101 protein-coding genes and 1 other RNA gene (2 of these 102 running past the window's edge) are annotated in these 112382 nt (G+C 69.7%); 52 read left to right on the top strand and 50 right to left on the bottom strand.

The genetic code is table 11. From position 1 onward, the window contains the following. From HNR51_RS01565 to HNR51_RS01545, 5 genes are all read left to right on the top strand, one after another. Positions 1-75: the final stretch of a hypothetical protein gene (locus HNR51_RS01565; protein WP_012453750.1), read on the top strand. It extends 972 nt beyond the left edge of the window; only the last 75 of its 1047 coding nucleotides appear in the window; its start codon lies beyond the left edge, outside the window; it ends in the stop codon at positions 73-75. A gap of 8 nt (positions 76-83) precedes the next feature. Then, on the top strand, positions 84-2216 hold the full coding sequence (locus HNR51_RS01560; RefSeq protein ID WP_182553777.1) for a glycosyltransferase family 2 protein: 2133 nt from the start codon (positions 84-86) through the stop codon (positions 2214-2216). A gap of 110 nt (positions 2217-2326) precedes the next feature. Continuing rightward, positions 2327-3631: a UDP-glucose dehydrogenase family protein gene (locus tag HNR51_RS01555; protein ID WP_182553776.1), complete on the top strand. Its 1305-nt coding sequence runs from the start codon at positions 2327-2329 to the stop codon at positions 3629-3631. Between the two features lie 520 nt (positions 3632-4151). Then, a complete protein-coding gene (locus HNR51_RS01550; RefSeq protein WP_182553775.1) occupies positions 4152-11558 on the top strand; it encodes a type I polyketide synthase in 7407 nt (2468 codons plus the stop codon). Further along, on the top strand, positions 11555-12925 hold the full coding sequence (locus HNR51_RS01545; RefSeq protein WP_012453746.1) for an aminotransferase class I/II-fold pyridoxal phosphate-dependent enzyme: 1371 nt from the start codon (positions 11555-11557) through the stop codon (positions 12923-12925). The genes HNR51_RS01550 and HNR51_RS01545 overlap by 4 nt, the downstream gene beginning before the upstream one ends. Positions 12926-13080: 155 nt before the next feature. Here HNR51_RS01545 and HNR51_RS01540 read toward each other — a convergent pair whose 3' ends face one another. The 7 genes from HNR51_RS01540 to dxs form a co-directional block, all read right to left on the bottom strand. Beyond that, on the bottom strand, positions 13081-13749 hold the full coding sequence (locus HNR51_RS01540; RefSeq protein WP_182553774.1) for a polyamine aminopropyltransferase: 669 nt from the start codon (positions 13747-13749) through the stop codon (positions 13081-13083). A gap of 140 nt (positions 13750-13889) precedes the next feature. Then, complete coding sequence (gene shc, locus HNR51_RS01535; protein WP_141951155.1) at positions 13890-15893, bottom strand: squalene--hopene cyclase; 2004 nt, start codon at positions 15891-15893, stop codon at positions 13890-13892. A 44-nt stretch (positions 15894-15937) separates the two neighbouring features. Beyond that, positions 15938-17239, bottom strand: coding sequence for a hydroxysqualene dehydroxylase HpnE (gene hpnE, locus HNR51_RS01530; protein ID WP_152276761.1), 1302 nt, complete (start codon positions 17237-17239; stop codon positions 15938-15940). 1 nt (position 17240) lies between these two features. Next, positions 17241-18092: a presqualene diphosphate synthase HpnD gene (gene hpnD / locus HNR51_RS01525; RefSeq protein ID WP_182553773.1), complete on the bottom strand. Its 852-nt coding sequence runs from the start codon at positions 18090-18092 to the stop codon at positions 17241-17243. After that, positions 18089-18988: a squalene synthase HpnC gene (hpnC, locus tag HNR51_RS01520; RefSeq protein ID WP_012453741.1), complete on the bottom strand. Its 900-nt coding sequence runs from the start codon at positions 18986-18988 to the stop codon at positions 18089-18091. Before hpnC ends, hpnD begins: the two co-directional genes overlap by 4 nt. Further along, a complete protein-coding gene (gene hpnA, locus HNR51_RS01515; protein ID WP_182553772.1) occupies positions 18985-20010 on the bottom strand; it encodes a hopanoid-associated sugar epimerase in 1026 nt (341 codons plus the stop codon). The genes hpnC and hpnA overlap by 4 nt, the downstream gene beginning before the upstream one ends. 232 nt (positions 20011-20242) lie before the next feature. After that, positions 20243-22216, bottom strand: a complete 1974-nt coding sequence (gene dxs, locus HNR51_RS01510) for a 1-deoxy-D-xylulose-5-phosphate synthase (RefSeq protein WP_182554011.1) — start codon at positions 22214-22216, stop codon at positions 20243-20245. 319 nt (positions 22217-22535) lie between these two features. Between dxs and HNR51_RS01505 the strand changes: the two genes are divergently transcribed. From HNR51_RS01505 to ettA, 4 genes are all read left to right on the top strand, one after another. Next, positions 22536-22790, top strand: coding sequence for a hypothetical protein (locus tag HNR51_RS01505; protein WP_152276634.1), 255 nt, complete (start codon positions 22536-22538; stop codon positions 22788-22790). A gap of 7 nt (positions 22791-22797) precedes the next feature. Then, positions 22798-23673: a DNA/RNA non-specific endonuclease gene (locus HNR51_RS01500; RefSeq protein ID WP_182553771.1), complete on the top strand. Its 876-nt coding sequence runs from the start codon at positions 22798-22800 to the stop codon at positions 23671-23673. Positions 23674-23699: 26 nt separating this feature from the next. Next, positions 23700-23987 (top strand): hypothetical protein, encoded by a 288-nt coding sequence (locus HNR51_RS01495; RefSeq protein WP_182553770.1) that lies wholly within the window; start codon positions 23700-23702, stop codon positions 23985-23987. 235 nt (positions 23988-24222) lie between these two features. Further along, the gene (gene ettA, locus HNR51_RS01490) at positions 24223-25875 is read left to right on the top strand and encodes an energy-dependent translational throttle protein EttA (protein ID WP_012453735.1); all 1653 of its coding nucleotides are present in this window, start codon (positions 24223-24225) and stop codon (positions 25873-25875) included. Between the two features lie 213 nt (positions 25876-26088). Here ettA and HNR51_RS01485 read toward each other — a convergent pair whose 3' ends face one another. The 3 genes from HNR51_RS01485 to HNR51_RS01475 form a co-directional block, all read right to left on the bottom strand. Then, on the bottom strand, positions 26089-27309 hold the full coding sequence (locus HNR51_RS01485; RefSeq protein WP_182553769.1) for a phosphopentomutase: 1221 nt from the start codon (positions 27307-27309) through the stop codon (positions 26089-26091). Positions 27310-27312: 3 nt separating this feature from the next. After that, positions 27313-28941: an ABC transporter ATP-binding protein gene (locus HNR51_RS01480; RefSeq protein ID WP_182553768.1), complete on the bottom strand. Its 1629-nt coding sequence runs from the start codon at positions 28939-28941 to the stop codon at positions 27313-27315. Between the two features lie 105 nt (positions 28942-29046). Beyond that, complete coding sequence (locus HNR51_RS01475; RefSeq protein ID WP_182553767.1) at positions 29047-31227, bottom strand: molybdopterin-containing oxidoreductase family protein; 2181 nt, start codon at positions 31225-31227, stop codon at positions 29047-29049. A gap of 215 nt (positions 31228-31442) precedes the next feature. Between HNR51_RS01475 and HNR51_RS01470 the strand changes: the two genes are divergently transcribed. Together HNR51_RS01470 and HNR51_RS01465 are read left to right on the top strand one after the other, a co-directional pair. Further along, a complete protein-coding gene (locus HNR51_RS01470; RefSeq protein ID WP_182553766.1) occupies positions 31443-32366 on the top strand; it encodes a lytic transglycosylase domain-containing protein in 924 nt (307 codons plus the stop codon). 63 nt (positions 32367-32429) lie between these two features. Further along, complete coding sequence (locus HNR51_RS01465; protein WP_182553765.1) at positions 32430-33335, top strand: alpha/beta hydrolase; 906 nt, start codon at positions 32430-32432, stop codon at positions 33333-33335. Positions 33336-33370: 35 nt separating this feature from the next. Here the strand turns inward: HNR51_RS01465 and HNR51_RS01460 are convergent, their stop codons facing one another. Then, on the bottom strand, positions 33371-33790 hold the full coding sequence (locus tag HNR51_RS01460; protein WP_182553764.1) for an acyl-CoA thioesterase: 420 nt from the start codon (positions 33788-33790) through the stop codon (positions 33371-33373). Positions 33791-34043: 253 nt separating this feature from the next. On the opposite strand from HNR51_RS01460, the gene HNR51_RS01455 reads away from it, so the two are divergent. Continuing rightward, entirely contained in the window at positions 34044-34718 is a 675-nt protein-coding gene (locus HNR51_RS01455; RefSeq protein WP_182553763.1) for a transglutaminase-like cysteine peptidase, read from the top strand. Between the two features lie 177 nt (positions 34719-34895). Next, entirely contained in the window at positions 34896-35219 is a 324-nt protein-coding gene (locus HNR51_RS01450; RefSeq protein ID WP_152276627.1) for a hypothetical protein, read from the top strand. A 20-nt stretch (positions 35220-35239) separates the two neighbouring features. On the opposite strand, the gene HNR51_RS01445 is transcribed toward HNR51_RS01450, so the two are convergent. From HNR51_RS01445 to HNR51_RS01435, 3 genes are all read right to left on the bottom strand, one after another. Further along, positions 35240-36604, bottom strand: a complete 1365-nt coding sequence (locus HNR51_RS01445) for an ATP-binding response regulator (protein WP_152276626.1) — start codon at positions 36602-36604, stop codon at positions 35240-35242. Continuing rightward, a complete protein-coding gene (locus HNR51_RS01440) occupies positions 36601-37770 on the bottom strand; it encodes an FIST N-terminal domain-containing protein (RefSeq protein WP_182554010.1) in 1170 nt (389 codons plus the stop codon). Before HNR51_RS01440 ends, HNR51_RS01445 begins: the two co-directional genes overlap by 4 nt. A 116-nt stretch (positions 37771-37886) precedes the next feature. Beyond that, positions 37887-39425 (bottom strand): YifB family Mg chelatase-like AAA ATPase, encoded by a 1539-nt coding sequence (locus HNR51_RS01435; RefSeq protein WP_182553762.1) that lies wholly within the window; start codon positions 39423-39425, stop codon positions 37887-37889. A 146-nt stretch (positions 39426-39571) separates the two neighbouring features. Between HNR51_RS01435 and HNR51_RS01430 the strand changes: the two genes are divergently transcribed. After that, entirely contained in the window at positions 39572-39832 is a 261-nt protein-coding gene (locus HNR51_RS01430; RefSeq protein ID WP_012453723.1) for a PepSY domain-containing protein, read from the top strand. Between the two features lie 35 nt (positions 39833-39867). On the opposite strand, the gene HNR51_RS01425 is transcribed toward HNR51_RS01430, so the two are convergent. Further along, positions 39868-40362 carry a DUF5991 domain-containing protein gene (locus HNR51_RS01425; RefSeq protein ID WP_182553761.1) on the bottom strand — a complete coding sequence of 165 codons (495 nt, stop codon included), beginning with the start codon at positions 40360-40362 and terminating at the stop codon, positions 39868-39870. A 116-nt stretch (positions 40363-40478) separates the two neighbouring features. Between HNR51_RS01425 and ffs the strand changes: the two genes are divergently transcribed. The 4 genes from ffs (at position 40479) to HNR51_RS26625 (ending at position 43469) form a co-directional block, all read left to right on the top strand. Further along, an RNA gene (gene ffs / locus HNR51_RS01420) (signal recognition particle sRNA small type) lies at positions 40479-40575 on the top strand. Positions 40576-40629: 54 nt separating this feature from the next. Continuing rightward, positions 40630-42498 (top strand): DNA polymerase III subunit gamma/tau, encoded by a 1869-nt coding sequence (locus HNR51_RS01415; RefSeq protein ID WP_182553760.1) that lies wholly within the window; start codon positions 40630-40632, stop codon positions 42496-42498. A gap of 88 nt (positions 42499-42586) precedes the next feature. Further along, positions 42587-42910 carry a YbaB/EbfC family nucleoid-associated protein gene (locus HNR51_RS01410; RefSeq protein ID WP_012453720.1) on the top strand — a complete coding sequence of 108 codons (324 nt, stop codon included), beginning with the start codon at positions 42587-42589 and terminating at the stop codon, positions 42908-42910. 424 nt (positions 42911-43334) lie between these two features. Then, complete coding sequence (locus tag HNR51_RS26625) at positions 43335-43469, top strand: hypothetical protein (RefSeq protein WP_276508083.1); 135 nt, start codon at positions 43335-43337, stop codon at positions 43467-43469. Between the two features lie 80 nt (positions 43470-43549). Here HNR51_RS26625 and HNR51_RS01405 read toward each other — a convergent pair whose 3' ends face one another. Next, the gene (locus HNR51_RS01405; protein WP_182553759.1) at positions 43550-45949 is read right to left on the bottom strand and encodes a GumC family protein; all 2400 of its coding nucleotides are present in this window, start codon (positions 45947-45949) and stop codon (positions 43550-43552) included. Positions 45950-46172: 223 nt separating this feature from the next. Between HNR51_RS01405 and HNR51_RS01400 the strand changes: the two genes are divergently transcribed. The 3 genes from HNR51_RS01400 to HNR51_RS01390 all read left to right on the top strand — a co-directional run bounded on the left by HNR51_RS01400 (position 46173) and on the right by HNR51_RS01390 (position 49875). Next, positions 46173-46751, top strand: coding sequence for a polysaccharide biosynthesis/export family protein (locus HNR51_RS01400; RefSeq protein ID WP_012453718.1), 579 nt, complete (start codon positions 46173-46175; stop codon positions 46749-46751). 182 nt (positions 46752-46933) lie between these two features. Then, positions 46934-48190: a glycosyltransferase family 4 protein gene (locus HNR51_RS01395; RefSeq protein ID WP_182553758.1), complete on the top strand. Its 1257-nt coding sequence runs from the start codon at positions 46934-46936 to the stop codon at positions 48188-48190. A 131-nt stretch (positions 48191-48321) separates the two neighbouring features. Then, positions 48322-49875, top strand: a complete 1554-nt coding sequence (locus tag HNR51_RS01390) for an undecaprenyl-phosphate glucose phosphotransferase (RefSeq protein ID WP_182553757.1) — start codon at positions 48322-48324, stop codon at positions 49873-49875. Between the two features lie 109 nt (positions 49876-49984). Here the strand turns inward: HNR51_RS01390 and HNR51_RS01385 are convergent, their stop codons facing one another. From HNR51_RS01385 to HNR51_RS01340, 10 genes are all read right to left on the bottom strand, one after another. After that, positions 49985-50344 (bottom strand): hypothetical protein, encoded by a 360-nt coding sequence (locus tag HNR51_RS01385; protein WP_012453715.1) that lies wholly within the window; start codon positions 50342-50344, stop codon positions 49985-49987. Between the two features lie 226 nt (positions 50345-50570). After that, positions 50571-50972, bottom strand: a complete 402-nt coding sequence (gene lanM / locus HNR51_RS01380; RefSeq protein WP_012453714.1) for a lanmodulin LanM — start codon at positions 50970-50972, stop codon at positions 50571-50573. 298 nt (positions 50973-51270) lie between these two features. Next, positions 51271-53790 carry a TonB-dependent receptor gene (locus tag HNR51_RS01375; protein ID WP_012453713.1) on the bottom strand — a complete coding sequence of 840 codons (2520 nt, stop codon included), beginning with the start codon at positions 53788-53790 and terminating at the stop codon, positions 51271-51273. Positions 53791-54376: 586 nt separating this feature from the next. Beyond that, positions 54377-55006, bottom strand: coding sequence for a hypothetical protein (locus HNR51_RS01370; RefSeq protein WP_182553756.1), 630 nt, complete (start codon positions 55004-55006; stop codon positions 54377-54379). 11 nt (positions 55007-55017) lie between these two features. Then, positions 55018-55899, bottom strand: a complete 882-nt coding sequence (locus tag HNR51_RS01365; protein ID WP_012453711.1) for an ABC transporter permease — start codon at positions 55897-55899, stop codon at positions 55018-55020. A 10-nt stretch (positions 55900-55909) separates the two neighbouring features. Next, positions 55910-56659, bottom strand: a complete 750-nt coding sequence (locus HNR51_RS01360; protein ID WP_012453710.1) for an ABC transporter ATP-binding protein — start codon at positions 56657-56659, stop codon at positions 55910-55912. Then, positions 56656-56907 carry a hypothetical protein gene (locus HNR51_RS01355; RefSeq protein ID WP_012453709.1) on the bottom strand — a complete coding sequence of 84 codons (252 nt, stop codon included), beginning with the start codon at positions 56905-56907 and terminating at the stop codon, positions 56656-56658. The genes HNR51_RS01360 and HNR51_RS01355 overlap by 4 nt, the downstream gene beginning before the upstream one ends. 8 nt (positions 56908-56915) lie before the next feature. Next, a complete protein-coding gene (locus HNR51_RS01350; protein WP_096484838.1) occupies positions 56916-57350 on the bottom strand; it encodes a cupredoxin domain-containing protein in 435 nt (144 codons plus the stop codon). Positions 57351-57438: 88 nt separating this feature from the next. Further along, positions 57439-58425 (bottom strand): YVTN family beta-propeller repeat protein, encoded by a 987-nt coding sequence (locus HNR51_RS01345; RefSeq protein WP_182553755.1) that lies wholly within the window; start codon positions 58423-58425, stop codon positions 57439-57441. 178 nt (positions 58426-58603) lie between these two features. Next, positions 58604-59860 carry an ABC transporter substrate-binding protein gene (locus HNR51_RS01340; protein ID WP_182553754.1) on the bottom strand — a complete coding sequence of 419 codons (1257 nt, stop codon included), beginning with the start codon at positions 59858-59860 and terminating at the stop codon, positions 58604-58606. Positions 59861-60092: 232 nt separating this feature from the next. Between HNR51_RS01340 and HNR51_RS01335 the strand changes: the two genes are divergently transcribed. The 8 genes from HNR51_RS01335 to HNR51_RS01300 all read left to right on the top strand — a co-directional run bounded on the left by HNR51_RS01335 (position 60093) and on the right by HNR51_RS01300 (position 66463). Next, positions 60093-60626, top strand: a complete 534-nt coding sequence (locus tag HNR51_RS01335; RefSeq protein ID WP_012453705.1) for a DUF3280 domain-containing protein — start codon at positions 60093-60095, stop codon at positions 60624-60626. Between the two features lie 45 nt (positions 60627-60671). Further along, on the top strand, positions 60672-61394 hold the full coding sequence (locus tag HNR51_RS01330; protein ID WP_182553753.1) for a (5-formylfuran-3-yl)methyl phosphate synthase: 723 nt from the start codon (positions 60672-60674) through the stop codon (positions 61392-61394). Between the two features lie 5 nt (positions 61395-61399). Next, positions 61400-62041 (top strand): amino acid kinase family protein, encoded by a 642-nt coding sequence (locus HNR51_RS01325; RefSeq protein WP_239681624.1) that lies wholly within the window; start codon positions 61400-61402, stop codon positions 62039-62041. Beyond that, positions 62038-63612, top strand: coding sequence for a DUF6513 domain-containing protein (locus HNR51_RS01320; RefSeq protein WP_182553752.1), 1575 nt, complete (start codon positions 62038-62040; stop codon positions 63610-63612). The genes HNR51_RS01325 and HNR51_RS01320 overlap by 4 nt, the downstream gene beginning before the upstream one ends. Before the next feature lie 60 nt (positions 63613-63672). Beyond that, entirely contained in the window at positions 63673-64269 is a 597-nt protein-coding gene (locus HNR51_RS01315) for a DUF447 domain-containing protein (RefSeq protein ID WP_182553751.1), read from the top strand. Between the two features lie 43 nt (positions 64270-64312). Next, the gene (locus HNR51_RS01310; protein ID WP_012453700.1) at positions 64313-64849 is read left to right on the top strand and encodes an SRPBCC family protein; all 537 of its coding nucleotides are present in this window, start codon (positions 64313-64315) and stop codon (positions 64847-64849) included. Between the two features lie 65 nt (positions 64850-64914). Next, positions 64915-65445, top strand: a complete 531-nt coding sequence (locus tag HNR51_RS01305; RefSeq protein ID WP_182553750.1) for an SRPBCC family protein — start codon at positions 64915-64917, stop codon at positions 65443-65445. A gap of 7 nt (positions 65446-65452) precedes the next feature. Then, positions 65453-66463, top strand: coding sequence for a YncE family protein (locus HNR51_RS01300; RefSeq protein ID WP_210279800.1), 1011 nt, complete (start codon positions 65453-65455; stop codon positions 66461-66463). A 3-nt stretch (positions 66464-66466) separates the two neighbouring features. Here the strand turns inward: HNR51_RS01300 and HNR51_RS01295 are convergent, their stop codons facing one another. Then, a complete protein-coding gene (locus HNR51_RS01295) occupies positions 66467-66667 on the bottom strand; it encodes a hypothetical protein (RefSeq protein ID WP_182553749.1) in 201 nt (66 codons plus the stop codon). Positions 66668-66720: 53 nt separating this feature from the next. Then, positions 66721-67755, bottom strand: coding sequence for a hydantoinase/oxoprolinase family protein (locus tag HNR51_RS01290; protein WP_182553748.1), 1035 nt, complete (start codon positions 67753-67755; stop codon positions 66721-66723). A 3-nt stretch (positions 67756-67758) separates the two neighbouring features. Here HNR51_RS01290 and HNR51_RS01285 point away from each other — a divergent pair, with 3 nt between their 5' ends. Continuing rightward, positions 67759-68457, top strand: a complete 699-nt coding sequence (locus HNR51_RS01285) for a HisA/HisF-related TIM barrel protein (protein WP_182553747.1) — start codon at positions 67759-67761, stop codon at positions 68455-68457. Positions 68458-68592: 135 nt separating this feature from the next. On the opposite strand, the gene fae is transcribed toward HNR51_RS01285, so the two are convergent. The 7 genes from fae to HNR51_RS01250 all read right to left on the bottom strand — a co-directional run bounded on the left by fae (position 68593) and on the right by HNR51_RS01250 (position 75479). Further along, complete coding sequence (gene fae / locus HNR51_RS01280) at positions 68593-69105, bottom strand: 5,6,7,8-tetrahydromethanopterin hydro-lyase (protein ID WP_012453694.1); 513 nt, start codon at positions 69103-69105, stop codon at positions 68593-68595. 246 nt (positions 69106-69351) lie between these two features. Then, the gene (locus HNR51_RS01275) at positions 69352-70227 is read right to left on the bottom strand and encodes a triphosphoribosyl-dephospho-CoA synthase (protein WP_182553746.1); all 876 of its coding nucleotides are present in this window, start codon (positions 70225-70227) and stop codon (positions 69352-69354) included. Continuing rightward, positions 70224-71138, bottom strand: a complete 915-nt coding sequence (locus tag HNR51_RS01270; protein WP_182553745.1) for an ATP-grasp domain-containing protein — start codon at positions 71136-71138, stop codon at positions 70224-70226. Before HNR51_RS01270 ends, HNR51_RS01275 begins: the two co-directional genes overlap by 4 nt. Positions 71139-71313: 175 nt before the next feature. After that, positions 71314-72285, bottom strand: coding sequence for a methenyltetrahydromethanopterin cyclohydrolase (gene mch, locus HNR51_RS01265; protein ID WP_152276607.1), 972 nt, complete (start codon positions 72283-72285; stop codon positions 71314-71316). After that, positions 72215-73339 (bottom strand): ATP-grasp domain-containing protein, encoded by a 1125-nt coding sequence (locus HNR51_RS01260; protein WP_182554007.1) that lies wholly within the window; start codon positions 73337-73339, stop codon positions 72215-72217. The genes mch and HNR51_RS01260 overlap by 71 nt, the downstream gene beginning before the upstream one ends. Positions 73340-73473: 134 nt before the next feature. Further along, positions 73474-74367, bottom strand: a complete 894-nt coding sequence (gene mtdB, locus HNR51_RS01255) for an NAD(P)-dependent methylenetetrahydromethanopterin dehydrogenase (RefSeq protein ID WP_182553744.1) — start codon at positions 74365-74367, stop codon at positions 73474-73476. A 110-nt stretch (positions 74368-74477) separates the two neighbouring features. Beyond that, complete coding sequence (locus HNR51_RS01250) at positions 74478-75479, bottom strand: beta-ribofuranosylaminobenzene 5'-phosphate synthase family protein (protein WP_182553743.1); 1002 nt, start codon at positions 75477-75479, stop codon at positions 74478-74480. 452 nt (positions 75480-75931) lie between these two features. Here HNR51_RS01250 and HNR51_RS01245 point away from each other — a divergent pair, with 452 nt between their 5' ends. The 18 genes from HNR51_RS01245 to folK all read left to right on the top strand — a co-directional run bounded on the left by HNR51_RS01245 (position 75932) and on the right by folK (position 90669). Continuing rightward, entirely contained in the window at positions 75932-77008 is a 1077-nt protein-coding gene (locus HNR51_RS01245) for a molybdopterin-binding domain-containing protein (RefSeq protein WP_152276605.1), read from the top strand. Beyond that, positions 77002-78648, top strand: coding sequence for a formylmethanofuran dehydrogenase subunit A (locus tag HNR51_RS01240; protein WP_182553742.1), 1647 nt, complete (start codon positions 77002-77004; stop codon positions 78646-78648). The genes HNR51_RS01245 and HNR51_RS01240 overlap by 7 nt, the downstream gene beginning before the upstream one ends. 25 nt (positions 78649-78673) lie before the next feature. After that, positions 78674-79609 carry a formylmethanofuran--tetrahydromethanopterin N-formyltransferase gene (gene fhcD / locus HNR51_RS01235; protein WP_012453685.1) on the top strand — a complete coding sequence of 312 codons (936 nt, stop codon included), beginning with the start codon at positions 78674-78676 and terminating at the stop codon, positions 79607-79609. After that, positions 79606-80403, top strand: coding sequence for a formylmethanofuran dehydrogenase subunit C (locus HNR51_RS01230; RefSeq protein WP_182553741.1), 798 nt, complete (start codon positions 79606-79608; stop codon positions 80401-80403). The genes fhcD and HNR51_RS01230 overlap by 4 nt, the downstream gene beginning before the upstream one ends. Positions 80404-80437: 34 nt before the next feature. Further along, complete coding sequence (locus HNR51_RS01225) at positions 80438-80776, top strand: type II toxin-antitoxin system Phd/YefM family antitoxin (RefSeq protein WP_210279799.1); 339 nt, start codon at positions 80438-80440, stop codon at positions 80774-80776. Further along, a complete protein-coding gene (locus HNR51_RS01220; RefSeq protein ID WP_182553740.1) occupies positions 80773-81222 on the top strand; it encodes a hypothetical protein in 450 nt (149 codons plus the stop codon). Before HNR51_RS01225 ends, HNR51_RS01220 begins: the two co-directional genes overlap by 4 nt. A gap of 157 nt (positions 81223-81379) precedes the next feature. Further along, positions 81380-81586, top strand: coding sequence for a hypothetical protein (locus HNR51_RS01215; protein WP_012453683.1), 207 nt, complete (start codon positions 81380-81382; stop codon positions 81584-81586). Between the two features lie 97 nt (positions 81587-81683). Beyond that, positions 81684-83318 (top strand): sensor histidine kinase, encoded by a 1635-nt coding sequence (locus HNR51_RS01210; protein WP_182553739.1) that lies wholly within the window; start codon positions 81684-81686, stop codon positions 83316-83318. Beyond that, a complete protein-coding gene (locus HNR51_RS01205; protein WP_012453681.1) occupies positions 83315-84022 on the top strand; it encodes a response regulator transcription factor in 708 nt (235 codons plus the stop codon). The genes HNR51_RS01210 and HNR51_RS01205 overlap by 4 nt, the downstream gene beginning before the upstream one ends. Positions 84023-84313: 291 nt before the next feature. Beyond that, positions 84314-84403, top strand: a complete 90-nt coding sequence (gene pqqA / locus HNR51_RS01200; protein WP_012317526.1) for a pyrroloquinoline quinone precursor peptide PqqA — start codon at positions 84314-84316, stop codon at positions 84401-84403. A 48-nt stretch (positions 84404-84451) separates the two neighbouring features. Continuing rightward, positions 84452-85351: a pyrroloquinoline quinone biosynthesis protein PqqB gene (pqqB, locus tag HNR51_RS01195; protein ID WP_141951114.1), complete on the top strand. Its 900-nt coding sequence runs from the start codon at positions 84452-84454 to the stop codon at positions 85349-85351. A 180-nt stretch (positions 85352-85531) separates the two neighbouring features. Then, on the top strand, positions 85532-86620 hold the full coding sequence (pqqC, locus tag HNR51_RS01190; protein WP_182553738.1) for a pyrroloquinoline-quinone synthase PqqC: 1089 nt from the start codon (positions 85532-85534) through the stop codon (positions 86618-86620). Then, positions 86617-87771 (top strand): pyrroloquinoline quinone biosynthesis protein PqqE, encoded by a 1155-nt coding sequence (gene pqqE, locus HNR51_RS01185; protein WP_012453678.1) that lies wholly within the window; start codon positions 86617-86619, stop codon positions 87769-87771. Before pqqC ends, pqqE begins: the two co-directional genes overlap by 4 nt. Next, the gene (locus tag HNR51_RS01180) at positions 87768-88484 is read left to right on the top strand and encodes a hypothetical protein (RefSeq protein ID WP_182553737.1); all 717 of its coding nucleotides are present in this window, start codon (positions 87768-87770) and stop codon (positions 88482-88484) included. Before pqqE ends, HNR51_RS01180 begins: the two co-directional genes overlap by 4 nt. Next, positions 88465-88833 (top strand): hypothetical protein, encoded by a 369-nt coding sequence (locus HNR51_RS01175; protein ID WP_012453676.1) that lies wholly within the window; start codon positions 88465-88467, stop codon positions 88831-88833. The genes HNR51_RS01180 and HNR51_RS01175 overlap by 20 nt, the downstream gene beginning before the upstream one ends. Before the next feature lie 96 nt (positions 88834-88929). Then, positions 88930-89799 (top strand): dihydropteroate synthase, encoded by an 870-nt coding sequence (gene folP / locus HNR51_RS01170; RefSeq protein WP_182553736.1) that lies wholly within the window; start codon positions 88930-88932, stop codon positions 89797-89799. Next, positions 89792-90172 carry a dihydroneopterin aldolase gene (gene folB / locus HNR51_RS01165; RefSeq protein WP_012453674.1) on the top strand — a complete coding sequence of 127 codons (381 nt, stop codon included), beginning with the start codon at positions 89792-89794 and terminating at the stop codon, positions 90170-90172. The genes folP and folB overlap by 8 nt, the downstream gene beginning before the upstream one ends. Positions 90173-90192: 20 nt before the next feature. Continuing rightward, positions 90193-90669 carry a 2-amino-4-hydroxy-6-hydroxymethyldihydropteridine diphosphokinase gene (gene folK / locus HNR51_RS01160; protein ID WP_182554005.1) on the top strand — a complete coding sequence of 159 codons (477 nt, stop codon included), beginning with the start codon at positions 90193-90195 and terminating at the stop codon, positions 90667-90669. A gap of 57 nt (positions 90670-90726) precedes the next feature. Here the strand turns inward: folK and xoxJ are convergent, their stop codons facing one another. The 6 genes from xoxJ to HNR51_RS01130 form a co-directional block, all read right to left on the bottom strand. Further along, complete coding sequence (gene xoxJ / locus HNR51_RS01155; RefSeq protein ID WP_182553735.1) at positions 90727-91581, bottom strand: rare earth element methanol dehydrogenase accessory protein XoxJ; 855 nt, start codon at positions 91579-91581, stop codon at positions 90727-90729. Next, on the bottom strand, positions 91581-92132 hold the full coding sequence (gene xoxG / locus HNR51_RS01150) for a methanol metabolism c-type cytochrome XoxG (protein WP_193316393.1): 552 nt from the start codon (positions 92130-92132) through the stop codon (positions 91581-91583). Before xoxG ends, xoxJ begins: the two co-directional genes overlap by 1 nt. A gap of 204 nt (positions 92133-92336) precedes the next feature. Next, entirely contained in the window at positions 92337-94142 is a 1806-nt protein-coding gene (gene xoxF1, locus HNR51_RS01145; protein ID WP_012453670.1) for a lanthanide-dependent methanol dehydrogenase XoxF1, read from the bottom strand. Positions 94143-94857: 715 nt separating this feature from the next. Further along, positions 94858-95655 carry an ABC transporter ATP-binding protein gene (locus HNR51_RS01140; protein ID WP_182553733.1) on the bottom strand — a complete coding sequence of 266 codons (798 nt, stop codon included), beginning with the start codon at positions 95653-95655 and terminating at the stop codon, positions 94858-94860. Further along, complete coding sequence (locus HNR51_RS01135; protein WP_152276594.1) at positions 95636-96370, bottom strand: ABC transporter permease; 735 nt, start codon at positions 96368-96370, stop codon at positions 95636-95638. The genes HNR51_RS01140 and HNR51_RS01135 overlap by 20 nt, the downstream gene beginning before the upstream one ends. A 39-nt stretch (positions 96371-96409) precedes the next feature. Then, positions 96410-97405 (bottom strand): ABC transporter substrate-binding protein, encoded by a 996-nt coding sequence (locus HNR51_RS01130; RefSeq protein ID WP_141951107.1) that lies wholly within the window; start codon positions 97403-97405, stop codon positions 96410-96412. A 225-nt stretch (positions 97406-97630) separates the two neighbouring features. Between HNR51_RS01130 and HNR51_RS01125 the strand changes: the two genes are divergently transcribed. Continuing rightward, positions 97631-98008, top strand: a complete 378-nt coding sequence (locus HNR51_RS01125; RefSeq protein ID WP_012453666.1) for a 4a-hydroxytetrahydrobiopterin dehydratase — start codon at positions 97631-97633, stop codon at positions 98006-98008. 7 nt (positions 98009-98015) lie between these two features. Here the strand turns inward: HNR51_RS01125 and HNR51_RS01120 are convergent, their stop codons facing one another. Then, positions 98016-98891 (bottom strand): dienelactone hydrolase family protein, encoded by an 876-nt coding sequence (locus HNR51_RS01120; protein ID WP_182553732.1) that lies wholly within the window; start codon positions 98889-98891, stop codon positions 98016-98018. 191 nt (positions 98892-99082) lie between these two features. Between HNR51_RS01120 and HNR51_RS01115 the strand changes: the two genes are divergently transcribed. Continuing rightward, positions 99083-99649, top strand: a complete 567-nt coding sequence (locus HNR51_RS01115; RefSeq protein ID WP_182553731.1) for a DUF1003 domain-containing protein — start codon at positions 99083-99085, stop codon at positions 99647-99649. 71 nt (positions 99650-99720) lie between these two features. Here HNR51_RS01115 and HNR51_RS01110 read toward each other — a convergent pair whose 3' ends face one another. The 8 genes from HNR51_RS01110 to HNR51_RS01075 form a co-directional block, all read right to left on the bottom strand. Continuing rightward, on the bottom strand, positions 99721-100695 hold the full coding sequence (locus HNR51_RS01110; RefSeq protein ID WP_012453663.1) for an HpcH/HpaI aldolase/citrate lyase family protein: 975 nt from the start codon (positions 100693-100695) through the stop codon (positions 99721-99723). A 135-nt stretch (positions 100696-100830) separates the two neighbouring features. After that, entirely contained in the window at positions 100831-103599 is a 2769-nt protein-coding gene (locus HNR51_RS01105; RefSeq protein WP_152276589.1) for a phosphoenolpyruvate carboxylase, read from the bottom strand. A gap of 277 nt (positions 103600-103876) precedes the next feature. Continuing rightward, positions 103877-104767 (bottom strand): succinate--CoA ligase subunit alpha, encoded by an 891-nt coding sequence (gene sucD, locus HNR51_RS01100; protein ID WP_012453661.1) that lies wholly within the window; start codon positions 104765-104767, stop codon positions 103877-103879. Between the two features lie 22 nt (positions 104768-104789). Then, positions 104790-105962 carry a malate--CoA ligase subunit beta gene (locus HNR51_RS01095; RefSeq protein WP_012453660.1) on the bottom strand — a complete coding sequence of 391 codons (1173 nt, stop codon included), beginning with the start codon at positions 105960-105962 and terminating at the stop codon, positions 104790-104792. A 459-nt stretch (positions 105963-106421) separates the two neighbouring features. After that, complete coding sequence (gene fchA, locus HNR51_RS01090; RefSeq protein WP_182554004.1) at positions 106422-107048, bottom strand: methenyltetrahydrofolate cyclohydrolase; 627 nt, start codon at positions 107046-107048, stop codon at positions 106422-106424. Positions 107049-107132: 84 nt separating this feature from the next. Beyond that, a complete protein-coding gene (locus HNR51_RS01085) occupies positions 107133-107999 on the bottom strand; it encodes an NADP-dependent methylenetetrahydromethanopterin/methylenetetrahydrofolate dehydrogenase (protein ID WP_012453658.1) in 867 nt (288 codons plus the stop codon). A 209-nt stretch (positions 108000-108208) separates the two neighbouring features. Beyond that, positions 108209-109153 carry a D-2-hydroxyacid dehydrogenase gene (locus HNR51_RS01080; RefSeq protein ID WP_141951102.1) on the bottom strand — a complete coding sequence of 315 codons (945 nt, stop codon included), beginning with the start codon at positions 109151-109153 and terminating at the stop codon, positions 108209-108211. 163 nt (positions 109154-109316) lie between these two features. Continuing rightward, entirely contained in the window at positions 109317-110525 is a 1209-nt protein-coding gene (locus tag HNR51_RS01075) for an aminotransferase class V-fold PLP-dependent enzyme (protein ID WP_182553730.1), read from the bottom strand. A gap of 655 nt (positions 110526-111180) precedes the next feature. On the opposite strand from HNR51_RS01075, the gene HNR51_RS01070 reads away from it, so the two are divergent. Together HNR51_RS01070 and HNR51_RS01065 are read left to right on the top strand one after the other, a co-directional pair. Further along, on the top strand, positions 111181-111993 hold the full coding sequence (locus HNR51_RS01070; protein WP_141951101.1) for a UDP-2,3-diacylglucosamine diphosphatase: 813 nt from the start codon (positions 111181-111183) through the stop codon (positions 111991-111993). A 31-nt stretch (positions 111994-112024) separates the two neighbouring features. Then, positions 112025-112382 carry the 5' end (the start) of a glycosyltransferase family 4 protein gene (locus HNR51_RS01065; RefSeq protein ID WP_182553729.1) on the top strand. It continues 719 nt past the right edge of the window, so only the first 358 of its 1077 coding nucleotides appear in the window; it begins with the start codon at positions 112025-112027; the stop codon falls past the right edge of the window.

Raw genomic sequence — 112382 nt, 5'->3', positions numbered from 1 at the left:
CGCGACATGGTGGTCTACGACACGGTGCTGAGCGACGCCGTGCGGGCCTCCGTCTCGAAGAACTGGGAGGCTTGAGGGCGGCGATGGCGACGCTCGCGGGCCGGAAGCTGCCGGTGACGGGCACGGACGGGGCCGACCTGCGCATCGACCTCGCCGGCGCCGGGCTCGGCGGCGCCTGGGTCAGCGTGACGTGGCACGACGCCGGTAGCGGCGGCATCGCCCGACTCCTCCTGAGCGCGGTCTCGGACGACGGCGTGAGCGCGCCGCTGGCCGAGGAGCCGCTGGGCGGCGATGCCTTCGCCTGGACCGGCCGCCTTCCGCCGGGGGTCGCGGCCCTGCGCCTGACCGCCCTGTCGCGGACCGATCCCTTCGCCCTGCGGGACCTCGCCATCCGCCGCCGCGGGCGTCTCGGGATCGTGGCCCGCGCCGGCACCCGCCAGCCCAGCCTCACCGCGCAGGCGGTCACTTGGCGCCTCCTCGGCCTGAAGGTCCGCGCCCGGGGGATGATCGCCCGGGCACTCGCCCACCGGGCCGAGACCGGCTACGCCGCCTGGATCGCCCGGTTCGACCGGCTCACCGCGGCGGAGCGGTCGCGGATCCGCGCCGAGATCGCGGGGTGGGAGGCGCCGCCGCTCATTTCCGTGCTGATGCCGGTGCACGATCCCGATCCGCGGGTGCTGGAGGCGGCGATCCGCTCGGTGCGGGGCCAACTCTACCCGGCCTGGGAACTCTGCATCGCCGACGACGCCTCCACCGACCCGCGGATCCCGCGGCTGATCGCCCGCCACGCCGCCGAGGAGCCGCGCATCCGCACCGTGCGCCGGCCTGAGAACGGCCACATCGCCCGGGCGACCAACGAGGCGCTCGGTCTCGCGGGCGGCGCCTACGCCGCCTTCCTCGACCACGACGACCTTCTTTCCGAGAATGCCCTGTTCGAGGTGGCCAGAGCGGTCCGGGCGGATCCGGAACTGGCGCTGATCTACAGCGACGAGGACAAGGTCGACCGCCGCGGGCGCCGGTTCGAGCCGCATTTCAAGTCGGGCTACGACCGCGAATTGCTGTGGACGCAGAACTACGTGAACCATCTCTGCGTGGTCCGCACCGACGCTCTGCGGCGGCTCGGCGGCCTGCGGCCCGGCTTCGAGGGCAGCCAGGACCACGACCTGTTGCTGCGCCTGACCGAGGGGCTGGACGCCTCACGGGTGCGCCACATCCCCAAGGTGCTCTACCACTGGCGGGCGGCGGCCGGCTCCGGCACCTTCTCGGACCGGGCCCTGGCGCGCGCCGAGGAGGCGCGCCTGCGGGCACTCACCGAGATCGCGGCACGCAAGGGCGCGCGGGCCGAGCGGGGCCCGGAGGGCTTCAACCGGCTGGTGCGGCCCCTGCCCGCGCCGGCGCCGCTGGTCTCGGTCGTCATCCCGACCCGCGACCGGGCCGAGCTGCTCGGCGTCGTCCTCGATGGATTGTTTGCGCGCACCGACTATCCGGCCCTGGAGGTGATCGTCGTCGACAACGGCAGCACCGAGCCGGCGACGCGGGATCTGTTCGCGCGTCACGCGGGCGATCCGCGCTTGCGCGTGCTGCCCGCGCCGGGGCCGTTCAATTTCTCGGAGCTGTCGAACCGCGGGGCGGCGGCGGCGCGGGGCACGATCCTGCTGTTTCTCAACAACGACATCGAGGTGCTGGAGCCGGGCTGGCTCACCGAACTCGTCGCGATCGCGAGCGATCCCGAGATCGGCGCGGTCGGGGCGAAGCTCCTCTATCCCGACGGCACGATCCAGCATGGCGGGATCGTGCTCGGGATCGGCGGGATCGCCGGCCACAGCCATCTCGGCCTGCCGGGCAGCGCGCCCGGCTACTTCGCCCGCATGGTGCTGTCGCAGGAGGTCTCGGCGGTGACCGGGGCCTGCCTCGCGATGCGGGCCGCCGTCTTTTCCGAGGTCGGGGGGTTCGACGCCGCGCATCTGGCGGTGGCGTTCAACGACGTGGATCTCTGCCTGAAGATCCGCGCTGCCGGCTACCGCATCGTCTGGACCCCGCATGCCCGCCTCGTGCACCACGAATCGAAGAGCCGCGGCGCCGAGGACACGCCCGAAAAGCGCGCCCGGTTCGAGGCCGAATCGCGGGTGATGCGCGAGCGTTGGGAGCCGGTGCTGCGGGCCGATCCCTATTACAACCCGAATCTTTCCCGCGCGGCGGCGCATTACCGGCTGTAGGGCGGCTGCCGAGCACGTCGCCGGGCGATGGTTTGCGCCAGCCCCGAACCGAGCTACACACTGCACCGCAACAAACCGGATCTGATCCGGTCGGCCCGGCGGAGACATCGATGCGCATCGCGATGATTGGGTCGGGCTATGTGGGCTTGGTGTCGGGCGCCTGCCTCGCCGATTTCGGCCACGAGGTCGTCTGCATCGACAAGGATCCCGAAAAGATCGCCGCCCTCAATGAGGGCCGCATGCCGATCTACGAGCCCGGCCTCGACGCACTGGTCGCCGAGAACGTCCGCCAGAAGCGCCTCGCCTTCTCCACCGACCTCAAACCCGCCGTCGCAGGAGCCCAGGCCGTCTTCATCGCCGTCGGCACGCCGTCGCGCCGCGGCGACGGCTTTGCCGACCTCTCCTACGTCTATGCCGCGGCGCGTGAGATCGCCGAGGCGCTGACCGGCTACGCCGTCGTCGTCACCAAATCGACCGTGCCCGTCGGCACCGGCGACGAGGTCGAGCGCATCCTGCGCGAGGCCCGCCCCGACCTCGATATCGGCGTCGCCTCCAACCCCGAATTCCTGCGCGAGGGCGCCGCCATCGGCGACTTCAAGCGCCCCGACCGCATCGTCATCGGCGCCGAGGATGCCCGCGCGGCCGCCGTGATGCAGGAAGTCTACCGCCCGCTCTACCTCAACCAGGCGCCGATCCTGTTCACCGGCCGGCGCACGGCCGAGCTGACCAAGTATGCCGCCAACGCGTTTCTGGCCACCAAGATCACCTTCATCAACGAGATCGCCGATCTGTGCGAGCAGGTCGGCGCCAATGTGCAGGAGGTCGCCCGCGGCATCGGGCTCGACAACCGCATCGGGTCTAAGTTCCTGCATGCGGGGCCGGGCTATGGCGGCTCGTGCTTTCCCAAGGACACGCTGGCGCTGGTGAAGACGGCGCAGGATTACGGCACGCCGGTTCGGATCGTCGAGACGGTGGTGGCGGTCAACGACCAGCGCAAGCGCGCGATGGCGCGCAAGGTGATCGCGGCCTGTGGCGGATCGGTGCGGGGCAAGCGGGTGGCTTTGCTGGGCCTGACGTTCAAGCCGAACACCGACGACATGCGCGACGCGCCGTCGCTCTCGATCATCGCCGGCTTGCAGGATGCCGGCGCCCGGATCGTGGCCTACGATCCGGAGGGGATGGAGCAGGCGCGGCCGCTTCTTCAGGGCGTGGACTATGCCGAGGATGCCTATGCCTGCGCCGAAGGGGCGGACGCGCTGGTGATCGTGACGGAGTGGAACGCGTTCCGGGCACTCGATCTGGCGCGGCTGAAGGCGACGATGGCCGCCCCCGTCCTCGTCGACCTGCGCAACGTCTACGCGTCGGCGGACGCCGAACAGCACGGCTTCGCCTATGCCGGTATCGGCGTCGCGTGATCGAAGCATCCGCCCCGCTCATCGCTCCGACGGCATTTTCGAAGCCGCCTCATCTGATGAGGAGGAGGGCTGCAACTTGCAAGCGCAACAATCCGGCAGCTCCCGCCGGAATCGATATCCCGCGCAAGACGAGAACGATTAGCTCAAAATCAAAGCAATATTCGCAGGATATTTGCCATGGTCAGGGCAAAACGGTGGCATTTTTGAAAACCAACGCCGCAGTCTCGAATGATGTTTGTTAGTGCCCGTGCCTCGCCGATTTTTCGGCATCAACGATTCACTGATGAATACGTGCCACACAATCTCCCAATCTCTCAGGATTAAGGGAGAGGTTGCAGCCAAGCGGGTTGGACGGTCCTGACGGTCAGATTAAGAATGCTTCTTAAAACCACCGGTCGTCGGCAGCCTTTTTCCGGGCGCCACGGTGAAGCCGCGGTTTTGCGAAACATTCCCGGCGTGGGCCCCACGCCGTCGCCGGACGGATCCCTGGTCCCTGCTTCACGAGCGTAAACGGATCGACGTGACAAACCGCAAGAACATCGCGATCGTCGGCCGCGCCTGCCGCCTGCCCGGGGCTCAGAACGTCGAGGGGCTGTGGCAGCTCCTGACGGAGGCGCGCTGCGCCGTGTCGCGCATCCCCGAGGACCGCTGGTCGCTTCAGGCCTTCGGCCATCCGCGGGCGCAGGAGCGGGGCAAGAGCTACACCTGGGCCGCGGGCGTGCTCGACGACATCTGGTCGTTCGATCCAGGCGTGTTCGGCATCTCGCCGCGCGAGGCCGAGCAGATGGACCCGCAGCAGCGCATGCTGCTGGAACTGACCTGGGAGGCGTTCGAGGATGCGGGCCTGCGCCCCTCCGCGGTGGCCGGCAGCCATATCGGCGTGTTCGTCGGCGCCTCGGCCCTCGATTACGGCAACCTGCGCATCCTCGATCCGTCCTCGGGCGACGCCTACGCCGCCACCGGCAACACGCTCTCGATCATCTCGAACCGCATTTCCTACATCTACGACCTGAAGGGCCCGAGCTTCACCCTCGACACCGCCTGCTCGTCCTCGCTGGTCGCGCTCAACGCGGCGATCGCGGCGATCGAGGCGGGTCAGGTCGACACCGCCGTGGTGGCCGGCGCCAACATCCTGGCGAGCCCGTTCAACTTCATCTCCTTCTCCAACGCGCAGATGCTGTCGCGCACCGGCCTGTGCCAGGCGTTCTCGTCGAGCGCCGACGGCTACGTCCGCGCCGAGGGCGGCGTCGTGCTGATCCTGCAATCGGCCGAGGCCGCCGCCCGCAGCGGCCGGGCCGTGCGCGGCGTGATCGCGGCAAGCGGCGTCAACTCGGACGGCCGCACCACCGGCATCTCGCTGCCCTCCGGCCACGCCCAGGGCGCGCTCTTGGAGCAGGTCTACCGCGAAGCCGAGATCGACCTCGACCGCATCGCCTTCGTCGAGGCGCACGGCACCGGCACGCCGGTCGGCGACCCGATCGAGGCCGGGGCCATCGGCTCCAAGCTCGGCAAGCCGCGGCGGGAGCCGCTGCCGATCGGCTCGATCAAGACCAATATCGGCCATACCGAGCCGACCTCGGGCCTCGCCGGCCTGCTGAAGGCGAGCCTCGCCCTCGAGCACGACCTGCTGCCGCCCTCGCTGCACGCGGCCGAGCTGAACCCCGAGATTCCGTTCGAGACGCTGAAGCTCGCCGTCAACCGCGCGCCGCTGGCGCTCACCCGCTCGCGCACCGAGCGCTTCGCCGGCGTGAACTCGTTCGGGTTCGGCGGCACCAACGCCCACGTCGTGCTGACCGACCCGGCCCCCGTCGCCGCCAACGACGCGGCCGGCCGCGCGCCCGAGATCCTGCTGCTCTCGGCCCAGAGCCGCGCGGCGCTGAACGACCTCGCCCTCGATTACGCCGCCCGCCTCGAGGGCGCCGCGCCGGAGGACGCCGCCCGCGTCGCCGCCGCCGCGTTCCATCGCCGCGAGCGCCTCTCCACCCGGCTCGCCCTGCCGATCGCTCCCGGCACCGACGTCCCCGCCGCCCTGCGCGCGCTGGCCGACGGCGAGGAGAGCGAGGCGGCCGTCATCGGCACCGCCGTCGAGCGTCAGGCCGAGGTCGCCTTCGTCTATTCCGGCAACGGCAGCCAGTGGGTCGGCATGGGCCGCGAGGCCTACGAGCAGAGCGCGACCTTCCGCGCCCGCTTCGATCAGACCGACAAGCTGTTCGAAAAGCTCTCGGGCTGGTCGCTGAAGGAGGCGATGTTCGCCGAGGATCTCGACACGCGCCTTTCCCTCACCCGCGTCTCGCAGCCGCTGATCTTCGCGATCCAGAGCGCCTCGACCGCGGCTTTGCGCGCCAAGGGCCTCGCCCCCCGCTACGTGCTCGGCCACAGCGTCGGCGAGATCGCCGCGGCGGAAGCCGCCGGCATCCTGAGCCTGGAACAGGCGGTGCGGGTCATCTTCTTCCGCAGCAAGCATCAGGAATCGACCCGCGGCTTCGGCACCATGGCGGTGCTGCTCGGACCGGCCGACGAGATGGAGGCGTTCCTCGCCGACTATCCCACCCTCGATATCGCCGCCTACAACAGCCCCAAGGCGATCACGGTGGCCGGTCCCGAGGCCGATATCGAGGCCGCGATGAAGGCGCTGGCGCGCAAGCGCCGCCGCGGGCGCAAGCTCGACCTCGAATATCCCTTCCACGGCCGCCTGATGGACCCGACCGAGCGTCCACTCCTGCGCGACCTCGACGGGCTGAAGGCGTCCGCCGGCCATACCGCCATGGTCTCGACCGTGACCGGCACGGTGCTGCCCGGCGCTCAGTTCGGCGCCGGCTACTGGTGGCGCAACATCCGCGAGCCGGTGCGCTTCTGCGAGGCGCTGCAGGAGGCGACCCGCCAGGGCGCCCGCGTCTTCGTCGAGGTCGGCCCGCGCGCGACCCTGCTGCCGCATATCGGCGACGCCATCGAGCCGCTCGCGATCGAGGTCGCCTCGGTCGGCGTGATGCACCGCAAGCCTGTCGGCGGCGATCCGATCGCCAAGGCGGTGGCCGCCGCCCTCGTCGCGGGTGCCGCTGTCGATGAGGCGCGCCTGTTCGGCGCCGATCCGGCCGGTGCGATCGCCCTGCCGCTCTATCCCTGGCAGCGCCGTCCCTTCCGCCTCGCGGAGACGACGGAGGGCGCGGGCGCCGCGCCGCGGCCCTACCACCCGCTCGCCGGCAACCGGCTCGCGGCCGACGGCCTCGAATGGCACGGCCATCTCGACGCGGCGCTGGTGCCCGAACTCGACGACCACCGCATCGACGGGCAGGTGATCCTGCCGGGTGCGGCCTTCGTCGAGATGGCGCTGCACGTCGCCCGTCAGGCGCTGCGCACGGACGCCGTGACGCTCGCCGATGTCGAGATCCTCTCGCCGATGGTCTTCGCCGAGGACTCCCTGCGCGAGGTGCTGGTGCGCCTCTCCGGCTCCGGCAACCAGATTCAGATCCTCAGCCGGCCGCGCCTGACGCCGACGCCGTGGCAGCTCCACGCCTCGGCCAAGATCATCGAGGGCGATTTCCCGACGCCCGCGTCTCGCGATCTCGCGATCCCCGCGGACCACGCGATTTCGGGCGAGGCGCTCTACCGCCGGGCGCTCGCCTCCGGCCTCGGCTTCGGCGAGAATTTCCGCCAGGTCGCGGCCTCGGCGCGAATCGACGAGACCACCATCGTCTCCGAGCTGATCCCGGCCGAGGCCGACGCCCGCTACGGCCTCGTGCCGGCGCGCCTCGATTCCTGCTTCCACGGCCTGATCCTGCTCTTCGCCGAGCTGATGGGCGAGGGTGCCACCAAGGCCTACGTGCCGGTGCGCTTCGGCGAGGTGCGCCTGCTGCGTCCGGGCGCCGCCATCGCGCGGGCCGAGATCCGTACCCGGCGCTGCAACGAGCGCTCGATCCTGGCCGATTTCACCCTCACCGACGCCAAGGGTGAGGTCATTGCGACGATCCGCGAGGGCCGCTTCCAGGCCCTGCGCGCCCGCAGCGGCAGCGATCTCGACGCCTACGCCATCACGCAAGGGGTCGAGCGCGCCACCGAGCCGACGGCCCTGCCGCTGGAGCGGCGCCCGAGCGTGGCCGAGCGCCTGCGCCCGAGCCTCGCGGCGGCAACCGCACCGGACACCGCCGAACTCGGCCCGGGCCACCTGCTGCTGGAGGGCTGGGCCACGGCGCTCGCCTACCGGCTGGCGGAAGGGCTTTCCGAGAAGGGCAAGGTCGTGCTCGACGGCCGCCTGCCCGCGGCGCTGCATCCTTGGGCGACCAACGCCCTCTACGCCCTGGAGAGCAGCGGCCTCGCGACGCTCGACAAGGGCGTGTGGCGCCTGCGCCGCGACGTGACCCTTCCCGCGCCCGAAGAAACCATGCGCTGGATCGCGGCCGACCATCCGGAGCTGGCCGCCGAGCTGGTGCTGCTCGCGGACACCACGGCGCTGGTCGGGCGGATCGTAGCGGGCGACGTGCCGGCTTCCGTCGGCCTCTCGCCGGCGGCCCTGGACGCCTTCCACCTGCGCGGCGCCACGGCGCGCGCCGCCGCCGAGGTCGTTGCGACCATCGTTGCGGAAGCCCGCGAGCGGCTGCCCTCCGACCGCGCGCTGCGCCTCCTCCAGGTCGGCTTCGGCCCGCTCTCGGCCCGCGCCGCGGCGCTCGCTCGCGAGGCCGATGCCCGCCTGACCGTGCTGGAAACCGACCGGCGGCTGGCCGAGCGCGCCCGCCTCGCCCTGCCGGGCCTCGTCACGGTGGCCGAGGCCGCCGACGCCCTGCCGACGAGCGCCTTCGACCTCGTGATCGCGAGCGATGTGCTGCACCGCGCGGACAAGGCCCTTCCCGGACAGCTCGCCGCCGCCCTCGCCTCCGGCGGGCTGCTGATCGCGGTCGAGCCCGGCGCCTCGCTGTTCCGCGACCTCGTCTTCGGCCTTGCGCCGGACTGGTTCGAGGAGGCGGTCGCCGGGATGCCGCTCTCGCGCCTCGACGACGTGACGGGCTGGCAGCGCAGCTTGAGCGCCTCGGGCCTCGTGCGGGTCTCCGCCGACCGCGCGGCCTCCGCCAACGGCGACGACCTGCTGCTCGTCGCCGAGGCTCCGGTCCGTCCGGCGGTCGGGCACGGCCAGAGCTTCGCCTTCGTCGTCGGCTCCGACGACGAGTTCGGCGCCGAGACCGCCTCGTCGCTGGCGACCCTGCTGGTGGCGAGCGGCGTCCACGTCTCGATCATCCTCGATTCCGAGCAGTCGCTGCTGGAGCTGGAGCGCGAGACCCCCGACACCGTGGTGTTCCTGGCCGGCGCCTTTGCCGGCGAGGGCGAGGCGGCCACGCGCCTGCGCGACCGCTGCCTCAGCCTGAAGCGCTGCGCCGAGCATCTCGGCAGCCGCCAGACCCGGCTCTGGGTCGTCGCCCCCGGCGCCACCCGTGACGCGGGCGGCGAGGCGGCCGCGGTCGAGGCCGGCGTCTGGGCCTTCAGCCGGACGCTCGCCAACGAGGCCTCGAACCTCGATGTCCGCCGGATCGATCTCGCGCCGACCCTGTCCTCGAAGGACGCGGCCGAGCGGCTGCGCGCGCTGATCCTGTCGGGCACCGACGAGACCGAGATCGTGCTCGACGCCGACGCCACCCGCGTCGTGCGCTTCCATCCCGGCCGTGCCGCCCAGGGCGGCGGCGCGGCGGCTCCGGCCGCGCGGCTGGAGCGCTCGAACACCGGCGGCCTCAACGAGATGGTCTGGGGCCCGGCCGAGCGCGCCGCCCCCGGCCCCGGCGAGGTCGAGATCGCGGTGGCGGCCACCGGCCTCAACTTCCGCGACGTGCTCTGGGCGCTCTCCATGCTCCCGGAGGAGATCCTGGAGGACGGCTTCGCCGGTCCCCGCCTCGGTCTCGAAGTCTCCGGCCGCGTCACCGCGATCGGCGCGGGCGTGGTCGACTTCGCCGTCGGCGATTCCGTGGTCGCCTTCGCCCAGTCGGGCTTCGCCACCCACGTGGTGGTGCCCGAGATGGTCGTGGCGCCGATGCCGGCCGGGCTCGATCCGGCCGCGGCGGCGACCGTGCCGGTCGCCTTCCTCACCGCCTACTACGCGCTGTGCACCTGCGCCCGCCTGCGCAAGGGCGAGTGGCTGCTGGTCCATGGCGGCGCGGGCGGCGTGGGCCTCGCGGCCCTGCAGATCGCCAAGTGGAAGGGCGCGCGGGTCATCGCCACCGCCGGCTCGCGGGAGAAGCGGGCGCTCGTCGCCGCGCTGGGCGCCGAGCACGTGCTCGATTCCCGCTCGCTCGCCTTCGTGGACGATGTCCGCCGCATCACCGGCGACGGCGTCGACGTGGTGCTCAACTCGCTGTTCGGCGAGATGATGGAGCGCTCGCTGAACTGCCTGCGGCCGTTCGGGCGCTTCGTCGAACTGGGCAAGCGCGACTACGTCGCCAACACCCATATCGGATTGCGGCCGTTCCGCCGGAACCTGTCGTATTTCGGCGTCGATCTCGATCAGGTGCTCCAGCACCAGGGCGAGGACGGGGCGCGGATGTTCCGCGAGGTGATGGCGCTCTTCGCCGAAGGCGGCCTGCGCCCCCTGCCCTACCAGCCGTTCGCCGCCGACGAGACCTCCGACGCCTTCCGCCTCATGCAGCAATCGGGGCATGTCGGTAAGATCGTCGTCACGCCGCCGGCGCCGGGTTCGGTCGCGCGGGTCCAGCGCAACGCCTTCACGGTTTCCGAGAAGGGCGTCCACCTCGTCACCGGGGGCTTGGGCGGCTTCGGTATCGAGGCGGCACGCTGGCTCGCCGATCGCGGCGCCCGGCGCATCGTCCTCGTCGGCCGCTCCGGCAAGCCGAACGAGGAGGGCCGCGCTCTCATCGCCGAACTCGCCGCGCGCGGCGTGAGGGTCGAGACCAAGGCCTGCAACATCACCAGCCGCCGCGCGGTCGAGGCGCTGATCGAGGGCATCGAGGCCCGCGGCGAGAAGCTGGCGGGGGTGATCCACGGCGCCATGGTGCTGCAGGACGGCCTGATCAACGCGATCGAGCCCGAGACCCTGGAGGCGGTGATCGCGCCGAAGGTGATCGGAGCGCAGCATCTCGACGCCGCCACGCGCGGGCGGAAGCTCGACTACTTCGTGCTGTTCTCCTCGGCCACGACCTTCATCGGCAATCCCGGCCAGGGCTCCTATGTCGCCGCCAACGGCTTCATGGAGGGGCTGGCCCGCCAGCGCCGCCGCCTCGGCCTGCCGGCGCTCGCCGTCGCCTGGGGCGCCATCGGCGATGTCGGCGTGCTCGCCCGCAACAAGGCGGTGATGGAGACGCTGGCCTCCCGTGTCGGCGTCACGCCGATGGACGCCCGCCTCTGCCTCGACCTGATGGCCGAGGCGCTGGAGGGTCAGACGGGCGCGAGCGACGAGGGCGTGATCGCGATTGCCGCGATGCATTGGGGCAAGGCACGCGAGCGCCTCGCCACGCTGCGCTCGCCGAGCTACGCCAGCCTCGGCGGCGACCAGCAGGCGGAATCCGGCACGGTGGCCGCCATCAATATCGGCGCGCTGCTGCGGACCACGGACATCGACGCGGTGCGCAAGACCGTGGCCGACGCCATCGTCGAGGACATCGCCCGCATCCTGCGCCTGCCGAAGGACGACATCAGCCGCGTGCGCCAGCTCTCGGAGATCGGCCTCGACTCGCTGATGGGCGTGGAACTCGGGGCGAGCCTGCAGGAGCGCTTCGCCCTCGACGCGCCACCGGCCGGCATCTCCTCGGGGCTGACCGTCAACGAGCTGACCGAAACCCTGATCCAGGCCGTGGCCACACCGGTGGACGAGGCGGCGGGCGTCACCTTGAGCCTCGCGACCAAGCATGTCGGCGATCTTGATGCCGCCACGCTCGCACCGTTCAACGAACTCGTCGAGCAGAACGTCTCGGACATCAAAGAGATCTTGCCATGACCCAGCCGTCACGCCCGCAGGACGGGCGGGCCGCGCTCGCGAGCTTCGTCACCAACCGGCTCGGCCGCGCCAACGCGCGGCCCGCCCCCGCCGAGACCAAGGCACCGCCGGCCAACGACTCGCCGCAGGATTTCGAGAAGCTGACCGGCTACCGCGAGCTGCGCCTGCAGCGCTCGGCCGCCGACCTGATCGGCCTCGGCAACCCGTTCTTCCGGGTGCACGAGACCCGCGCCGGCGCACAGACCCGCATCGACGGCGAGGCCCTCTCCAACTACTCGTCCTACGATTATCTCGGCCTCAACGGGCACCCGGCGGTGAGCGGGGCGGCGCGCAAGGCGATCGAGACCTTCGGCACCTCGGCCTCGGCGAGCCGGATCGTGGCGGGTGAGCGGCCCGGGCATCTCAAGCTGGAGCGGGCGCTCGCCGCCCATTACCGCACGGATGCCTGCGTGGTCCTGGTCAGCGGCCACGCCACCAACGTCACCGCCATCGGCGCCATCCTGGAAGCGCCGGACGTGATCTTCCACGACGCGCTGATCCACAACAGCGTGGTGACGGGCGCACAGCTCTCCGGAGCCCAGCGCCGCAGCTTCGCCCACAACGATCCGGCCGCCCTCGAGAAGCTCCTGGAGGCGACCCGGCACGAGCATCGCCGCGCGCTGATCGTGATCGAGGGCCTCTACAGCATGGACGGCGACGCGCCGGATCTCGCCGCCTTCGTCGAGCTGAAGCGCCGCTACGATTGCTGGCTGATGGTGGACGACGCCCACGGTCTCGGCGTGCTCGGCCGCACCGGCGCGGGCCTGCACGAGCATTGCGGCGTCGACGCCTCGGACGTCGATATCTGGATGGGCACGCTGTCGAAGACGCTGTCCTCCTGCGGCGGCTATATCTGCGGCCCCTCGGTGCTGATCGAGTACCTGAAATGCACCGCGGGCGGCTTCGTCTACAGCGTCGGCATGTCGCCGCCGCTCGCCGCCGCGGCCGATGCCGCGCTCTCGGTGATGCAGGCCGAGCCCGAGCGGGTGGAGCGCCTGCGCCGCAACGGGCATCAGTTCCTCGCGCTCGCCAAGAAGCACGGTCTCAACACCGGTTCGAGCCTGGGGCTGGCGGTGATCCCGATCATCGTCGGCGACTCGCTGAAGGCGGTGACGCTGTCCGACCGGCTGTTCAAGCGCGGCATCAACGTGCAGCCGATCATCCACCCGGCGGTGCCGGAGCGCTCCTCGCGCCTGCGCTTCTTCATGACCTCCGAGCATACGCCGGAGCAGATCGCGCAGACGGTGGCCACGGTGGCGGAAGAGCTGTCCGCGCTGGAGACCGGCGCGACGCTGATCGAGCAGCTGATGGCGCGCCGGGGAGCGTGAGGCTCGTGCCCATCCCATTCACTCCCCTCATCCTGAGGTGACGGCGCGAAGCGGCGGCCTCGAAGGATCCTCCGGAAAGCACTGCGCGATCTGGAAGATCCTTCGAGGCCCGCTCCGCGGGCACCTCAGGATGAGGCCGAGACCGGGATTCCTGATCAGCGCCCGGCGAGCCAGATCACGTGCCGCGCCCCGCGCTTGCCGCGGGCCCGGGTCGCCACTTCCTCGACAGAAAAACCTGCCTGACCGAGCCGCCGGGTGAAGGCGGCATCGGGATGGGCCGACCACACCGCCAGCACCCCCTTAGGGCGGAGCGCCGCGCGGGCGGCCCCGAGGCCGGCGGCGTCGTAGAGGCGGTCGTTCTCCGTGCGGGTGAGGCCGTCGGGGCCGTTGTCCACGTCGAGCAGGATCGCATCCCAGGCGCCCGGCCGTTCGCGAATCACGGCGGCGACGTCGGCCTCGCGGATCGAGATGCGCGGATCATCAAGACTCCCACCAGTCAGCTCCGCCATGGGTCCACGCGCCCAGGCCAGCACCGCCGGCACGATCTCGGCGACCGTCACCTGTGCCGTCTCCGGCAGCAGGTTCAGGGCGGCGCGCAAGGTAAAGCCCATGCCGTAACCGCCGATCAGCACCCGCGGCGCCCTCGCACCGGCGACGCGCTCGGCCGAGAGCCGTGCCAGCGCCTCCTCGGAGCCGCTGAGGCGGCTGTTCATGAGTTCGTTGCGGTCGAGCTGGATCGAGTACTCGGTGCCGCGGCGCATCAGGCGCAACGTGCCCGCCTCGCCGGGGATCGCGGCGGTGTCGAGATGCTCCCAGGGGATCAAGGATTGGTCTCTCGGGCTTGAAGCGGTGAAAAGGCGCGCGCCACGCGTCAGCGTCGTCCGGCTCGCATCTCGGCACAAACGAAAACGGCGCGGGATGCCCCGCGCCGCCAGTCTCATGGCTGGGATGAGCTCCCAAAAAATCACATCCCGAACTGCACCTGACGGCTGTTGCCCTTCTTCAGGTTGCGGAAGCGGGCCATCGCCCAGAGCGGGAAGAATTTCGGGTAGCCGTGGTAGCGCAGGTAGAACACCCGCGGGAATCCGGTCGCGGTGTAGCGCTCCTCGTTCCACAACCCGTCCTGCCCTTGCGTGCGCATCAGGTAGTTGACGCCGCGGGCGACCGCCGGATCGTCCACCTCGCCCACCGCCATGAGGGCGAGCAGCGCCCAGGCCGTCTGCGAGGCGGTGGAGTAGCCCGGCTCGAATTCGGGGTTGAGCTTGTAGGAGGAGGCATCCTCGCCCCAGCCGCCATCCGGGTTCTGGATGCGGATGAGCCACGCCACCGCCTTGCGGATCTCAGGCGATTGCGGATCGACACCGGCGGCGTTCAGCGCGCAGAGCACCGACCACGTGCCGTAGATGAAGTTCATGCCCCAGCGGCCGTACCAGCTCCCGTCCTTCTCCTGGTCGTTGAGCAGGTAGGTCACACCGCGGTCGAGCGCCCGGCTGGTCTCGCGGGTCTCGCCGAGCTGCGACAGCATCGAGACGACGCGGGCGGTCACGTCCGCGGTCGGCGGATCGAGCAGCGCGCCGTGATCCGAGAACGGGATGTGGTTGAGGTAGTGGTGGTTGTTGTCGGCGTCGAAGGCCGCCCAGCCGCCGTCGGCGCTCTGGAGCCCCTCGACCCACTCGCGGGCGCGGGCGATCGAGGCCGAGTAGTCCGGCATTCCGCTCACCAGACCGTGCTGGCGCTGGGCGCGGTCCATCGCCATCACCACCACGGCGGTGTCGTCGAGATCGGGATAGTGCGGGTTGGCGTACTGGAAGGCCCAGCCGCCGGGACGCACGTTCGGCTTGGTCTCGGCCCAGTCGCCCTTGATGTCGAGGATCTGCAGCGGCTTCAGCCAGTCGAGGCCGGCGCGGGCATTGGCCTCGGCCGCGGCGCCGCCGGTCTCCAGCATGGCGTGGCTGGTCAGCGCCGTGTCCCAGACCGGCGACAGGCAGGGCTGGACATAGGCCTCGTCGTCCTTCTCGGCGACGAGCTTTTCAATGGCTTCCAGCGCGATCTTCACCTGCGGATGATCGGGGGGATAGCCGAGCACCTCGTACATCAGCACCGAGTTAACCATCGACGGGAAGATGGCGCCGAGGCCGTCCTCGCCGTTCAGGCGCTCGGACACCCAGGCCACCGCCTTGTCGATGGCGCGCTGGCGCGGCACTTTCGGGAAGTGGTCCTGCGTCTTCTGCAGCACGCGGTCGATGGCGCCGAAGATCGGCGTCCACGGCCAGGTGGCGTGGGGCGAGCCCGGCCAGGTCCGCACCGAATCGGGCGGGGTCACGAACAGTTCGGCCACGCCGATGCCGCGCGGGTTCTTCGCCCGCGGCTTCTTGGCCTGGATCACGAACAGCGGCACCATGGTGCAGCGGGCCCAGTAGGATACCTTGTCGAGGTGGAACGGGAACCACTTCGGCAGGTGCATCACCTCGACCGGCATCACCGGCACCGCAGCCCACGGCACCTCGCCGTAGAGGGCGAGCAGGATGCGGGTGAAGACGTTGGCGTTGGCCGCGCCCCCGCGCTGCAGGATCGCCTTGCGGGCCGCGCGCATGTGCGGCGCCTCGATGTCGTCGCCGATCATCTTGAGGGCGAAATAGGCCTTCACCGTCGCGCTCATGTCGAACGGGCCGTCATGGACCAGCGCCCAGCCGCCATGCACCTTCGACTGCGTGCGGCGCAGGTAATTCCCGATCTTGGCTTCCAGCCCCGGCCGCGGCTCGGTCCCGCGGAACTGGTGGAACAGGATGTATTCGGAGGGGATGGTCGCATCCGCTTCCAGCTCGAAGCAGATGTGGCCGTCGGCCTGCGTCATCTCGGTGAGGGCGCGGGCGGCGTTCTGGACGCCCCGCTCGACATCGTCGAGGGACACGTCGCGGGTCTTGGGACGCTGCAGCGTCTCGACCTTGCTCACGGCCGCCTCTCGCATCGTTCTCGCCTCGTTCGACTGTCTCGATGCCGTCGTCATATCGTTCAAGCGACTCCCTGTGCCTGTGCCCGTCCGCACATCCCTGTGCGGAACAGGGCTTGCGCGGCGTTCGTCCCGGAACGGATCGCGCCCTCGATGGTCGAGGGCAGACCTGTCTCGGTCCAATCGCCGGCCAGAACCAGATTCCGGTAGCGCGTCGCAGCGCCGGGGCGGCGCGCGGCTTCCGCGGGCGTCGCCGCGAAGGTCGCCCGCTTCTCCTTGACGATCTGCCAGCTAGGCAATTCGCGTGCAAGTCCGTTGAGTTCCGCGATCTCAACCCAGATCCGGCGCGCAAGATCCTCGCGGCCGTCCTCCAACAGGCGGTCGGCTCCGCTGATGGTGACTGAAAAGCGATCCGGATAGGCGAACAGCCATTCGGTCAGGCCGCCGACGACGCCGAGGATCAGCGGCGCCCCCTCCGGCGGACGCACGGCGAAATGCGCGTTGACGATCGAGCGGAATTCCTGCGGCGCGGGGGTTCCGGGCAGGAGTTCGGAGGTGACCCACGGCGGCAAGGCCAGGACGACTGCGTCGTCGGGGCCGACCGCGACCGGCTCGTCGGTGAAGTCGAGGCGCTCGATCCGGCCCTGCGAGAGGGTCAGCGCCCGCAGGCGCCGGCCGTAGCGGATCTCGGCGCCGCGCTCCGCGAGGAAGCGCAGGGCCGGATCGACGAAGGCGGTGGACAGGCCCTCGACCGCGATGAGCGGACGGCAGGCCCGCCCGCCCGCCCCGAGCGTCTCGCGCAGGATGGTGGCGGCGAGCCCGACATCGCTCTCGCGCGGATCGGTGTTGAGGGAGGCGAGCAGGACCGGATGCCAGAGCCGCTCGTAGAGCGGCCCCTCGCAGGACATCTTTTCGCCGATCGTGCCGCTCTGGCCCGGCTTGTTGCCCGAGGCCGCCATCATGAGGGAGACCGGCGCGAGATAGTCCCGCGCGCGGGTGCCCGGCACGCGGCGTCCCGCCCGCAGCACCCACCACGGCAGGCGGCCCTCGTTCGGGCGCAGGGTCCAGCGCTCGCCGGTGCGAAGGTCGGCGAAGGGGAAGGCCGCCTCGTCGGGGCCGGTCAGGGCGTCGTCCGGCGCCCCGATCAGCCGCAGGAAGTCGAGGGACGAGCGGTTGCCCGACAGGAGCAGGTGGTTGCCGTTGTCGATGGTCAGGCCGAGCGAGGGGTCGAAATAGGAGCGGCAGCGCCCCCCCGCCTGCTTGGCGGCCTCATGCAGCACGACGTGCTGACCCGCATCCGCCAGCGAGGCGGCGGCCGAGAGGCCGGCGAGCCCGGCGCCGACGACGTGAACCGTTCCCGACATTTCAGAAAATCCCGTGGCGCAGGGCGACGCGGAGGAGGGAGAGCTTTCCGGGCTTCACCCGCGCCCGCGGGGCCGCCCAGCCGCGCTTGACCACGGCGTCGAGGTAGAGCCGGTAGGCCGCCGCCATCAGGCGGGCGGCCTTGGTAGCCTGCCGCGGGCTGCGCTCGATGATGGCCCAGGTCTGGCGGTAATGCTCCTCCGCTTCCGCCGCGACCGCCCGGCAGACCTCGCCGAGGCGCGGATGCGCCAGGGCCGTCTCCGGCGTCGGGTTCATCAGCCCGATCTTGTGGAACTTCTCCATCGGCAGGTAGAGGCGCCCGCGCTCCGCGTCCTCGTCGATGTCGCGCAGGATGTTGGTGAGCTGCAGCGCCCGGCCCTGGTGCCATGCCAGCCGGATCCCGTCCCCCTCCGGCATGCCGAAGATGCGCACCGACAGCCGCCCGACGGCGCTCGCGACCCGGTCGCAGTAGAGATCGAGCTTGGCCTCCGAGGGGGCGACGATGTCCTCCTCGGCGTCCATCGCCATGCCGTCGATGACCGCCTGGAAGTCCTCGCGCTTGAGCCCGAACCGGCGCATCGGCTCTTCGAGCGGCTTCACCCGCGGCGGCGGATTGCCGGCATAGAGCGCGTCGATATCGGCGCGCCAGCGGTCGAGTTCGGCGGCGCGGACCTCCCGCGCGCCGCCGTCATCGGCGACGTCGTCAACGGAGCGGCAGAAGGCGTAGACGGCGTACATCGCCTCGCGCCGCTCCTTCGGGAGCAGGCGCATCGCCGTGTAGAAGGACGAGCCGGCGGCCGGCAGGGCGGGTGCCTCTCGGGTCTCGCCCGGCATCGGGCTAGCGGTGGCGCTCATCGGCCGGCTCCGGCAGCGGCGGGACGGGGCGCACGCGACCGGAACGGCCGGCGCACCAGGGTGGCGGCGATGCCGCCGAGCGCGGTGAGCGCGAAGGCGGCCTTGCCGTGATGGACCTTCTCCGACAGCGGATCGCGGGTCAGCAGGCCCTTGGTCAGGACGACGGCCAGCCGATGGATCGCGGCGATCTCCAGGCTGAGGCGGAAATCGTCGATCCGGTTCGGCAGCGGCGCGCCTTCCTCCAAGAGCACCAGGGTGCGCTCGGCGAGTTCGCGGATCACGGCACGCAGTTCGGGCGTCGCCTTGTCCGCCCCCAGCATCGCGACGTCGGCGCCGTGCTTACCCATCACGTCGAGGGGGATGTAGACGCGGTCGAGATTGCGGAAATCCTTGCCGCAATCCTGGAGGTGGTTGAGCACCTGCAACGCGGCGCAGATCGCGTCCGAGGTCGGATAGACCCGCGCCGGATCCTCGCCGTGCACGTCGAGGACGAAGCGCCCGACCGGCATCGCCGAGTAGCGGCAATAGTGGATCAGCTCGTCCCAATCCGCATAGCGGGACTTGCGCGCGTCCATGCGGAAGGCATCGAGCAATTCGAGGGCATGAGTCGGCGGCTGATTGTGGGCCGCGAGCTCGCGCTTGAGCGGCTCGACGGACGGGTCGGAGCCGCCCTTGCCGGTGAGCGCGTCGGCGAGCGCGTCGAGCATCTCGATCTTGCGCTCGGGCGAGAGCCCGGTGTGGTCGGCGACGTCGTCGCCCGCCCGCACATAGTTGTAGAAGGCGAGGATCGCGCCGCGGTTGCGCGGGTGAATCAGGTGCGAGGCGACGGGAAAGTTCTCGTCGTGCTGGCCCTTGCCGGTGCGGGCATCGGTGGCGGTCTGAAGCGCGGCGCTCATTTCATGTACCCCGCCTGTCGGAACCACGCGATGGCATCCTCCAGACCCTGGCGATAGGGACGCGCGGAATAGCCGAGTTCCGCCCGGGCCTTGGCGTCGGAGAAGAACATCCGGTACTTCGACATGCGCACGCCGTCGATGGTGGCGAGCGGCGCCTTGCCGGTCACCCGCGCGATCTGCTCGGAGACGAAGGCGATCGGGTAGATCACGGCGTAGGGCAGCCGCGTCGTCGGCGCCTTGCGGCCGACGATTCCTGCGATGTCGGCGAGCATCGTCGCCAGCATCACGTCCTCGCCGCCGAGGATGTAGTGCTCGCCGATCCGGCCCTTGCGCAGGGCCAGCAGGTGGCCGGCGGCCACGTCGTCGACATGGGCGAGGTTGAGGCCGGTATCGACGAAGGCCGGGATCTTGCCCTGCGCCGCGTCGAGGATGATGCGGCCGGTCGGCGTCGGCTTGACGTCGCGGGGGCCGATCGGCGTCGACGGGTTCACGATGACGGCGGGCAGGCCGTCACGGGTCACCATCTCGTCGACGACGCGCTCGGCCACGACCTTGCTGCGCTTGTAGGCGCCGATGGCGGTCTCCGGCGTGAGCGGCCGGGTCTCGTCGGCGGGGGTGCCGTCGGCATGCGGTTTGATGGTGGCGACGCTCGACGTGTAGACGATCCGCTCGACGCCGGCCTTCAGCGCCTCTTCCATCAGGATGCGGGTGCCGTCGCGGTTGGTGCGGACGATCTCCTCCATGTCCGGCGCCCAGAGCCGGTAATCGGCCGCGGCGTGGACGAGGTAGCGCTGGCCGCGCATGGCGCTCGCCACCGCCGCCCGATCGCGCATGTCGGCCTCGACGATCTCGACATCGGGCCACGTCAGGTTGGTGCGCGGCGAGGAGGCGCGGACCGTGATGCGCACGGTGAATCCGGCCGCGCGGAAAACGTCGACCAGGGCGGCCCCGAGGAAGCCGCTGGCACCGGTGATCAGCACCGGTCCCGCCGGGAACGGGCCGCTTTGGCTCGGCTCTGTCATCGCGCTCGCGTGGTTGTCGCAACGGCCTCGCCTGCCAACCGCGGGAGCGGCGCAGACGCGCGGAAACGCCGCCCCATCAACGCACCCGATCTCGGGTCGAACGGCGCGGCGCTTGTCTCATCGATGACGCGGTGCGGCAAGCACCGCGCGTCCTTACTCCGCCTCAGGCGCCGACGGCCGCCTCCGCGGCCTTGGCTCACGCTTCGAGCGATGGCAGTCGCGCGCCTGAACCTCAGGCCAGACGCAGGCGTCCGGTCCGGCTGCCCTTCTTCTGGTCCGGCAGGGCGGCGCGGACGGCCTTGAGGATGCCCTCGGCGTCGAGACCGGCCTCGGCGTACATCTTCTCCGGCTTGTCGTGGTCCTGGTAGACGTCCGGCAGCGTCAGCGTCCGCACCCGGACCCGGCCCGCATCCAGAACGCCCCGCTCCGACAGAAGGTGCAGCACCATCGCGCCGAAGCCGCCGACCGAGCCTTCCTCCACCGTCACCAGAACCTCGTGGCTGTTGGCCAGATCCACGATCAGCTCGGCGTCCAGCGGCTTGGCAAAACGGGCATCCGCCACGCTCACCGCAACGCCCTCCGCCTCCAGCGCGTCGGCCGCCTTCAGCGCCTCCGACAGGCGCGTGCCCAGCGACAGCAGCGCCACCCGCGCCCCTTCCGGACGGCGCACCACACGCCCGCGGCCGATGGCCAGCGGCTCGCCCTTTTCCGGCAGCTCGACGCCGACCCCCTCGCCGCGCGGATAGCGCAGGGCGATCGGCCCCGAGTCATGCGCATGCGCGGTCGCCACCATGTGCACCAGCTCGGCCTCGTCGGCGGCCGCCATCACCGTCATGTTCGGCAGGCAGCAGAGATAGGCCAGATCGAACGCGCCCGCATGGGTCGCCCCGTCCGCCCCCACCAGACCGGCCCGGTCGAGGCAGAACCGCACGGCTAAGTTCTGCAAGGCCACGTCGTGCACGACCTGATCGTAGGCCCGCTGCAGGAAGGTCGAGTAGATCGCCACGAACGGCTTGTAGCCCTCGGTCGCCAGACCGCCGGCGAAGGTCACCGCGTGCTGCTCGGCGATGCCGACGTCGAAGGTCTTGTCCGGATGCGCCTTGCCGAACAGGTCGATGCCGGTGCCGCCGGGCATGGCCGCGGTGATCGCCACCACCTTCGGATCGGCATCGGCCGCCTTGATCAGGCTCTCGCCGAACACCCGCGTATAGGCCGGGGCGTTCGCCTTGGCCTTGGCCTGCACGCCTGAGACCACGTCGAACTTGACCACGCCGTGGTAGCGGTCGGCCGAGGCCTCCGCCGGGGCGTAGCCCTTGCCCTTCTGCGTCACCACGTGGAGCAGGATCGGACCCTGGTCCGAGTCGCGCACGTTCTTGAGGACCGGCAGCAGGTGGTCGAGGTTGTGCCCGTCGACCGGCCCCACATAGTGGAAGCCCATCTCCTCGAACATCGTGCCGCCGCCGACGATCAGCGAGCGGGCATATTCCTCGGCCGCCGCCGCGCGCTGGTAAAGCGCCTTCGGCAGCAGCTTGCCGAGTTGCTTGGCGGTCTCGCGTAAGCTCCGGTAGGTGCCGCCGGAGGCCAGCCGCGCGAGATAGGCCGACATGGCGCCGACGGGGGGCGCGATCGACATGTCGTTGTCGTTGAGGATGACGATCAGGCGCGAATGCAGCGCGCCGGCATTGTTCATGGCCTCGTAGGCCATGCCCGCCGACATCGAGCCGTCGCCGATCACCGCGATCATGTTGCGGCGCTTGGGCTGCGCCTCGCCCTTCGCCTTGGCCTCGGCATCGTCGAGGTCGCGGGCGACCGCCATGCCGAGCGCGGCGGAGATCGAGGTCGAGGAGTGGGCCGCGCCGAAGGGGTCGTACGGGCTCTCCGAGCGCTTGGTGAAGCCGGACAGGCCGCCGCCCTGACGCAGTGTGCGGATGCGGTCGCGGCGGCCGGTGAGGATCTTGTGCGGGTAGCACTGGTGGCCGACGTCCCAGACGATGCGGTCGTCGGGGGTGTCGAAGACGTGGTGGAGCGCCACCGTGAGCTCGACCACGCCGAGCCCCGAGCCGAGATGGCCGCCGGTGATCGACACGGCGTCGATCATCTCGGCGCGCACCGCGTCGGCGACCCGCTGCAGCTCGCTCTCCGGCAGAAGCCGGAGACGATCCGGCGTCTCAAGACCCTCGAGGATCGTCGTGTCCGCTAGTGCCAAAGCCTTCACCCGTCTCTCAATGCGTTCCCGTCGGCGGGGCGGTTCTCTGAGGGCCGCATATTCGAACGCAGCCGCGTCTTCGGACTTCGCCCGCCTCCCGGAAACCACTCGCCCCGGGACGTATGAACGATCTTTCTAGCGCGAATCGGTCACGGGATACCATGATATCGCTGCAACAGCGGCGAGCGTTTCAGTGGATTCGATCCCCTGGTCTGCCTTCAGAGTTAAGGCAGTCCCGCCATTTCACGCGTGACGCGCCCTCAATTATGGATGAAGGCTGCGTTGATCAACATCTCGCCCGCCCCGAGGCTGCCCGCCGATGCCTTTCGCCGCAACGACACCGATCATGGCCGCGCTGACGCTCGCCCTGATCGCGGGAGGCGCGGCGCAGGCGGCGGATGCCGGACAGGTCCGCCCCCGAGCGGCGGCCTGCCTCGACGACGTCCGCTGCCGACGCCCGCCGGGACCGCCGGACCGCGACATCCGCCCGCTGATCGACCCGCTCGGACGTCCCTGCGGCTTCCGCTGGCGCGAGACGCCGTCCGGGCCCCGCCGCGTCCGGGTCTGCTATTGAACCGGCGATGGCGCTGCGCCCCGTCCTTCCCGCCCTCCTGTTCCTCTGCGTCGCCCAGACGGGGACGTCCCAGGCCCTTCAGGACGCGCCCGCCTGCCCCACCCTGTTCGCGGAAGGCCAGGCACCGGTTCTCGTCAACCCGAAGCTCGCGGACAGAGCCGTCCCGCTCTGCTTCGAGGCCTTCGCCGTGCTGCATTCGGGTGCGTCGCGCACGCCGCTCTACGCCGCGGAGCGCCTGACGCGCCGGAGCGTGTCCGCCGCCCGCCGGGTCGAGCGCGCCGACGCCTTCCACGACGAGGATCGCCTGCCTGAGGACGACCGCGCGAGCCTCGCCGACTATGTCCGCAGCGGCTACGACCGCGGCCATCTCGCGCCCGCCGGCGACATGCCGAGCGCGACCGCCCAAGCCGAATCGTTCAGCCTCGCCAACATCGTGCCTCAGAACCGGGCAGTGAACCGCGGGCTGTGGGCGGCGATCGAGGAGAGCGTGCGCCGGCTCGCCACCGAGCGCGGCGAACTCTTCGTCGTGACCGGGCCGATCTTCGAGGGCCGCTCGGTCGGCGCGATCAAGGGGCGGGTGCTGGTGCCGACCCAGCTCTTCAAAGCGATCTACGACCCGCGCACCGGCGAGGCGGGCGCCTATCTCGTGGCGAACGCGTCGGGGGCCGAGTGGCACGCGGTCTCGCTCGCGGCCCTGCGCGACCGGACCGGGCTCGACGTGTTCCCGGCGCTGCCGGAGGCGGCCAAGGCCAAGGCGATGTCCCTGCCCGAGCCTCACGAATTTTCCCGGGATCGCCAGGAATCCTTCGCAGACTTCCTGAAGCAACTCGCCGTCGACATCCTACGGCGGCTCTGGCGCGAGTTGATGCGCGCGATCTTCTGAACGATCTTCCGAGACAGGGGCCCCGAATGCCGCGCCGCAAAGCCCACACACCGGCCGATTCCCTGCCCTTCCGTCCCTTCGCCGAGGATGCGGGCGTGCAGACCTTCGCCGGCTTCTCCATCGAGAACGGCACGCGGTGCATCGCGCTCCACGGCAGCCTCGACCTCACCCGCGACCGGGCCGGCCTGACGCGGGCGCGGGCGCTGAAGACGCTGCTCGATGCGGTGGTCGCCACCCTCGAAGCCGAGGATCTGCCCGACGCCGTGCCCGACGAGCCGGAGGCGTCGGAGCCGGTGCGCAACCCTTTCGCTTGAGCGGCGCCGTTCTCATATCAGGGTCGGGATCCGACCCTCGCCCGCCCGGCCCTCGCCTTGCCCCTGCCGGGCGGCCCTGATAGTCGGACAGGCAAATTCTTTAACCGCAGGCGGACGGCGCCCCGCGTGGCACGGCTCGAGCCCGTCGCTCGATCCGGCCAGCCACGCGCGAGAGGCCACGCATCCGCGACCGCCGGCCCGACCGGCTTCCACGCTTCACGCAGGACGAACGCACATGGCCCGCGAATTCATCTATCACATGCGGGGTCTGACCAAGACCTATGTCGGGGGCAAGAAGGTCCTCGATAACGTCAACCTGTCCTTCTACCCCGACGCCAAGATCGGCGTGCTCGGCATCAACGGCGCCGGCAAATCGACGCTGCTCAAGATCATGGCCGGGATCGACAAGGACTGGACCGGCGAGGGCTTCGTCGCTCAAGGAGCGCGTGTCGGCTACCTGCCGCAGGAGCCGCAGCTCGATCCGAACAAGTCGGTGCGCGAGAACGTCATGGAGGGCGTGGCCGAGAAGCAGGCTCTGCTCGACCGCTATAACGAACTCGCCATGAACTACTCCGAGGAGACGGCGGACGAGATGACCGCCCTCCAGGACCAGATCGAGGCGCAGAACCTCTGGGAGCTCGATTCGAAGGTCGATCAGGCGATGGAAGCATTGGGCTGCCCGAGCGACGAACAGCCGGTCGCCACCCTGTCGGGCGGCGAGCGCCGCCGCGTGGCGCTCTGCAAGCTGCTGCTGTGGGAGCCGGAACTGCTGCTCCTCGACGAGCCGACCAACCACCTCGACGCCGAGACCGTGAACTGGCTCGAAGGGCACCTGCGGCAATATCCGGGCGCGATCCTGATCGTGACCCACGACCGCTACTTCCTCGACAACGTCACGAGCTGGATCCTTGAGCTCGATCGCGGCAAGGGTATCCCCTACGAGGGCAATTACTCCTCCTGGCTGGTGCAGAAGCAGAAGCGCCTGGAGCAGGAGGGCCGCGAGGACATGGCCCGCCAGCGCGCCATCGCCCGCGAGACGGAGTGGATCTCGGCCTCGCCCAAGGCCCGCCAGAGCAAGTCCAAGGCGCGTATCACGCGCTACGAGGAACTGGTCGCCAAGCAGCAGCAGAAGGTCGATGCGACCGCGCAGATCGTTATCCCGATCACCGAGCGGCTCGGCCAGAACGTCATCGAGTTCAAGAACCTGAACAAGGCCTACGGCGACCGGCTGCTGATCGAGGATCTCTCGTTCAAGCTGCCGCCGGGCGGCATCGTCGGCGTGATCGGCCCGAACGGCGCCGGCAAGACCACCCTGTTCAAGATGATCACCGGCACCGAGAAGCCCGACGGCGGCGCGATCGAGATCGGCGAGAGCGTGCATCTCGGCTATGTCGATCAGTCCCGCGACGCGCTCGATCCGAACGCGACGGTCTGGCAGGAGATCTCGGGCGGCAACGACATCCTGTATTTCAACAAGCGCGAGATCAATTCCCGCGCCTATTGCGCGGCCTTCGCCTTCAAGGGCGGCGACCAGCAGAAGAAGGTCGGCACGCTCTCGGGCGGTGAGCGCAACCGCGTCCACCTCGCCGCGACCCTGCGCAAGGGCGGCAACGTCCTGCTGCTGGACGAGCCGACCAACGACCTCGACATGGAGACCCTGCGGGCGCTCGAAGAGGGTCTGGAGGATTACGCGGGCTGCGCGGTGATCATCAGCCACGATCGCTGGTTCCTGAACCGCATCGCGACCCACATCCTCGCTTTCGAGGGCGACAGCCATGTCGAGTGGTTCGAGGGCAACTTCTCCGACTACGAGACCGACAAGAAGCGTCGGCTCGGGACGGACTCGCTGATCCCGAAGAAGCTGAAGTACAAGAAGTTTTCGCGCTGACAGCCTCCCTCTCCCCGCACGCGGGGAGAGGCCTGCGGGCACCTTGTTGTGCCTGCAAGAAGCGGAGGCGTAGCCGGAGCGAGGGTGAGGGGGCGGCTCAGGATGAGGCTCATCCGGCCAAGCCCCCTCACCCTCGGCTGCCGCCTCGCTTCATGCCCCGACGGGGGCATGAAGCCCTCTCCCCGCGTGCGGGGAGAGGGGTGCGCACGGCCCTCACCACCATGCCCTGCCGGCTCCGAGCGGCGGCAGGCCGAGATGCGCGGCGACCGAGGCGCCGATATCGGCGAAGGTTTCGCGCCGCCCGATCGCGCCCGTCGCCAGCCCCGGCCCGAAGGCCAGCACCGGTACCTGCTCGCGGGTATGTTCGGTGCCGGTCCAAGTGGGGTCGTTGCCGTGGTCGGCGGTGATGACGCAGAGATCGCCCGGCCTCAGGACAGCGTGGATCTCGGGGACGCGGGCGTCGAAGGCTTCGAGCTCGGCGGCGTAGCCCGGCACGTCGCGGCGGTGGCCGTGCTCCGTGTCGAAATCCACGAGATTGAGGAAGACGAACCCGCCCTCCGGCAGCTCGGCGAAGGCATCGAGCGCCGCGTCGAGACAGGCGGCATTGCCCGCGGGCTTGATCTCGCGGCCGGTGGCGCGGTGAGCGAAGATGTCGCCGATCTTGCCGACGCTGACGATGGCACGCCCGGCGGCCTCGAGCCCGTCGAGCAGGGTCCCGTCGGGCGGGGCGACGGAAAAATCCTTGCGGCGGCTGGTGCGGCGGAAGCCGTCGACCTCGCTGCCGAGGAAGGGCCGGGCGATCACTCGGCCGACGCGGTAGGGGTCGCAGACCGCCCGCGCGATGCGGCAGGTTTCGTAGAGCCGCTCCAGCCCGAACGCCTCCTCGTGGGCGGCGATCTGGAACACGCTGTCGGCGGAGGTGTAGCAGATCGGCCGACCCGTCCGGACATGCTCGGCCCCCAACGCGTCGATGATGGCGGTGCCCGAGGCGTGGCGATCACCGAGGATGCCGGGCAGGCCGGCCCGCGCGATCAGCGCCGCCGTCAGTTCCGCCGGGAAGGCGGGATGGGTATCGGGAAAATGGCCCCAGGGCGCGCGCACCGGCACACCGGCGATCTCCCAGTGGCCCGACGGCGTATCCTTGCCGGCGGCCGTCTCGACGGCGTGGCCCCACAGCGCCCGGAGGGGCTCCCCAGGGGCGAGCCCCGGCGGCACACGGCCGGTGGCACCTTCGCAGGCGAGGCCGAGCCCGAGCGCCGCGAGGTTCGGCAGGCGTAAGGGGCCGACGCGCAGGCCCGGCCGGTCACCGCGCCCGGCGGCGCAGGCTTCCGCGATGTGGCCGACCGTGTCGGAGCCGGCATCGCCGTAGCGGTCCGCGTCCGGCGCGCCGCCGATGCCGACGGAATCGAGGACGATGAGGAGGGCGCGGGCCATGGCTCAGGCCGGCTCGATCTCGGCGGTGGTCGCCGCATCCATCTCGAAGGCCGCCGCGAACAGGGCGCGGGTGTAGTCGGTCTTGGGCGCCGAGAAGATCGCCTCGGCCGGCCCCTCCTCGACGACCTGGCCGTGCTGCATCACCATGACGTAGTTCGACAGCGCGCGGACCACCTTGAGGTCGTGGCTGATGAACAGGTAGGCGATGCCCCGCTCTCGCTGGAGGTCGCGCAGCAGGGTCACGATCTGCGCCTGAACCGAGCGGTCGAGCGCCGAGGTCGGCTCGTCGAGCACGACGAAGCGCGGCTTCAACACGATGGCGCGGGCGATCGCGATGCGCTGGCGCTGGCCGCCGGAGAATTCGTGCGGGTAGCGGTCCATCGCCGCCGGGTCGAGCCCGACATCGGTCAGCGCCTTCGCCACCAGGGTGCGGCGCTCCTGCGCGCTCCTGACGAGCCCCTGCACCGCGAGCCCCTCGGCGACGATGTCGCCCACCGACATGCGCGGCGAGAGCGAGCCGTAGGGATCCTGGAAGACCACCTGCATGTCCTTGCGCAGGGGCCGCATCTGGGCACGTCCGCGCGCCTCGATCCGCTGGCCCAGGAACACGATCGGCCCCTCGGATTCGGTGAGGCGCAGCAGGGCGAGGCCGAGCGTGGTCTTGCCCGAACCGGATTCGCCGACGACGCCGACGGTCTCGCCCGCCCGCACCTTGAGCCGCACGCCATCGACCGCCTTGACGTGGCCGACGGTGCGCCGGAGCAGCCCTGCTTTCAGGGGGAACCAGACCTTGATCGGACCGGCCTCCACCAGTTCGGCGGCATCCGCCGGCACGGGGTTCGCCCGGCCCGTGGGCTCGGCGGCCAGGAGGCGCTGCGTGTACTCGTGCTGCGGCCGGGTGAAGACCTGCGCCACCGGCCCCGCCTCGACGATCCGGCCGGCGAGCATCACGCAGACTGAGGTGGCGATGCGCCGGACGATGCCGAGATCGTGGGTGATGAACAGCATCGCCATGCCGAGCCGCTTCTGCAGGTCGGCCAAGAGCGCGAGGATCTGCGCCTGCACGGTGACGTCGAGGGCGGTGGTCGGCTCGTCGGCCACCAGCAGGTCGGGCTCGCAGGCCAGCGCCATGGCGATCATCACCCGCTGCCGCTGGCCGCCGGAGAGTTCGTGCGGATAGGCCCCGAGCCGCCGCTCGGCATCGCGGATGCCGACGAGGTCCAGGAGTTCGAGGATGCGCTTGCGCGCGGCCTTGCCGGTCAGGCCGCGATGGATCTCCAGCACCTCGCCGATCTGCCGCTGGATGGTGTGGAGCGGATTGAGCGAGGTCATCGGCTCCTGGAACACCATGGTGATGTCCGCGCCGCGCACCGCGCGCATCTCGCGCTCCGGCAGCGTCAGGAGATCGCGCCCCTTGAACAGGATTTTTCCGCCCGGATGGTGTGCCGCTCCGTCGAGCAGGCGCAGGATCGAGAGCGCGGTCACCGATTTTCCGGAGCCGGATTCGCCCACCAGCGCCAGGGTCTCGCCCCGCTCGATGGAGAAGCTGACGCGATCCACCGCGCGGGTCTCGCGCTCGCCGGAGCGGAAGGCGACCGAGAGATCCTCGACGGTCAGCAGCGTATCGGACATCGAACCCCGGCGACGAAAAACGGCCCGCCGCGATCCGGTGTCGGAGCGGCGGGCCGAGGGGTTATAGCGCGCGGGGCCGGCCGCGCGAATCGTCTTCGCGTCGCGCTACTGCGCCAGCCCGACCTGCACGAGGTTGTCGCTGAAGGTCGGCGAGTGGCCCATGCCGCCATAGGTCGAGGCGCTGATGACGTTCACCGCCCCGTCGCGGTTGAGCGAGTGCCAGTAGCCGAGCGAGGCGATCACCAGCCCCTGCGGCACGTCGTCGGTCACCCGCGCCTGGCCGTGGAAGGCGCCGCGATCGTTGAACACCCGCACCAGCGCGCCCTCCCCAATCTCGCGGCTCGCCGCATCGGCCGGGTTGATCAGGATCGTCTGCTCGCCCTGCGCCCGGATCTTGTGCGCCTCGTTGGCGTATTGCGAGTTGAGGAAGCCGTGGCTCTTCGGCGAGACGATGTTGAGGGGATAGCGCTCCGCTTGATCCGGATTCGTCTCCGGACGCTCATTGGCCGGGACGTAGCCCGGCAGCGGGTCGAGGGGCTCGCCGCCCTGGAACTGCTCGTACATCTGCCGGAACGGCGGGGCGACGAAGTTGCCGCCGGTGACCGCGGCCTCCGAGTAGAACTCGCACTTGCCGGACGGCGTGGGGAAGTTGCCCTCGGCGTGCGGGGTGCGCGTCTCCGGATCGCCGACATTGAGCCGGTACCAGCCATGCTGGCGGAAATGCTCCATGGAGATGCCGCCGAGCTTCGGGCTTTCCCAGTCGAGATACCATTCCATGAGTTCGGCCTCGCTCATGGAGAATTGCGGCTCGGTGAAGCCGAAGGTCTTGGCGAGCCGCCGGAACAGCTCGGCATTCGACACCGTCTCGCCGGGCGGCTCGATCGCCTTCTGGTTCAGGGTGAAGAAGAAGTGCCCCCAGGAGAACATCATGTCATCGTGCTCGGCCGCCATGGTGGCGGGGAGCAGGATGTCGGCATAGCGGGCCGTATCGGTGACGAAGTGCTCGCTGACCACCGTGAACAGATCCTCGCGGGCAAGGCCGCGCTTGATCTTGGCGGTCTCGGTCGAGTTCGAGACCGGGTTGGCGTTGTAGACCATCAGGGCGTGGATGCCGGGATCGATCCCCGCCTCGCCGGTCAATACCTCGCCGAGCTTGAGCACGTTGAGCACCCGCGTGCCCTCCGGGATCAGGTCGGGCCGGCAGACCCGGTCCCAGTGCACCGGGAATTCCCACAGCGGCATCTGGTAGATGCCGCCGCCCGGATCCTTCCAGGAGCCGGTGAGCGCGGGCAGCGAGAAGATGGCGCGCAGGGCCTGGGCGCCGCCGGCGCTGCGTTCCACCGCCACGCCGGGCCGCAGCGCCGCGTTGGGGGTGGTGGCGTATTCGCGCGCCAGCCGGCGGATGTCCTCGGCCGGGATGCCGCAGATCTCGGCGGCGTATTCCGGCGTGAAGGCCCGCGCCCGCTCCTTCAGCGGCTCGAAGCCGACCGTGTGCCGGGCGATATAGTCGTCGTCGGTCAGACCTTCTTCGATGATGACGTGGATCAGCGCCATGGCGAGGGCCCCGTCGGTGCCGGGCTTCGGCATCAGGTGCCAGTCGGCCTGCGCGGCGGTGCGCGAGCGGTAGGGGTCGATCACCACGACACGGGCGCCGCTGCGCTGCGCCTCCTTCACCACGTGCCAGTGGTGGATGTTGGTGGAGACCGAGTTGCAGCCCCAGATCACGATCAGCCGCGACTGCGTGAAGCTCATCGGATCGGTGCCGTTGGTCGGGCCGACCGTCAGCAGCCACGCCGTGCACGAGCCCGAGCCGCAGAACGTCTTCTCGGCCACCGTCGCGCCGAGGCGGTTGAAGAAGGCGTCGCCGACGGTGAGCCCCTGCACCACGCCCTCGTTGCCGAGGTAGTTGTAGGGCAGGATCGCTTCCGCGCCGTGCGTCTCGATGATCGCGCTGAACCGGCGGTGGATCTCGGTGAGCGCCTCGTCCCAGCTGATCCGCTCGAACTGGCCGCTGCCCTTCGGGCCGGCGCGGCGCATCGGGTAGAGGACGCGGTCCGGGTTGTAGTGGTGCCGGTCGAAGTCCTTGAGCTTGCCGCAGAGCGCGCCGCGGGTCATCGGGTGGTCCGGATTGCCGCGCACGTCCGTGAGCCGCCCATCCTCGACGGTGTAGATCATCGAGCAGGTATCGGGGCAGTCGTGCGGGCAGGCACCGAGCCGGGTGACGGCCTCGGACGCCGTCTTGGCGGCCGCCTCGGCCTCGATCTCCGAGATGCGCTCTTCGAGCATCGTCTTCCTCCTCATGCGGCCGGATCTTGCTGTCCGGCTCTTGCAAGCATCGAGCCTAGCGCGGCGGCACCGAGAAAAATAGTGCGATTCTAAGGAACGATCGAAGGTGCAGCCCTGCCGCGAGGCAACGGACCTTGCACCATGATGCCTGACCGGCCGGTATGACGGTCCGAGCACGTCCGGAAGCCATCCCCTTCGCCCAAGCGCCGCCCTAGATGAGGCCCGTGCCTCGTCTCGCGCTCGTCCTCCTGCCGGCCGCCCTCGCCGTGCTCGCCGGTCCCTCTCGTGCGGCCCCCTCGCCCGAGAGCGAGACCGTGGAGCAGGCGCTGTGCCGGCTGATCGAGGATGCGGCCAAGGCGCGGCAGCTGCCGGTGCCGTTCCTGACCCGGCTGATCTGGCGCGAGAGTTCGTTCCGCGTCGGCGTCGTGAGCCCGGCCGGCGCCCAGGGCGTGGCGCAGTTCATGCCCGGCACCGCCAGGGAACGCGGCCTCACCGATCCGTTCGACCCCGAGCAGGCGATCCCGCACGCGGCGCATTTCCTGGCCGACCTGAAGCGGCAGTTCGGCAATCTGGGGCTCGCGGCGGCGGCCTATAACGGCGGGCCGGGCCGCGTCTCGGCCTGGCTTGCCGGCAACGGTGGCCTGCCGGCGGAAACGCGGGCCTACGTCATCGGCATCACCGGCCGCCCGGCGGAGGATTGGCGCCCGAATGCCAGCGTCGAGATGCCGGAGGGTGCCGACCCGAAGGCGAAGAAATCCGAGGCGAAAGCCGAGGACAAGCCGCCTGCGCCGGAGGCGGAGACGCAGACCTGCCTTCAGGTCACCGCGGCGCTCCGCATCCCGTCGCGCGGGGACCGCTTCGCCCTCTCGGTCGAGGGCGGCCCGGCCGCGCCCTGGGGCGTGCAGCTTGCCGGAAACTTTTCCAAGTCGCTGGCGCTGGCGAGCTTCCAGCGGGCGCGCACACGCTACACCAGCGTGATCGGCGAGGTGCGGCCGATGATCATCGGCACCCGCCTGCGCTTCCGCGGCACCCGCACCTTCTACCGGGTGCGCATTCCGGCCGAGAGCCGGGGCGCCGCCGACGGGCTCTGCCAGAAGATCCGCGGCGTCGGCGGCGCCTGCATCGTCCTGAGGACATAACTCCCAAGGTCGTCACCAAGCGGCCATGAAACCGCCGCGACCGCCGCGTCAATCACGGGTCACATGATCAAGGCACTCGTCTCCCTCGTCTCCCTGATCTGCCTCGGGCTCACCGCCCTGGGCTTGAGCGGCTGCTCGCCGCTGGCGCTGTTCGACGCGCTGGGGCCGCGGGACAAGGGCGGCCGCCTCGCGGTCCGCGACGCGGCCTACGGCACCGATCCGCGCCAGCGCCTCGACGTGTTCGTGCCCACCGTGCCGGTGGAGCGGGCGCCGGTGCTGGTGTTCTTCTACGGCGGCTCGTGGAGCAGCGGCAGCAAGGACGATTACGCCTTCGCCGCGCAGGCCTTCGCCGCGCAGGGCTTCGTGACCGTGCTGCCGGACTACCGGCTCTATCCGCAGGCGCGCTTTCCCGAATTCCTGAAGGACGGGGCGGCGGCCATCGCCTGGGTGCGCGACAACATCGCCGCGCAAGGGGGCGACCCGAACCGGATCGTGCTCGCGGGCCACTCGGCGGGCGCCTACAACGCGGCGATGCTCGGGCTCGACACGGAGTACCTGCGCCAAGCCGGCGTCGATCCACGGACGGTGCGGGCGGTGGCGGGTCTCTCAGGCCCCTACGACTTCCTGCCCTTCGACCAGAAGACCTCGATCGAGGTGTTCGGGCAGGCGCCCGACCCGGAGGCGACGCAGCCCGTCTCCTTTGCCGGCGCCCACTCGCCGCCGACCTTCCTCGCCACCGGGGACAAGGATACGGTTGTGAAGCCGCGCAACACCGCGAGCCTCGCCGCGCGCCTGCGCAATGCCCGCGTGCCGGTGCAGGAGCGGACCTACGAGGGCCTCGATCATTCCGACACGCTGCTGGCACTCTCCGTCAGCTTCCGCCGCAAGGCGCCGGTGCTCGCCGAGATGAGCGCCTTCCTGCACCAGCATGCGGGCGCCCGCCGGCTCACCACGCTGACGATGCACTGACGCGGCGGCGCCTCGTACGCGACGTGCGCCCGTGATTACCCCTCGATGTCCTCCGTGATCGGCCGCGGCCGGCGGTCGGGTCCGATGGCGACGAAGGTGAAGAGGCCCTCCGTCACCTTCATGGTGGCCTCGCCCTCGCGCTCCCGGCGCCAGACCTCGACCTGGATGCGCATCGAGGTGCGGCCGGTCTTCACGATCCAGGCATAGAAGCTCACCTCGTCGCCGACGAAGACCGGCCGGTGGAAGGTCATCGCCTCCGCCGAGATCGTGGCGCAGCGCCCCCGCGCCCGGCGCGCTGCGACGTTGCCCGCCGCCATGTCCATCTGCGCCATCAGCCAGCCGCCGAAGATGTCGCCGGCCGGGTTCGTGTCGGTCGGCATCGCCACCGTGCGGATCACCGGCGGCCCGCGATCGGTGGGCTGCACGGACTCGGCGGAAGGCAGTTCGCTCGTCATCGGAAGGCTTTGCGGGTCGTGGCGGATCGTCGGGTCGGCCCAAGCGTAGCAGGAGCCGTGCCGGTCGGGCCATCGCGCCCGGTGACGGCGCTCCGGACTTGTCTCGCGCCGTCCGACACGCCCCAGCCGGCTCCCAGGAGGCCGGTCGATCAAATGCGACGGATCGCGTTAACCGATTTTTAACCCGCCGATTGCGGGAACCGATCGGCTGTGAGAGCTTCATTAACGGAAGCTTAACTGCTCGGTCAGGGCCATGCGTATCGCGTTCTCCAAGCTCTGTGACGTCCGGCCCACCCGCTCCTTCACGACCCGCCTGCTGGCGGGCCTCGCCCTGGCCGGGGCCTTCCTCGCCGCGCCCGCGCCGAAGGCGGAAGCGCAGACCACCGCCGCGCTGCCGGCGATCAGCCTGTCGGCGGCCACCACCGGCCCGGCCCGGCCGATCGCCGCCTGGGCCGAGTTCTGCGAGCGCTATCCGGGCGAATGTGCGGTCGATCGCACCGAGCCCGCCAGCGTCACCCTGACGCCGGCTTTGTGGCAGACGATCAACGGCGTGAACCGCCGGATCAACCGGGCGGTGGAGGCGGTGACGGATCAGGAGCACTGGCGCGCCGCCGATCGCTGGGATCTCGCCGAGGACGGCCGGGGCGATTGCGAGGACTTCCAGCTCCTCAAGCGCCGCCTTCTGGTCGAGGCCGGCCTGCCGCGCCGGGCGATGCGGATGACCGTGGTGATCGACGAGAAGGGCGAGGGCCATGCCGTCCTCACCATCCTCACCAGCCGCGGTGACCTGATCCTCGACAACAAGACCAACGCGGTGCTGCCCTGGACCCAGACCGGCTACACCTTCGTCAAGCGCGAGAGCCAGGACGCGGTGGGTTGGGTCGCGCTCGGCCGCGACGCCTCGCCGCTCACCGCAGCCAACCGCTGAGCGGAACTTTCCTCCGCACTTTTCCACGTCCCGAAATGGGACCGGATCCGCAGCCCGTGCGTTAGCAGGCTTTAACGGTCCGGCGGCCAAGGTTGACGAGAGGTTTTTTCGGGCGCGTGCCGCCCCGGAAAACCCTGTCCCCACCTCAGGTTCGCCGTCCCAGGGTCTGTTCGTCCCATGCGTCGCGTCCTCCTCGCCGGCCTTCCCGCCCTCGTCCTTCTGGCCGCCTTCCCCGCGCGGGCCGAGAGCCCGGAGGGCGTGCGCCACGCGGCGTGGCAGACCTGTCTCGACGAGGCGTTTTCGGAGCAGATCCGCACCACGAGCCGGAGCTTCGCCGCGACCAAGGCGGTCTCGGTCTGCCAGGATCGCGAGGACGCCTATCTCGGCGCGCTCGCCGCCTCCCCGCTCCTCGACGGCGAGGACGTCGCTCGCATCCGCCCGGCCCTCGTCGCCCGCGCCCGCGACCGGCTGATGGGCGAGCGCCGCTTCAGCGCGCTGTAACGCCCCCGATCATCCCGCTCTCACGCCAGCATGTAGGCCAGCAGCGAGCGCAGTTGGGCCGGCTTGATCGGCTTGTGGACGAGTTCGGCCCCGGTGGCCTGGGCGCGGGCGGCGATGTCGGCGCCGTGGTCGGCGGTGGTGAGGATCACCGGCGTCACCCAACCCCGGTCGCGCCGTAGATAGTCCACCACGTCGAGGCCGCAGGCGCCGTTGTCGAGGTGGTAGTCGATCACCATCACGTCCGGCCGCGCCAACCCGGCCCCGAGCGCGGCGACGACGCCGGGAAGATCGCGGAACACCTGCACCTCGGCATCCCAACTGCGCAGGAGGCGCTGCAGCGCCTCGGCCGTCGAGGCGTCGTTCTCGATCGCCAGCACCCGCGCGCCGGTCAGCGCGGTCGCGAGCGGCGCCAGCGTCACCCGCGCGTCCGGGCGCTGCGCCGCGAGCGGCAGGGTGAGGCTCAGCCGCGTGCCGTGGCCGGTGCGGGAATGCAGCGCGATGGCGTGGCCCAGCGTCGAGGCGGTGCGCTGCACGATCGACAGGCCGAGCCCGAGGCCGACGCCGCCGTCGTCCCCCTCGCGCCCCCCGCGGAAAAACTCCTCGAAGACCAGCGCCCGCTCGTTCTCGGGAATACCGCAGCCGGTATCGACCACGTCGATCCGGCAGAGCTTGTCCCGGCGCCGCGCCGCGATCAGCACGCCGCCGCGCTCGGTGTAGCGGATCGCGTTGGAGACGAGGTTCTGCAGGATGCGCTGGAGCAGGACGCCGTCGGTCTCCACCACGAGGTCGGCGCAGCGGGTGACGAGGCGCAGCTCCTTGCGTTCGGCGAATGGCCGGAAGCTCGCCTCGATCCCGGCGACGAGGTCGGCGAGCCGCACGGGCTTGACCACCGGGCGCACGATGCCGGCATCGAGCTTCGAGATGTCGATCAGCGCCTTGATCAGATCCTCGATCGTCTCCAGGCCGCGCTCCACCTGCCGGGCGACCGCCTTCGCCTCCGGGCCCGGGGCGAGGTCGGTCAGGGCCGAGAGCGAGAGGCGGGCGGCGTTGAGGGGCTGGAGCAGGTCGTGGCTGGCCGCCGCCAGGAAGCGCGTCTTCGAGCGGTTGGCGGTCTCGGCCTCTTCTTTCGCCGCCTGCATCGCCTCGTTCGAGCGCTCCAAGCTGTGCATCAGCGCGGTCAGCTCTTCCGTGCGGGCGCGGACGCGGCCCTCCAGCATGATCGCGGTCTGGAACAGCGAGTAGGCGCCGCCCTGCTGGTCCATGGTGCGCTCGACATGGGCCATCAAGGCCGCGTTGATACGCTCCAGCTTGGCCACCCGCCGATTCAGGGACTCGACGGTCTGCGGTTCGGCGGCCGGCTCCATCCAGAGAGTCGGCCGGTTCATGGCCGCTCCGCCCGGCCGATGGCGATGCCCGTGAAGGTCTGGTTCAGGTGCATCGAGCGGTACTGCTCGCCGTAGGTCTCGAAGCCGACCACGCCGTAGCGCCGGTACAGGTCGGCGATGCGGTGGCGCACCTGCCGGCTCTCCGCATCGAGCCGGCGGAACACGCAGTCGAAACCGATGACGAGATCGAGTCCGCCGAGCGCCTCGTCGAGGCTCTCCAGCTCGGCGCGGGTCGCCTCGACGATGTCGCGGGGCTGGGCCAGCGTCAGCACCACCCCCTCGCCGATGGCGCAGAAGAAGGTCATCGAGCCGTCCGGCTCCACCCGGCTGATCGAGCGGCAGTAATACTCGCCGCCGATCTTCACCGCGAGCGGATAGGCGGCAAAGGACATCGTCGAGAGGTTTTCCGGATCGAGCCCCACCGCCATGGCGTATTCCCGCGCGGCGGGCTCGGCGTTCAGTTCGGAGACGCGCCGCTCCTCCTCGCGGGCGGCGGTGACCACGAACCGACGGTTCGTCGGCTCGAAATTGTCGCTCTTGAAGATGCGGATCGGGAAGTCGGTCTCGACCAGCAGGATTACCGCCGCGTCGCGGCACACTTGGCCGTCATGGATCAGAACCGTGCTGCGGAAGGCGAGGTCGTCGCCGGCCGAGCCGCCGATCAGCGGGATGCCGTCGAGCGCCCAGGCGACGGCCGAGACCACCGTCTCCTCGGCATTGGCGAGCGAGTCGATCAGCGACAGGGCGAAGCGGTGGCCGCTGCCGCCGTCCGGCCGGCCATGGTCGAGGGTGCGGCGCAGGCCCCGCACGGTCGAGGCGGCGCCCTCGACGTCGAGCCGGGTGATCTGGGTGAGGACGCCGGAGACGATGCGGAAGCCCTGCCGAGGGAAGGCGATGGCGACGAGGCCGCGGTCGATCGAGCCCGCGGGGCTGATGCCGCCGGAGGTGGAGCAGCCGGTGAGCCCGACGCCGGGAAACTGCGCGGCGAGCGCGGCGGTGAGGGTTTCCACCTCGTAGGCCGGGGAGAAGAACACGATGAGGTGGCCGACCACCCCCCGGTCGAGGATCGCCGCCACGGCAGCGACCGCTTCGGTCGCCTCGCCCGCATCCGTCCAGGCCGTCTGGATTCCGCACAGATGCCGCCGCATCTGCGTGCCGTGCGCCACCGTCTCACTCCCTCGCACGGGGTCTTTTCCGGAAAACCGGCCGCCCCTGACATATTGTGCACGACTATGTCCGCGGCGAAGGGACGTGGCAATGGGCGGTCGTTCGCGCAGGCCGCTCAGGCCGCGGCGGCCGGCCGCTCGCCCCGCGCCCGGTAGGAAAGCGCCTCGGCCAGATGCAGCCGCCGCACCTGGGCCTCGCCGTCGAGGTCGGCCAGCGTGCGGGCGACCCGCAACGTCCGATGGAAGCCGCGGGCGGAGAGCCGCATGGTCTCTGCCGCGTTGCGGATCAACGCCGCGCCCTCCGCGTCGGGCGCGGCGGCGGTCTCGATCACGGTGGCCGGGCAGGTGGCGTTGGTGGTCGCGGCCGGCAGGCCGAGGGCGGCGTAGCGCGCGCTCTGGAGGGCACGGGCCGCGGCGACCCGCGCGGCGGCGTCAGTCGAGCCCTCCGCGGGCGGCGGCAGGATCAGGTCGGCGGCGGTCACCGCCGCGACCTCGATCCGGAGATCGATCCGGTCGAGCAGCGGCCCGGAGATCCGCGCGCCGTACTGGGCGATGCAGCGCTCGTTCGGCCCCCTTCGGCAGGCATAGCCCGGCTCCAGCGCCAGACCGCATCGGCACGGATTCATCGCCGCCACGAGCTGGAACCGGGCCGGGTAGGTCACCCGATGGTTCGCCCGCGCGATCATGATCTCGCCCGTCTCCATCGGCTGGCGCAGGGAATCGAGCACCTGGGGCGTGAACTCGGGCAATTCGTCGAGGAACAGCACGCCGCCATGGGCGAGCGAGGCCTCGCCGGGCCGGGCGTTGAGCCCGCCGCCGACCAGCGCCGCCATGGAGGCGGAATGGTGCGGCTGGCGGAACGGCCGGCGGTTCGAGAGGGCCCCGCCCTTCAGCTCGCCGGCCACCGACTGGATCATCGAGACTTCGAGCAGTTCGCGCGGCCCCAGCGGCGGCAGGATCGAGGGGAGGCGCGCGGCCAGCATCGATTTGCCGGCTCCGGGCGGCCCGTTCATCAGGAGGTTGTGGCCGCCGGCAGCGGCGATCTCCAGGGCGCGCTTGGCGCCCTCCTGTCCCTTGATGTCGCGCAGATCCGGCATCGGGCCGGCGGGTGCGGCCACGGCCGGCTGGGGCCGGGCCATCACCTGGCTGCCCTTGAAGTGGTTGGCGAGCTGGATCAGCGAGCGCGGCGCCAGCACGTCCATGTCGCCCGCGGCCCAGGCCGCTTCCGAGCCGGTCGCCGCGGGGCAGATCAGGCCGAGGCCCCGCCCGTTGGCCGCCATCGCCGCCGGCAGCACGCCGGCCACCGCGGTGATCGAGCCGTCGAGCGCCAACTCGCCGAGCACGCAGTAGCCGCCGAGCGCGTCCGCCGGCAGCGCGCCGATGGCGCCCATCACCGCGAGCGCAATCGGCAGGTCGAAATGCGAGCCCTCTTTCGGCAGGTCGGCGGGGGCGAGGTTGCAGGTGATGCGCTTGGCCGGCAGCGCCAGCCCCGAGGCGATCAGCGCCGAGCGCACCCGCTCGCGCGATTCCGCCACCGCCTTGTCGGGCAGGCCGACGATGGTGAAGGCGACGGCGCCGGCTGCGATCTGTACCTGGACATCGACGGCGCGCGCCTCGATCCCCTCGAAGGCGACGGTGGCGACGCGCGTGACCATGGTCTCAGTCGGCTCCGAACCCGGAGTTGCAACCTAGGCGGCACTACGCGCGCTGGCAATCATGAGCGCGGCCTTATGACGGACCGGCAGGAACCACCGCAACGGTGAGGGGTTCGCTCCGCGTCCCTTCCACAACGGAGCGTTCCATGTTCGTCCGTCCTCTCGCCGCTGCCCTCCTCGGCGTCGCCCTCCTCAGCGGTCCGGCGCTCGCCGACGAGAAGCTGCCGCCCGATCAGCAGGCCAAGGTCGAGGACGTGCTGAAGAAGGAGGGCTTCACCAAGTGGAAGGAGGTCGAACTCGACGACGGCATGATCGAGGTGGACGACGCCATCGACGCCAACGGCAAGCAGTTCGATCTCAAGCTCGACCCGAAGACCCTGGAGATCGTGAAGCGCAAGGCGGAGTGAGGGTTTCGCCCTGGGGAGGCGCCGCCTCTCCGGGGCTACTTCACCCTGGCGAAATACGCCCCGCTCTCGGCGACATCTGCGCCGTCCGGCTTGAGCCCCTGCCAGCGCGTGACCAGCGGGCCGCCCGCCCCCTTCGCAAGGGAGAACAGGGGCTGGTCCGGCTTGTAGACCGCCACCCCGTACTTGTTGACCGTCTTGCCGTCGCCGTAGCGGTCGAACACCACCGCGAGTCCCGGCCCCTCCCGGCGGGTGCGGCAGCGGATCGTCTCGTCGGTCTGGAAGCCCCGCAGGGTGAGAACGCACCCGTCCCGGACATCCGGGGGCCGCAGCACGAGGTCGTAGGTCACGACGATCCCCGTACCGCCGGCCGTCCGCCCGGCGGAATGGGCGTAGCGGTAACGGCCCTGCCAATCCTTGGGCGCGCCCTCTTGAGCCGGCCGTTGGGCCGCCTCCTGCGCTAAAGCGGGCGCGGACAGGCCCGCGAGCAGCGCGAGGGCCGCGAAACGCTTCGGCGTCGTCGTCATCCGCATGGCCTCTCCCTCTGGCCCTTCCTTCGTTGCCGCGGAAGCATGGCCGCGCGGTCCGGGCGAGGCAACCCGCCCGCGACCCGCTTGCATCCCGCGGCGCGGGCCGTCATATACGGCGCGGGAGGTTGGCGAGGGACGTTTCACTCGCCAACCGGGTCAGGTCCGGAAGGAAGCAGCCCTAACGAGACCGAGCGGGTCTTCGTCCAGCCTCCCACCTTCGCCGCCCGTGGGCCGGGCGGCCAGCCTTCCCCGAAAAGTCCGAACGGCGGCATGGACGAGACGCACGGCACGTTCCCCGACGAGCCGGGCCTGCCCGGCATGCCCGCAGCCTCCGCGCCGGCGACGGCCGCGCCCCCCTACCGGGTGCTGGCGCGAAAATACCGCCCACAGACCTTCGACGACCTGATCGGCCAGGGCGCCATGGTGCGCACGCTGGCCAATGCGTTCTCGGCCAACCGCATCCCGCAAGCCTGGATGCTCACGGGCGTGCGCGGCGTCGGCAAGACGACCACGGCCCGCATCCTCGCCCGCGGTCTCAACTATGTCCGCACCGGCCAGCCGGATACCGGCCCCACCGTCTCGATGCCGGAACTCGGGCAGCACTGCCAAGCGATCATGGAATCCCGGCACATGGACGTGCTGGAGATGGACGCCGCCTCGCATACCGGCATCGACGACGTGCGCGGCATCATCGACGGCATCCGCTACGCGCCGGTCTCGGCCCGCTACAAGGTCTACATCGTCGACGAGGTCCACATGCTTTCGGAGAAGGCGTTCAACGCCTTCCTGAAGACGCTGGAGGAGCCGCCGCCCCACGCCAAGTTCGTGTTCGCGACGACCGAGATCCGCAAGGTTCCGGTGACGATCCTGTCGCGCTGCCAGCGGTTCGACCTGCGCCGGGTCGAGGCCGACGTGCTCTCCGCCCATCTCAAGAAGATCTGCGCCGCCGAGGGCGTCGAAGCCGAGGATGAGGCCCTCGCCGCCGTCACCCGCGCGGCGGAAGGCTCGGTGCGCGACGCGCTCTCGCTGCTCGATCAGGCGATCGCCCACGGGGCGGGCGCGGTGACGGCGGCGGGCGTGCGCGACATGCTGGGTCTCGCCGACCGTTCGCGCATCGTCGATCTGTTCGAGGCGGCGATGCGCGGCGACATACCGGCCGCCTTCGCGGAAATTCGCGCGCAATACGATGCCGGCGCCGACCCGGCGGTGGTGCTCTCGGATCTCGCCGGCTTCACCCATCTCGTCACCCGGCTCAAGCTGGTGCCGGGCGCCGAGGCCGACCCGACGCTGAGCGAGGCGGAGCGCGTGCGCGGCGCCCAGTTCGCCGGGCGCCTACCAGTGCGGGCGCTGTCGCGGGCGTGGCAGATCCTGCTCAAGGCTTTGCCCGAGGTGCAGGCCGCACCCCGCCCGCTCGCGGCGGCCGAGATGGCGATCGTGCGGCTCGCCTACGCCGCCGACCTGCCGACGCCGGACGAGGCCCTGCGCCAGCTTCGCGCCGACATCGCCGCCTCCGAGAGCCCCGGCGCAGGCACTCCGCGCCCCGGAGGCGGCGGCGCGATGGCCTCGCACGGCTCGGCGGCCCTTCAGATGGCGCCGCCGCCCCCTTCGCCGCGGCCGGTGCTCGCCTCGGTCCCCTCCCCCGCGACGGCGTCCGCCCCGGCGCCGCGGCCGACCCCGGCCGCTCCCGCCAGCCCCCGGCTCGGACGCTTCGAGGACGTGGTCGCCCAGGCCGAGGCCGCCCGCGACATCGCCCTGAAGGTGGCGCTGGAGCGCGACGTCCACCTCGTGCGCTTCGAGGAGGGCCGCATCGAGTTCCGCCTCGCCCCCGGCGGCCGGCAGAGCCTCGCCAACGATCTCGCCCGGGCACTCGACGCCTGGACCGGCCGGCGCTGGGTCGTCGCCGTCTCGAAGGAGCAGGGCGCCCCGACGCTTGCGGAGAACTCGCGGGCGGCCGAGGAGACCCGCCACCAGAATGCCGCCGCCCATCCGCTGGTGCGGGAGGTGCTGTCGCGCTTCCCCGGCGCGCAGATCGTCGATGTGCGCGACAAGGCGCCGGAGGGCGAGGGGGCCGAGAGCGCTTCGGAGAGCGTCGGGCCGGCCGCCCCGCCCCCGGAAGATCCCGAGGACGACGACAACTGAGCCGGCTCCCGCCCTGGCAGGCGCGGGCCCCGGCGCCTAAGTGCGGGGAGCAGATCCCTTTCTCGATCGGAACCGGAGCGGACCCACCATGCGCGACCTCATGGGCATCATGAAGCAGGCCCAGGCCATGCAGGAGAAGATGGCCTCGCTCCAATCGGAACTCGATTCGGTCGAGGTGGCGGGCGCCTCCGGCGGCGGCGCCGTGAGCGTGCGGATGACGGCCAAGGGTCAGGTGCTCGGCGTCTCCATCGACCCGAGCCTGATGGTCGCCGACGAGCGGGAGATCCTCGAAGACCTCATCGTCGCCGCCTGCAACGACGCCCGCGGCAAGGCCGAAGCGACGGCGCAGGAGAGGATGGCGGAACTGACCAAAGGCCTCCCCCTGCCTCCCGGCATGAAGCTGCCGTTCTGAGGTCTCGTCCGAGGGCGTAGAAGCCGCCTGTCCGAACAGACGCAAGGCGCTCTTGGGGCGGCACATCCTGCGGCGGAGATCCTGTTCGCCCCCCGGACGGCTGCCGAACTGCGTCGGCTTGCCGCATCGGACGTGGAAGGCGCAAGGCGCGTCTCGCACCACTCCAAGCCGAGGAAGAGAAGCCGGATCAGCGAGATAATCCCGCCCTGCTGGTCCGTATTGGAGCGACTTCAATCCCGAAAATGTGAGCATCTTCCGACGGACTGAACGCAACTCCAAATTTTGTTAAGGCGCCCCACTCGCGGAATAGGCATGGTCGACGGGCCGGGTCGAACGCGGCCCCCCTTAGCGAGGCTCGGCGGTTCCGCCGGTCTCTCTCCGACCAGAGCCGGCGGAACCACCGCCTGCGGCACGGGGAGGTACTGTGCCAAGCCTGTTTGCCGCCGTTGCGGCCGCCGCCTGCGTCCTTCTCGCGACCCTTGTCGGCGCGAATCTCTGGGCTCTGCGCCTCGCCGCCGCGATGACCGCGGCGGAGGAAGAGGGTCAGGCCGGCCGCTGAAACGGCGCGGCCCCCGAGCGTGTCGTCTCGCGCGTCCGCAATGATCCCGCGGAGCGCGGCTCGGACGCGCTTTCGGTCGATCAGGCTGAAAGGCGCAAGGGCGTCGCCTCGAGCGGCTGATCGGCCCCCGCCTCCGCCTGATGCCGGGCGACGACCACCCGGCGCACGCCGGTCTCCTTGGCGAGCCGGTAGAGCGAGACCAGGGCCGGATCGTCGGCGGGTGCGTCCGAGGCGATGACGATGGCGTCCATGCAGGGTCCGATCGCGGGAATGAGGTCGGCTCCGTCCCGCGCGGCGTTGGCATCGAGGCGGCAGAGCACCCAGTCGTAGCTCTGCGACAGGGCGTTGAGGCCGATGGCGAGGCCCTGCGGCTCCTCCACCAGGACGTCGAGCGGTGCGACACCGCGCTTCACCGCGTGGAGCCGCGAGCCGGGCACCGGCTGGATCACGTCGAGGAAGTCGGCCTCGCCGGCCACGAGATCGGTCAGTCCCGGCTCGGACGGGCTGGAGGCGCCGCCATTCACATCGACCAGCAGCGTCTGGCGACGCGGGCCGAGCACCCGGGCAAGGTTCGAGGCAAGTCCGACCGTGTCGTCGGCGCGCGGGCTCTCGACCACGAGGACGCAGCCGCCCTTTGAGGAGCCCTTGGAGGAGCCCTTGGAGGAGCCCTCGGATGCGGCCCCTTCCAGCCGGGCGATCAAGCCGTCGAGATCGGCATAGGAGGCGGAGGATTTCGCCGGGACCAGGCTCCCGCCACGGCCGCCCTTCGCCGCTTCCCCCGGCGCCGTTTCGGCTCCGACCGGGGCGGTGCTGGCGAAGACGGGGTGATGCACCGTGGCCGTCGCCCGCAGGGAATGGGCGAAGGCGAGGGCCGGGGCGAAGCGCTCCGCCGCCGAAGCCGGATAGGCGCCGCCATAGACCGGCTCATAGGTGGGGCGACGGCGGGCGGCGGGCGGCTCCGGCTCGGGATAGAAGTCGCGCGGGGGCTCGTTCGCTCCGGTCAGGAGGGGCTCCCCTCCATCCCCGCTGCGCTCGCCGTCCGGTCCGGGCGGCGCGACGAGGAGATGGCGACCGATGACCGACGCGCTCGCGAGCAGGAAGGCCAGCACCGTGACGAAGGCGACGATCGGCAGCTTCTTCGGGAAGGAAGGCAGATCGGGCACGATGGCACGGGAGACCACGCGGGCATTGGCCGGGCTGGCGTTCTCGGCGTCGCGCGCCGCCGCCTCGCGGTAGCGGGCGAGATAGGATTCGAGCTGCTCGCGCTGGGACTTCGCCTCGCGCTCCAGCGCCCGCAGCTCCACCTCGCTGGTGTTGCCCTTGGCGACCACGTCCTGCTGGCCCTCGACCGCGCTACGCAGGCTCTCGACCCGGGCCCCCGCGATCTTGGCATCGTTCTCGAGGGTGCGCACCACCCGCTCGGCGGCGGCCTTGATCTGGTTTTCGAGATCCTGGACCTGCGCGGTCAGCTCCTTGATGCGGGGATGGGCCGGCAGCAGCGTGCGCGATTCGAGGGCGAGCTGCGCGCGCATCGCCATGCGGCTCTCGACCGTGCGCCGGATCAGTTCGTTGTTGGCGACATCCGGGATCTCGAAGGCGCGGCCCTCCTTGATCATGTCCTTGAGGAGCTTGGCGCGGGCGGTCAGGTCAGCCTGGATGGTACGCGCCTGCGAGAGCTGACTCGACAGTTCGGAGAGCTGCTGCGTCGAGAGCGGCTGCGCCGCCGCACTGCTGCCCGTGCCGATCAGGCCGTGCTTGGCCCGGAACGCCTCCACCTTCGCCTCCGCCTCGGCCACGCGAGCCCGCAGGGTCGCGATGTTGTTGCCGAGCCAGGTCGAGGCGTAGCGGGCGGTATCGACGGAGGCCGCCTCCAGCGAGGCGAGATAGAGGTCGGCCACCGTGTTGGCGCCGCGCGCCGCCAGTTCGGGATCGCGCGAGCGGAACTCGACGGCGAGGATGCGCGACTTGCCGACCGGATAGACCAGGAGGTGGTCGAGATACGTGTCGAGGATGCGATCCTCCGAGGCCCGCTCCATCGGCGCGGAGACGAGCCCGAGCATCATCAGCGTGCGCCGGATCGCCGAGCTGCCGTCGGCCTCCGGATCGAATTCGGGATTGCCCACGAGCTTCAGGCTGCGGATGGCCTCACGGGCGAGGTCGCGCGACATCGCCACCTGCACCTGGCTCGCCACGGCCTGCTCGTCGATCGGCTGGGGCTGGTCCGTCCGCTCGGCGGCCGTACGGGCGAAGGCGGGGTCGCGGCTCTCGAGCAAGACCTTGGCCTCGCCGGTATAGCGCGGGGTCACCACCTGCACGAACACGCCGGCCCCGAGCGCGGCCAACAGCGTCGGCACGGCGATCCAGGCCCAGGAGCGGCGCAGGACGCCGGCCATCTGCGACACCGCCAATCCGTCCCCGGGCCCACCGGGGCCGCCGGACGGCGGAAGAGACGGATCAGTCGACAGCCTGAGGCGCGGCATGGGCAGTCTTCACGAAGGCAGGACGCGGAATCGCGATGATCGATCCGCCTGGAGGCACTAGCGGTCGTTAAGGTTGACTTCGCGTTAAGACCCGAAGCCGGCTTTCGCCCGTTTCCGGGAAAATACCCTCAGCCGGAGACCCAATTCCGGCGCGCCGCGTCGGCCCATCAGCTTTCATTAACCATGACGCCCTAGGACACGGCAGACGTTCTCTTCAACGGCGATGGCGATGCAGCGGCGCGCATTCCTCCTGGCCCTTCCGTCGGTCCTCGCGCTCGGCGGCTGTCTGCGTCCGGATTTCCGGACCGTCGATCTCGATGCCACCGGCACCGGCTCCATCGGCGCGCGCTACTCCCTGGCCGCTGGCGACAAGCTGCGGGTCATCGTCTTCGGCCAGGACAACCTGTCGAACATCTACGCGGTCGATGGCGGCGGGCGGATCGCGATGCCGCTGATCGGCGTGGTTCAGGTTGGCGGCCAGACCACGGCGCAGGCCGCCCGGCTGATCGAATCGAAGCTCGCCGCGGGCTACGTGCGCGAGCCCCACGTCACCGTCGAGGTCGATGCCTACCGCCCGTTCTACATCCTCGGCGAGGTGACGACCTCGGGTCAGTACCCCTACGTCAACGGCATGACCGTCGAGACCGCCGTGGCGATCGCCGCCGGCTTCGGCCCCCGGGCGGCGCGCGACTACGCGGTGCTCACCCGTGAGGGTCAGGGCGGCCTCATCAACGGCATCGTGCCGATGTCCTATCCGGTGCGCCCCGGCGATACGATCGTGATCAAGGAGCGGTTCTTCTAGAAAAAGCCGGCGGCGGCATTCACCGACGCCTAACCGCGATCCACGAAAGCTGCCGGTAACCGGGCCGTCGAGGGCCGCCGCGCGCCCTTCGGGCTTGCCTCTTAACCGGGCGCAGACCGCGCCTCGATGATCTGTCACCGCATCGGGTGCCCGCATGGGGTCGCCCGCGCGGAGACCGATACGTGGCCACTCCCTTCGCCGCTCCTCGCACTGCCCTGACGCCGCGGGATCTCGCCGGAACATCGGTGACGGACCTGTCGTCCCGCATCGGCACCGGCGAGCGCCACCGCATTCTCCACGTGTTCCGGGCGCCGGTCGGCGGTCTCTTCCGCCACGTCGTCGATCTCACCCGCCTCCAGGCCGAGGCCGGCCACGCCGTCGGTCTCGTCTGCGACGCCTCCACCGGCGGTGAACGGGCGGAGCGGGCTCTCGCGGATTTGGGCCCCCATCTCGCGCTCGGCGTCACGCGCATTCCCATGCGCCGGAACCCGCATGCGAGCGATCTCGGGGCGCTACGCGCCGTGCGGGAGCGAGCTCTCGCCGAACAGGTCGACGTGCTGCATGGCCACGGCGCCAAGGGCGGCGTCTTCGCCCGGCTTGCTCCGCTCGGCCGCGCCGGACGCTCCGTGATCCGCGCCTACACCCCGCATGGCGGCAGCTACAATTACCGGCCCGGCACGCCGCTCCACCGGCTCTACATGGCCGCCGAGCAGGTGATGGCCCGCACCACCGACCTGTTCCTGTTCGAGAGCGAGTACGTCGCCTCGCGCCATGCCGCCTTCGCCGGCGGGGCGCCGCGACTGCAGCGGATCGTTCACAACGGCTTGGCGGAAGCCGAATTCGCCCCGGTCGAGACCGCCGCCGATCCGTTCGACCTCGTCTATGTCGGAGAGCTGCGCGAGGCGAAAGGGCTGCCGGTCCTGCTGCGGGCGCTCGCGAAAGTCAGAGCGCAGGGCCGCGAGATGCGGCTTCTCATGGTTGGTTCGGGACCGGACACCGAGAGCCTTGCCGCCATGGCTGAGAACCTCGGCCTGCGTCACGCCATCGCCTTCGAGCCGCCCCAGGCGATCCGGCCCGTGCTCGGCCGCGGCCGCGTGATGGTGGTGCCGTCGCTGGCCGAATCGTTGCCCTATGTCGTGCTGGAGGCCGCTGCGGCCGCTCAGCCGCTTGTCGCCACCAATGTCGGCGGCATCCCCGAGATTTTCGGATCCCTGTCCGGTGATCTGGTGCCGCCGGGTGATTGCGAGGCGCTGAGCGTCGCCATCATGCGCATCCTCGACGAGGAACCGGCCATCCGGGAGGGGCGTGCCCGCGCGCTCAGCGAGGCGCTACGGATGCGCTTCTCGATGAACCGCATGGCGACCGACGTGCTCTGCGGTTACGCCGCAGCCTTCCGCGCCAAGCGGGTACGGGCTGCCCAGGCCCCCGTCACGGCATGAGCGCCGGGCCTCGATACGGGCCTGTCCCATCCTGCGACGGACCGCGGATTCACCCTCTTAGGCTTTCGTGAAGGCCGATCCGGCATCATCCCCCGCCGGAGAGGCTCGATGTTTTCACGTGGAACACTGCGATGAGTGCCATCGACGTTCGGGATCTGCTCAAGCTCGCCGAGCGAAGCGGTTCGCTCACTCCCGTTCCCGCTCCTCTCGCGCTCGATCACGCAGGGACCGGTGAGGTCGCCGCAGCGGACGGCATGCCGGTGCCGCCGCCCCGGAGCGCGTGGCTCTCGCCGGTGGTGCTGACGGGCTGCGTCCGGCTCTTCGAATTCTGCGGCCTGATCCTCCTCGGCCTCACCCTGCATCAGGTTCTGCTGCGGGGCATCGTGCCGCTGGCGCCGCGCTACGTCACCGCGGTTCTCGCGGTCACGGTGGCGGCCCTCGGGCTGTTTCAAGCCTCGGGCAGCTACCGGATGGGCGCGCTGCGCGATCTTCCGCGGACCGCGGCAAAGCTCGCTACCGGCTGGTCTGTCGCCTTCCTCATGGTCGCTGCGGCCATGGTGCTCGCCAAGATCGCCGATCATTACTCCCGGATCTGGCTGCTGAGCTACTACGTGGCCGGCCTCGGCGTCCTGCTGGCGGGGCGCACGGCAGTCTCGGCCTTTGTGCGGACGCAGATGGCCAAGGGCCGCTTCGATCGGCGCACCGCCATCGTCGGCGGCGGCCCGGCCGCCGAGGAACTGATCCAGGCCCTGAAATCCGGCGGCGACAGTGGTCTTCGCATCATCGGCGTCTTCGACGATCGCGGCGATGACCGCTCCGGGACGGAGGTGGCGGGCTACCCCAAGCTCGGCAACGTGAGCGACCTCGTGACCTATGCACGTCACGCCCCGCTCGATCTCGTGGTGTTCACCCTGCCGATCTCGGCCGAGACGCGCATCCTGCAGATGCTCGCCAAGCTCTCGGTCCTACCGGTCGATATCCGCCTCTCGGCCCACGCGACCAAGCTGCGCCTGCGCCCGCGCGCTTATTCCTATCTCGGCGACGTGCCGCTGCTCGATGTGTTCGACAAGCCGCTCGCCGACTGGGACGTCATCCTGAAGGGGATGTTCGACCGCCTCGTCGGCCTGCTGCTGCTGCTGGCCCTCTCGCCGGTCATGCTGGCCGTCGCGGTCGCGGTGAAGCTGACCTCGCCGGGGCCGGTGCTGTTCCGGCAGAAGCGCTACGGCTTCAACAACGAGTTGATCGAGATCTTCAAGTTCCGCTCGATGTATGTCGACCTGTGCGATGCGGGTGCCGCGCAACTCGTGACCAAATCGGATGCCCGGGTCACGCCCGTCGGCCGCTTCATCCGCAAGACCTCGCTCGACGAGCTGCCGCAGCTCTTCAACGTGATCCGCGGCGATCTTTCCCTGGTCGGGCCGCGCCCGCACGCTGTCCAGGCGAAGGCGGCGAACACCCTCTACGATCAGGTCGTGGACGGCTACTTCGCCCGCCACAAGGTCAAGCCCGGCATCACCGGCTGGGCGCAGATCAACGGCTGGCGCGGTGAGACCGACACGAGCGAGAAGCTCCAGCGCCGTGTCGAGCACGACCTGCACTACATCGAGAATTGGTCGATCCTGTTCGACCTCAAGATTCTGCTCACCACGCCGCTCGCGCTCTTCAAGACCGACAACGCGTATTGAGGATCCTTGAGACCAGAACGGGATGGGGCCCGGGACCGCCAGAGCGCAGTCCCGGGCCTCCTCGTTTCAGCGCCTCGTGCGTCGGATCACGCTCGGATCGCGGCCGGAATCACGGCAGCGCGCCGGCCTTCTCCTTCACCTTGGTCATGGTGTCCTGGCAGGCGGTCTCCTGACCGGCCTTGTCCTGCTCCTTGGCCTTGGCGAGCAGCTTGCGCGCCTCCTCGACACCGGCCTTGGTGGGCTTGGTCGACGGATCGGACGGGGCGCCCTCCGGCGGCTTGTCCAGCGCCTTGGGCGAGTTCGAGGACGTCGGGCCGCCCGGAGGCTCCTTGCCCGTGACCTGCTCCGCGCCGGCGCTGTTGAGCCGCCGCTCCACCGTGGCGATGTCGTCCTTGCAGTTGACCGCCAGGGCGGGGCTCGCCGCAAGCAGGGCAGCGAGGGTAACGGGCAGGCTAAGGGCAATACGCATCGGGTTGGGGCTCCTCCGGATCGACTTGTCGCGGGGACGATTCTTCGACCGCCGCTTAGGCCGAGAAAGTCCTCAAGACCCTCTTACGGTTCCAGTCTGCGACGCTTCGCCCAACGGAAGCGGCGCGTGCGCGCCGGACAGACGCCGCCGCACCCGGCTGGCCGCGGACATGACAAAGGGTGCGGAACTCGCGCTCCGCACCCTTCGTCCCGGCTTGCTAAGAAACTTAGCGGATCAGATTGACCAGGGCCGAACCGGCCGGGCTCGCCAGCTCGCGGGCGTCGATGGTGCCGTCATTGTCCGGATCGGCGGCCTTGAACTGAGCCTCGACGGCAGCGAGGTATTCCTTCTTGTCGAGGGTGCCGTCGTTGTCGGGGTCGAGCTTCTTGAGGTCGGCCTCGCTGACGCGGCCCTTCAGCTCCTTGGCGTCGAGGGTGCCGTCCTTATCCGGATCGAGCTTGTCGAAGGCGGCGGAGCCGGCGGCCAGGGCCTCCTTGAGATCGACGGTGCCGTCCTTGTCCGGGTCGAAGGCGGCGATATCGACCTTCGTGGTCGTCGTCGGGGCAGCGAAGGCCGGAGCCGCGACGAGGGCGGCAAGGAGAACGGCAGAGGAGAGGCGGAACGCCATCGGGGCAAACTCCTGATCGAAGAGGCCCGGCAGGGCCGGGCAGTCGGCAAAATCGCAGGACCGCTCGCGACCGCCTGCTCAGGGCAAAGCGGCCGCGCGGCCTCGCTTCGATTGCGTAACTTGCCCGGGAAAAATTGGCAATAGCCGGAGTGCGATTCGCGGCTTTTCCCGACCGAAATGCCCCGCTGCGTCATGCATATAGAAACGGCGCGGTCCAGGAGAACCGCGCCGCTCGGATCAATCGCATGTTTCCCCCGAACCGGAGCGAGTCCGGCTCAGGGGAGGCCGCTCAGCCCGCTCAGCCCTTGCGGACCAGAGGCAGCGGCTCGACCACCGGCGCCGGGGGCGGCGGCTCGAACAGGATGCGCAGGCCGCCGAAGGCCGCCACCGGCGCGCCGGGCGCGAGGCTGCGGTTCGAGGTGGCGTTGGGCACCCGCACGATCGGAACCTCGTCCACCGGCGAGAAGGTGCCGAAGGTGGCGTAGTTGGCGTTGAAGGCGTTCTCGACGTAGCCGTAGATCTCGATGTTCGACGCCACGCGGTAGCTCGTGTTGAAGCCGAACACCGCGTAGTCGCCGGTGGTCTTGTTCTGGTTGGTCGGGTCGCCGACGAGGAACTTGCCCGTGGCGAAGCGGGCAAGCGCGCCGACGCGCCATTCCGGCGTCACCTGATACTGCACGCCGACCTTGAGCTGGTGCGGCGCGACGCCGGGCAGGCGGTTGCCCGGGCGCACGAGCACGACACCGCTCTCGTCGCCGCCCGCGCTGTTGAACGGGTTGCCGGGGGCCGCGAGTTCGACCGGCGACTCGAAGGTCGCATCGACGAAGGCGTAGTCGATGAAGGCGTTCCAGCGCGGCGCGTTGTAGAACAGGCTCGCCTCGACGCCCTGACGCTTGGTCGAGCCGACATTGCGGAAATAGGCGCGGCCGATCGTGTCGGGAGCCGGCACGAACAGAATGTCGTCGTCGTTGCGGGTCGAGAAGAAGCCGGCCTTCCACGACAGGATGCCGCCGAAGAATTCGTCGGGCTGCGGGATGCGGCCGCGGACGCCCGCCTCGACCGTGCGCGCCACGACCTGCTTCAGCGGCGGGTCGCCGACGAAGAAGTTGGTGAGCGAGCAGGGCGCCAGCGGATCGGCGCAGGACAGCTCGGCCGGGGTCGGGGCGCGGTTGGCCTCGGTGTAGCCGCCGTAGGCGACGAGGTAGTCGGGGATGACCTTGTAGGTCGCGCCGATGCCGGGGTTGAAGCGCTGGTAGTAGTGGTCGCCGTTGAGCGCCGTGCCGATCTGGTCGCGCAGGACGATCTTGGCCATGTTGAACCGGCCCTGCAGCGTCAGGGTCAGCCGGTCGGTGAGGTCGGTGTTGTTGTTGAAGTAGATGCCGCCGTAATCGTTCGACGTCCGCACGGAGACCGGCGTGATGATGCCGTCGTCGCTGGAGACGACGATGCCGGGGGGCGAGAAGCCGCGATCGAGGGTGAGGCCGCCGATCGAATTGTCCGCGGTGAAGCGGGTCCGGCCGCCGTCATAGGAACCGCCGAGCACGAAGCGGTTCGGCAGGCCGAACAGCGGCTCGCGGATCACGGTCTGGACCGTGGCGCCGAAATTGTCGGTATCGGTGCGGGTCTGGTTCAGGAAGGCGTAGGGGCCGCCCTCGTCGAAGCGGTCGGCGAAGACCGGGTTGATCCCGCCGAAGTCGAAGGTGCGCAGCCGGTTGGCCGCGACCGGGTTGCCGGTGCGGTCACGCAGGAAGAACTGGTTGTCGTCGGCGCCCTCGGAGCAGACGAAGCGCTCATCGGCCTCGCAGTTCTCCACGTCGGCGGCGTCGCCGTTGGCCGTGCGCTGGCGGAACAGGCCGTAATAGGCATTGCCCTGCACGCTGATCGTCGGCGTCACGTCGTAGGTGCCGGAGAGCTGGAAGCGCAGGAAGTCGTTCTTGGTCTGGTCGGGATAGGTGAAGACGTCGCTGCGATCGACCTTCAAGAGTTCGACCGGGGCGGTCCCGTTGCCGGTCAGGCTGTTGCTGGCGCCGATGACGTTGAAGTGGAACTCGCTCCGCTCCCCCTGCACGCCGAGGTCGGCGTAGATCTGGTTGAGGCGCGACGGCGAGTGGCGCCGCCAACCCTCCTCGCCGAGCTTGGTGCCGGCGACGTAGAGGCCGATATTGTCGATGCGCTGGCCGTGCTGGAACGCCACCGCGCCGCGGCCGAACGAGCCGCCGAGCACGTTGATCTCGCTGCCCTGGTAGGTGAAGCCGTTCTTGAGCGTCACCGCCAGCGAGCCGCCGAGCGCGTTGAGGCCGAAGGCCGGGTTCGAGCCCTCCAGCTCGATCCGGTCGACGGCGATGTCGGGGATCAGGTCCCACTGCACCGTGTCGCCGAACGAGGTGTTGAAGCGGGCCCCGTTCAGGTAGACGGCCACGCCCTGCGGCGAGCCGCCGAGCGGCGAGGCCTCGAAGCCGCGATAGGTGATCGTCGGCTGGAAGGGGTTGCCCTGCGCGTTGTTGATGCTGATCGAGCCGACGCGCTCGTCGAGCGCCCGCACCGTGCTCGGGAAACCGACCCGGGAGACGTCGCCGGAGGTCAGGACGCTCGTGTTCTGCGGCAGCTTGTTGCGGTCGATGCCGTCGAGCACCGTGACCTCGCGCAAGCCCGACGCGGTCGGCGTCGCCACCACCCGCCGCGAAACCGCGACCGGCGTGTTCGAGACGACGCTGATCTCGTCCAGCGTCACCGCCTGTCCGCCGCCCGCGGCCTGCGCCATCACCTGTCCCGGAAGCAGCGCAACCGATGCGATGAGGCTGCCTCGCAGCACCCGCATTGTCATTCCCCAGCCCTTATCGTTCGTGCTTGCGGACCCTTGAAGCGGGACCGTTGCCGGATGTTGCTGAAGGTTGGGGGCTGCGACAATGACCGTCGCGCTTCTACAGGTTCAATTATGATGAGACGCTCAAGCTTCCAGCCGACGCGTGGTGTTACGGCAACATATTTCTGTCGCCAGATCAGTCACTTACGGACAAAGAAGCAGACTATCTCGGGATAAATCGGCAAGGCCTTGCCCGATAGCTACCCCTTACCCGGCAAGGCTTGCAGGGATCGCCCGGGGCGCGACGTCCGAGGCAGCCGGGTCCGACCGGAAGCCAGGGAGCGTGACCGCAGAGTGCTTCGCCCGACCGCTGCGCGATCAACTGACCATGACGGTCGGGTCGCGAGAGGAAACCGTTCGATCCGAGGCACCGGACGCCATCGCCGCCGATGGAGTCATGTCCCGGCGCATCCGATGCGCTCGCCAGCCGTGCCATGCACCCTGCACGAGGGGCGCCAAACCTTCGGCGGCATCGCGGCGTCGCGAGGCACCCGGCGAATCCCGACGGGACGGGATCCGCCGGCGTCGAGTGGACGCCGCCTCAGAGGCGGGTCTGGATGCGGCGGGCGATCTCGCCCAGGCGCTGTTCCAGAATCGTCGGCACCTCGCAGACGTAGGAGACCGACTGGTTGCGCTCGTCGAAGATACGGCGATCCCAGTTGAACTGGCTTTCCAGATCCGCGGCCTCCTTGGAGGCGACCTTGGTGGAATCGGAATCCGGGCTGTCCTTGAGTTCGCTCACCTTGTCCGCCTCGTCGCGGATGCGCTCGGCGAGCCGGCGCTGGCCCTGCGCGTAGCGGCTGATCCCGCTCATGACGGTGTTGCGCTCGCCGTTGATGATCTCGAACACCCCGGCGAAGACGCGGGTGAGCCGCTTGCCCTTCTCGGCCGGGTCGAGCTTCTCCGTGAATTCGTCGAGCAGGGTGTCGGCCTCGCGCAGCTCGGTGCGGCGGGAGGCGAGCTTGCGGGCGAGCTGGGCCGCCTCGCGGTCGTTGCCCCACTCGCCGGCCTCGGCAAGATCGGGCCCGGTCCAGAACGAGCCGTAGCCCAGGGTCGTCACCTTGCGCTGGGCGCAGGGCCAGTCGGGATCGGTCTTGGGCTGCGCCAGCACCGGCCCCGTCGCGAGGACGAGGGCGAGACAAAGCGGGGCACGAACGGAGCGACGAATCATGGGAGGCTCTCTCAGGCGGCTTCGCCGGCCGGTCCGCCGCGCCGGGCCATGATGCCGCGGCCCGGATCGTAGGCGATCACGGCGAGGGTGAAGAACAGGAGGCCGGTGCCGACCACGACGGCGCAGGCGACCGGCTCGAAACGCCCGTAGAGGGCGAACCGCACCAGCTCGACCGCGTGGGTGAACGGGTTGGCCTGACAGATCAGGTAGAGCCACTCGCTCGATGCCCGAACCTGCCAGAGCGGATATAGGGCAGAAGAGGCAAAGAACATCGGGAAGATCACGAAATTCATGACGCTCGCGAAGTTCTCGAGCTGCCGCACCAGCGAGGACAGGAACAGGCCGATGGCTCCGAGCATCAGCCCCGAGGCCAGGAAGGCCGGCAGGGCGGCGAGGTAGCCGACGGGCGGAATGCCCGTGTCCCAGAACCACGCGATGGCCAGGAACGCATAGGCCTGGACGATCGAGACGCTGACGCCGGCCACCAGCTTGGCGAGCAGCAGCGTCCAGCGCGGATAGGGCGAGGTGAGCAGCACCTTCATCGAGCCGACCTCGCGGTCGTAGACCATCGAGAGCGAGGACTGCATGCCATTGAAGAGCTGGATCATCACGGCCAGCCCCGGGATCACGTAGGCCTCGTAGAGCACGTAGGTCTCGTAGGGCGGCGTGATCGAGGTGCCGAGCGTGTTGCGAAAGCCCGCCGCGAAGATGAACAGCCAGACCAGCGGGCGCACCATCGCCGAGAAGAAGCGCTCCTTCTGGTGGAAGAAGCGCAGCAACTCGCGGCGCACGATGCCGGCGAGCGCGATGAGGTAGCCGACCGCGTCGAGCCGGCCCGCATGGGGTACGGATTTCACCGGGCTCGCCGCGGTGGGGTTCGAGGACGCGCTCATGTCAGGGAACTCATGCGGCGGACCTCACGGTGCGCTTGTCGGGCGCGGCGACGAGGCGGCGGAAGGCGTCTTCCAGGCTCTCGCCGGGCCCACCGATCTCACCGGCCCGGCCGCGGGCGACGATGCGGCCCTTGTGGAGCACCACGGCGTCGTCCTCGGGAGAAATCTCCTCGAAGATGTGGGTCGCCCACAGCACCGACAGGCCCTCCTCCCGCACCAGGGCGCGGACGATGGCGACGATGTCGGCGCGCGATTCGAGATCGAGGCCGACGGTCGGCTCGTCGAGCAGCAGCAGGCGCGGCGCGTGGATCAGCGAGCGGGCGATCTCGATGCGCCGCGACTGGCCGCCGGAGAGCGTCCGGATCTTGTCGTCGCGCCGCTCGGCGAGGCCGACGCGGGCGAGCAGAGCCTCGATGCGGGCCCGCGCCGCCGCCCGGCCGATGCCGTGCAGGCTGGCGTGGTAGTGCAGGTTCTGCGCGACGGTGAGATCGGTATCGAGGGTGCGCGCCTGGAACACCACGCCGAGGCCGGCCAGCGCCCTCGACGGCTCACGGTCGAGGGGATGGCCGAGGATCGAGACCCGGCCCTCCTGGTTGTTGTAGAGCCGGGTGATCACCGAGAACAGCGTGGTCTTGCCCGCACCGTTGGGTCCGAGCAAGGCCATGAAGTGCCCGCGCTCCACCGTCAGCGACACGTCGGAGAGCGCCGCGCGCTGGCCGAAACGGTGGCTGACGCCGGCGACGTCGAGAGCCGCGCTCATTTCGGCAGTGCCCGCTTCGCGTCGTCGAGAGCCTCCAGGCACTCGTCGAACTCGCCCTCGCCCTGCTCGCGCTCGGCGATCTTCAGCGCGCGCTTGAACTTCTGCGGGACGGCATCCGGCGCGAGCGTTTCGGCTTGCGCCTTCACCGTGGCGATGCCCTCGGCGCAGGCCGCCTTGTCGTCGGCCAGCGCGGGTGCGGCGAGGAGGATGAGGAAAGCCGCCGCGTGCAGGATGAAGCCGTTGCGCATGATCAAGCTCACTTCACCGTAATCGTGCCGGCCATCCCCTTTTCCTCAAGCCCTTGCGCGTACCACTTGTAGGCACCCGGCTTGATGGCGACGAACTCGATGGCGATCTCGCCGGGATCGTCGAATTCGAGATGGTCGGGCGGGCCGCCGCCGTGGATCTCCTTGTGCTCGATCACGATCTGGTTGAACCAGATGTAGCGGAAGAACTCGGGCGCGTAGAACTTGTATTCCTGCCGTCCCTTGGCGACGATGCGCAGGCGGTAGGCCTTGCCGGCCTCCAGCTCGATATCCTTGTTCTCGACCACGAAGTCGTTGCCCTCCTCGTTGCCGAGGACGAGATCGGGCAGGTTCTGCCGCTTCTTGGTGAGGTCGAGGGCGCCCGCCGGGGCACCGGCGAGCATCAGGGCCGCGGCGGCAAGGCCGAGGCGCGTCGTCCACTTCATGTCGCTTCCTCCGGATTCTTGTTCTTGCATCGCCCATTGTCCGAAAGCCGCCCCCTTTCGGGACGAGGCCTTGGCCGGCGAATTGGGCTTATTTCTTCGAGATCGCCACGCCCCAGGGCAGCAGCCCGACCGGGATGCTCTTGACCACCTTCAGCCCCTCGACGTCGATCACCGAGACGTCGTTGGAAGTGCCGTTGGTGGTGAAGAGCTGCTTCTCGTCGGGCGTGAAGGCGAGCTGCCAGACGCGCTGGCCCACGGGCAGATACTTCTGCACCTCGTAGGTCTTGGCATCGACCACCGCCACGCGGTTGGCCGGCCCGAGCGCCACGAAGGCCTTGGAACCGTCCTTGGTCAGGCGCACGCCGACGGGCTGGATCTGCTCGTCGGTGACGCTCGGGATCTTGAAGGTGATCTTCTTGATGACCTTGCGGGTGGCGACATCGATCACCGAGACCGTGCCGCCGACCTCCGCCGAGACCCAGAGGAACTTGCCGTCCGCCGAGAACTCGGCGAAGCGCGGCCGGGCATCGACCAGCACGTTGTCGATCACCTCGAAGGTCTTGGTGTCGATGAAGTGGGCCATGTTGGTGGTCTCGGAGGTGTTCACGAGAACCTTGCCGTCCGGCGACAGGCCCATGCCCTCGGGCTCGACGCCCACCGGCACCTCGGCCAACACCTTGTTCTTCTCGATGTCGAGAATGGTGACCTGGCTGTCATCCTCGTTGGCGACGTAGAGCGGGTTGCCGCTCTGATCGAGGATGAACTGCTCCGGATCCGGCCCCGAGCGCAGCGAGCGCACCACCTTGCCGGTCGCCGTGTCGAGCACGTCGATGCGGTCGTCGTCGCTGGCGCAGACGAACAGTTCCTTGTCGTCCTTGGACAGGGTCACGCCGCGGGGGCGCCGCCCGACCTTCCAGGTCGCGGTCACCGCCATGGTCGCGGTATCGATCACCGAGACGGTGTTGGCCTTCTCGTTGGTGACGTAGGCGGTGAAGGCCTGCGCCGTTCCGAGCATGCTGAACCAAGCGCCGGCCGCTACCGCACAACCCAGCCCCGCCCTCAAGCGAGCGACCATCGGCGTCCTCCCTGTCGTCTCCGGCGCGTCTTCGCGCGCCCGCGTCGAAATCGGTTGCAGCGACATGGCCCTCAAGGCCGCACCGCTCAAAGAAAAAACGGGTGAAGAGCGGCGGCTGGCCGGGCGGTCGATTGCCGCATCGTCCCCGCTCCGACTTCAGATCGGCCCGGGATGGCGGTCACCGCAACTTGCACGCCGTCTCCGGCTCGTCGGCGCCGAGGGTGTCGAGCGGCGTGCGCTGGTGAATGAAGCCCTGCTCGGGCGCCACCGAGACCATCGCCTTGGGCTGCACCACGATGATCGGCTGGCGCAGCTGATGATCCCAGGGCCGGTAGGTCAGCGAGACGCCCTTGTAGGCCGGCAGCGAGAAGTCGGGCTTCACCAGATGGGCCGCGAGCACCGCCGGATCGGTGCTGCGCGTCTGCGTCGCCGCCTCGCCGACCGTGCGCACAGCCGCCCAGACCTGGTAGTCGAGCGGGCGCATCAGGCGGCCGGCGAGCCGCCGGAAGCGGTTCTGCGCCTGGGCCGCGCCCCAGGTCTCCAGCGTCGGGTGCCACGTGGTGGCGATCAGCCCCTGGGTGCCGGCCACGGGGCGCGGATCGACGGTGCGGAACGAGACGTAATCGCCCCAGTCCCCCTCCTCGTCGGCGACTACGGCCATGTCGTAGTCGAGCCCGCGGGTGAACACCATCGCCTCGGCCCGGGTCGGCGTGTCGCCGCGGGCCTTCGCCAGGGGGCCGAAGGTCCAGGGCTTCTCCGCGGTGATCTTGAGGCCGAACTTGCGGGCGGAATTGCGCATCGCGTCGGCATAGGCCTTGTCGCGCTCGGTCGGGCCGGTGATCAGAAACACCTTCCGCCAGCGCATCAGCGTCAGGTACTGCGCCAGCGCATCCGTCTGCATGGCGCGGCTCGGCAGCACGTGGAACAGGTTGGCGCGGCAATCGGCCCCGCGCAGCCGGTCGTCCGGCGCGCCGGCATTGAGCACGACGGCACCCGTGTCCTTCAGCGCGTCGGACACTGCCAGCACCTCGGAGGCAGGCAGGGCCAGCACGAAGAACCTCACCCCCTTGTCCGCCAACGCCTTGGCGGCTTCGACCGGATTCTGCCCCTCTTCGAGGGCGACCTCGTCCAGGGCGAAGGTCTGTTTGGTGAAGCGGCCGGTGGTGTTGTTGTCCTTCACCGCCATGCGTGCGCCCGCGACCCCGAGATCCTCGGGATCGGCCTCGGCGTCGTAGGAGGACGGGGCCGGCACCGGGCGGTAGAGCACAGCGATGCGGGTCTCGGAACCGGGAACCGGCGCCTCGGCGACGGGCGAGCCCGGCTGCGGCGCGCCGGTGGCCGCCTTGGGCTCCTGAGCCTGCCCGGGAACGGTGAGGGCCGCGGTCAGGCCGGTCACGAGACCGGCGGCGAAGAGGAGCGGGACGGACGAACGCATTGCCCGGCACGCTAGCAACATCTTGCCACCCGCCTCAACGAAAGAAGCATAAGATTTTCATAAGATTACGGCCTCGCGGCGCCCTCACGCCATCGCCGCTTCGCGCCCGGTCGCGATTCCCGAACAGAGCGCCTCGCATCGGGAACAGGTGCGCCGACGGTTGCCAAATCCTCCGGAACACCAAGTTAGAGTCGGTCCGCGCGGCACCGCGCCCGTCCCAGGCTCCGACCCCATGCGACTTCGCGCCCGGCTTCGTGCTCTCCTGCCCGCCCTTGCTCTCCTGTCCGTCGCGAGCGGCACGGCCCTGGGCGAAGAGGCGGCGCGCAAGGCGGCGATCTTTCCGGCGGAGGTGAACGACCCGACGCTGGCCTATGGCCGCAAGCCGCTCCCGGCCGACCAGAAGCGCCTCGATCTCGTTACCGAGGTGCTGCGCCAGCAACTTGCCGAGAAGGGTGGGCTGGAGAGCGTCGATCTCGGCCCCCAGGCCGCGGAGATCCGCAAGGAGAGTCCGCTCTACAAGTGCAACGGCTGCACCGGTCCGATCGCCAAGGCGCTCGGGGCGGAACTCGCCGTCACCACCTTCGCCGACAAGGGCGCCAACCAGCTGTTCAGCCTCGTCGTCACCATCGCGAATGCCGAGTCCGGCCAGGTCGTGCGCCAGGGCCAGGTCGTGATAAGAGCCAACACCGACGACGACTGGTCCCACGCCGCGCGCTGGATCGTGAAGAACCGCCTGCTGGCCGAGCCGCTGCCCGGCCGTTCCTGAGGCGGGGCTTGTGCGGGCGCGCAAGGCTGAGCAAGAACGTTTCCCGTGCCCGACATCGAACCGACTTCTCCCGCGCGACCCCGCCTGCTCGTCAGCGTGCGCGGACCCGACGAGGCGCTCACCGCGCTCCGGGCCGGGGCGGACCTGATCGACGCCAAGGATCCCGAGCGCGGCGCCCTCGGCGCGCTGGCGCCCGAGACCGTGCGCGCCATCGTCGCGGAGGTCGGTGGGCGGGCCGTCACCAGCGCGGTGGCCGGCGACGGCACGGGGACCGGGATCGCCGCCGCCATCGCCGCGATGGCCGCGACGGGAGTCGACTTCATCAAGATCGCGGTCGGCGCCGCGGACGACGCGGCGCTGGCGGAGGCCGCCGCACGGGCGCCCGGCCGGGTGATCGGCGTGCTCTTCGCCGAGGACGGCGTGACCGACGGCTGGGCCGCGCACTCGGCCCTGCGCTTGGCCGCCGCAGGTTTTGCCGGCGCAATGATCGACACGAGGGGCAAGAGCGGGATCGCGCTGCCCGCCCTCATGACCGCCACGCAGCTCGCCGCCTTCGTCGCCCGCTGCCGCGCGCATGGCCTGATGAGCGGGCTCGCCGGCTCGCTCGGGCTGGCCGACATTCCCGCCCTATCCGGTCTCGGGCCCGACTATCTCGGCTTCCGCGGCGGTCTCTGTCGCGGCGGCAACCGGCGCGAGGCGCTCGACGGCGCCCGGGTCGCGCAGGCGGTCGCGGCGATGCGGACCGGCCTGCGGGCCGACGCGGCGTGACCGGCATGACAGGCGCAAAGCCTCTCCCTGCCTCCGGCCAAACGCGGGCGCGCCTGAAATCGGGCGCCGGAAGAACCGGGACGGCCGTCGTCAAGATCGGCGGCAGCCTCGTTTCCGACCGCGCGCGGCTCGGCGCCATCCTCTCCGAATGCGCCGACAGCGCCCCCGTGGCGATCGTGCCCGGCGGCGGCCCCTTCGCCGATGCGGTGCGGACGACGCAAGCGCGGCTCGGCTTCGACGACAGGCTCGCTCACCGCCTCGCCCTCGACGCCATGGGCCGCATGGCCGAGGTGTTTTCTGCGATCGAACCGCGGCTTCCCATCGCGGCGACCCCGGAAGCGGTGGCCGAGACGCTGGCCCAGGGCCGCTCCGCGATCTGGGATCCGGTGGCGCTGAAGGGCGGCCATCCCGACATCGCGGAGAGTTGGGAGATCACCTCCGACAGCCTCGCCCTCTGGCTCGCGACACGGCTCGGTGCCACGCTCTGCATCCTCGTGAAGTCGGCAAACCTTCTGTCCGGGACCGATCCGGAAATCCTCGCCCGCGACGGCCTCGTCGATGCCGCCTTCCCACGCTTTGCCGCCGGCTATCCCGGCACGATCCTGATCCGCGGCCCCGAAGCGCTTCACGAGAGGCACGCCGCATGAGCGCGCCCGAACACCTCGTCTTCATCACCGGCAAGCTGGCCCATGCCCGGCTGGAGAAGGTCGCCGCCACCCTGCCGGCCGAGCGCTTCACTTGGAGCATCGCCGATGCCGGGGTGAAGGTCGCCGCGCTGATGACGGAAGAGATCATCAAGCGCCGGGTGCAGATGCCCGAGGGCGCGACCCGGATCGTCCTGCCGGGGCGCTGCCGCGCCAATCCGGAGGCGCTGAGCCGGCATTTCGGTCTGCCGGTCGAGCGGGGCCCGGACGAGATCGTCGATTTGCCGGCTTATCTCGGCCTGACCGGGCGCAAGGTCGATCTCTCACGCCACGACCTGCGGATCTTCTCCGAGATCGTCGATGCCTCGAAGATGACGCTGGACCAGATCCTGGCCAAGGGTCTCGACCTCGCCCGGCGCGGCGCCGACGTGATCGATCTCGGCGGCCTGCCCGACACGGCCTTCCCGCATCTCGAGGACAGCGTGCGCGCGCTGAAGGGCGCGGGGCTGAAGGTCAGCGTCGATTCCTTCTCCCTCGACGAGCTGACCCGCGGCGCGCGCGCCGGGGCCGATTATCTGCTGAGCCTCAACGAGGAGACGCTCGATCTCGCCTTCGAGACCGATGCGGTGCCGATCCTCGTGCCGATGCGGCCCGACGACCTGCCCTCCCTCGACCGGGCCATCGAGCGGATGGAGCGGGCGGGCCGGCCCTACATGGCCGATCCGATCCTGGAGCCGATCCATTTCGGCTTCGTCGACTCGATCGTCCGCTACCGTGAGATCCGGGCGCGCTGGCCGAACATCGAGATGATGATGGGCACCGGCAACCTCACCGAACTCACCGAGGCCGACAGCCTCGGGGTCACCGCGCTCCTCGTCGGCATGTGCTCGGAACTCGCCATCCGCAACGTGCTGATCGTGCAGGTCTCGAACCACACGCGGCGCACGGTGGAGGAGCACGATGCCGCCCGGCGGGTGATGTACGCGGCGCGCGAGGATGCCGCCCTGCCCAAGGGCTACGGCCGTGAGCTGCTCGCGCTCCACGACAAGCGGCCCTACGTGCAGACCCCCGAGGAGATCGCGGCCCTGGCCGCGGAAGTGCGCGACCCCAATTACCGCATTGCTGTCGCCGAGGACGGCATTCACGTCTACAACCGCGACCGTCACACCACCGGCACCGACGCGATGGGCTTCTTCCCCGATCTGAGCGTGGAGAGCGACGGCGCCCACGCCTTCTATCTCGGGGGCGAGCTGACCAAGGCCGAGACCGCGTTCCGGCTGGGCAAGCGCTACGTGCAGGACGAACCCCTCGACTGGGGCTGCGCCGCCGACCGCACCCAAGAAGACACCACCGCCTTCAAGGCGGCCGGGCCGACAAGATCCGCCCATACCAAGCATAGCGGCCCCGAGGCGCCCGCCGCCGAGCGCGCGACCCGGACCGATCCCGAGCGCGACGCCGACCCGCCGCGCACCGAGACCGGCAGCGGCTCGGCAGCCGGGCACGACCCGCTCAGCGCGCCGAAGGGCGGTCGCATCGTCTGCGGCCGGCTGGTGCCGGACGGCGACCGGACCTAACTCCTCCCCGCACGGGACCGCTTCGGAAAAGCCGGTGCCCCCCTTTCGGACGGAAGCTTGATGCCGCTGATCCTTGAGACCGTCGTTACGACCCTGTCGGCGGCGGGCACGATGCATCTCGTGCCGTTCGGCCTGATCCGCGAGGGCGAGGATTTCGTGCTCGCCCCGTTCCGGCCCTCGCCGACCATCGAGAATCTCGCGGAGCGCCCCTATTTCACGGCCTCCGCGCCCAGCGACGTGCGGGTCATCGCCGGAATCGTCACCGGGCGGCGCGACTGGCCGGTGGTGGATTGCGACACAATCCCCGGCAAGCGCCTCGCCGACTGCTTCGGCCATGCCGAGTTCGAGGTGGCCGCGGTCGAGGACGACCCGCAGCGCCCGCGCTACCGCGGGCGGATGGTGCATGCGGTCAGCCACGTGCCCTTCATCGGCTACAACCGGGCGCAAGGCGCGGTGATCGAAGCGGCAATTTTGTCCACCCGGCTCCACATGCTGAGCCCGGAAAAAGTCCTGACGGAAATGGCCTATCATGCCATAGCGATTGCCAAGACCGCCGGCCCCGCCGAGCGCGAGGCCTGGGACTGGATCGAGGACAAGGTCGCGGGCGCCCTCGGGCGCAGCGGGCGCGTCCTCGACGGGACGAGCCGTCCCCGGTGAGGGGACAAAGGCTCAAGTGGCCGTTCGAGGGAGATTGTCGGGTTTGAAGCGGATCGCTCTTCTCGCCGCCGCGGCGCTCGCCGTGACCACCATCGGGGCCGAGGCCCAGCACGCGCCGACCCGGCGCAAGATCGTCGAGACCGTCGCCATCGATGCCTTGCCCGAGAAGGTCTGGGCGGTGGTCGGCAACCCCGCGGACGCCGCCTGGATCGAGAACGTGGCCCGCGGCGAGCGGCAGGGAAGCCCGGACAGGCCGGTCTTCCGGCTGACCCTGAAGAACGGCCACGCCATCGTCGAGGAGAGCCGCAAGCTCGACCCCGAGCACATGAGCTTCGCCTACTACATCCTCGAGAACGAGGTCGCCGACCTGCCGGCCAAGGATTACTCGGCCACCATCTCGGTGCGGCCCGAGGGCGAGCACGCGGCCCGCGTCGAGTGGAAGGCCGCGTTCTACCGGGGCCATCCGAACAACGACCCGCCGCCCGAACTCAACGACGAGAATTCGGAGAAGCGCGTGCGGGCCTGGATTCATGCCAGCCTTGAGAACCTCAAGGTCCGGCTTGAGAAGAGCGGCTCCTGACACAAGTCGCTCGAATGAGGGGTGAAGCGGCCATGCTCGGCCGCCTCAACGGGAGGAGAAAACGCATGAAGTTCAGGACGCTCGCCGCCGTGGCGGCGCTCGCCACGGTGACGTTTGCCGCGCAGGCGCACGGTCCCACGCGGCAGAAGGTGTCGGAGTCGATCGAGATCAACGCCCCCGCCGACAAGGTCTGGGCGATCGTCGGCAACTTCCAGGACGGAAGCTGGATCCCGCTGGTCGAGAAGACCGAGGGCAAGGGTGGCAACGAGGTCAAGGCGACCCGCACGCTGACCCTGAAGGGCGGCGCCACGGTCGAGGAGGAACTCGCCAAGTACGACGCCGAAAAGAAGACCCTGATGTACCGGATCAACAAGGTCGACGTGAAGACCCTGCCGGTGAACGACTATTCCTCGACCATCGAGGTCGAGGGCGAGGGCGACAAGACCAAGATGACGTGGCGCGGCGCGTTCTACCGCGGCTACATGAACAACGATCCGCCGCCCGAGCTGAACGACGAGGCCGCCAAGAAGGCCGTGCTCGGCCTCTACAAGGCCGGCCTGGAGAACGTGAAGGCCAAGGCCGAGAAGGGCTCGTAAGGGTTCGATGATGCGGAGAGTCGGCGTGCTTCGGCGGTTTCGGGGAGTGCGCCGGCTCTCCTCCTCTCCCATCCGGGGAGGGAGGGCGTATCTCGCCCTCGCCGGCCTCCTGGCCTGCGGCGGCACCGCCCTCGCGCAGGAAGCGCTGGTCACGGCGCAGCTCGGCAACGCCGTCGAGGTCGTGGACCTCGCCTCCCGGAAGATCCTGCAATCGATCCCGGTGCCGGGCGCGCCGGCGGGCATCGCCCTCTCGCCCGACCGGAAGACCGCCTACGTCACCCGTCCCGAGGGCCACGGCGTCTCGGTGATCGACCTCGCGGCGCGCAAGGTCACGGCGAGCCTCGACTTGCCCGGCGGGCCCCTCGGCATCGGCGTCAACCCGAAATCCGGCGAGGTCTACGTCGCCGACTGGTACGGCACCCGCGTCTTCGTGCTGCGGCCCGGCGCGGAGGGGCTGACCCTGGAGGGCGAGATCGCCACCGGCCAGTCCCCGTCCGGGATCGCCGTCACGCCGGACGGCGCCACCCTGCTGGTGGCCAACCGCGAATCCGATTCCGTCTCGATCATCGATGTCGCGAGCCGCCGGGAGACCCGGCGCGTCGCCGTCGGTCAACACCCGTTCGGCCTGACCCTCTCGGCGGACGGCGCCACCGCCTACACCGCCAACGTGGTCTCGAACGACGTCTCGGCGATCGACATCGCCGCCGGCCGCGAGACCGGCCGGGTCGCCACCGGCCAGCGGCCCTACGTGATCGCGCTCGCCGCCGGCAAAGGGTTCGTGACCGACCAATATTCCAACACCGTGACGGTGTTCGATCCGGCAAGCCTGAAGCGGCTCGCCGCGATCGATGTCGGCGACCACCCGGAAGGGATCGCCGCCACGCGGGACGGCAGGACCGTCGTCGTCGCCAATTGGGGCGACAATTCCCTGAGCCTGATCGACCCCTCGACGCTCACGATCACCGGCACCGTCGAGACCGGCGACGGCCCGCGGGCCTTCGGGGACTTCTTGCGGTAAGGGTCAGGCCGCCGCGGGCGGCTCGCCGGAGCTGGTCCCGGCGGGCGAGTTGAGGATGTCCTCCAATTCGTCCACGAGCCGGTCGATCTGGTCGTCGCTCGCGAGCACCCGCGTGGTCCGGCCGTCCTCGGTGACGAAGGCCAACTCGATCGCCTCGCCGGTGCGGGTGGCCAGGATGCGGGCGAGCTTGTTTCCGGCAGTCATTCGCATCTCCTCGTGATTTCGTTCCCGTCAACGCGCGGGAGCGGCCCCGTTCCTCACGCGATCAGCCCGACGGCGACGGCCGGGCCGCAGGTCGAGACCCAGGCCGCATCCTCGGCCCGCAGGCGCTCGGCAATGACCTCGGTCAGCGGCACGGCGCGGCGCCCGAGCCGGGCGGCGAGCCGCTCGGCCAGGAAGCGGCCGGCACCGCACACGACGAGCGGTGCGTCCCCCGGCAGGTCCGGGCGCGAGAGCAGCACCGCGGCGGCATCGTGCAGCGGGCGCAGCTGCGCCTCGGCGAACCATGCGGCCAGCGCCCGCCATTCCTCCGCGCTCCCCTCCCCCCGGTCGCGGCCGACCATGCGGGCGAGCCGGGTTTCGGTCTCGAGGATCGACTTGCCCTTGAGGTCGGCGCTGTATTGCTGGTCGGCGCCCTCCGGCAGGTCGCCGGTGAGGCGGTAGATGTCGGCAGTGCTCGCAAACGTCTCGGCCATCAGCCGGGTGCGCCGGCCGCGCCAGGGGGCGTGGTCCGCGAAGGCGAGGAGCGGCGTGCGCACCACACCGGTATAGACGAGTTCGCCCGTCTCCAGCCGCTCGGCGTCGCTGTAGCCCTGCGCGGACGGCACCCCCGCCACGATCGGGATCAGGTCGGCGGTGGTCGAGCCGATATCGACCAGGAGCGCGTGCGCGGCGTGCCGGCCGATCAGGGCAGCGGTGGCATGCCAGTTGGCGGAGGCGATGTCGGCGGCGTGTGGGCGGGCGGCGTCGGCCGAGACGAAGCCGGCGCGGCCGGCATAGATCCGCACCGCACCCGCGAGCGTCGCGTCGGCCCAGGCGGAGAGCTGGTGCACCCCGTCGGCGCGGTCGGCGAAGCAGTCGGTCAGCTCACCGGTCATGGTGACGGCGTGGTGCGCCTCGCCCCGCACCCAGTCCGGCAATTGCGCGAAGGTCTCATCGAGAGCGGGGACGCCGCGCCAGAGCCGGCAGGGGGCCTGCACCGCCTCGACCACGCGGCCGCCCTCGACGAGCGCCGCCTTGACATGCACCCCGCCGAGATCCCACCCGATGATCCTGGTCGTTGTCCGGTTCACGCGATGTCTCACGGTTCTGAAGGGCCAAGGCCGTTCCGGCTGATCCCGGTGATCGACCTGCGCCACGGCCGAGTGGTGCGCGCTCGCGCGGGCGAGCGGGACGCCTATGCCCCGATCGACACCCCCTTGGCCAGAGGCTCGAAGCCTGCCGACATCGCCCGCGGCCTGCTCGAGGCCGTCGGGGGCGACCGGCTCTACGTCGCCGATCTCGACGCGATCATGGACGGCACGGAGCCAGACCGCACCAGTCTGGAGGCGGTGGCCCGCGCCTGTCCCGGCGTGACCCTGTGGGTCGATGCCGGCTTTTCCGATCTTTCGGGACTTGAACGCTTCGTCCGTTCCGGTCTCGGCCACCCGGTGATCGGCAGCGAGAGCCAGCGGGACGCCGGCCTCGTGCGGGCGCTCGGCGATCGTGCCGTGCTCTCCCTCGACAGCCGCGGCGAGGCACGGCTCGGCCCGGACGCCCTGCACGACGATGCGGAGACCTGGCCGGAAGAGGTGATCGTGATGACGCTCGCCCGCGTCGGCACCGGCACGGGTCCCGATCTTCTCGGGATCTCGCGGGCCGTCGCGCTGGGAGAGAACCGGCGGATCTACGCGGCCGGCGGCGTGCGGGGGCCGGAGGATGTCACGCGTCTCAGGGAGGCCGGGGCCGCGGGGGCGCTCGTCGCCTCGGCGATCCATGACGGGCGGCTGCGCTGAGCGGCTTTCGCCCAAAAAGAAAGGGACGGCCGAAGCCGTCCCGATCCATCAACGTCCAAGGAAGATCGAAGCCAGTCGCTGGAGCAGACCCCGCGGTGCGGGCGGAGGCTCGCTCTGCCCAGGACTGTCCCCGATCTAAGCGTTGGCGGCGAAGGGGTGCTGCGCCGAGTTGCGCTGCTCGGTCACCGTCGCGGCCTTCGGCTCGCCGTTCACGGCGCGCTGGATCGAGAGCTTGGTGGCCTCGTAGTTGTACTTCTGGATCTTGGCGTCGTCGGCCGCTTCCCAGTGGATGAACACGCCGACCAGCACGTACAGGTCGTCGGCCTCGTCCGCCGGGATGATGCCTTCGGCAACCGCGTCCTGAACGGCCTTGGCGACGCCGTGCTGGGCCGGGCCGAACATCTGGACGGCCTGACGGGCGTCGTTGATGGTGACCTTGTTGAACATCAGCGTGTTCGGCTTGCACGGCAGGTTCGGCGCGATCACGGCGAGCAGGCTGGTGAAGCCGTGCTTGTTGTTCACGAGGCCGTTGCAGAAAGCCGTCTCGGCGGGCGAACCGCGCGGTCCGATGATGAGGTCGATGTGGGCGACCTCGTTGCCGTCGCCGACGAGCGCTTCGCCGACCTGAACCTTGGTGATCTTTGCCATTCGGGGTCTCTCCCTGGATTCCTGAAAAAAGGCCCGCCCTGAGAGGAGGCGGGGCCTGGAAGCCATCCTTGTTTGCGGCGCCCGGCCGAGAGCCGAGCCGGTTTGCCCGGATAGCGGCGCGGACCCTACAGCGGGCTCCGGCGCCGAACAACCCGCGCAAGGCCCTGAAATCGGCGATTTTTTGGGTAGCCGGGGGCCTTGACGCGCGAAGATTCGTCCCCTCGCGGGCGCGGGCCCGGCAAAGGCTCAGGATGTCTCGCCGCGGGCCGCCAGAAGGGCATCGAGGAACAGCGTCGCGACGGTGAAATCGGCGCTCGTGCCGGGGTTGAGCCCGGCTTCCTTCAGCACGCGGTCGTAGTCCAGGAGCCGCTCGACCGGTGCCGTGGCGAGATCGATACCGGAGAGTCTCTCCCCCGCCTCGGCGCGCACCGCTTCGGCCCGCTCGGGCCCGTGCTTGCGGGCGATGTGGCTGTCCGGCACGCCGGTCAGGTAGGCGAGGTGGACCGCCGTCGTGGTCCAGGGCGGGGCAAGGCCGCGGGTCCGGGCCTCTGCGAGCGCGGGAAGGCCGATGGCGAACAGATCGCGGAAGCCGTCGATGTAGGCACGGGCAATGCGGTCGCGCGGGGCGGCCTCCGTCATCGCCGCGCGCAGCGGCGGGACCGGGCCGTCCTCGGGCATCGCCTGGGACACGTCGTGGCGCGCGGCCCGGCCGAGCCCGCCGGGATTGGCCCGGCGGATCGCCGCGAACACATCGCGGGCATCCGAGACATCGAAATCCGTCAGAACCGCGTTCAGCGCCTCGGTCAGCGGGCCTGAGGCTTCCGCGGCTCGGGCGAGTGGGGCGCACAGAAGCAGGATGCCGAGATTGGTGTTCTGGCCCACGGCCGCGAAGGTTGCCTCGACCCCGCCGCGGATCCGCCGCCCGACCCGCGCGCCGGGCTCGGCGAGGCACGCCGCGGAGACGTCGGCGCTGGTGACGAAATCGGCGGTCACCATGCGGTGGCCGGGGGCGTAAGTGTGGACGTTGCCGGGCTTCAGGGCGTCGAGTTCGGCAAGGCAGGCGGCGCGATAGAGATCGGCCACCGTCGCTGCGGGCAGACCGCCGGGCGCCGCCGCGCTCATCCGAGCGCCGAGACCAGCCGCGGCGGACGCGCCGCGCGCACCGCGTTGAGGAAGCCGCGGGCGACCGCTCCGGCGATGTCGACCTCCGTCACCTGCTGCAGGCCGGACCAAGCCGGCATCGAGTTCACCTCCAGAACGAGGAAGCCGCCCTCCCCATCCTCGACCAGATCGATCCCGGTGTAATCGACGCCGACCGCCGCGGCGGCGGCTTCGGCCAGTTCAGCGGCGCGGGCCGGCACGTCCCAGGCGAAGGGCCGGCCGCCGCGGTGGACGTTGGTGATCCAGCCGTCGCCCTCGCGGATCATCCCGGCGATGGCCCGCCCCTCGCAGACGAAGACGCGGTAGTCGCGCCACAGCCCGTCCGAGCGCGGCACGTAGCGCTGGAGGTAATAGACGCCGCTGACGGTTTCCTGCGCCGGCAAATCGTCCGGGTTTTCGAGGAGCATCAGCCCCTCGCCCTGCGAGCCGAACAGGGGCTTGAGCACGATCGGCTTGCCCGGCCGCGCCTCGCGGGCGACGATCTCGGCCGCCGCCTCGCGCTTGGAGACGACGAAGGTGTCCGGCGTCGGCAGGCCGGCGCGGGCAATCAGGAGGGAGGTCGCCGCCTTGTCCACCGAGCGCTCGATGGCCGTCGGCCCGTTCCAGACGGTGACGCCGGAGGCGACGAGGGCATGCAGCACGCCGAGCCGCATGGTGGTGGCCTCGAAGGTGCCGCCGGCGATGGTGCGCAGCAGGACCCCGTCCGGCAGACCGTCCGCGAAGCCGGGCACCCGCAGGGGCTCGCCGCCGCCGGTCATCACGGCGACGTCGGCCAGCGAGAACAGCACCGGCTCGACACCGAGGCCCCGCAATGCCTCCCGCAGCCGCGCCTTGTGCCAATTGCCGTTGTCGGCCGCGAGCCCGATGCGCATTCGCTCTTTTTCCGATTCTTTTATCCCTCTCCCCTCCGCGGGAGAGGGTGCCTGCGGAGCAGGCGGGTGAGGGGCCGGCTGAGGTCCTTCCCGGACCGGCGCTCCCCTCTCCCGATCCCTGCCGACGCAGGGGCCGCCCTCTCCCGCAGAGGGGAGAGGGTTGCGTTTCAGCGCCCTACGCGAACGAAGCGTCCACGAGCTGCGGCTCCAGTCGGCCTCCCCGGAACGTCTTGCCGGTCTTGACCGAGGTGACGATCGCCTCGGCCGGCGAGAACAGCGCGCCGTCGATCTTGTAGAAGTCGCCGTTCACCCGGGAAAAGATCTCGGCGAAGGGCGCGCCGTGGTCGGCGGAGGTCGTCGAAGGCAGCTGCTCGGCGAGTTGCTTGGCATCGGCGTCGTCGGCATCGACGAAGAGCTGCACCCGGCCGCCATAGATGATGGCGTCGTTGGTGCGGCCCATCGCCTGGATGAAGTCCGGATGCTGCGGCGAGAGCGGGGCCGAGCCGATGCCGTCGAGGATCTTGTGCAGGTCGAAGCCGACGGTGTGGGCCTTGTGCAGGGCCACTTCGAGCACGCGGGCGACGACCTGGGTCGCGCCGGCGAGGCTCTGGGTCGGGGCGTAGATGAAGGTCACGTTCTCCGGCGCGAGGCCGGTGGCGGTGGCGACCTTGTTGACGACGGAGGCCGGCGGGGCGCTGGCGGATTCGAGCACGAGCGCGGTCGCCGTCGCGTTGTCGCGGTAGCCGAGTTCCTTGTAGAGCTCCTCGACCACGGCCACGGCGCGGCCGGGGCCCGAGCCGAGGGCGAAGAAGCCGGAATCGCCCTCCTCGTCGGCGAGGCTCCAGCCGGCATACTGCGAGCCGAGGCAGGCGAGCACCGGATCGGCGGAGTGGACCACCACGCTGTAGGGCCAGGAGGCGACCGGGCCGGTCGGTGCGATCGTCACGGTGCCGAGGCCGCCGAGGCAGATCTCGGCGATGCGCCGGCCGGCCTCGATCGAGCCGCGGGCATTGGCGCCGGCATCGACGGTGCGCGCGCCGTTCTCCTGGGCGACGATGAGGCGGAGCTTGGCCGCGTCAGCGACGAGGCTCTCGACCAGCGGCCCGGCCAGGGCGTTGAGGCTCGGCGCTGTCGTGTTGGAACTCATGATCGTTCTCCGTCTCCTCCAGCAGCGCGCGGACCCGTTCGGTCCTCGCCCGCAACTCTCCCCTGACCGCCGCGGCGTCCGGCCCGGAGGCCGTCACCGTGCAGAACGGCGCGTCGCGCGCGACAGGGCTGCCGGCCCGCGGCCGGTCACGCACGTGATCCGGCCAGTCGAGCGGCGGCACCGCCGCACAGGTCCGGGCCGCGTAACAGATCTCGGCGCCTGTCGCATCCATCGGCGCTGCATCGATCGCAGGCATTCGGCCGAGGGCCGCCTCGATATGCTGGATCAGGAGCGGTGTCGGGCGCCGGTCGAGCACGTCCAGGGTCGCGCCGGGGCGCGGATTGATTTCGAGGAGCCACCAGTTCTCGCCATCGACGAGGCAATCGGCGCTGGCAAGACCCGTCAGTCCGGTGGCGCGGGCGAGCCGCAGGGCCGCCTCCGCGATCCCGGCCGCGACGAGGGCCGGAACCGGGGCCGCCTCGGCCTGGCCGCGGGCGAGCGCCCCGGCATAGCGGAACGGCCGCAGGGCCGAGGGCGCCTGCCACTGTTCGGTAAGCGCCAGGGGCTCGATCCGGCGACCGTCGGAGAGGAAGTTGAGGGCGAAGGCGCGGCCGGGCTTCCGGGCCTGGAGGTAGTGGCCGGGCGGGGCGGCGCCGACCGTGCCCGGGCGGATATGCGACCCGCCGCAGCCGCCCGTGCGCTTGACCAGCCACGCGCCCCGTTCGGCAACCGGGCCGGGCGTGATGGCCGGATGCGGGATCGCGAGGCGCTCGCAGAGCGCGGCCAAGCGGAACGGGTCCTTGAGCGCGGCCACCGTCTCGGCGCCCGCGCCGAGCAGGCGGTGGCGGTCGGCGACCGCGGCGACGAGGTCCGGCGCGCCCTCGAAGCCGCTGCCGAGGACGACGCCGAGGGCGCCGCCGGCCCGCTCCGACAGTTCAGAGAGCCCCCCCAGCACGCCGGCCCGGTCGCGGCTGCCGGCGCCGAAACGGCCGGGCAGCGGGCGGTGCGCCTCGGCCAAAGCCAGGGTGTCTTCGTCGCCGAACAGGTCGAGCACGAACGGCCGCAACCCCGCCCGCCGCGCGGCCTGGGCCAGCGCCCGGCCGGACAGGGCGGCGATCAGGATCGCGCCGCCCTCGCGATGACCCAGGGAACGCAGTGGCGGGCTCGGCGGCGAACGCAGCGGCGGCCTCAGCCGGCGATCTCGACGGCGAGCTTGTAGGCGTCGCGGAAGTCGAGGCAGAGCGGCTCCTGCGCCTCCAGCATCTGGCGGAACAGGCGGCACTGGGTCTGGTACTTCACGTTGCCGACCGCGAGCGCACCGATGCCGACGCCCTTGCCGACCGGCAGGGCCACGTCGACGGCGTTGACGTCGATCCCGGCGATGCCGGCCGGGGGCACCGCGTTGACGTCCGAGGCAACCAGGAGCTTGGGCGCGGATTCGAGATCCTCCGCCGTCAGGATCGAGACGCCGGCGGGGCCCGCCGAGAGGATCACGTCGGCGTCCGTGATGGCCGCGCGCCGCGCCTCGGGCGCGGTTCCGTCGACGGCGCCGACGTCGATGCCGAAGCGCCACTTCATGGTGAAGGCGATCTTCGAGACGCGCTCCTCGCCGTCATGGCCGACGAGCACGGTCTGCGCGCCCTCCAGCGCGCCGATCACCGCAGCGACGTAGGCGACGACGCCCGCGCCACCGAAGATGACGATGCGCTTGCCCTTGAGGTCGGTCGAGAACCGGGCTTTCAGCGCCCGGTTCACCTCGGCGACCATCGCCGCGCCGGTGGTGAAGGAGCCGGCCGGATCGGCGAAGACGTGGTTGACGAAGGGCGGCACGAACGCCTTCTTCGCCCGGTCCACCATATCGAGCGCCAGCTCGGCGTTCTTGCCGCCGATGAAGATGCCGGTGCGCACGCCGTCCTGCGGCGCGCGGGAGAAGATCGAGTCCTGGGTCAGGGAGACGACGTCGGCGAGATCGACGTTCGTGTAGGGGATCAGCGTCTCGAAACCGGCATCGATCGCCATGTTCACGTCGAACGGGCTCATGTGCTTGAGCGGCGTCAGCATGTGCAGGATCGAGCGGGCCATGGTGTTTCCTCTCCCGTGATCGCGCCCTTGTGAGGCGCTTCAGGTGCAAAACCGGAACGGCTGGCGCCGGTCAAGCGCAGGTTTCTTTGAACCGTGAAAAAGAAAAAGCTCTAAACTTCGGCGACCGAGGCGCCGACGTTGCGCCCGCGGGCGATGACGAAGCGCAGGCGGCCGGGCCGTGCCAGTGCCGCGACCAGCGCCTCCGCCTCCCTCTGCGAGGGCATCAGCGCGAAGCCGGTCGGCCCCCAGGAACTTTGACCGTAGCCGGGCACGCCGGCCGCCGCGATGGCGGCGAGCGCCTCGGCCACGGCGGGGCTGGCGAAGCGCCCGCCCTGATGGGGAGCGAAATGATCGCCGATCCGCTTCTGGATCTGCGTGATGCCGGCGCCGAAACCGTCGGGCTCGGCGGTCGCGGCCGCCGGCAGAACCTGCATCAGCACGATCCGGCAGATCTCGGCGGCCTGGGCCGCCGCGAAGGGCGGCAGATCGCGAAACGCTTCCGTCTCACGCGAGCCATGCACGCCGGTCATGGCTTCATCGAGGATCAGCACGACCCGCCAGTCATCCGGATAGGGCAGCCGGGCGATGACGGGGGGCGGCGCGCCGGAATCGTCGCGGCCGCCATCGACGATCAGACCACCCTCGGTGAAGGCGGCCAGCCCGACGCCGGAACGGTTGCCGCGGTCGAGCACGTCGGCGAAGTCGGCCGGGGCGAAGGGGCGCCCGTTGAGGCGCGCGAGCGCGGCGGCGACCGCGAGCGCGACCTGCGTGCCCGAACCGAAGCCGGCATGGGCCGGAATGGCCTCCTCGACCTCGATCGCCACGGTGTCCGGCACGTCGAGATAGGAGGCCGCCGCGAGCAGGTTGGCACGCACCCGCTCGGCCTCGGGGCCGCTGGCGGAGACGCGTTTGGCGGGGCGGGCCACGAGTTGCACGGCGGGCGCGTCGAGGGCGAGGCCGATGCTGCCGAAGCGGCGCCCGAGGCCGCCGTTGAGATCGAGAAAACCGAAATGCAGCCGTGCGGGGGCGCGGACCCGCACGGCGTTGATGGCCTTGCCGGCGGCGCGCGGGGCGCTCACGGTCTCACCCGTCTGGTCCGGGACCTCGGCCACGGTCTCACTCCCTCCCGCAAAAGCTGCCGGCCCGACCGGCGCACACGCGCCCGGCGATGCGGGCGGCTTCTCCCATGCTGCGGCGCCCGCGACAACCTCGCCGGACGCATCCGCGAGCGACGGCGCAAGGAACGGCGCAAGGAGCGGCGAATGAGACGGACGGAGGCTGTCGTCGCACCGGATCATCGCCGGACCATCGCGGCAAGGGCGCGGGCCGATGCACGAAATCCTCGACGCAAACTTCGCCGGGGGCTTGCAGGCTCCGGCTCGGGGAGGCAAAACCACCCCGCTCCCTTTCGCGGAGCCGGTCCGAGCCGTCCTTCTCGAACCCGAGCCGGGGTTTCGAGACGCTTGAGGCTCCACCAGGGATGTCGTCCCGGCATCCTTCGGACATGACCGTCTTTCGCCCCGCCTCGATGCGGGGATGCCCGAAGAAACGACGGTGAGGAAGCATGGCAGCCTGGGTGAAGGGAGGCGCGGCGGATGTGGACGCGGCGGTGGAAGCCGCTGCCGACCTGCTGGCCGCGTCACGCGTGCCGGTGCTCGCGGGGCTGAGCGCCGAGGTCTCGGCGCTGCGTGCCGCCTACCGGCTGGCCGAGACGCTGGGCGCCTCGCTCGACCCGGTCTCCGGCCCCAGCGTCTACGCCGAACTCGGCGCGCTGAGCGCCGGCGGCGCGATGACCACGACGCGGGCCGAGACCATCGGCCGGGCCGATGTGGTTCTGATCCTCGGCAACCGCCCCTGGGACGGCGACCTGATCGCCGAGATCGCCGAAGCGGCTCCGAGCCGCGGACGCGCGGCGGGCGGCGAACGTGCCCTGCTCTCGCTCGGCGGACCGCAGAACGGCGCCACCCGCCACGTCGCCTACGCGGCGGAGGCCGGCGGCCTCGCCGTCTCGCTCGGGCACCTGCGCGCCTTCGCCAAGGGGCACCTTGCCGGTGAGGCGGCCTATGCCGACCTCGCCCGGCGCCTGTACGCCGCCCAGTACGGCGTCGTGGTCTACGATCCGGAGGAGGTCGGCGAACTTGGCGTGGAGATGCTCCAGGGCCTGATCCGCGATCTCAACGAATCCACCCGCTTCTTCGCGCTCACGCTCGCCGACCCGTTCCAGGGTCGCGCCGCCGTGCAGCTCTCCGCCTGGACCACCGGTCAGGCGCCCCGGGTCGGCTTCGGCCGTCATCAGCCCGAGCACGATCCCTGGCGCTTCGACAGCGCCCGCCAGATCGCCGCGGGCGAGGCCGACGCCGCCCTGTGGCTCGCCTCGCTGCCGGCCCCGCGCCCGGCTTGGCTCGGCAGCCTGCCGACGGTGGCCATCGTCGGCGAGGGCTCCCCGGAGGCCGCGGGCGAGACGGCGGAGATCGTCATCACCGTGGGCGTGCCCGGACAAAACGTCGGCGGCGCGCTCTGGAACGAGCGGCGCGGCGTCATCGCCTACACGGAACCGAAGGCTGCCACGGACGCGCAGACCGCCGCCGGCGTGCTCGCACGGATCCGCGACCGCCTCATCGAGAAGGGTGTCTCATGCTGACCCGCATCCACGGCGGACGGGTGATCGATCCGACGGCCGGGCGCGATGCCGTCGGCGACATCTGGATCGAGGACGGCCGCGTCGTCGCCCCCTCCGAGCGCAAACCCGACCGCACCATCGACGCCACGGGCTGCGTGGTGATGGCCGGCGGCGTCGAGGTCCACTCGCACATCGCCGGCGGCAACGTGGTGATGAGCCGCCTGCTGCTGCCCGACCTCTACGTCAGCGAATCCGCGCCCAACGGCCACCCCTTCGCCCATGCCGGTGGCTCGGGCAGCTGGGTCGGCGCCAACTACGCGCGGATGGGCTACACCACCGCGGTCGAGCCGGCGCTGCCGCCCTCGAACGCGCTCGCGACCCATCTCGAACTCGCCGACATCCCGCTGCTCGACCGCGGCGGTCTGGCTGTCCTCGGCAACGACGACCACCTGCTGCAGTTGCTGCGTGACGGCGAGGGCAAACAGGCGGTGCGCGATCTCGTGCAGCAGACGCTCGCCCATTCGCGGGGCCTGGGCGTCAAGTGCATCAACGCGGGCGGCGCCTCGGCCTTCAAGGACGGCGTGCTGAAGCTCAGCCTCGACGACGAGATCCCCTGCTACGGCCTCACGACCCGGAAGATCATGTCGGCGCTGCTCGACGCGGTCGAGGAGATCGGCGTACCGCACCCGCTGCACGTCCACTGCAACAATCTGGGGCTCCCCGGCGCCGACGACTCGCTCGTGGCGACGCTGGAGGCGGCGGAGGGGCGGCGCATCCACTTCGCTCACGCCCAGTTCTACGCCTACGGCGTGGTCGATCCCGAGAACCCGATGACCGGCGGCTTCCGCTCGGCCGCCGAGCGGATCAACGCGGCGATGGAGGCTCACCCCAACGCGACCTACGATGTGGGCCAGGTGGTGTTCGGCCAGACGGTGACGATCTCGCTCGACATCCTGCGCCAGTTCGGCGGCCGGAAAGGGGCCAAGCCGAAGAAGTGGGTGCTGTCGGCGGGCGATGCCGAGGGCGGCGGCGTGGTGCCGTTCCTCTACCGGCCGCGCGGCCCGGTCTCGTCGCTGCAATGGGCGATCGGGCTCGAGCTGATGCTGCTCTCCTCGAACCCCGAGCGCACCATCCTGACGACCGACCACCCCAATGGCGGCGTCTTCACCGAATATCCGCGCATCATCCACCTGCTGATGGATGCCGAGGAGCGCGCCAGGGAAATCGCGACGCTGCCGGCGGTCGTGGGCGAGCGCTCCGGCCTGCCGAAGATCGAGCGCGAGTACAGCTTCAGCGAGATCGCCCAGCTCACGCGCTCCGGTCCGGCCAAGCTTCTGGGCCTGACCGACCGCGGCCACCTGCGCGAGGGTGCCAAGGCCGACGTCGCGATCTACCGCGACCAGAAGGACCGGACGGCGATGTTCAGCCACGCCAAGCTGGTGCTCAAGGACGGCCAGCCGATCGTCGAGGACGGCGAGGTCGTGGCGTGGTTCTCAGGCAAAACGCTCTCGCTCGACGTCGAGGCCGATGCCGGCATGGAGAAGCGCGCCGAGAGCTACCTGCAGGACCGCTTCGGCGCCGGACTCGACACCTTCGCGGTGCCGGACGCCGCGTTCCCGGAGAACACCGGGACGTTCGAAGACGTGGCCTGCCGGGCGTGATGGCGAGGGTGATAGGACGAATCCGATGAGCGACCTCATCCTCAACGGCATCAAGGTCGAGGACACCTTCGCCGAAGCCTTCGACGTCGCGGGCACCGCGATCATCGTCACCAACGACACGCCGAAATGGGCGATGATCGCGGCGACGGTGATGACGGGCTTCGCCACCTCGGTGATCGGCTGCGGCGCCGAGGCCGGCATCGACGCCGAACTGTCCCCGGAGGAAACCCCGGACGGCCGCCCCGGCGTGCGCATCCTGCTGTTCGGCTTCGAGCCGAACGGGCTCAAGGACCAGCTCCTCAAGCGCGTCGGCCAGTGCATCCTTACCTGCCCCGGCACCGCCTGCTTCGCCGGCGTGGACGGACCGCACAAGATCAAGCTCGGCGGTGCGATCCGCTATTTCGGTGACGGCTTCGCCGTCGCCAAGCGCCTGCCCGACCCGCAGGGCAAGATGCGCCGCTACTGGCGCATCCCCGTCATGGACGGCGAGTTCCTGTGCGAGGATTCGACCCGCGCGGTGGACGGCGCGGTCGGCGGCGGCAACCTGCTGTTCCTCGGCCGCAAGCACGCCGACACGCTGATCGTGGCCGAAATCGCGGTCGAGGCGGCCAAGGCCGTGCCCGGCGCGATCCTGCCCTTCCCCGGCGGCATCGTCCGCTCCGGCTCGAAGGTCGGCGGGCGCACCAAGGGCATGATGGCCTCCACCAACGACGCCTATTGCCCGACGCTCAAAGGTCGGGCCGGCTCGGCCCTGCCGCCCGAATGCGGCGTGGTGCTGGAGATCGTCATCGACGCCCTAACCTCGCAGGGCGTCGCCGAATCGATGCGCGCGGCCTTGCACGCCGCCACCGAGATCGGCGCCAAGTACGGTCTGGTGGCGGTCACCGCCGGCAATTACGGCGGCAATCTCGGCCGCCACCACTACCACCTCCGCGACCTCTTGGAGAAACCCGCTGCATGAGCACGCTGAGACTGCGCGGTGATCTGCCCGAGCGGGTCGACCTCCTCAACATCACCCCGCTCGCCTTGAGCGGGCTGTCCGAGGCGGAGGCCGGCCGCCTCGCGATCGGCACCAGCCGCCGCGGCCTGACGCTCGGCGACGCGTTCGATATCTCCCTCGACGGCTCCGACAGCCTCGTGATCGAGGGCGGCTCGTCCCGGCTCGACCGGGTCGGCGCGGCGCTCTCGCAGGGGTCGATCCGCGTCGAGGGCGATGTCGGCCAGCGCCTCGGCGAGGGCATGGCGGCGGGCACGCTCACGGTGACGGGATCGGCCGGCCCCTATGCCGGAACCGGCGCCACGGGCGGCACGATCACGGTCGAGGGCGATGCTGGCGACCATGCGGGCGGCGCGGTCTATGCGGCGAAAGCCGGGCTCGACGGCGCGACGCTCGTCATCAAGGGCGCGGCCGGCGACGGTCTCGGCGACCGCATGCGCCGGGGGATCATCCTGGCCGGCTCGGCCGGAACCTACGCCGGCTCGCGCATGATCGCCGGCACCATCGTCGTCTCCGGCGCGCTCGGCGACCATCCGGGCTACGGCATGCGCCGCGGCACGCTGATCGCGGGCAGCCACGGCGCCCTGCTGCCGACCTTCGTCGAGACCGGCACGCCGGATCTGGTCTTCGTTCGCCTGCTGGCCCAGAGCCTCAAGCGCCTCGGCGCGGCGCAGGCCGGCCTGCTCGGCGGGACCTTGCGGCGCTACTCCGGCGATCTCGCGACGCTCGGCAAGGGCGAGTTGTTCGTGACGGCTTGAGGGTGCGTCTTCCGACCCGTTCACGGCCGGCCTTGTGAACACCTATGTCTTCCGTACAGTACGGAAAACGGAGGCGTTCATGACGGCGACGGTGACGGCGTCCGACGCGCGGAAGAATTTCGACCATTGGCACGACCGATCCCGGACGGAGCCGGTGCGGATCACCGAGCATGGGCGGGAATCCGCCTATCTCGTCTCGGCCGAAACGTTTCACGCGTTGTGGTCCTGCTACCGTAAGGCGATCGGCGTCGGCGCTTTGTCCGATGCCGAGATGGCGCTCATCATGGAAGCCGAGGTTTCCAACGAGCACGCCTATGAAATGCCGGATCTCGACGAGACGAGCGACGCATCGACGCCAAAGCACGGGACGTGAAACTACCGGAGAATCCGGGTCCCGGCCTCGTTCTCTGCTATGCGTATCTCTGGAAGCACGAGTTCGATGCCGGTTCACGCGAGGGGCGGAAGGACCGCCCCGCCGTCGTGGTGCTGGCGCGCCGTGATCTCGGACCGTCACAGGTGCTGTACGTTGCACCGGTGAGTCATTCTCCGCCGGCGGCAACGCATGAAGCCGTCGAAATTCCGATAGCCGTCAAACGCCATCTCGGGCTTGATGATCTGCCTTCCTTCATTTCGGCAACCGAGATGAACGTCTTCGTCTGGCCAGGCCCCGATCTTCGCCCGATTCGGCGCTTGTCATCTGGCTCAGGCGACACGGCCGCTTGCCACTGGGGATACCTGCCAACGGGGCTGTTCCGGTCCTTGAAGCGCGCGATCGCCTACAATCGCGGTCTGGGTGCGGCCGGCATCATCAAACGCTGAAATGGTCGTGCTGGCCGGCACGATTTTTCCCAAAAGCCGCCGGCAAGTCGCAGGAAAATGACTTGCCGGCCTGCCGGATCATCCCACCTTGCCTCGAACCGAGGCGCACGGGATCGACTCCTTCGAAGCACGGCGCCCCTCCGCATCGAGGCCGCGCATGTTCCTGCTCCTGTCCGTCTGCCTGATCGCCCAGCCGGCGAAATGCCACGAGGAGCGGATCAACCTCTCCTACGACAACCCGAACCCGTTCCTGTGCCTGCGCAACTCGCAGAGCACGCTCGCGGCGTGGCAGGAAGAGCATCCGGATTATCACGTGAAGAGCTGGCGCTGCGCCCCCAAGGGAAGCCTGCCGAACGATCTGTAGGGAAGCATCGGGATAAGCCGGCAACGCGCGCCGGCTTGAGGCGCCGCTCCGGCGGTGACATGGTCCGCCCGCCGCCGCAGCGGCGGAGAGGGAGACCATGCGTTCGCTCAGAGTCCGGTTCGCCCTTCTGCTCGGCGGCACAGCGCTGCTCGCCCTGCTGGCGGCGGCCGGCGTGCTGTGGTCGATCCGCCTGACCGAGAACGTCATCGACCGGACGCTGGCCGCCCAGCATCGGCTCGAGCTTCTCTCCGAACTCTCCGGGCGGCTGGCGCAGTACGGCTTCGCCGCCATCGAGAGCGTCGGCAATCCGGACGCGCCACCCGAGGCCCTGTCGGTGACCCGCGACCGGGTCGATCAGGCGCTCAACCATGTCGACGACGCGCTGAGCAACGGCATGGCGACGAGCACCAACCCGGAGGACCGGATCCAGTACATCGCCCGCACCCGTCCGCTCGCCAACGTGCGCGCGGCCCGGGCGATGCTCGACCGGCAGGTCACCCTGGTGCGGCGGGAGACCGATCCCGACCGTCGCAAGACCGCGATGCAGGGGGCGCTCAACGCCTTCGGCGCCATGACCGGGCCGCCGCTCTCGCTCCTGGTCGAGGCCGAGCGGCGCAGCATGATCGCGGGCTCCGAGGCCGCCCGGACCCTGACGCACCGCCTGACCGCGGTGGCGCTCGCGGTGGTGGGGCTGGCGCTCGCCTTCGTCGCGGTGCTCTACCGCTCGGTCACCCGGCCGACGCTCGCGCGGATCGAGGAGATCCGCCGGGCGGCCGGCGCCGTCGGCAGCGGCGCCCTCGGCACGCGGCTCTCGGTCGAAACCCGCGACGAACTCGGGCTTCTGGTCGCGAACTTCAACCGCATGGCCGCCCGCCTCGCCCGCCGCGAGGGGCGGCTCGCCGCCGACCGGGCCGCCCTGGAGGATACGGTGCAGGCCCGCACCGCCGACCTGCGCGCGGCCAACGAGCGGCTGGAGATGGTGGACCGCTCCCGCCGCCGCTTCTTCGCCGATGTCAGCCACGAGTTGCGCACGCCGCTCACCGTCATCCTCGGCGAGTGCGACCTCGCCCAAAGGTCGGCGGAGCGGGCCGGCGGCCGGCCGGTCGATTACGGCCCCGTCTTCGTCACCATCCGCAAGCGGGCTCAGCGCCTCAAGCGCCGCGTCGAGGATCTCCTGCGCGTGGCCCGCTCGGAATCTGGCCAGATCGAACTCGACCGGCGCGCCGTCAGCGCGGTGGCGGTGCTCGGCGACGCGGTGGACGGGGCCGGCTCCGAGGCCGCCCGCCGCCGGGTCGAGCTGGTGCTGGAGCCGGGCGACCACGACATCGAGATCAGCGCCGATCCGGAATGGCTCCGTCAGGTTGTCGAGAGCCTGATCGACAACGCCCTGCGCCACGCCACCGGCCTGACCCGCATCGTCGTCTCGCTGAACGGGCGCGACACGCCGCAGGGCCATCGGGCTCTGGTCACCATCGACGACGACGGCCCCGGCTTTCCCGAGGAGGGGGACGGGCTGTTCGAGCGCTTCCGCCGCGAGGCCCGTTCGGGAGAAGCCGGATTCGGCATAGGTTTAGCCCTGGCGCGATGGGTCGTTGAGCGCCATGATGGACGGATCAGCCTCGGCAGGGCCGAACACGGCGGCGCGCGGGTGATCCTCGATCTGCCCGCGCTCGATGACGGCGTCGTGCCGGAACAGGATGGGGCAGGACACGAGAGGCTCGGCGCCGCATGACGACGCGCGTATTGATCGTTGAGGATGACATCGACATCCGCGGCATCCTGGCCCGCGGCCTGGAGGCGGAAGGCTTCTCCGTCGGCGTGGCCGGCCGGGTCGAGGATGCGCTCAGCGCCGCCCGCGACGACGCGCCGGAGGCGGTGGTGCTCGACATCACCCTGCCGGACGGCTCGGGCCACGACGTCTGCCGCAGCCTGCGGGAAGGCGGCTATCCCGGCGCGATCCTCTTCTTGAGCGCCCGCGACGAGGTCCGCGACCGGGCCGAGGGGCTGGCGCTCGGCGCCGACGACTACATCGTCAAGCCGTTCGTGTTCGACGAACTGCTCGCCCGGCTCCAGGTCCATCTGCTGCGCCGCCGCGAGGCGGACACGCCGCGCACCGTCTTCACCGCCGGCCGCCTGACCCTCGACGTCAACATCCGCCAAGTCAGCTTCGGCGAAGCCTCGGCCCGCCTGACCCCGCGGGAGGCCGAACTGCTCGCCCTGCTGATGCAGGAGGTGAACCGGCCGATCTCGCGGGGCGAGATCTTCGACCGGCTCTGGGCGAGCCAGGGCGGCCTCTCGCTCAACGTGGTCGATGTCTATGTCGGCTACCTGCGCTCCAAGCTCTCCGACTTCGTGCGGCTGGGCGGGCCCGTGATCGTCACGGTGCGCGGCAAGGGCTTCATGCTCGACCTGCGCGGCCAGGACTTCCGGCACTGAGACCGCGCGGCGTTTGAGCGAGGCCGACATCCGCCCGTCCGACGGGCTCCAACGGATGGCGGAAGACACCCCGCGGCATTTCGTTCCGGCAACGCGCTTCCCGACGAAAGTCTATCACCGCCCCTCACGCGAACTTTGGGAAGAAACGGCAAGCTGGCTCTTGCAGGCGGGGCCGGAATTGGCGATATACCTCCGGCGCGCGAAAACGAATGCGCCGCCAGTATCTTACGATCCTCTTAAACAAGTGGGATCGAAGGGTTCCGGCGTTCCATAAAGTCGAGGAGAGACACCATGAAGTGGGCTGCCCCCATCGTTTCCGAGATCTGCGTCGGCATGGAAGTCACGAGCTACGAGTCGGCCGAGATCGACACCTTCAACTAAGGTATTTCGAGCCGGGCCGCAGGGCGCAGACATCAGCGGGTTCTCACCATGCATGTCGTGATCCTGGGCTCGGCCGCGGGCGGCGGCGTTCCTCAATGGAACTGCCGCTGTTCCATTTGTTCCCTGGCCTGGGCAGGTGATCCCCGGGTCAAACCACGGACGCAGTCGAGCATCGCGGTCTCTCCGGACGGGGAACGTTGGCTCCTGCTGAACGCCTCGCCCGACATCCGCCAGCAGATCCAGGCGAACCCGCAGATGCATCCGCGCGAGGGCCTGCGCCACTCGCCGATCCACGCGGTGCTGCTGACGAATGGCGACGTCGATCACGTCGCGGGCCTGCTCACCCTGCGCGAGGGTCAGCCCTTCACCCTCTACGCCACCCCCGGCATCCTCGCCTCCGTCTCCGACAACCGCGTCTTCGACGTGATGGCCGCCGATGTCGTCAAGCGGCAGACGATCGCCCTCGACGAGACCTTCGAGCCGGTACCGGGTTTGTCGGTGACGCTCTTCTCCGTGCCCGGCAAGGTGCCGCTCTGGCTGGAAGACGCCTCGATGGAGATCGGTGCCGAGACCGAGACGACCGTCGGCACGATGATCGAGGCGGGCGGCAAGCGCCTCGCCTACATTCCCGGCTGCGCCCGGGTGACGGAGGATCTGAAGGCCCGCGTCGCGGGCGTCGATGCGCTCCTGTTCGACGGCACCGTGCTGGAGGACGACGACATGATCCGCGCCGGCGTCGGCACCAAGACCGGCTGGCGCATGGGCCATATCCAGATCAACGGCGAGACCGGCTCCATCGCCTCCTTCGCCGACGTCGCGCTCGGCCGACGGGTTTTGATTCATATCAACAACACCAATCCGATCCTGATCGAGGACTCGCCGGAGCGCGCCGGTGTCGAGGCGCGCGGCTGGACGGTCGCCCATGACGGGCTGACCCTCGACCTCTGAGCGGATGGGACGTCGCATCACCGGGCCGGCCTGGAAATTTAGTGCCGAACCGGTTATGTTTTGCGCGATCCAATTGCGTGGCGGCTGCCCTGCCCTTCCGGGGGTTCGGGCCCCATCTGAGAAGAGCTCAGAGCCCAAGAACGAACGGAAACGCGCCTCAAGCCGGGGAAACCGAACGCCATGACTGCCCAATTCCCGCCGCCCGTCCCGGAAGCCGAGCAACGCCTGCTGAGCCACGAGGAGCTTGAGGCGGCGCTCCGCGACATCGGTGCGCGGCGCTACCACAACCTCCACCCGTTCCACCGCCTGCTGCACGACGGCAAGCTCAGCAAGGATCAGGTGCGGGCCTGGGCGCTCAACCGCTACTATTATCAGGCGATGATCCCGGTGAAGGACGCGGCCCTGCTGGCCCGCCTGCCGGATGCACAGCTCCGCCGGATCTGGCGCCAGCGCATCGTCGACCACGACGGCGACCACGAGGGCGACGGCGGCATCGAGCGCTGGCTCAAGCTCGCCGAGGGCGTGGGCTTTGCCCGCGACTACGTGCTCTCCACCAAGGGCATCCTCTCGGCGACCCGCTTCTCGGTCGATGCCTACGTGCATTTCGTGTCGGAGCGTACGCTGCTGGAGGCCATCGCCTCCTCGCTCACCGAGATGTTCTCGCCGACGATCATCTCCGAGCGCGTCGCCGGGATGCTGAAGAACTACGACTTCATCACCAAGGAGACGCTGGCCTATTTCGACAAGCGCCTCACCCAGGCCCCGCGCGACGCCGATTTCGCCCTCGACTACGTGAAGCGGCACGCCACCACGCCCGAGATGCAGCGGGCGGCGATGGATGCGCTGACCTTCAAGTGCAACGTGCTCTGGACCCAGCTCGATGCGCTCTACTTCGCCTACGTCGCCCCCGGCATGATCCCGCCGGATGCGTGGCAGCCGGGCGAGGGCCTCGTCGCCGAGGGCGCTCCGGCCGCGGCGACGGCGGGCGCGCCCGCTGCCTTCAGCGGCAGCGACGTGCCGCGTCTGCCCCGCGGCGTGCGCCTGCGCTACGATGAGGTGCGGGTCAAGCACGTGTTGCTCGCCCCCGAGCGGACCTTCGACCTCGACGACAACGCCGTCGCGGTCCTCAAGCTCGTCGACGGCCAGAACTCGGTCTCGCAGATCGCCCGGACCCTGGGCCAGACCTACGACGCCGATCCGGCCGTCATCGAAGCCGACATCCTGCCGATGCTGGCCGGTCTCGCACAGAAAAGGGTCTTGGAGCGATGAATGCACCGACCCCCGCCCCCTCCCCCGCGGATGTGATTCCGGCGCCGGTGGGTCTGCTCGCCGAGCTGACCCATCGCTGCCCGCTGCGCTGCCCCTACTGCTCGAACCCGCTGGAGCTCGACCGACGCTCGGCCGAGCTGGATACGCAGGCGTGGCTGCGGGTGCTGACGGAGGCGGCGGGGCTCGGCGTGCTGCACGTCCACCTCTCCGGCGGCGAGCCGACGGCGCGCCCCGACATCGTCGAGATCACGGCCAAATGCGCCGAACTCGGCCTCTACTCGAACCTGATCACCTCCGGCGTCGGCGGCGCGCTGGCCAAGCTCGACGCGCTTTACGACGCCGGGCTCGATCACGTGCAGCTCTCGGTGCAGGGGGTCGATGCGGCCAATGCCGAAAAGATCGGCGGCCTGAAGAACGCGCAGCCGCAGAAGATGCAGTTCGCCGCCCGGGTGACCGAACTCGGCCTGCCGCTGACGCTGAACTCGGTGATCCACCGCGGTAACATCCACGAGGTGCCGGGCTTCATCGACCTCGCGGTCAAGCTCGGCGCGAAGCGGCTGGAGGTGGCCCACACCCAGTATTACGGTTGGGCCTACGTCAACCGCGCCGCGCTGATGCCGGACAAGGCCCAGGTCGACGAGTCGATCCGCATCGTCGAGGCGGCGCGCGAGCGGCTCAAGGGCCAGCTCGTCATCGACCTCGTGGTGCCGGACTACTACGCCAAGTACCCCAAGGCCTGCGCCGGCGGCTGGGGCCGCAAGCTGATGAACGTGACGCCTCAGGGCAAGGTGCTGCCCTGTCACGCCGCCGAGACCATCCCCGGCCTCGAATTCTGGTACGTCACCGATCACGCGCTCGGCGACATCTGGACGAAATCCCCGGCTTTTGCCGCCTATCGCGGCACAGGCTGGATGAAGGAGCCCTGCCGCTCCTGCGACCGGCGGGAGAAGGATTGGGGCGGCTGCCGCTGTCAGGCGCTGGCGCTCACCGGGGACGCCGCCAACACCGATCCGGCCTGCTCCCTTTCGCCGCTTCACGCGAAAATGCGGGATCTTGCCAAGGAAGAGGCTGCCGAGAATCCGCCGGACTATATATACCGCAGCATCGGGACGAATGTGCAAAACCCGTTGAGCGAAAAGGCACCCCTTTGAGACGATCCATTCTGGCGGTCGCCCTCTCGGCCGCCCTCGTGACGACGCCCTCGGCCTGGGCGGCCTCCGACACCGCCGCGACGGCAACCGCAGCAGCCAAGGACGGAGCCGTGCCGGCCGCCAGCGACCTGCTCTTCGAGCAGCCGCAGATGAAGAACACGGCGCCCGGCAGCACCATCACCTACGACTACCTGCGCCGTAGCGGCATCGAGCGCGGCCCCTACGGCCCGCCCCTCAGCGACGCGATCAAGCTCATGGTCGAGCCGGGCAAGAGCGCCGAGAGCCGCGATATCCGCGTGCAGATGTTCTCGGGTGGCAACCGCGTTCCGGCGGGCCCCTTCACCGACATGCCCGGCAACCCGGTGCTGACTCTGTTTCTCGAGAACCACCTGAAGGGTCTGGCCAGCCTGCTGGAAGCCAACCCGCGCTACATCAAGAACGCGATCCGCAAGGGTCTGCGCGAGAACGCCACGGTGACGCCGACGCAGGTCTCCTTCAAGGGACGGACCGTCGAGGGCTGGCGCGTCGAGATGAAGCCGTTCGCGGGCGATGCCCAGACCGAGCGGATGCGCGGTTTCGAGACCACCACCTACACGTTCATCGTCGCACCGGACGTGCCGGGCGAGATCGTCTCGATCGAGGCCCGGGCCCTGAAGCCGGATGGCGGCGAACTCCTCGAAGAGAGGCTCGATTATGACCAGAAGGATTCCTGAAGCGTTCGGCGCCGCGGCTCTGCTCGCCGCGGCTCTGCTCGCCGCGCCCGCGCGGGCCGACGACAACGACTACCCGACCGACGCGCGGGCCGATTACGTCTTCGGCTGCATGGCCGCCAACGGGCAGACCCGCGAGGCGCTGGAGAAATGCTCCTGCTCCCTCGACGCGCTCGCCTCGATCCTGCCCTACGACAAGTACGTGCAGGCGAGCACCATCCTCTCGATGCGCCAGGGCATCGGCCAGCGCACCACGGCGTTCAAGTCGACCAAGATGTTCGACGACAAGGTGGCCGACCTTCGCCGCGCCCAGGCCGAGGCGGAGATCCGCTGCTACCGCGGCGCCTCCTGAGAACCGGCTGCGGGCGGTATCGGGACCGAATCGATCTGGCGAAACCCCGCCGGAGGGGCTAGGCCGGCAGTCCCGGCCAGACATATTCGATCCGCGATGCCGCCCGACGCCCCTCCCCCGCCCTCCCGCCTGTCCGAACTGCTGCCCGAACTCGGGCGGCGGACGCTGGTGATGGGCATCCTCAACGTCACGCCGGACTCGTTCTCCGATGGCGGCCGGTTCGAGGGCGTCGAGGCGGCGCGGGCGCAGGCCGCAGCCCTGACCGAGGACGGCGCCCACATCCTCGATATCGGCGGCGAGTCGACCCGGCCCGGCCACACGCCCGTCCCGGCCGCGGAGGAGCAGGCCCGCGTCCTGCCCGTCATCGAGGCGATCGCGCCCGGCCTGTCGGTTCCGATCTCCATCGACACCTACAAGGCCTCGACGGCGGCGGCCGCCCTGAAGGCCGGCGCCACCATCGTGAACGACGTCTGGGGCCTGCAGCGCGAGCCGGACATCGCCCGCGTCGCCGCCGATCACGGCGCACCGGTCATCGTCATGCACAACCGCGAGACGATCGACGGCTCGCTCGACATCGTCGCCGACATGCTGCGCTTCTTCGAGCGTTCGCTGGACATCGCCCGGCGCGCCGGCATCGCCGACGGCGACATCGTGCTCGATCCCGGCATCGGCTTCGGCAAGAGCTGGGCGCAGCATCTCGAGGCGCTCCGCCGGCTTCCCGAAATTCGGGCGCTGGGCTTCCCCCTCCTCGTCGGCGTCTCGCGCAAGAGCCTGCTCGGGCGCCTGCACGACCGCGAGACGGCGCCGCGCGACCGGCTCGTGGGCTCGCTCGCGGCGCATGTGCTGGCCGGCTCCCTCGGCGCCGACATCGTGCGCGTCCACGACGTCGCCCCGCATGTCGAGGCGCTGCGGGTGCTCGATGCGGTGATGCGCCCGGATGCCGCTTCCGGATCGCTCCATGGCTGACCGCATCCTCGTCCACCGCCTCGCGGTCTTCGCCCGTCACGGTGTGCTGCCGGAGGAGGAGCGGCTCGGCCAGCGCTTCTACATCTCGCTGGAATGCCGCCTCGACCTCTCGGAAGCCGGCCGCAGCGACGACGTCGCCGCCACCGTGAGCTATGCCGATCTCGCCGCCATCACCCTCGACATCGCCACCAACCGGCGCTTCGCCCTGATCGAGGCCCTGGCCGAGGCGATCGCCGAAACCTGCCTCGCGCGGTTTCCCCGCATCGAGACGATCGCGGTCCGGATCGACAAGCCGAGCGCGCCGATTCCCGCCGTACTCGACTACGCCGCCATCGAGATCGTGCGGGGCCGCCCCGCTCCGGAGACGCCATGACGGACGCCACGACGGATGCCATGACGCGGGCCTATCTCGGGCTCGGCAGCAATGTCGGCGACAAGGCGGCGATGCTGGCTCGGGCGGTCGAGCACCTCGCGGCGACGCCCGGCATCCGGGTCACGGCGCGCTCCGCCGATTACCGCACGCCGCCCTGGGGCGACACCGATCAGGACTGGTTCCTCAACGCCGCCGCCGCCATCGAAACCGAACTGACGCCGCACGGTCTGCTGGAGGTCTGCCTGTCGATCGAAGCGGCGCTCGGGCGGGTGCGCGAACGCCGCTGGGGACCGCGGGTGATCGACATCGACGTGCTGGCCTACGAGGGGGCGGAGGTCTCCGACGAGCGCCTCGTGCTGCCGCATCGCTTCGTGCGCGAACGGGCCTTCGTGCTGGTACCGCTCGCCGAGATCGCCCCCGACCTCGTCATCGGCAGCGAGACGGTGACGGACGCCCTGGCCAAGCTCGACGCCTCGGGTATCGAGCGCGTGGCATAAGAAAGGCCCGAACCGAGGTTCGGGCCTTCGACATCCGGGATCACCTTTGGCGGGCGATCACTCGTCCGCGGCGTCGAGGGGCTTGTTGTCCTCCTCCGCCAGCAACGGCACGTCGTATTCCCGCAGAACCTTCTCGATATCGGCCTTGCGCTTGCGCAGGACGGTGTTGAGGCTGCGCTTCCAGTCGTTCTCGTTGTGGCGAACGCCCATCGAGACGCGGAAGGTCAGCGGCGGTCGCCCCGGCTCGTTGAGGAGCGGCACGACATCCATCGGCGTCCCGCTCTGCTTGGCCAGCCAGCCCGCGGCCGGCCCCCAGAGGATCGCCACGTCGAGCTTCTTCTCGGCGAGATCGGCGATCACTTGCGCCGCGACGGTCTGGTGCTGGCGCTCGGCTCCGAAAGCGTAGGGGGCGTAGGCGTGGATCCGCTCGCCGACGAGCTTCAGGTCGCTCAGGCGGTTGGAGGGCGGCGTGCCGGCGATGATGCCGATCTGCTTGTCCTTCAGGCGCGGGTCGTCGAGGCTCTTGATGTCCGGCAAGTCGCCCTTGCGCGCGACCAGGACGTAGGCCGAGCGGTAATAGGGATTGGTCGGCTGGACGATCTCGCCACCCGAGGTGCCGATGATCAGGTCGCACAGGCCAGTGCCCAGCGTATTGCGGACGAAGCCGGGTCCCTGGGTCAGCCAGTAGTAGCGCAGCTTGACCTTCAGCTCGTCGGCGACGATCTGCGCGATCCGGTTCTCGAAGCCGCCGCCCTTGCGCTCGGAGAACGGCATGTTGCCGGGATCGCTGCAGACGCGCAGGACATCCTGCGTCACCAGATCCGGCAGGTGCTGCGCGTGCGCGGGCCGCGCCCCTGCCGAAAGCAGGAGCGCGGCGGCCGCGAGGGAAACGAGAAGGCTTGAGCGGGTCATCAGCCGCCCAGGCACTCCTTCTCGGCCGTCTTGGCGGTCTCGGGCTTCTCTTCCTTCTCGCCCGGACGCGCACGGCCCCAGGCACCGGCGGCGCGGGCGCGCAGGTACACGTAGAGGTCGTTGGCGTAGCACATGACGTTCTTGTTATCGCCGAAGGCGGGCATCACCTGGTTGGAGGTGTTGCTGACCTCCTGCTTGCCGCCGGCGAGGATGCCGTAGAACTCCTCGTAGGAGAGGCGCTTCAGCGAATCCTTGAGGGCCGGAGCGTAGGTCGAGCCCATGCCGTCCGGGCCGTGGCAGACGTGGCACTCGGCGTGATAACGGCGGTAGCCGGAATAGGTGTACCAATCGACCTTCTTGCCGTCGTTGGTGATGTGGAAGGTCGGGTGACCGTCCTTGTCGAGGTACTTGCCGTCCTCGTCCTTGACCGCCGCGGCGGCCTTGAGCACCGGCTCGTCGATCTCCTTGGCATTGGGATCGAGCTTGTTGGCGAGATCGGTCTTGGCATCCTGAGCGAGAGCGACGGTCGCGGCGGGAACCGCTCCGAGCAAGGCTGCACCGACGAGACCAAGAAGAGCGGTTCTTTTCATCGAAGACAACGACGTTTCTCCCGAGACCATCATGTTGCACCGCAACGTAGATCGTGCGGTGTCCAAGCAGGCCCTACAGCATAATCATAAAATCATAAAGATGCCGGCGCGATTTCCCGCGCCGGCATCCTTAGGCTCAGTGTCGCAAGCGACGTAGCGAGCGACTTAGTTGTTCGGCAGAGCGAAGACCGTGAGCTGGCCACCGAGGTTGGTGTAGCTCGACAGGGCCGCGTAGCCGCCCACCGCGCCGAGGCCGGCGTTCGGGTCGGTCAGGCCGGCCGCGAGGCCGATGCCGGCCCAGCCGCCGACGCCCGACAGGACGCCCACGTACTGCTTGCCCTTGTGCTCGTAGGTCATCACGTTGCCGATGATGCCCGACGGGGTCTTGAACTTGTACAGTTCCTTGCCGGACTTCGAGTCGACCGCCTTCAGGTAACCTTCCAGCGTGCCGTAGAAGACCACGTCGCCGGCGGTGGCGAGCGCGCCGCCCCATGCCGAGAACTGCTCGGGGTTCGACCAGATGATCTTACCCTTCACGCCGTCCCAGGCGATGAAGTTGCCCATGCCGCCGTGCGAGCCGGGGGCCGGGTACATCGACAGGGTCGCACCGACGTAGGGCTGGCCCGGGGTGTAGGTCACCCGGAACGGCTCGTAGTCCATGCAGACGTGGTTGGTGGGCACGTAGAACAGGTTGGTCTTGGGCGAGAAGGCCGCCGGCTGCTGGTCCTTGGTGCCGAGCGCCGCCGGGCAGATGCCCTTCGAGTTCACGTCCTCGCCGTTCTGCTCGGTCGAGTACTTCGACACGACCAGCGGACGGCCGTAGGTCTTGGAACCCTTGTCCATGTCGACCTTGGTGGCCCAGTTCACGACCGGATCGAACTTCTCGGCGACGAGGAGCTCGCCGGTGGCGCGATCGAGGGTGTAGCCGAAGCCGTTACGGTCGAAGTGGGTCAGGAGCGGACGATCCTTGCCGTCAACCTTCTGATCCGTGAGGATCATCTCGTTGATGCCGTCGTAGTCCCACTCGTCGTGCGGGGTCATCTGGTAGACCCACTTGGTCATGCCGGTGTCGGGGTTACGCGCCCAAACCGTCATGGACCACTTGTTGTCGCCCGGACGCTGCTTCGGGTTCCAGGTCGAGGGGTTGCCCGAGCCGTAGTACATCAGGTCGAGCTTGGGATCGTAGGAGAACCAGCCCCAGGTGCAGCCGCCGCCGGTCTTCCACTGATCGCCTTCCCAGGTCTTCAGCGAGGAGTCCTTGCCGATCGGCTTGCCGAGGTGGGTGGTCTTCTCGGGGTCGACGAGGAGCTGATCGTCCGGACCCATGGAGTAGCCGCGCCACACCTTCTTGCCCGACTTCAGGTCGTAGGCGGTGACGTGGCACTGCACGCCGAACTCGCCGCCGGAGATGCCGACGATGACCTTGTCCTTCACCGGGAGAACGGTGGCGGTGTTGGTCTCACCCTTGGACGGGTCGCCGTTCTTGACCGACCAATTGACCTTGCCGGTCTTGGCGTCGAGCGACACGAGCGTGGTGTCGGCCTGGTGCAGGAGGATCGCGCCGTCGGCATAGGCCAGACCACGGTTGACCGTGTCGCAGCACATCACCGGGATCACGGACGGATCCTGCTTGGGCTCGTACTTCCACACGATCTTGGCGCCCTGATCGAGGTCGAGCGCGTAGACGATGTTCGGGAAGGGCGTGTGGACGTACATGATGTTGCCGACGACGAGCGGGGAGCCCTCGTGGCCGCGCAGCACGCCCGTCGAGAACGTCCAGGCAACCTGGAGATTCTTGACGTTGTCCTTGTTGATCTGGTCGAGCTTGGAATAGCGGGTGTTGGCGTAGTCGACCGTCTGAAGAACCTGCTCCGCCGGGTTGGCGATGCCCTTCAGGACGCTTTCGTTGGCCAGGGCCGGACCCGCAGCAGCGAGACCCGCGCCGAGGGCGAGAAGATGTACCGCTCTCATGGATTCCTCCGACAGGTCTTATCCGCCGCCGAATAGCTTCCCGCTACCCACCGTTGATTGACCTGCTGTTTGCGACAGGGATGGTATTCGCCCCGGCAGCTCGCGGCCGCCGCACGGAAAATCAGGATCATCCCGTCTTTCCGGCGACTTACACGGCTGGGTCCGCATCCCTTAGCGGCCCCCTCAAACCGAAGCTTGAACGAACTCTAAGAAAATTTCGGGCGCCGTCAACTCGCTTTCGCGCGTCGAATGTCGCAGCGACGACCGGCTTTATCATGAAACTTTCTTGGTAAAACGTAGTTTTTGCATCGCACAATTTGATGGGCGGCGCACACGTCTTAATTTTATTTTGGCATGTCCAAGGTGGATATCGGGGACCGGAATGCATGTGCCGCATGATGGCACCGGGAGTCCGCTCGGAGCATGCGTGCAGAGCACTTTAATTCCTGTCTTTGGCCCGAACCTGACCTCTGTCCTATGCTGCGGTGCAAAAGCTTTAAGGCCGCCGCACACCCGTTTCCGCCGCCGTCGGCTCCGGGGAAGCCCCCGCGCGGCCGGGAATTTTTTGCATTGGCCGCTGCCGCTTATCCTTAAGGATCCGCGGCCGGAGGGAGGCATGCCTCGAAAGAGAGGGCGCGACGCCGCAGGCCGCCGCGATCCGGGCGCGACACCTCCGGGCGCCGTCGCGACGGACGCGATTCTCTCGGGCGTGATTCTACTGAGCCACGATGCCGGGGAAGCGGACGGCGAGGCTCCGGCGGGTCTCGTCGGCCCAGGCCCGGTCGCGCTCCGGGCGCGGACGGTCGAGGGGCAGGGAGGCCAGGAGGCGGGCGGGCCGCGGCGAGACTAGAAGGAGACGGTCGGCGATCTCGATCGCCTCGGCCACGTTGTGCGTCACCATCAGCACGCTGGTGCCGGAGCGGGCCACGGCTTCGACGACGAGGGCACGCAGGGAGGCGGCCGCCGCATCGTCGAGGGAGACGAAGGGCTCGTCGAGAACGAGGATGCGCGGTTCCAGCGCGAGCGCCCGCGCCAGCGCCACCCGGCGCTGCATCCCGAGCGAGAGCGCGCCGGGATAATGCGCGCGCCACGGCGCCAGCCCGAGGGAGGTGAACAGGTCGTCGAGATCGCGCGCCCGTTCCGCCCGCGGCAGGCCGAGCCGCACGTTCTGCTCGATGCTGCGCCAGGGCAGCAGCCGCGGATCCTGGAACACCATCGCCATGCCGGCCCGGGAGGGCTCGGGCGTCACCGCCCCCTCGAAGTCGCGATCGAGTCCGAGCAGGATGCGCAGCGTCGTGGTCTTGCCCGCCCCCGAAGGCCCGATCAGGCAGGTGATCTCGCCGGCCTGCAGGTCGAAGGCGAGGCCGGACACCGCCTCCACGGCTTCGGTGCCGCCCTTGCCGCCACGCTTGGCGTAGACCTTGCGGTCCACCCGCACGGTCAGGAGCGGCGCGGCGCCCCCGAGAGCGGCGGGCTCAGCGCCAGCGGCGGGCTCAGCGCCAGCGGCGGACATGGGCGTCGAGGGGCTGGAGGAGGAGGGCGTCGATGGCGAGCATCACGCTCATGAAGACGAGGCTGTAGCCGATCACCGCGGTGACGTCGAAGAGGGTGAAGTAGTAGTTGATGGCAAAACCCACCCCATTGGGTCGCCCGAGCAGCTCCACCACCAGCACGATCTTCCAGGCGAGCGAGATGCCGGAGCGCGCCGCCGCCACCATGAAGGGCTGGAGCTGCGGCAGCAGCACGTGGGCGATCCAGGTCCGCCGGTCGAAACGGTAGGTCTTCGCCATCTCCTCGAGGCCGGGATCGAGGCCGCGGGCGCCCTCGCGCATGATGACGGCGACGTTGGGCAGCTTGTTGAGCGCCACCGCGACGATGGCCGCGGTCTCGGTGAGCCCGAGCCAGACATAGGCCAGCACCGTGATGACGAGGGCCGGGGTGTTGAGGACGACGAGGAGCGGGGTGTCGAGCAGCCGGTCGGCGAGACGCGAGCGACCGAGCGCGATGCCGAGCAGCACGCCGAGGCTCATGGCGATGACGAAGGAGACCGCCACCCGGCCGAGCGTGACGCCGACATTGAAGAACAGGCTGCCGCTCTGCGCCTCGCGCAGGATGAAGGCGAGCACCGCGCTCGGCGCCGGCAGGGTCCGCGTGTCGGCATAGACGGAGACGCCCTGCCACAGGGCGAGCAGGACGGCGAGCGAGAAGAGGCGCGCGAGCAGGGCCATGCGGAAGGTCAGCGGACCGGAACCGTCATCGTGCCGACGTCAGCCATTGCCCGAGGCGTCGAGATAGAGGTCCGGCGGCAGGGTCTTGCCCACGCCGAGAAGCTGCGCGCCCGCGAGCCGGTCCAGGGCCGCGTAGATCCGCTCGCCGTCGGCACGCTCTGCGGCGATGGGCCGGCGCGGGATGCCAGCGAGGAAATCGCGCTTGAGCGTGGCGAAGGTGGCGTCGTCCTCGGCCGCCATCAGGGGCCGGACCGTCTCCCACAGGGCCGGCTCGTTCGCGAGCGCGTCCTTGGCGGCGGCAGAGGCGCGGGCGAACCCCCGCACCACCTCGCCCCGGTCCGCCACGGTGCGGCCCTCGTAGAGGTAGCCGATCAGCGAGACCGAGCCCTTGGCGCCGAAGGCCCGCATCACGTCGTCGGCCGAGATCAGCCGCTTGAAGCCCTTGGCTTCGAGGCGGGCGCAGAACTGCCAGTAGAGCAGGGCGGCGTCGAGTTCGCCGGTCTCCAGCTTCTGCGCCAGCAGCGGCGGCGCGCCGTAGGCGACCTGCGCCGCGCTCTCGACGTCGAGCCCCGCCGTCTCCCGCGCCTGCGCCTTCAGCAGGATCCAGTTCTTGTCGAGCGCCCCGCCTGCCACGCCGAGCCGCTTGCCCGAGAGGCTCTTCAGATCCGTGATCGGGCTTCCGGCGGGAACCATCAGCGCCCCCTCCGTGGTGGAGTAGGGCGAGAAGCGCACCCCCCGCCCCTCGTTGCCGAGGCGGGCGGCGAAGATCAGGTCGCCGACGATGGCATCCACCTGCCCGCCGAGGAAGGCGATGCGCGCGGCGTCGTTGCCGGCGAGCTTGACGATGTCGAGGGTGAAGCCGTTGGCCGTATCGAAGCCCCGCGCCTTGATGACCGCGGCCTCCCAGGCGGCGGTGCCGAAGGGCAGCACGCCGAGCCGGAAGGTCTCGCCCGCCGCCCGGGCGCGGCGGACCGACGGCAACGCCGCCGCCAGCGACAGAGCCGCCGTCGCGAGCATTCCGCGCCGTGACAGCATGGGCGTCCTCATGAATTGTCGGCCAGTCCGTCCCGCCTCGTCGGAGGCCGGCGTTTTCTGTTGAATTTTTTAATAGGGACTCGCCCCCGCCCCGTCCACAGCCGGTCCCGGCGTTTCCGCTGCGACATGCGGGCCTCCGCCTTCGAGAGAGGGTCCGACGGATCCCGGCTTGCGCCGCCGCCCGTCCCGACGCAGGTTTTCGCCATCCGGAAAAGGAGGGTGACGATGACGCAAGCACGCGAGGGCGTCCTCGACGACGCGACGGTGGAGCGGCGGCTGAAGGAAGAGCTGCCGCATTGGCGGCTGGAGGACGGCTGGATCCGGCGCACCTACAAGACCGCCTCGTGGAAGAGCACGCTGATGGTCATCAACACGGTGGGCCATCTGGCCGAGGCCGCGTGGCACCACCCCGACCTCACCGCGTCCTACGCCTGGGTCGAGGTCCGGCTGATGAACCACGCCGCCAAGGGGATCACCGAGAAGGATTTCTCGCTGGCAAAGAAGATCGAGGAGGTGGTGGGCTGGCAGCCGGGCACCGAGGGCGGCGCCCTCGAAGGGACGCCGAGCGATCCGCGCTTCGCCTACATCAAATACGACAAGTGAGGCGGGCTCAGGCGACGCCGTGTTGCCGGAACCAGTCCTGCAGCCGCTTCCATCCGTCCTGTGCCGGCTCCGCGCGATAGCTCGGACGATAATCGGCATGGAAGGCGTGCGGCGCCTCCGGATAGACGACGAAGTCGCAGGTCTTGCCGGCGGCCCGGCAGGCCTCCTTCATCCGGTCGATCGTCGCGACCGGAATCCCTTGATCGGCCCCGCCGTAGAGGCCGAGCACCGGCGCCTTGAGATCGGCGGCGACGTCGACCGGGTTCTTCGGCATCAGGTCCGAGGCGTCGCCGACGAGGCGCCCGTACCAGGCGACACCCGCCTTCACGCCCGGATTGTGCGCGGCGTAGAGCCACGTGATGCGTCCGCCCCAACAGAAGCCGGTGATCCCGAGACGCGTCGTGTCGGCCTTGCCGGTCGCCTTGGCGAAGGCGACGGCCGCGTCGAGGTCGCTCATCACCTGGGCGTCGGGCACCTTGGAGACGACCTCGCTCACGATCTGCTGGATGTTGGCCAGCCGTGAGACGTCGCCCTGCCGGGCATAGAGCTCGGGTGCCAGGGCGAAATAGCCGAGCTTGGCCAGCCGGCGGCACACATCCTTGATGTGCTCGTGCACGCCGAAGATCTCCTGCACGACCAGGATCGTCGGGAAAGGCCCGCCCTCCGCCGGCATGGCCCGGTAGGCGGGGATCGCGCCGTCCCGGGTCGGGATCTTCACCTCGCCGGCGGTCAGCCCGTTCGTGTCCGTGGTGATGGTGCTCTGCGCCGCGACGGGCTGCACGGCCATCGCGAAGCCGGTGGCGAGGCTCGTGGCGATGACAGTACGGCGCGACAGGGTCGTCTGAGCCGCCAGGCTGCGAAGGTCGGCATCGAACGCGGTCATGCACGTCTCTCGAGGGTGAGATCGTTGAGCGGGCCGTCGCCCGACGGCAGAGTTAGGGCGCGCTTCTGAAGCGGGGATCCCGGCCCGCGGAAAAGGTGGGCCCCGGCAGAGCAACATGGTTTCGCCCGCCGCCACGGGATCACCCCGCGGCTCGGGCCGGTTGCTCCGTCACCGTCCTCCTGAGAACCGTCATGACGCCAAGGCTAGACGAACAGGGCAGCCCGGCCGCACGGACGACTTATCGGCCGCCTCAGCCGGAAGGGTTGGCGCCCGCGCTCCTGCGCAACATCCGGACGCTGCAGGAGCGCCGAAGCGCTGCCGACCGGGACGCCTCGTTGCAGGATCGCATCGCCGAGACGATCACGCGGTTCACGGGCAGTATGGCGTTCGTCACCCTGCACGTCGTGCTGTTCGGCTTCTGGACCCTCGTGAATACCGGGCTGTTGCCGATCCTGCCGAAATGGGACGCGTCCTTCGTCATCCTCGGGACCTCGGCATCGGTGGAGGCGATCTTTCTCTCGACTTTCGTGCTGATCAGCCAGAACCGTATGGCCGCGGCGGCCGACAAGCGCGCCGATCTCGACCTGCACATCAGCCTCCTGGCCGAGCACGAGGTGACGAAGCTCGTCGCGATGGTGTCGGCGATCACCGAGCGGATGGGCATCGAGACGGTCGCCGATCCGGAAGTCGGCGAACTCAGCCAGGATGTCGCGCCCGATGCCGTCCTCGACGCGATCGAGCGGCACGGCCGCGCCTGACGCCCAGGCCCGTTCCAAAAGAAAATGGCCGGGCGAACCCGGCCATTCTCCACTCTACCTGAGGAAGGCGATCACTTGCCGCCCATCGCGTCGGCCTTCTGAATCAGCGCCTCGGCCATGCGGATCGAGGCGATGTCGATGAGGCGGCCGTCGAGCGAGACGGCGCCGCGGCCGGCCTTGGCGGCCTCTTCCATGGCCTCGAGGATGCGGCGGGCCTTGGTGACCTCGGCCTCGGAGGGGGTGAAGACCTCGTTGGCGAGATCGATCTGCGAGGGGTGGATCGCCCACTTGCCCTCGAAGCCGAGCGCGGCGCAGCGACGGGCGGCGGACTTGTAGCCGTCCGGATCGGAGAAGTCGCCGAACGGGCCGTCGATCGGGCGCAGGCCGTAGGCGCGGCAGGCCACCAGCATCCGGTTCTGGGCGAACAGCCACGGATCCTGCCAGTGGGTCTCGCGGTTGCCGGCCTCGTCCTTGTCAGTGAGCACCGAGTAGTCGGGGTTCACGCCGCCGATCACGGTGGAGCGGGCGCGGGTCGAGGCGGCGTAGTCGGCGACACCGAAGGACATCGCCTCAAGACGCTTGGAGGAAGTAGCGATCGCCTCGACATTGGCCATGCCGAGCGCGGTCTCGATCAGCACCTCGAAGCCGATCTTCTTCTCGCGCTTCTTGGCCTGCTCGATCTGCGTCGTCAGCACGTCGATGGCGTAGACGTCGGCCGGCACGCCGACCTTCGGGATCAGGATCATGTCGAGGCGCGGGCAGGCCTCCACGATGTCCACCACGTCGCGGTACATGTAGTGGGTGTCGAGACCGTTGATGCGGATCATCATGGTCTTGTTGCCCCAATCCAGGTCGTTCAGCGCCTGGATGATGTTCTTGCGGGCCTGCTCCTTGTCATCGGGGGCGACCGCATCCTCGAGGTCGAGGAAGATCACGTCGGCCTTCGAGGCGGCGGACTTCTCCATGAAGGTCGGGTTGGAGCCGGGAACCGCGAGTTCCGAGCGGTGCAGGCGCGGCGTGGCCTGCTGGATCAGGGTGAAGCTCATCGGAAGTCCTCCGTTCTTTGAGACCGTCTTGTCGTGCGCGCGGTCACTTTCACAAATTGCGTGCCGCGCTTCTATCTCGCGCGCCCGGCCCGGCCGTCCAGCCGGGTCCGAGACACGTCGCCGAGATTGTATGCATTATCCAGTCGCGCCGAAGCCGACAGCGATGCAGTTGATCGAGAGCAGCAGAGCGGACTTCACCGCCTCGCGCTTGTCCTCATCGGTTTCGCTGCGGTAGCGGCGCAGCAGCTCGACCTGTTCGCGGCTGACCTGGTTGATGGTCGGCAGCCGGCCGCGCAGGCGCTCGCTGAATTGCGGGAACCGCTGGGCGAGTTCGCCGTCGCCGGAGACCCGCAGCACCATCTCCCGCGTCAGCGCGTATTCCCGCTCGATCATGCCGAAGATGCGGGCGCGGATGCCCTCATCCTCGACGAGGCCGGCATAATCGCGGGCGATCTCCAGATCGACCATCATCAGCGTCTTCTCGACCTCGTCGAGAACGAGGCGGAACACCCGGCACTCCCGGAACATGCGCTTCAGCAAGGCTTCGCCCTGCGCGCCGCGCACGTCGATGAAGCTCTTCAGCCCCGAGCCGACGCCGTACCAGCCGGTGATGACGTGTCGGTTCTGCGACCACGCGAACACCCAGGGGATGGCGCGCAGATCCGAGAGCGACTTGGCGCCAAAGCGCCGGGCCGGGCGCGATCCGATGTTCAGTAGCGCGATCTCGTCGAGGGGGCTGGCCGCCTGGAAGTAATCGACGAGGCCGTCCGCCTGGAGCAGATTGACATAGGCCGCCCGCGAGGCGCCGGAGAGCGCCTCCAGCGCATCGTCGAGTTCGGCGCGCGAGCCGTTGCCGTTGCCCTCCGAGAGCAGGGCGTGCTCGAAGACCGAGGCCGCCAGCAGCTCCATCTGGTAGGAAGCGGTGCCGCGGTTGGCGTATTTGAACGAGACGACCTCGCCCTGCTCGGTGATGCGGAAGCGTCCCTGGATCGAGCCCGGCGGCTGGGCGGCGATCCCGCGATGGGTCGGCACGCCGCCGCGGCTCACCGAGCCGCCGCGTCCGTGGAAGAAGGCGATCGGCACGCCGAGATGGTTGCCGAGAACGGTCAGCCGCACCTGCGCCTTGTACAGCTCCCAGTTCGAGGCGATGAAGCCGCCATCCTTGTTGGAGTCCGAGTAGCCGATCATCACTTCCTGCACCCCGCCCTGCCAGCGGGTGGAGCGGCGCACCACGGGGATGCCGAGCAGCTCCTTCATGATGGTCGGCGCGGCGCGCAGGTCGTCGATGGTCTCGAACAAGGGCACGATCGGCAGCGGGCAGATCTCGGTGCCGGTCGCGTCGAGGAAGATGCCGGCCTCCTTGGCCAGCAGGTAGGCGCCGAGCACGTCCACGGTCGAGCGCGTCATCGACAGGATGAAGGCGCCGAACGCCTCGCGGTCGAGGGTGTCGCGCATCTCGCCGACCAGGGCGAAGGTGGCGAGCGTCTCGCGCGCGTCGTCGGGCAGGCGGTCGGCGAAGTCCTCGAACGAGGTCTCCGGCGTCCGCGGCCGGGCGAGTTCGGTGAGCAGCCACTCCTTCCAGGCCGGCGCATCGAGCGCCGGCGGCTCGCGGTCGCCGTTGCGCAGCTTCCACAGCGCGTGCAGCGTCTTGGTGGTGCGGGTCGAGTTCTCGCGCAGATCCAGCCGCACGGTCGAGAAGCGGAAGATCTCGACCATCCGCCGCACGGGGCGCACGATGTCGGTGGCGAGCGCGCCGCATTTGGCGTCGGCCAGCCCCTTCTCCAGGGTGCGCAGGTCGTTGATGAGCCCGTCCGCGCTCGGATAGTCGGGCCCGACCGAGCGGGCGCCCTTGTTGCGGGCGATGGTGGCTTCGAGCTTGCGCAGGACGCAGGTGAGGAACTGGCGGTAGGCCTCGCCGGGATTGCGGTTGGCGATGGCGCGCCCGTCGCCGGACTCGGCCAGCATGTGGGCGAGTTCCTGGCGGAACGCCTCCGGCACCGGCAGCGAGCGCTCGGTGATCGACAGCACCCGGCCGAGATGGGTGATGCCGTCGCGGTAGCGTCGCAGGCTGGCCAGGGCGTTGCGCTGGAGCGTTTCGCGGGTGACGCTGGCGGTGACGTAGGGGTTGCCGTCACGGTCGCCGCCGATCCAGCTTCCGAACTGGAAGAAGGGCGGCACCTCGAAGGTCTCGTCGGGATAGTACTGGGCGAGGCTCTCCTCGAGGGAGACCATCACCTCCGGCAGCATCTCGAACAGGGTCTCGTCGAAGAAGTGCAGCCCCCAGGCGACCTCGCGTTCGACGGTGGCCTTCTCCAGATGCAGCTCGCCGGTCATCCAGATCAGCTCGATCTGGTCGCGCAGCTCGTTCATCAGGCCGTTGCGCTCGCGCTCGGTCCAGCGCGGCAATTCCAGCTCGCGCAGGACGAGGTAGATCCGGCGCAGCTTCTCCAGCACCGTCACCCGCTTGCCCTCGGTGGGATGGGCGGTGATCGTCGGGCGGATGCGCAGGTCCTTGAGCAGCGCGTGGATCTGCTGGGGGCCGATGCCGCGGGCGGAGGCTTCCGCCAGAACCTTGGCGAAGGAGCCGTTCAGCGCTTCGCGGCCCTGGTCGCGCTCGACGTGGCGGCGACGGCGCATGGCCGCGTTCTGCTCGGCGATCGAGACGAGCTGGAACCAGATGCCCTGCACCTGCAGCGCGCGGGCGAGCATCTCCGGCGTGAAGGAGGAGATGTCGGCGCGTCCGTGCAGCACGTCCTCCAGCTCGGGGTCGTGGCGGCGGGCCACGTCGAGCAGGGCGTGAAACAGGATCTCGAGGGCGTCCTCGGTAGCCGTGCCGGTGATGACCGGCGGCGCGAAGGTCGAGTCGGTCGCGGCTGACGGCCGGGCGTGCAGCGTCTTGGTCATGGGATCCCCCCTGGCGAGGTTCTTTTTGGGGAGGCCCGCAGGCTCACGCCTGCGGTGCACGAATCAATTCGGTCGACAGGGCCCCCTCCCCCCGCAGGCCGAAGCACGGAGATTCCAGGCTCGTTCGCTCCCATCCTCGCCCTCATCCTGAGGTGCTGGAGCACAGCGGAAGCCTCGAAGGATCGTCCAGGGATCGCGCGGGATCTGGAGGATCCTTCGAGGCCGCTGCGCGGCACCTCAGGATGAGGCGCTGCAGGGAAGAGCGGCGCTGGTGGCGTTACGCCGCGCGGGCGAGCACGTCGGCGACGGTCTGGCCGAAGGAGCCCGGATCCGGCGCCACGGTCAGGCCGTAGGAGCGCATGATCTCGGCCTTCTCCGCGGCGCTGTCGCCGGTCGCCGAGATGATCGCACCGGCATGCCCCATGCGGCGGCCCTTCGGCGCCGTGAGGCCGGCCACGAACCCGATCACCGGCTTCGAAAAATTCTCCTTGATCCAGGCGGAGGCCTCGGCCTCCTGCGGACCGCCGATCTCGCCGATCATCAGCACGGCCTCGGTCTCCGGATCCTGCTCGAACAGGGCGAGGTGGTCGAGGAAGGACGAGCCGTTGATCGGGTCGCCGCCGATGCCGACGGAGGTCGAGATGCCGATGCCGAGTTCCTTCATCTGGGCGGCGGCCTCGTAACCCAGCGTGCCGGAGCGGGAGATCACGCCGACCTTGCCCGGCAGGTAGATGTGGCCGGGCATGATGCCGAGCATCGACTTGCCGGGCGAGATGATGCCCGCGCAGTTCGGGCCCACCACCATCGTGCGCTTCTCTTTCGGGTAGCGCCGCAGGTAGCGTTTCACCCGCATCATGTCCTGGGCGGGGATGCCGTCGGTGATCGAGCAGACGAGCCTGAGACCGGCATCGGCCGCCTCCATGATCGCGTCCGCCGCGAAGGGGGGCGCCACGAAGGTGATCGAGGTGGTGGCGCCGGTGGCCTCGACGGCCTCCTTGACGGTGTTGAACACCGGCACGCCGCAATGGGTCTTGCCGCCCTTGCCCGGGGTGACGCCGCCGACGACGTTCGAGCCGTAGGCGATCATTTCCTTGGCGTGGAAGGTGCCCTTGTCGCCCGTGATGCCCTGGACGAGGATCGGGGTCTTCTCGTCGATGAGAATGCTCATGGCGTGATTCCTCCCCCGTCTATCAGTGCTTGGCGCCGCGGCAGGCTTCGACGGCCTTGCGCGCGGCTTCCGTGAGAGTGTCGGCGGTGATGAGGTCGAGCCCGCTCTCGGCGAGGATCTTCTTGCCCTCCTCGACATTCGTGCCGGCGAGACGCACCACCAGGGGCACGTCGATCTTCACCTCGCGCGCGGCCTTCACCACGCCCTCCGCGACCCAGTCGCAGCGGTTGATGCCCGCGAAGATGTTGACGAGGATCGCCTTCACGTTGCGGTCCGAGAGCACCAGCCGAAAGGCCGTGGCGACGCGGTCGGGCGAGGCGCCGCCGCCCACATCCAAGAAGTTCGCCGGCTCACCGCCCGCGTGCTTGATCATGTCCATGGTCGCCATGGCCAGACCCGCGCCGTTGACGATGCAGCCGATCTCACCGTCGAGGCCGATATAGCTGAGGTTGTGCTCGGCGGCCTGGGCCTCGCGGGGATCGCCCTGGGACGGGTCGTGCATGTCCGCGATGTTGCGGCGGCGGAACAGGGCGTTGTCGTCGAAGGACATCTTGGCGTCGAGCGCCAGAACCCGGTCGTCCTTGGTGACGACGAGCGGGTTGATCTCCAGCATGGTGCCGTCGCAGTCGCGGAACGCCCGGTAGGCGTTCATGATGGTCTTCACCGCGGCCGAGACCTGCTTGATGTTGAGGCCGAGCTGGAACGCGATCTCGCGGGCCTGGAACTGCTGCAGGCCGACGGCCGGCTCGACCACGACCTGGATCAGCGCCTCCGGCTCCTTGGCGGCGATCTCCTCGATATCCATGCCGCCGCGCTGGGAGGCGATGACGCGGACGCGCTCGGCCTTCCGGTCGAGGACGTAGCCGAGATAGAGTTCGCGCTCGAAGGGGTCGGCCGTCTCGACATAGACGCGCTGGACCGGCTTGCCCTCGGGGCCGGTCTGGAGCGTCACGAGGCGTTTTCCCAGCAGATCGCGGGCCGCATCGCGCACCTCGTTGTAGGTGCGGCAGAGCTTGATCCCGCCCGCCTTGCCGCGGGCGCCGGCATGGATCTGAGCCTTCACCGCCCAGAACGAGCCGCCGAGTTCGGTCGCCGCGTAGACCGCCTGGTCCGGGCTGAAGGCCACGGCGCCCTTCGGGACGGCGACCCCGAAGCTCGCGAGCAGCTCCTTGGCTTGGTACTCGTGAACGTCCATCGAGACCTCCTTCGCGTTTCCTGCTTTTTTCGTTGGGCCAACCTTCGCGGAAAAATTACTTTTCGGGAAGCGGGTCAGCTCTCAATTTTTTCTTTTTTGGTACTTTAGTTTGCTTGCCCGTCAGAGACTTAGCGGGCTTCTAAACTGAGGATCGCGCGGCGCGGGCACCGGGTGTATCAACGCGCGTCCTGCCCTCGCCCTCATCCTGAGGTGCCCGCGTGAGCGGGCCTCGAAGGAGCGTCCGGAAAGCGCGCGGGCCCTGGAGCATCCTTTAAGGCCGCTTCGCGGGACCTCAGGATGAGGGGCAGGGTTGGACGGCGGAGATCGGCTCTCGGTTCTTGCGCCCCGTCATTGCAAGGCGGAGCCGAAGCAAGTCAGGGCTCCGCCGTCTCCGAACTCCGTCGCGTCCCTGGATCGCTTCGCGTCCGCCCACGAGGACGGCGGGAGGACGCGTAGGTCTCAGTTCACCTTGGCCTTCACGACCGCATAGACGCGCTCGTTGATCGCGCCAGCCTCGGCGAGCAGGGATTCCAGTTCCTTCAGCCGCTCCTCGGCGAAGGCGCGGTCGTCCAGGCCCTTGGCGTTGACGTAGACGTTGAGCGCCGCCGAGCGCAGACCGGCATAGGCGGAGAGCACGGCGACACCGGCATCCGAGATCACGTTGAGATTGCCCTTCTCGGCGGCGATCTCGGCCAGATCGATCACTTCGCGGCAGACGCGGCAGCAGGCGAGCGGCACGTCGGTCGCGGTCTTGAGAACCTGTTGGATCTTGGCCGCACGCGCCGCCTTCTCCTCGTCGGTGGTCTTCGGCAGCCCGTAGGCGCCCATCACCGCGTCAAAGGCCTCGACGTCGTCGGCGATCATGCCGGTGAGGGTCTTCCGCAGAGCCTCGGACTTCTCCAGCACCTGCTTCAGGTCGGCCTCGACCTCGACGTACTTCTTCTTGCCGATGGTGAGGTTGCAGACCATCGAGACCAGAGCCGCGCCCATGGCGCCGGAGATCGCGGCGGCCCCGCCGCCGCCGGGGGTCGGGGCCGAACTCGCCAGACCGTCGAGGAAGGTTTCGATCGTCTCGTTCGCGGCCATGGCTTCCTTGCCCTGTCGGTTCTTGTTGATTTGCATGAGCGGCGCCGGCCCGAGACCAGCGCCGCCCGGATCGTCCGTGGAGCGTCAGGCCATTTCCTTGGCGAGCTTGTAGATCTCCTCGGCGTCGAAGACGCCTTCGCTCGACTCGAACAGCTTGGCTATGCAGGCGCGGTGCAGCTTGAGCTTCAAGCCGCCGATGCCGAGCGCACCGAAGGCGCGCTTTCCGCCATACTCCTTGCCCTTGTCGGTCGCGTCGATCCCGCCGATGCCCAGCGGCGGCTGGGCGTTGTAGTCGGCCACGATCTCGACCGAACTCTCGTTCTGCCACGCCGCCTGCGGCAGCAGTTCGAGGCCGATCGCACCGGCGGTGAAGACGAGATGGGCGCCCTTGATCACCTCCGAGCGCGAGGCGTCGTCCGGGGTCTCGGCCGCGGTGACGTTCACCTTGAAGCGCTTGTTCACGGAATCGGCTGCGGCCTGCGCCTTGTCGAGCTTGCGCCCGCACAGCACGACCTCGGCGCCCTCGCCGGCGAGCAGCGCCGCCGAGCGCATGCCGACCGGGCCGGTGCCCGCGAGCACCACGGCCTTCTTGCCCTTGACCGAGCCGCCCGCCGCCTTGACGACGAGCGCCACGCCGGCCGCGGCGGTGGTGTTGGAGCCGTTCGAATCCAGCATGCAGGAGACGCGGAACGGGCCGAAGAAGCGCTTCTTCACCGCCTCGAACACCCGCTCGCCGGCAGCCATGTCGCCGCCGCCGACGAAGATCGCCGTCGACTGCTTCTCCTTGCCGCCGCGGGTGTAGATCGTGCCGTCGACATAGGCGCCGACATTGTCGGGCGTGACGTTGCCGTAGCCGGTGATGTGGTCGGCACCGCCGTCATAGCCGACGACGACGTCGAACACGCTCGGCGTGGGATCGGTGTCGAACTGGAAGAGAAGCTTCTTGGACATGGTTCCTCTGAGATCCCGTGTCCGCGCGCGGCGCGGAGCGCTTCCTTAAGTGGCACCGGGGCCACCCATTCAAACCCGTCATTCCGGGGCGCTGATCAGCGAATCCGGAATCCACCCTCGATGCGACGACGAGCAGCGATCCGTCATGCCGCGTCGTGGAGTCCGGGTTCCGCTGCGCGGCCCCGGACTGGCGACCGGGTGGGCCGCCCTTACGCCTCGACGACGTTCTGCGGCTTGCCCGCCACGAACGCCTCGACGTTGTCCACGAGCTGGTCGGCGAGGATCTGCATCGCCTCCTTGCTCGCCCAAGCGACGTGCGGGGTGACGATCAGGTTCGGCAGGTCGGCCTCGCACAGGATGTTGCCGTCCTTCGGAGGCTCCTGGGCCACCACGTCGAAGCCGGCGCCGCCGATGGTGCCGTCCTTGAGCGCCTGGAGGAGGGCCGCCTCGTCCACCAGCCCGCCGCGGGCCGTGTTGATGAGGATCGCGGACTTCTTCATCTTCTTGAGCTGCTCGGCCCCGATCATGTTCTTGGTGTCGGGGGTCAGCGGCACGTGCAGCGTGATCACGTCGGACTGGGTGAGGATCGTGTCGAGATCGACGAGCCCGTCCTGCGGGAAGACGTCGAAGGCCAGCACCTTCATGCCGAGCGCCTCGGCCCGCTTGGCGATCGACTTGCCCAGCGCCCCGTAGCCGATGATGCCGAGCGTCGAGCCGGCGATGTCGTAGATCGGGTAATCGAAGTAGCAGAACTGCTTCGACTTGTTCCAATCACCCCGGCGGACGGAATTGGCGTAGGGCACGATCGCCCGGCGCAGGGCGAACATCAGGCCGACGACGTGCTCGGGCACGGTGTTGAAGGCGTAGTTGCGGATGTTGACGACCGTGATGCCCTGGGCTTTCGCCGCGGCCTTGTCGACGACGTCCGTGCCTGTGGCGGCCACCGCGATCAGCTTCAGGTCGGGAAGCTGCTTCAGCGTGTCGGCGCGCATCGGCACCTTGTTGATCAGCGCGATCTCGGCGCCCTGGAGGCGCTCGACGATCTCCTCCGGCGTCCAGGTCGACTCGTATTCCTTGTACTCGTGCGGGAAGTTGAATTCGCGCACGGTCGCATCGAGCGACTCGCGATCGAGGAAGACGACTTTCTTTGCCATTCTGGACCCCTTCCGGATCGACCGGCGGGCGTAACGCCGGCCCCGTTTCCTCACTGTCTCGAAGCGTCTCCCGCGTCGGCACCGGCAAGCCGGACCGTCCGCGGGGCGCCTTTCTCACCTTAGCGGAAGCGGCGCCGTTGGAACCGGCGCCGCTCACCAAAAATCAGGACTTCGAGAGGGGGTTCTCGCGCAGGTAGCTGGAGGCCGCGGCCACGCCCGAACCCGGCGTCACGTTCACGCCGTTGTCGAGCAGCGACATCTCGGCACCGGCGATCGCGCCGAGCAGGGACAGCTCGTTCAGGTCACCGACATGGCCGATGCGGAACACCTTGCCCGCGACCTGCGAGAGCCCGGCGCCGAGCGCGAGGTTGTAGCGCACATAGGCGTGCTTGATGATCTTGGCCGCGTCCACACCCTCGGGCGCCAGGATGGCGGTGACGGTGTCGGAGTTCCACTCCGGCGACTTGGCGCAGGTCTTCAGGCCCCAGGCCGCGACGGCCTGGCGGGTCGCCTCGCCGAGCACGGCGTGGCGGTGGTAGACGTTCTCCAGGCCTTCCTCGAACAGGCAGGCGAGGGCTTCGCGCAGGCCGTAGAGCAGCGGCAGCGGCGGGGTGTAGGGGAAGTAGCCGGACGGGTTCTGCTTCTTGTGGTCTTCCCAATCGAAGTAGACGCGGGCGAGCCGGTCGTTGCGGCCGGACTGGCCTTCGGCGGCCTTGAGCGCCTTCTGGCTGACGCAGATCACGCCGAGGCCGGCGGGCAGCATCAGGCCCTTCTGGGAGCCGGCGATGGCGCAATCGACCTTCCACTCGTCGGCGTAGAACGGCAGCGAGCCGATCGAGGACACGCCGTCGACGAACAGCATGGCCGGGTGGCTGGCGGCGTCGATCGCCTTGCGCACGGCGCCGATGTTCGAGGTCACGCCGGTCGCGGTCTCGTTATGGACCACCATGACGGCCTTGATCTCATGATTCTTATCGGCGCGCAGGGCCTCCTCGATCTTCTCGGGCTTGGCGCCGGTGCCCCACTCCTCCTCCTGGACGATCACGTCCAGGCCGAGGCGCTGGGCCATGTCGATCCAGAGATGGCTGAACTGGCCGTAGCGCGAGGTCAGCACCTTGTCGCCGCGGGCGAGGGTGTTGGTCAGCGCCGATTCCCAGATGCCGGTGCCGGAGGCCGGGAACAGGAAGATCGTGCCCTCGGTCGAGCCGAACACCTTCTTGGTGTCCTCGAACAGCGGCTTCGTCAGGGACGGGAAATCGACCGAGCGGTGATCCTCGGACTGCACCATCATGGCGCGCATCACCCGGTCCGGGATGTTGGTCGGACCGGGAACGAACAGGTGGTTGCGTCCCGGACGTCTCGTTGCCGCCATGAGAATTTCCTCCAATCAAGTCGTTCTGGGCAGGTTAGGCCTTCGTGGCCGCGATCCCGCCCGGTTCTGGTAGCGGGTGCGAGCCCGCCGCGAAACGTCTTCAAGCCTCGCCGCTGTCCGCGAAAAGGCCTCCCGCGGGCCGGGACCATAGCACTGCGATGTCGGATCGTTGATCGTCCCGGAGCGGCGAAGCGGCCAGCATGCCGTTCGCGTCGCGGCGCGTGCAGCCGCGCCGGTCGCCTCCAAAGGACCGAACCCTCGATGCGTCAGCTTCGCGCCGCATTCAAGCGCGCTCCCGCTGATTGTCCAGCGCTCCCATCCGTCGCGGCCATTCCCGCACCTCTGCCGGGTGCTGCCGCGCCGGCACGAGGCACGCGCGGCGGATGACCTTGGCCGCCGTTATGCCCGCCCCGCCAGGGAATGGAAAACGGAAAAAACTGAACTGAAAAACAAAAAGATTTTCGTATGCACGGGCCGCGGGCAGGGTCTGCGGCAGAGCGCATCCGGGGCCGGCCGGGTCGCCGGACGGCCCAGGGCGCGCACCGGAGCGCGCACCGGGGCGCGGCACGATGGTGCACCCTCCCGTCATCAAACTGAGATCGGAATGGGTTTTGGCTCTCCCCGTCGCGGGCGGTTGCAGGGAGCCGGAGCGCCAGTGTCACAGGATCCGGAATCGACCATCCGCGTTCGGACGCTCTTCCTGTCCGATCTCCATCTCGGCACCAAGGGCTGCCAGGCGGCCCTGCTTCTCGACTTCCTGCGCGACGTCGATGCCGACACGATCTACCTCGTCGGCGACATCGTCGACGGCTGGCAGCTCCGCTCCGGCTGGTACTGGCCGCAGGCGCACAACGACGTCGTGCAGAAGCTGCTGCGCAAGGTGCGCAAAGGCGCCCACGTCGTCTACGTGCCCGGCAACCACGACGAGTTCCTGCGCGACTATATCGGCATGACCTTCGGCGGCGTCGAGATCGCCGACAGCCGGGTCCACGTCGCGGCCGACGGCAAGCGCTACCTCGTCATCCACGGCGACCAGTTCGACATGGTGGTGCGCCACTCCAAGTGGCTCGCCCATCTCGGCGACTGGGCCTACACCACGGCGCTCGCCGTCAACACGGTGGTGAACCGCGTGCGCCGCCGCCTCGGACTGGCCTACTGGTCGCTCTCGGCTTGGGCGAAGCTCAAGGTGAAGAACGCGGTCAACTTCATCGGCCAGTTCGAGACCTTCCTGGCGAGCGAAGCCCGGCGCCAGGGGGCGGATGGGGTGATCTGCGGCCACATCCACCACGCCGCGCACCGCGAGGTCGAGGGGCTGACCTACCTCAACACCGGCGACTGGGTGGAATCCTGCACCGGCATCGTCGAGCATTACGACGGCCGGATGGAGGTGCTGCACTACCCGACCATGCTGCGCGAGCGCCGCGCCGCGGAGAGCTTCGAGCCCGAGATCCGCCGCGCCGTCGCCTGAGCCGAGCGATGAGATCCCCCATGAGGCCGGAATGAGGCTGCTGCTCGCCACCGATGCGTGGCACCCGCAGGTCAACGGCGTGGTCCGCTCCGTGGAGCGCATGGCCGAGGCCGCCGCCGGCCTCGGCGTCGAGCCGCTGATGCTGACGCCGGCCGACTTCGCCTCGCTGCCGATGCCGGGCTATTCCGAGATCCGGCTCTCCCTCGTCACGCGGGGCCGGGTGCTCGCCCGCTGGGAGCAGATCGCCCCGACCCACGTGCACATCGCCACCGAGGGGCCGATCGGCCACGCCGTGCGCGCCGCCTGCCTCGCCCGCGGGCAGGCCTTCACCACGAGCTACCACACCCGCTTCCCCGAATATCTCGCCGCCCGCGCCCCCGTGCCGGAGG

It is taken from the genome of Methylorubrum thiocyanatum (genome assembly GCA_014138645.1).
Classification (GTDB): Bacteria; Pseudomonadota; Alphaproteobacteria; order Rhizobiales; family Beijerinckiaceae; genus Methylobacterium; species Methylobacterium thiocyanatum.
Note: the sequence above shows the minus strand (reverse complement) of the source record. Positions and strands in the feature narration are given on the sequence as shown.

Excerpts from the sequence above, each read along its gene's own strand:
- HNR51_RS01560 (WP_182553777.1), top strand. The coding sequence starts at position 84 with ATGGCGACGCTCGCGGGCCGGAAGCTGCCGGTGACGGGCACGGACGGG.
- HNR51_RS01555 (WP_182553776.1), top strand. The coding sequence starts at position 2,327 with ATGCGCATCGCGATGATTGGGTCGGGCTATGTGGGCTTGGTGTCGGGC.
- HNR51_RS01545 (WP_012453746.1), top strand. The coding sequence starts at position 11,555 with ATGACCCAGCCGTCACGCCCGCAGGACGGGCGGGCCGCGCTCGCGAGC.
- shc (WP_141951155.1), bottom strand. The coding sequence starts at position 15,893 with ATGCGAGAGGCGGCCGTGAGCAAGGTCGAGACGCTGCAGCGTCCCAAG.
- hpnE (WP_152276761.1), bottom strand. The coding sequence starts at position 17,239 with ATGTCGGGAACGGTTCACGTCGTCGGCGCCGGGCTCGCCGGCCTCTCG.
- hpnD (WP_182553773.1), bottom strand. The coding sequence starts at position 18,092 with ATGAGCGCCACCGCTAGCCCGATGCCGGGCGAGACCCGAGAGGCACCC.
- hpnC (WP_012453741.1), bottom strand. The coding sequence starts at position 18,988 with ATGAGCGCCGCGCTTCAGACCGCCACCGATGCCCGCACCGGCAAGGGC.
- hpnA (WP_182553772.1), bottom strand. The coding sequence starts at position 20,010 with ATGACAGAGCCGAGCCAAAGCGGCCCGTTCCCGGCGGGACCGGTGCTG.
- HNR51_RS01505 (WP_152276634.1), top strand. The coding sequence starts at position 22,536 with ATGCCTTTCGCCGCAACGACACCGATCATGGCCGCGCTGACGCTCGCC.
- HNR51_RS01500 (WP_182553771.1), top strand. The coding sequence starts at position 22,798 with ATGGCGCTGCGCCCCGTCCTTCCCGCCCTCCTGTTCCTCTGCGTCGCC.
- HNR51_RS01495 (WP_182553770.1), top strand. The coding sequence starts at position 23,700 with ATGCCGCGCCGCAAAGCCCACACACCGGCCGATTCCCTGCCCTTCCGT.
- ettA (WP_012453735.1), top strand. The coding sequence starts at position 24,223 with ATGGCCCGCGAATTCATCTATCACATGCGGGGTCTGACCAAGACCTAT.
- HNR51_RS01485 (WP_182553769.1), bottom strand. The coding sequence starts at position 27,309 with ATGGCCCGCGCCCTCCTCATCGTCCTCGATTCCGTCGGCATCGGCGGC.
- HNR51_RS01480 (WP_182553768.1), bottom strand. The coding sequence starts at position 28,941 with ATGTCCGATACGCTGCTGACCGTCGAGGATCTCTCGGTCGCCTTCCGC.
- HNR51_RS01475 (WP_182553767.1), bottom strand. The coding sequence starts at position 31,227 with ATGCTCGAAGAGCGCATCTCGGAGATCGAGGCCGAGGCGGCCGCCAAG.
- HNR51_RS01470 (WP_182553766.1), top strand. The coding sequence starts at position 31,443 with ATGAGGCCCGTGCCTCGTCTCGCGCTCGTCCTCCTGCCGGCCGCCCTC.
- HNR51_RS01465 (WP_182553765.1), top strand. The coding sequence starts at position 32,430 with ATGATCAAGGCACTCGTCTCCCTCGTCTCCCTGATCTGCCTCGGGCTC.
- HNR51_RS01460 (WP_182553764.1), bottom strand. The coding sequence starts at position 33,790 with ATGACGAGCGAACTGCCTTCCGCCGAGTCCGTGCAGCCCACCGATCGC.
- HNR51_RS01455 (WP_182553763.1), top strand. The coding sequence starts at position 34,044 with ATGCGTATCGCGTTCTCCAAGCTCTGTGACGTCCGGCCCACCCGCTCC.
- HNR51_RS01450 (WP_152276627.1), top strand. The coding sequence starts at position 34,896 with ATGCGTCGCGTCCTCCTCGCCGGCCTTCCCGCCCTCGTCCTTCTGGCC.
- HNR51_RS01445 (WP_152276626.1), bottom strand. The coding sequence starts at position 36,604 with ATGAACCGGCCGACTCTCTGGATGGAGCCGGCCGCCGAACCGCAGACC.
- HNR51_RS01435 (WP_182553762.1), bottom strand. The coding sequence starts at position 39,425 with ATGGTCACGCGCGTCGCCACCGTCGCCTTCGAGGGGATCGAGGCGCGC.
- HNR51_RS01430 (WP_012453723.1), top strand. The coding sequence starts at position 39,572 with ATGTTCGTCCGTCCTCTCGCCGCTGCCCTCCTCGGCGTCGCCCTCCTC.
- HNR51_RS01425 (WP_182553761.1), bottom strand. The coding sequence starts at position 40,362 with ATGCGGATGACGACGACGCCGAAGCGTTTCGCGGCCCTCGCGCTGCTC.
- HNR51_RS01415 (WP_182553760.1), top strand. The coding sequence starts at position 40,630 with ATGGACGAGACGCACGGCACGTTCCCCGACGAGCCGGGCCTGCCCGGC.
- HNR51_RS01410 (WP_012453720.1), top strand. The coding sequence starts at position 42,587 with ATGCGCGACCTCATGGGCATCATGAAGCAGGCCCAGGCCATGCAGGAG.
- HNR51_RS01405 (WP_182553759.1), bottom strand. The coding sequence starts at position 45,949 with ATGCCGCGCCTCAGGCTGTCGACTGATCCGTCTCTTCCGCCGTCCGGC.
- HNR51_RS01400 (WP_012453718.1), top strand. The coding sequence starts at position 46,173 with ATGGCGATGCAGCGGCGCGCATTCCTCCTGGCCCTTCCGTCGGTCCTC.
- HNR51_RS01390 (WP_182553757.1), top strand. The coding sequence starts at position 48,322 with ATGAGTGCCATCGACGTTCGGGATCTGCTCAAGCTCGCCGAGCGAAGC.
- HNR51_RS01385 (WP_012453715.1), bottom strand. The coding sequence starts at position 50,344 with ATGCGTATTGCCCTTAGCCTGCCCGTTACCCTCGCTGCCCTGCTTGCG.
- lanM (WP_012453714.1), bottom strand. The coding sequence starts at position 50,972 with ATGGCGTTCCGCCTCTCCTCTGCCGTTCTCCTTGCCGCCCTCGTCGCG.
- HNR51_RS01375 (WP_012453713.1), bottom strand. The coding sequence starts at position 53,790 with ATGCGGGTGCTGCGAGGCAGCCTCATCGCATCGGTTGCGCTGCTTCCG.
- HNR51_RS01370 (WP_182553756.1), bottom strand. The coding sequence starts at position 55,006 with ATGATTCGTCGCTCCGTTCGTGCCCCGCTTTGTCTCGCCCTCGTCCTC.
- HNR51_RS01365 (WP_012453711.1), bottom strand. The coding sequence starts at position 55,899 with ATGAGCGCGTCCTCGAACCCCACCGCGGCGAGCCCGGTGAAATCCGTA.
- HNR51_RS01360 (WP_012453710.1), bottom strand. The coding sequence starts at position 56,659 with ATGAGCGCGGCTCTCGACGTCGCCGGCGTCAGCCACCGTTTCGGCCAG.
- HNR51_RS01355 (WP_012453709.1), bottom strand. The coding sequence starts at position 56,907 with ATGCGCAACGGCTTCATCCTGCACGCGGCGGCTTTCCTCATCCTCCTC.
- HNR51_RS01350 (WP_096484838.1), bottom strand. The coding sequence starts at position 57,350 with ATGAAGTGGACGACGCGCCTCGGCCTTGCCGCCGCGGCCCTGATGCTC.
- HNR51_RS01345 (WP_182553755.1), bottom strand. The coding sequence starts at position 58,425 with ATGGTCGCTCGCTTGAGGGCGGGGCTGGGTTGTGCGGTAGCGGCCGGC.
- HNR51_RS01340 (WP_182553754.1), bottom strand. The coding sequence starts at position 59,860 with ATGCGTTCGTCCGTCCCGCTCCTCTTCGCCGCCGGTCTCGTGACCGGC.
- HNR51_RS01335 (WP_012453705.1), top strand. The coding sequence starts at position 60,093 with ATGCGACTTCGCGCCCGGCTTCGTGCTCTCCTGCCCGCCCTTGCTCTC.
- HNR51_RS01325 (WP_239681624.1), top strand. The coding sequence starts at position 61,400 with ATGACAGGCGCAAAGCCTCTCCCTGCCTCCGGCCAAACGCGGGCGCGC.
- HNR51_RS01320 (WP_182553752.1), top strand. The coding sequence starts at position 62,038 with ATGAGCGCGCCCGAACACCTCGTCTTCATCACCGGCAAGCTGGCCCAT.
- HNR51_RS01315 (WP_182553751.1), top strand. The coding sequence starts at position 63,673 with ATGCCGCTGATCCTTGAGACCGTCGTTACGACCCTGTCGGCGGCGGGC.
- HNR51_RS01305 (WP_182553750.1), top strand. The coding sequence starts at position 64,915 with ATGAAGTTCAGGACGCTCGCCGCCGTGGCGGCGCTCGCCACGGTGACG.
- HNR51_RS01300 (WP_210279800.1), top strand. The coding sequence starts at position 65,453 with ATGATGCGGAGAGTCGGCGTGCTTCGGCGGTTTCGGGGAGTGCGCCGG.
- HNR51_RS01295 (WP_182553749.1), bottom strand. The coding sequence starts at position 66,667 with ATGACTGCCGGAAACAAGCTCGCCCGCATCCTGGCCACCCGCACCGGC.
- HNR51_RS01285 (WP_182553747.1), top strand. The coding sequence starts at position 67,759 with ATGTCTCACGGTTCTGAAGGGCCAAGGCCGTTCCGGCTGATCCCGGTG.
- fae (WP_012453694.1), bottom strand. The coding sequence starts at position 69,105 with ATGGCAAAGATCACCAAGGTTCAGGTCGGCGAAGCGCTCGTCGGCGAC.
- HNR51_RS01275 (WP_182553746.1), bottom strand. The coding sequence starts at position 70,227 with ATGAGCGCGGCGGCGCCCGGCGGTCTGCCCGCAGCGACGGTGGCCGAT.
- HNR51_RS01270 (WP_182553745.1), bottom strand. The coding sequence starts at position 71,138 with ATGCGCATCGGGCTCGCGGCCGACAACGGCAATTGGCACAAGGCGCGG.
- mch (WP_152276607.1), bottom strand. The coding sequence starts at position 72,285 with ATGAGTTCCAACACGACAGCGCCGAGCCTCAACGCCCTGGCCGGGCCG.
- mtdB (WP_182553744.1), bottom strand. The coding sequence starts at position 74,367 with ATGGCCCGCTCGATCCTGCACATGCTGACGCCGCTCAAGCACATGAGC.
- HNR51_RS01245 (WP_152276605.1), top strand. The coding sequence starts at position 75,932 with ATGGCAGCCTGGGTGAAGGGAGGCGCGGCGGATGTGGACGCGGCGGTG.
- HNR51_RS01240 (WP_182553742.1), top strand. The coding sequence starts at position 77,002 with ATGCTGACCCGCATCCACGGCGGACGGGTGATCGATCCGACGGCCGGG.
- fhcD (WP_012453685.1), top strand. The coding sequence starts at position 78,674 with ATGAGCGACCTCATCCTCAACGGCATCAAGGTCGAGGACACCTTCGCC.
- HNR51_RS01230 (WP_182553741.1), top strand. The coding sequence starts at position 79,606 with ATGAGCACGCTGAGACTGCGCGGTGATCTGCCCGAGCGGGTCGACCTC.
- HNR51_RS01215 (WP_012453683.1), top strand. The coding sequence starts at position 81,380 with ATGTTCCTGCTCCTGTCCGTCTGCCTGATCGCCCAGCCGGCGAAATGC.
- HNR51_RS01210 (WP_182553739.1), top strand. The coding sequence starts at position 81,684 with ATGCGTTCGCTCAGAGTCCGGTTCGCCCTTCTGCTCGGCGGCACAGCG.
- HNR51_RS01205 (WP_012453681.1), top strand. The coding sequence starts at position 83,315 with ATGACGACGCGCGTATTGATCGTTGAGGATGACATCGACATCCGCGGC.
- pqqA (WP_012317526.1), top strand. The coding sequence starts at position 84,314 with ATGAAGTGGGCTGCCCCCATCGTTTCCGAGATCTGCGTCGGCATGGAA.
- pqqB (WP_141951114.1), top strand. The coding sequence starts at position 84,452 with ATGCATGTCGTGATCCTGGGCTCGGCCGCGGGCGGCGGCGTTCCTCAA.
- pqqC (WP_182553738.1), top strand. The coding sequence starts at position 85,532 with ATGACTGCCCAATTCCCGCCGCCCGTCCCGGAAGCCGAGCAACGCCTG.
- pqqE (WP_012453678.1), top strand. The coding sequence starts at position 86,617 with ATGAATGCACCGACCCCCGCCCCCTCCCCCGCGGATGTGATTCCGGCG.
- HNR51_RS01175 (WP_012453676.1), top strand. The coding sequence starts at position 88,465 with ATGACCAGAAGGATTCCTGAAGCGTTCGGCGCCGCGGCTCTGCTCGCC.
- folP (WP_182553736.1), top strand. The coding sequence starts at position 88,930 with ATGCCGCCCGACGCCCCTCCCCCGCCCTCCCGCCTGTCCGAACTGCTG.
- folB (WP_012453674.1), top strand. The coding sequence starts at position 89,792 with ATGGCTGACCGCATCCTCGTCCACCGCCTCGCGGTCTTCGCCCGTCAC.
- folK (WP_182554005.1), top strand. The coding sequence starts at position 90,193 with ATGACGCGGGCCTATCTCGGGCTCGGCAGCAATGTCGGCGACAAGGCG.
- xoxJ (WP_182553735.1), bottom strand. The coding sequence starts at position 91,581 with ATGACCCGCTCAAGCCTTCTCGTTTCCCTCGCGGCCGCCGCGCTCCTG.
- xoxF1 (WP_012453670.1), bottom strand. The coding sequence starts at position 94,142 with ATGAGAGCGGTACATCTTCTCGCCCTCGGCGCGGGTCTCGCTGCTGCG.
- HNR51_RS01140 (WP_182553733.1), bottom strand. The coding sequence starts at position 95,655 with ATGTCCGCCGCTGGCGCTGAGCCCGCCGCTGGCGCTGAGCCCGCCGCT.
- HNR51_RS01135 (WP_152276594.1), bottom strand. The coding sequence starts at position 96,370 with ATGGCCCTGCTCGCGCGCCTCTTCTCGCTCGCCGTCCTGCTCGCCCTG.
- HNR51_RS01130 (WP_141951107.1), bottom strand. The coding sequence starts at position 97,405 with ATGCTGTCACGGCGCGGAATGCTCGCGACGGCGGCTCTGTCGCTGGCG.
- HNR51_RS01125 (WP_012453666.1), top strand. The coding sequence starts at position 97,631 with ATGACGCAAGCACGCGAGGGCGTCCTCGACGACGCGACGGTGGAGCGG.
- HNR51_RS01120 (WP_182553732.1), bottom strand. The coding sequence starts at position 98,891 with ATGACCGCGTTCGATGCCGACCTTCGCAGCCTGGCGGCTCAGACGACC.
- HNR51_RS01115 (WP_182553731.1), top strand. The coding sequence starts at position 99,083 with ATGACGCCAAGGCTAGACGAACAGGGCAGCCCGGCCGCACGGACGACT.
- HNR51_RS01110 (WP_012453663.1), bottom strand. The coding sequence starts at position 100,695 with ATGAGCTTCACCCTGATCCAGCAGGCCACGCCGCGCCTGCACCGCTCG.
- HNR51_RS01105 (WP_152276589.1), bottom strand. The coding sequence starts at position 103,599 with ATGACCAAGACGCTGCACGCCCGGCCGTCAGCCGCGACCGACTCGACC.
- sucD (WP_012453661.1), bottom strand. The coding sequence starts at position 104,767 with ATGAGCATTCTCATCGACGAGAAGACCCCGATCCTCGTCCAGGGCATC.
- HNR51_RS01095 (WP_012453660.1), bottom strand. The coding sequence starts at position 105,962 with ATGGACGTTCACGAGTACCAAGCCAAGGAGCTGCTCGCGAGCTTCGGG.
- fchA (WP_182554004.1), bottom strand. The coding sequence starts at position 107,048 with ATGGCCGCGAACGAGACGATCGAAACCTTCCTCGACGGTCTGGCGAGT.
- HNR51_RS01085 (WP_012453658.1), bottom strand. The coding sequence starts at position 107,999 with ATGTCCAAGAAGCTTCTCTTCCAGTTCGACACCGATCCCACGCCGAGC.
- HNR51_RS01080 (WP_141951102.1), bottom strand. The coding sequence starts at position 109,153 with ATGGCAAAGAAAGTCGTCTTCCTCGATCGCGAGTCGCTCGATGCGACC.
- HNR51_RS01075 (WP_182553730.1), bottom strand. The coding sequence starts at position 110,525 with ATGGCGGCAACGAGACGTCCGGGACGCAACCACCTGTTCGTTCCCGGT.